The sequence below is a fragment of the Dactylosporangium salmoneum genome, assembly GCF_039532525.1.
Taxonomy (GTDB): domain Bacteria; phylum Actinomycetota; class Actinomycetes; order Mycobacteriales; family Micromonosporaceae; genus Dactylosporangium; species Dactylosporangium salmoneum.
In genome coordinates this window covers 65,147-159,965 of sequence record NZ_BAAARV010000034.1, presented here as the reverse complement: position 1 = coordinate 159,965, position 94,819 = coordinate 65,147, and the positions used below count along the sequence as shown (strand labels likewise).

Here is a 94,819-nt window from a genome sequence, read left to right as displayed (position 1 = left end):
GCGGCCGCGGCCGACGGCCACAGCGGCCCGTCCGCCCCCGCGGGCGCGTCCGCCGCGGGCGCCGTCAGCGACAGCAGCGCCCCCTCGGCCACCACGATCTCGGGCTGCTCGGTGATCGTCGGCGCGATCCCGAGCGAGCGGTGCAGCATCGTCGCCACCAGCGGGATGCGGCTGCCGCCGCCGACCAGCAGCACCCCGGCCACATCGCCGGGCGCCACGCCGGCCTGTCGGATCAGCGCGGCCGTGGTGAACACCGTGCGCTCCAGCAGCGGCTTGGCCGCCGCCTCGAACTCGTCGCGGGTCAGCTGGGCGTCGACGTTGAGCGGCTCCGGCATCTGCAGGACCACCGCGGGCGCCCGGGACAGCATCTCCTTGGCCACCCGGGCGTCGTGCCAGAGCATCCGCCGGTGCCGCAGCGACTCGGCGTCCTGCGCGTCGGCCATCCTGGCCCACAGCTCGGGGTCGCCCGAGGAGTACCGCTCCCCCAGCCACCGCACGATGGTCGCGTCGATGTCGAGCCCGCCGACGTCGGTGAGCCCGTCGACGGCCACCGTCTCGAACCCGACCGGCCGGCGCACCACCACGCTGGCGTCGAACGTGCCGGCGCCGAGGTCGTAGACGACGAGGGCCTTGCCGGTCGGCACCTGCTGGCCGAGCACCGCGGTGAACGCGTGCGCGGCCGCGACCGGCTCCGGCACCAGCAGCGCCGCGCCGAGCCCGGCCCGCTTGGCCGCCTCCGCGAGCACCGCCTTGCGCGCCGTGCCCCACCCGGCCGGGTGGGCCAGCGCGACCGAGAAGTCGTCGGACCCGGCCACCCGCCGCGCCTCGGCGAAGACGAACCGCAGCACCGCCGCGATGAGGTCGGTGACCGCCACCTCGCGCGCGCCGAGCAGGATCGCCTGCTCGTCGATGTGCTGCTTCGGGTTCGGCTCCAGCCCCGCCGGGTCGAACCGCGCGTGGTGCAGCGCGTCCCCGCCGACCACGAGGTCCCCGGGCACGGGGGTGTCCGCCGGGGTCGCGGCGGCGGCCGGACCCGGCTTGGTCGGGGCGAAGACGGCGGACGGGAGCAACGGGTTGGCGTCGAACAGCAGCGGCCTGACGCGCCCGTCGGGCCAGCGCATGAGGGCCACGGTGTTCGAGGTTCCGAAGTCGATCCCGAGCCCGAAGGCCGCAGACATGCCCCCCATCCTAGTTGGGCGGGGAGCCCCCAAACGATCGCGTTTCGGACGGTACGGGCGCCGTCCCGGACAGCTCCCGATAGGCCGCGAGGACGAGTTCGGTCCGCCCGGCCACCTCCGCGATGGGGTCCGCGCCGCCGCCGGCCGCATCGGGCGAGTTGGATGGGCCGGGCAGCCCGGCCGCCAGCAGCGCCCGCACCCGCTCGACCCGCTCGTGCCCGCGCACCGACTGCGACAGCCGCCGTAGCGCACCGACCCGGGCCGCGAACTGCGCGTCCAGCTCCCGCCGGCGCTCCCCGAGGGCGGCCCGCCGCTCGTCGACCTCGGCGAGCAGCGCGGCGTCGGCCAGCCCGGCGGCGGCCGCGTCGAGCTCGTCGAGGTACCCGGCCAGCCGGGCCCGCTCCCGGGCCAGCTTGGCCAGGTGGTAGCCGGTCAGCGCGAGCGTCGGCCCGATGTCGGCCGGCTCCGCCATGGCGCCGAGCGACGACCACCCCTGCCGGATCTCCCCGAGCAGGTCGGCCGCCCCGCGCCACTGCGCCGCCCACTCCCCTTCGAGCCGGACGCCGGGCCCCAGCCGGTACCGGACCACACAACCGACTCCGGCGAGGAGCCCGGCGGCGACGAGCAGCCCGGCCACGGGCGCGATGGGCCACAGCACCAGCCCGGCGAGCGGCACCAGCCAGGCCCACCAGGTCGTGCCGGCCGCACGCCGGGGATCGCGAACCACGCACACGGTTCGCCGCCCCACTTCGTGCCGCCCCATCGGCACATCATGCCCCACCACGGGGCGCTTCCAACCCACCCGCACCCTGCGGCGTCTTATCCCGAAAAGTCGGGCGGCGGCGCGCCCGGATTTGCGCCGCTTCGTCCGATCAGGTCAGCAGCAGGGCGTAGAGCAGGGACTCCGCGATCCAGGCCGCGTACAGCAGCGCCGGCGCCGAGGGGGTGACCGGCGCCGGGGGCAGGGAGACCACGTCGCGGATCCGGGCCCGGGCGCGCGCCGCCGCCCGCTCCGCCGACAGCCGCAACGCCCCCGCGAGCTGGCTGCCGGTGCGCTCGTCGCCGGAGAGGAACCGCGGCAGGAGCGAGTGCTCGCCGCGGGCGGCGACGACCAGCCCCGTGCCGTGGTGGTCGGTCTCGATGGTCACCGCGCCGTGGTGGTCGGCCCGCACCGCGTGCACGTCCGACCAGACCAGCAGCCGGGCGCCGACGCTGCCCACCACGCTCACCCCGGCGCCGTTCCAGCTGACCCGCGGGCGCAGGAACAGGCGCCACCCGGCGAGGCAGGCGGCGGCGACCATGGGGGCGGCGACGGCGGCCGCGGTCCAGTACGACAGCCGCGGCAGCAGGTGCGCCAGCAGCACGAGGAACGGCCAGGTGGAGCCGACGATCACCGCGTAGCCGGAGAACCGGTTGTGGCGGTGGGTGTGCACCGTCTCCGGGTCCGCCGAGACGTCCTGCGGGCGCAGCGCCATGATCTCCTCGGGGCGCAGCGGGAGGCGGGCGGCGTCCACGGACGCGTCCGGGTCGGCGCCGCCGAACATCGGGGCGAAGCGGCCGCTGCGGACCGGGCCGCGCGGGACCAGCAGCTCGCCGTCGACCGTCACCGCGCACCACTGGCGCTGGGCCGGCACGCCGAAGAGGACGCCGGGTCGGATGTCGTCGGAGCCGTGGCGGGTCAGGGCGAAGAACTCGACCAGGGCCGACTCGCCGGGGCGGGCGTCGGTGGCGTAGACGGCGACCCGGCCGCCGAGCGCCCAGACGTACACCTCGGTCGCCGGCTGCTCCCCCGCGAACAGGGCGCGGGCGGCGACGCCGCGGGCGCGGGCGCGGGCCAGGCAGGCGGCGGCCAGGGCGGCCAGCAGCACCGCGAGGCTCAGCCAGCCGCTGGTGTCGTAGGGCTCGCTGACGAGCTGGAAGAGCCCGTCGCCGGCGACCAGGACGGCGACGTGCGAGCCGACCGGGTGCTCGGCGGCCTCGGCGACGGTGACGCGGGCGGTGCCGCCGGGGAGGCGCACGTCGAGCGAGTACGGGTCCGGGTGGCCGGTGACCTCCGCCGTGACCCGCGCGGCGCCGTCCAGGCGGGCATCGGCGCGCTCCTGCGCCCGCAGCGACCCGGCGGTCACGCCGAGCGCCCCGAGTAGCAGCAGTACCGCGAGCAGCCGCCAGCCCGTGCCGTACCGCGGCAGAGCGGAAGGCACCGGGGGCGCCCGGTGCGACGTGGTGGCCGCCCACATCTCGGCCCCGCTGCCCAACCCGGGCGGGGCCAGGCGCGCGGCGACGAAGGCGAGCACGACGAGCGCCGCGTCGGCGCCGGTGACCCAGGCCGGGGAGGCCAGGTCCGGGTGCGCGACCTGCCACAGCACGTCGGCGGCGAGGAACGCCCCGGCCAGCCAGGCGGTCACCGGCAGCGACACGAAGGCGACCAGCGGCAGGGCGCAGATCAGGCCCAGCAGCACCGCGTTGAGGTCGTCGGGGCCGCACGGGGCGGCGTCGCTGCACTCGATCGGCGGGTCGTAGACCAGGTGCAGCGCGACGGCCGCGATCGCGGCCGCGGCCACGAGGAACGCGCGGGCGCGGCGGCGGCGCGCGGGGCGCACGGTCCAGCCGAAGACGTCGGCGGTCAGCAACGGGGTCATGTGCCGCCATTCTCCCGAGCGCGCGCCACACGGCCGCCACGGGGTGCCGCCGAAGCCGAGGGAGAGAGCGAGTTCCGGGCGATTTGTACCCGTGGACCAGTCGTGATGTTCACGGTAACGTCCCTCCGTGAAAGCGCTCTCTCACATTCGTGGCGCGTCAAATCCCGTCTCGCGAGGCCGACGCCCTGGGCCAAGGACCAGGTCAGGCGGCGGTCCCGCAACCTGTCGGCGGGACGGCGCCCACCATCGGAAAGTAGGTCGCGTTTCATGGCATTGGTCCCCGCCAGGTCCGCCGGGTCAGCACCGCAGGGGCGCCGGCACCGCCGGTGGTTCGCCCTCGGCGCTGCCGTCCTGCTGACCGCAGTCGCCGCCGTCTCCACCCCGGGCGCCGCGGCCGCGTCCCCCTCGAAGTCGAGTGGCCAGCCCGACTTCGGCCCCAACGTCAAGATCTTCGACCCGTCGATGACGGTGGAGCAGATCCAGACGACCGTCGACGCCATCCACTCGGAGCAGGTCGACAACGAGATGGGCACGCAGCGCTACACGCTGCTGTTCAAGCCCGGCACGTACGGCACGGCCGACCACCCGCTGATCTTCCAGGTCGGGTACTACACCGAGGTCGCCGGCCTCGGGCTCAACCCCACCGACGTGGTCATCAACGGCCACGTCGACGTGTACAACCGCTGCCTCGCGGCCGACAACTGCCTCGCGCTGGTCAACTTCTGGCGCTCGCTGTCCAACCTCACCATCAACGTGGCCGGCGAGTCCGGCTGCCGCTCCACCGGTGAGTTCTGGGCGGTGTCGCAGGCGGCGCCGCTGCGCCGGGTGAAGGTCAACGGCAACATGACCTTCATGGACTACTGCACCGCCGGCCCGCAGTACGCCAGCGGCGGCTTCATGTCCGACTCGGTGACCGGCTCGCTGGTCAACGGCTCGCAGCAGCAGTTCCTGGTCCGCGACAGCAACATCGCGTCGTGGTCCAACGCGGTGTGGAACCAGGTGTTCAGCGGCACCGTCGGCGCCCCGGCGCAGCAGTTCCCGAACCCGCCGTACACCACCGTGGACGCCACCCCGGTGAGCAAGGAACGGCCGTTCCTGTACGTCGACGCGCAGGGCAAGTGGAAGGTGTTCGTGCCTTCCGTGCGCAAGAACTCGTCCGGGGCGACCTGGGCGAACGGCCCGACCGCCGGCAAGTCGCTCCCGATCTCGGACTTCTACCTGGCCAAGCCGTCCGACTCGATCACCGCGATCAACATCCAGCTGGCCCTGGGCAAGAACCTGATCTTCACGCCCGGGGTGTACAATGTCGACCGCTCGATCCTGGTCTGGCGGCCCGACACCGTGGTGCTCGGCATGGGCATCGCGACGCTGACCGCGGTCAACGGCGCGGTCCCGATGTGGCTGGCCGACAGCAAGGGCATCGACGTGTCCGGCCTGATGATCGACGCCGGCACCGTCAACTCGCCCGCGCTGATGCAGGTGGGCACCAAGCTCGGCGGCGCGCTCAACCTGGGCGACCCGAACGATCCGACCGTGCTGCACGACGTGTTCTTCCGCGTCGGCGGCCCGCACGTCGGCAAGGCCGACGTGAGCCTCGAGGTCAACTCGGACAACGTCATCCTGGACGACATCTGGGCGTGGCGCGCCGACCACGGCGTGGCGGGCTCGGTCGGCTGGGATATCAACACCGGGCGCAACGGCGTCATCGTCAACGGTGACAACGTGGTCGCGACGGGGCTGTTCGTCGAGCACTACCAGCAGTACAACGTCATCTGGAACGGTGAGCGCGGCAAGACCATCTTCTTCCAGAACGAGCTGCCCTACGACCCGCCGAACCAGGCGGCGTGGCAGCACAACGGCGTGCTCGGCTGGGCCGCGTACAAGGTCAGCGACAAGGTGAAGACCCACGAGCTGTGGGGTGGCGGCAGCTACATCTTCACCAACGTCGACCCGACGATCCACGCCGCGCACGGCTTCGAGGTTCCCAACAAGCCGGGCGTCAAGCTGCACGACGTGCTCACGGTCAACCTGAGCGCGGGCACGATCGACCACATCGTCAATGACACCGGTGCGCCGGTGAACAACGACGCGATCGGCGTGCCGTCCTACCTGGCCAGCTACCCGGCCAGCTGATCGCACGAAGCGGCGCCCGGTCTCTTGCGAGGCCGGGCGCCGTTTCTTTGTGCTCAGCCCGTGTAGCCGGCGAAGATCTTCGAGAACTCGTACGGGGTCTGCGGCACGTTGGTGCACATGTACAGGGCCCCATTGCAGGCGTTGCGGTCGCGGGTCGCCTCCCAGAAGGAGAGCATGCCCAGGTGGTTGGTCTGGGCGAAGGAGACCAGCTGGCGGGCGTCGTTCTGGTCGTACGTCCCGCCGTCGTCGTTCTTGCCGAGCATCGGCGTGACGCCCAGCATGCGCCAGACCTGCGCGTCGGTCTTGCTCGGGTACAGCCCCTTGAGCTGGGTGAAGGTCGACTGGGCAGCCTGCACCGCGAAGTTGCCGTAGTCGCCGCTGGAGCGCTGGTAGTCCATCGCCATGACGTTGACCAGGTCCAGGTTGACCCCGGCGTCCCGCGCCGAGCGCACCACGTTGACCCCGTCGCTGGTCAGCCCCTCGGGCAGCACCGGCAGGGTCAGCGAGATCTTGACGTTCGGCCGGGCCGCCTGCAGCAGGGCCAGCGCCTGCGACCGGCGGGCGATGGTGGTCGGGTCGGCCACCGCGGCGCCCTCGATGTCGAGGTCGATGTACTTCAGGCTGTAGGCGTCGACGACGGCCTGGTACTCCGCCTCGACCGCGGCCGGCGTGGAGCAGGCCTGCGCCAGCTCGATGCCGCTGGCCCCGCCGAAGGAGATCTTCACGTCCCCGCCCCGGGCCCGGATCGCGTCGATCTGGTCCTTGGCCCAGGCGGCCCGCGGGTCGTAGGCGTTGAACCACGAGGCCTTGCAGCCCGCGCTGTTGACGAACGCGAGCGTGAAGTTCTTCAGGTTGCCGCCGGTGGCCATGTCGGTGAGCGTCGGGGTGGGCCAGGCGCCCATGTCGACGTACGGCGCGACCGCGAGGGTCGTTCCGCCGCCGCCCCCGCCCCCGCCGCCCCCGGCCTGCGTGGTCGCGCTGACCTGGTTGCTCGCCGCCGAGGTGTTGCCGGCCGCGTCGCGGGCCTTCACCGTGAAGGTGTAGGCGGTCGACGCGGAAAGGCCGGAGACGGTACCGCTGGTGCCCGTCACCGACGCCGCGAGCGTGCCCGCGCGGTAGATGTCGTACCCGGCCACCCCGACGTTGTCGGTCGAGGCACCCCAGGACAGGCTGACGCTGCTGGACGTGGTCCCGGTGACCGCCAGGTTCGTCGGCGCCGTCGGGGCCTGCGTGTCCACCACCCCGGCGCACGAGGCACCGTTGATCTTGCAGTTGGCCGGCTTGCCGGACCCGGAGACCAGGAACCCGAAGGTGGTCGACGCGCCGGGCGCGAGGTCCCCGTTGTACGTCCGGTTCGTCGCGGTCACGTGCGTGCCGCTCTGGCTGGCCAGGGTGTCCCAGTAGCTGCCGAGCGTGGCGCCGGACGGCAGGTCGAACTCGACCTTCCACGTGGAGACGGTGGCGGCCGTCCCGTTCGCGATCGTGTACTTGGCCTGGTAGCCGGAGCCCCAGTCGGAGTCGTAGCTGAGCGTGGCGGTGAGCGAGCCGGCGGCCTGCGCCGGGTTGGCAACGGCCGCGATACCGCCGGCGGTCACCAGCACCGCCGCGGCCGCAAGCGCGAGCCGGAGTCGAGATGCCATGCACTGCCTCCCATGTGAGGTGTCTATCGAGGAGGACCCATTGAGGCACAACGATAAAGAAACTTAACTAAAAGTCAATGCCCCGCCCACACCCGGCACCGCGAAGCGGCCAGGTAGCAGGCGGGGGCTCACCCAGGGCGGCGGCGACCTCGGCCCGGATCAGGTGGCCGCCCAACGCCAGCCACCACAGGGAGAGCAGGTGCCGGCAGCCGGCGTCGAGCCAGCGGGCGGCCTCGGCGACCTCCCGCTACCCCTGCGTGAGTTCCCGGCGCAGCGGAGCGTGGCCCACGAAGCCGGCGCCGGGAACGGGGCGGTCCTGCAGGGAGGTCGCGGCGAGGCGGCGGGAGCGGGCGGCGGTCAGTTCCATCGCACGCACGCCATCAACGGACCTGCGCGGGGGCGGCCGGACAAGACTTCTAATGAAGCCAGGAAGCGGGGTCGGCGTCGAAGATGGTCTCGGTGAAGGTCCAGCGGTGGCCGGCGAGGTCCTCGCACTGGTACTGCCGCTCGCCGTACTCGAAGTCGGTCGGCTCCATGACGATGCGCGCGCCGTGGGCCCTCGCCAGCTCACAGTGCGCCCGGGCGTCGTCGACCCGCACCATCACCGCGTGGGTCACGCCCTCGCCGGACGGGGGGCGGCGGTCGCTGCCCGTGTCGGCCACGATCACCGCGCCGGCCCCGAAGGTCAGCTGCGAGCGGTGGTCCTCGCCGATGCGCAGGCGCTCGGCGAAACCGAAGGCCGCCGTGAGCCATGCCACGGCCGCCCGCACGTCCGGGTAGGTCAGCACCGGCATCACCTGAGCGGCCGGAATACTGCGGTTTTCATGCATGCCGATGAGTCAACCACCGGCGGCCCGGGCTAGAGAATGAATCGCTTGTCTGCGAGCGGTCCGGCCGGGCCCACCTCGACCGGGAGCCAGAAAAGGTCCTCCGAGGCGTCCTCCGGCTCGACGCTCACCTGCTGTTCCCTCGCGTCCTTGCTGAACACAGCGCTGTCCATGTCACGGGGGCTACCCCTTGTGGGTACTTACAAACACATTGCGAAAATCATCACTTCCTGAGCCCCGGATCCGTAGTCCCGCGTGCGCTTCTCCAAGGTCAGGCCGGTCTTCTGGGCGACGCGCTGGGAGGCCACGTTGTCGGGGTGGATGATCGCGATGAGCCGGCGCACGCCGAGCGCGTCGCGGGCGTGGTCGCGGCAGGCGATGGCGGCCTCGGTGGCGAGGCCGCCGCGCTGCAGGCCGGGCGCCACGTGGTAGCCGACCTCGACCTCGTCGACGCCGTCGACGCGCTGGATGGTGAGCCCGCAGTCGCCGGCGAACGCGCCACCGTCGCGCAGGTGCATGATCCACAGGCCATGGCCGTCCTGGCGGTAGCGGCGCTGGTTGACCTCGATCCAGCCGAGCGTCTCCGACCGGGTCTTCGGGCGGGGGTAGTACCGCATCACGGAGGCGTCCCCGAGCAGCCCGGACAGGTCGTCCAGGTCGCCCGGGGTCATCTCGCGCAGGACGAGCCGCGGGGTCTGCGGGACGGCCATCACTCGATGTACAGGTTGACCACGGCGCTGATCGGCAGGGCCAGCATCACCAGGAGGAAGGCCAGGAGGGCGGCGGCCCCGCGCTGCTGCTCAGCGTGGATCGTCTTCAGGGTGCACGCGCCGGTGAGCACGAACCAGTCGATGAGGTACCGCGCCACGTACAGCCCCACGTAGGCCACCCCGAGGGCAACTCCGAAGCCGGCCAGGCTGTCGGGCCAGGTGGTGAAGTCGCCGGCCATGGCCCCGTAGAGGATCAGGCCGACCGCGGTGAGCACGCCCGCCGACTCCATGCCCTCGGTCACCCCGCCGGTCGCCATCTCGGCCCGCAGGTTGCCGTACGAGACCAGGCTGTGCAGGTAGAAGGCGATGACCAGGCCGGCGATCCCGGCGACGGTGAACACGGCGATCGACGTGAGCGAGGTGCGCAGGTTGGGCGCGTGGCCGATGAAGGTGGCCCGCACGACCAGGGCCAGGCCGAGGTAGAAGCCGAGCCGGACCAGGCCGACCGACAGCGGCACGGCGTTGAGCTCGCCGATCTTGGTGGCCCGGGTGCGCAGGATCATCCAGTCGGTGATCCAGAAGCCGAAGATCGCCAGGAGGGTGGCCCAGACGACGCCGCCGCCGACCCAGGCCAGCGAGCTCCAGCTGTGCAGGTCCTGGCCGACGAGGCTGGACACGCCGATGACCTGCACGGCGACGAAGCCGACCCGCTGGACCAGGTAGCCCCAGTTGGCCCGCTGCCACAGCTCGTAGTGGTCGTCGAACGAGGTGGCCGCGTTGAGCAGCCACCAGCCGCCGCCCAGCGCAAAGATCACGATGAGCACCTGGAGCACCGCGATCAGGGCGGCGGTACCGTTCATGCCGTCACATCCTCATTGGGACGAATCTATGCCTAATGAATGCGAGTCTTTGGTTACTGCGAGAAATCAATGGTGTGCGGGACGAAATGGCTCAGGTTGTCGGTGATGAGGCCCGCGCTCTCCCGGATGCCGAGGCCCGCCGGCTCGCCGTCGATCATCCATACGCCGAGCACGGGATGCCACTCGCCACCCCGCGGATCCGGGTACGCGGGTAGCGGGGCGAAGGCCTGGCACACGTAGGGGCCACCGTAGTCGCCGGGGGCGCTGGCCACCGTGACCCCGTCGACCACGATCTGGACGTTGGCGCCCTCCCGCCCGAGCAGCGGCTTGCGCACGTAGGACGTCATCCAGCCGGGCTTCTCCGACTCGAAGTACGCCGGCAGCAACAGGTCGCGGCGCTCGGGGTCGTCGCCGTACAGGTGCCACAGCACCGGCAGGAGGCCCTTGTTGCTCCAGAGCATCTTGTAGGGCGGCTCGATCCAGACGGTGCTGTCCCGGCGCGGGTCCGCCATGTCGCGGAAGCACTGCTTGGCGAACTGCTCCTGCAGCATCCACTCCCACGGGTACAACTTGAAGATGACGTCGATGTGCTGCCCGTCGGGGTCGTAGAAGCGGTCCCCCGCCTGCACGTCGCCGGCCCCGATCTGGTCCATCCAGATGAACTTCGTGCGGTACCCCATCGGCTCCAGCGCCTGCCGCGCGGTCTCCATGAGGTACTCGGTGTTGAACAGGTCCTCGCCGCTGTCCTCCTCGCGGTCGCACGCGAAGTGGATGGTGACCGGGCTCAGCAGGTGGGTGCGGGCCTGGCGCAGCCGGGTGACGTTGCGCTTCCACGCCTCGACCAGCCCCTCGTGGATGAGGTTCCACTGGTCCTTGCCCTGGCCGGTCTGCTCGTGCCAGTACCACTGGGAGATGGCCGCCTCGGGAAGCGCCGTCGGCGTGTCGGCGTTGAACTCCAGCAGCTGCGGCCGGCCCGCGTACTCGCCCGCGTAGCGCAGGTCGAAGCGGCCGTAGACGCTCGGCGAGAAGTCGCCCTTGGAGCGGCCGCCCGGCTCGGTCTCGTCGTCCCACCAGGTGCGCTTGATCTGGTCCCAGGCGAGCTCGGGGATGCCCAGCAGCTGGAACATGTTGTGGTCGACGATGAAGTCGCCGGCGGCGACGCACATCTCGAACAGCGTCGCCGCCCCGGTCGACAGCGCGTCGATCTCGGCCGACGTGAAGTCGTAGAACGGGCCCTCGCGCCAGTAGGACATGGTGCCGCCGTCCGGCGTCGGGGTGTCGTTGTAGACGACCCCCTGCGTGGCGAGCTGCTGGCGCCAGTCCGGCCGGACGATCCCGTCGGCGATGCGGCGCACGTCAGCTCCCCGAGCTGCCGTGGCTGCTGCTGCCGAAGCCCCCCGAGCTCACGTGGCCGTTGCTCACGTGCCCGGTGGCGGGCAGGCCGGCGTTCGAGCGGCCGATCGAGTCGGTCGAGGAGACCCGGCTGCCGCCGCTGAGGCGGTAGCCGGGCATCCGGCCGCGGCCGTAGCTGCCCGTGTAGTAATAGTGGCCCGGTGTGCCGTCGTCGCAGCGTGCGTCGGGCACGACCACGCCGTTCTGGTCCGCGCAGTAGGTCTGCTGCTCGCGGCCGCACGCGGCCAGCCCGCCGGTGGTGGCCAGTGCCGCCAGGGCGAGGTAGCTTCGTCCCAGCGGAACCGACTTGGATCGCCTCATCGTCTGCTCCCTCAGGTGTGCCTCTGCACGGTAGATGACCTTCGCAATCGAGGCGACCCGACGGGACAGTGTCCGACAGTGTCGGGTGCAGCGCAAGAGAGCGGGCGTGCTCGTCGCCGTGCACCGGCCGCGGCGCCCAGAAGTTCGCGCCGAGCTGACCCCGCCATACGCTGGGGCCATGGTTCGTGCCGGCCTCAACCGTGCCCTCGTCTGCGCCGCCGCGCTGGACCTCGCCGACGAGCAGGGGATCAAGCAGCTGACGATGACGGCGCTGGCGCGGCGGCTCGGTGTCGCCATCCCCAGCCTGTACGAGCACGTCAAGAACATGGAGGACCTGCTGGACGGGGCGGCGGGCCGGGCCACCGACGAGATCGCCGGCAAGCTCGACGAGGCGCTTCGCGGGAGGACCCGGCTCGCCGCCCTGGAGGCCTACGCGGGGGCGCTGCGGGCCTGGGCCACCGCCCACCCGGGGCGCTACCAGGCGACCAAGCGGCCACTGGGCGACCCGGCGGGCGCGGCGGCCCAGGCGCGGGTCGTGGCCGGCTGCGCCACCCTGCTGCGCGGCTACGACCTGGAGGGCGAGCGGGGCGTGGACGCGGTCCGGTTCGTGCACAGCACGGTGCACGGGTTCATCGACATCGAGACCGACGGCGGCTTCCGCGCCGCCCGCGACCTGGACCGCAGCTGGGCCGGGGTGCTCGCGGCCGTCGACCGGGCACTGTCCAGCTGGCCCGCTACTTGACCTGGCACTCCAGCCGCACGGCCGTCTCCAGGTTGTCGCCGACCAGCACGAGCTCGTCGGCGCACCGCGCGTCGCCGCTGACGGCCTGGAAGCGGTACTTCCCGGGCGCCAGCTCGAAGCGGAAGTGCTCCCCGTCCACGAGCTTGCGGCTGACGATCTGCTCGGTTCCGCTCCAGACGACGACGGTGCCCGCCCGGGCCTGGTCGCTCGGCAAAGGACCGCCGGAGAAGACGATCTCGCCCGTGGCGGTGCCCTTGCCGCCGCACGCCGTCAGCAGGAGCAGGGCGGCGAGCCCGACGGCGGCCAGGAGGCGTGTCATGGGCGGGACGATACCCCGAAATCCACCCGCATCACGGCCCGGCGCTGGGTCGGACGGCTGACCTCGACGAACCCCGCGGCGGCGAAGATGCCGACGGTGCCGACGTAGAGCTCGGCCGGCCACGGCACGTCCGCACCGGGCTCGACCACCATCGGGTAGCCCTCGACCGCCGCCGCCCCGCGGTCCCGGGCGAAGCCGACCGCGGCCCTGGCGAGGGCCCCGCTCACCCCCATGCGGCGGAAGCCGGCGCGGGTGACGAAGCAGGTGACGGCCCACACGCCGGGGTCGTCGCGGTCCTCGTCCCGCCCGGCCCAGGGCACCCGGGCGGTGCGCAGGCGGCGGTAGGCGGCCCGCGGCTCGACCGCGCACCAGCCGGCCGGCTCGCCGTCGAGGTAGGCGACCAGGCCGATGGTGGCCGGGGCGCCGGGGTCGCCGCAGCGGGTCTGCGCGTACAGCGCCGCCGCCCGCTCCTCGACCGGGCCCTTGGCCCAGCCGCTGCCGGTGGTCTTGAAGTACTGGCACTGGCACCGGTGCGGGTCGCCCCGCTCGCCGAAGACCGCCTGCAGGTCCTCCCGGCTCGCCTCGTTGGCCGGCACCGCCGAAATCATGCGCTAATCCTGCACCTGCCGGGCCCGGATCGTGAGCAGACCGGCCAGGTCGACGTCGGAGGAGCGGCCGCCGTAGCCGGACTCGGAGATCAGCCGGGCGCCGAGGACCGCGCTCCAGAAGGTGCGCACCTCCACCGGCGGCGGGCGGTCGACGGTCCAGCCCCGCCGGTCCAGCAGCGCCGCGAGGTAGGTCTCGGCCCGGCGGAAGAGCACGGCGAGGTACGTCTGCGCCACCGGCTGCAGCTCGGGCCGCAGCCGCGTGATCGACATCGCCTGGACCGCCCCCGGCAGGGCGGGCAGGGCCAGCGCGGTGCGGGCCACGGCGGCCCGGAAGCCGTCGGGGTCGCGCCGGCGCATACCGACCGCCTCGAGCCGGGCCGCGTCGCGCAGCAGGGTCGAGAGGGCCGCGTGCACGAAGAGGCCGTCCTTCGAGCCGAAGTAGTAGGTGATCTGGTGGGGGTACGCCTGGGCCGCCCGGGCGATCTCGGCGACGCTCACCGCCGCCGGGCCGCGCGCGGCGAAGAGCTCGGCCGCGCACTGCAGGATGCGGGCCCGGGTGCGCCGGCCGCGGGCCCTGGCGGGCTCGGTGATGGACATTCCATATTTGTATGCGATACAACTAGGTGGTGGGAAGTACTGCTGACGTAGTTGTCACCGGACTCGGCGCCCTGACCCCGATCGGCGCCGACGTGGACTCACTGTGGGAGGGGGCCCTACAGGGCCGCTCCGGCGTAAGACGCATCGATGACCTGCTGGCCGGCCACCCGCGCCTGGAGGAGATGCCGGTGCGCATCGGCGCGCCGATGGCGGTCGCCCCCGACACCCTGCTCGACCGGGTCACCGCCCGGCGGATGGACCGCTGCGAGCAGGCCGCCGTGGTCGCCGCCCGGCAGGCGTGGGCCGACGCCGGCGCCCCCGAGGTCGACGGGGACCGCCTCGCCGTCGTCATCGCCACCGGCATCGGCGGCCTCAACACCCTGCTGGGCCAGGACGACGTGCTGGAGGAGAAGGGCCCCGGCCGGGTCTCCCCGCTGGTCGTGCCGATGCTCATGCCCAACGGGCCGGCCGCCTGGGTGAGCATCGAGCTCGGCGCCCGGGCCGGCGTCTACTGCCCGGTCTCGGCCTGCGCGTCCGGGGCCGAGGCGATCGCCCTCGCGGCCCGGCTCATCCGGCTCGGCGAGGCCGACATCGTCGTGGCCGGCGGCGCGGAGGCGGCGATCGCGCCGCTCACCCTGGCCGGCTTCGCCCAGGCCCGCACCCTGTCCAAGCGCAACGACGAGCCGGAACGGGCCTCCCGCCCGTTCGACGTCGGCCGGGACGGCTTCGTGCTCGGCGAGGGCGCCGGCGTGATCGTCCTGGAGCGGGCCGAGCACGCCGCCGCCCGGGGCGCGCGGGTCCACGGCCGGCTGGCCGGGATCGGCATCACCTCCGACGCCTACCACATCACCGGCCCCGACCCGACCGGCGACGGCCAGGTCAAGGCCATCACCAAGGCCGTGGCCGACGCCGGGCTGAGCAAGGCCGACGTCGGGCACGTCAACTGCCACGCCACGTCCACCCAGGCCGGCGACGTCGGCGAGGCCGTCGGCATCCGCCGGGCGCTCGGCGACCACGTCGTGCTGACCGCGCCCAAGTCCGGCCTCGGCCACCTGGTCGGCGCGGCCGGCGCGGTGGAGGGCATCCTCACCCTGCTGTCGGTCGTGCACGGCATCATCCCGCCGACGCTCAACCTCGAGCAGAAGGAGCCCGACGTGGCCCTCGACGTGGTCACCGGCGAGCCCCGCAAGCTGGAGCTCACCGCGGCCATCTGCAACTCGTTCGGCTTCGGCGGCCAGAACGCGTCGCTGCTCTTCACGAAGGCCTAACTGACCATCCGCTGGTCGGCGAGCTCGGCCAGCCGCACGGTGCACAGGCCGCCCCGCTCGGCCGTCACCTCCGTCACCTGCAGCTGCGTGCCCGGCGCCAGGAGGAACTCCTCCTCGCCGGTGAACGCGGAGAAGTCGCGAATGCCCACGGCCCGGGCCGGGGTGACCTCGAACAGGGTGCGCCGGCCGCGCCCGCCGAGGAAGGCCCGGGCCACGGTCAGCTTCGAGGTGCACGACGACACGCCCCACCAGGTGACCGTCTTGCCCAGCGGATACTGCGCCCGCAGGTCCAAGGCGACCCCGCGCCACAGCGGCTCGGTGCGCACCGGCAGCCGCGAAAGAGCCGAGAAGAGCAGCCTGAGGTACGGCAGGTAAGGCGCGATCTTCCCGCGGTCGGGATCGCGCAGGGTGGCGTTGATGCGCCGGTAGAACGCCGACTCGCAGGTATAGAGGTACAGGGCGGCGACCTCGTCCGCGCTCAGCCCGTGGCCGTCCACGCGCCGGCCGAAGGTGTCCGAGGCCTCGACGTAGTAGTCCAGCCCGGACAGCAGGTCGGCCACCGGCTTGGCCGCCGCCCGGAAGTCCATCAGCGGCGTGGCGAAGACGCCGGTGATCTCCGGCAGCGCCAGGCCCTCGTCCTTCACGCTGGCCAGGCGCTCGAGGTACAGCTGGTGCAGCTCCATCGTCGAGGCGATGAACGCCCCCATGCGCTCGGCGCCCTCGCGCGGGGCCAGCTCGTTCCAGCCCTTGCTGGGCAGCCAGTCGATCGGGTCGGCGCCGAGCGACTCCAGGGCCGCGTTGACGGTGGCGAAGTGCTCGTTGTCGCAGAAGATGTCGCCCTGGGCCGCCGGGTTGGGGTGGTCGATGTGGCGGACCTCGACCCCGGGGTACCGCCGCTGCAGGCGCTGCACCAGGCTCTTCAGGCCGCGGGCGTGCGCGCCCCACCACGCGAACACGACGCCCCGGTCCTGCTCCTCGGCGTCCTGCTTGGCCCGCAGGATCTCCTCGACCAGCCGCTCGACCACCGGCCGCCAGAAGGCGGTGTGCTGATCCGGCCCCATGGCGCCGTCCGCGCTCGCCGTGAGGGAGGCGTTGAGCAGCAGCACGCCCTGCGTGAGCATCGCCTGGAACCACTCCGGCGGCGCCACCGCGTCGCGCTCCTTGAGCAGCTTCCGGATGTCCGCGATCGGGGTCTTCTTCTGGATGCCGTACTTCCACATCGCCGCCGCCTTGATGATGCAGCGGATGCTGACGACCTTGCCGAACTGGCTGTCCGCCCAGTCGTGGAAGGTGTTGTCGAACATGGCGATGCCGGTGGCGCTCTCCGGCCGCGGATAGGGGTTCTGCCCGAAGACCACGACCTTCCACTTGTGCGGCGGGTTGGGCTTCAACGCCTGGAACGTCAGCTCCCGCACCGGCACGATCTGCGGCCCGCGCTGCGGCCCGATGAACGTGCCGGCGTCCGGCTGGGCCTCGATGACCGGCCCGAGCAGCGGCAGCCAGGGCTCGCCCCCGCCCGTGAACAGCTCGGCCAGCTTCAATGGGTCGTCGCTCATCGCCGTACTCCCCCCGCACGCTCCACTGTGGACGTCGCACAGTAGCACCCCGTCGGGTATGTTCTCGCCCCATGACCGTCACGCAGGAAACGCCGACGCTCCGGGTCGTGCTCAGCGACGTCAACGCCAAGGTCGTGCAGGCCTGGCTGTCCGCCTTCGCCGACACCCCGGGGGTCGAGATCGTCAAGGGCTCCCTCCTCAACCAGCAGGTCGACGCCTGGGTGAGCCCGACCAACTCGCTGGGCCGGATGGACGGCGGCGTGGACGCGGTCGTCAAGCGCCACCTCGGCGCCGGCATCCAGCTGCGCGTGCAGCAGGCCATCCGCGCCCAATTCGGCGCCACCCTGCCCATCGGCGGCGCCGTCTGCGTCCCGTCGGGCGCGGCCGTCCCGAAGTACCTCATCTCGACCCCGACCATGCACGGCTCCGCCGAGAACGTCCGCGAGACCCTGAACGTGGCCCTCGCCTGCGCCGCCGCCTTCCAGGCCGTGCACATGCAGAACGCGGCCGAGCCGGGCAGCATCACCTCGGTGGCCCTGGTCGGGATGGGCGCCGCCACCGGCAAGGTCCCGCCGCAGGTCTGCGCCAACCTGATGTGGGCCGGCTACACCCTCTTCGGCGAGCACTCCTTCGACGACTACGACGAACTGCGCGCCACCGTCCAGGACCAGCTGGGCGACATCGACACCCGCCCGCGCACCGGCCGCATCCGCATCACTCCCCCGGCCCCGCGGACCTCCCGCCGCTGAGCTCGCGCCCGGCGACCAGGACCGGCGGCGGTCGGTGTCGGTACGGGCGTGGAGGACTTCCGGATCGCGACCAACCGGTGCCGCAACGCCCGTCGGCCGGCCGACCGGCGGGCGTTGGGGTAGGACGTGCCCGATGTCGAGCCGCCCGAGCCGACGCGGCTCGGCGAGGTCGTGTGGCTCCAGCCGATCCCCGACGCCCTGCTGGAGCGGGTCGAGGCGATCTCGCTGGCCTTCGTGACCGCCCTGCAGCGGCTGCCGCCGCGGCAGGCCGCCGTGCTCGTCCTGCGCGACGTTCTCGGGTTCCGGGCGGCCGAGGTGGCGGACATGCTCGACACGAGCGTCGAGTCGGTCGAGGGCGACCTCGAGCGGGCCCGCGCCGGGCTGCGGCACCGGCCGGACGCGGCGCCGGCGCCCGGGTCGCCGGGCGAGGAGGCGGTCGTGGCCCGGTTCGTGCGGGCGTGGGAGGCGGCCGACCTCGACGGGCTCGTGGCGCTGCTCACCGACGACGTGTTCATGTCGATGCCGCCGATGCCGTTCGAGTACGAGGGGCGCGAGGTCGTCACCCGCTTCTGCGCCGGCATCTTCGGCGCCGGGCGGCGCTTCGACCTGGTGCCCACCCGGGCCAACGGGCAGCCGGCGTTCGGCGCCTACCTGCGCGGGCCGGACGGGCTCAGCCACGGCATCGGGCTCTACGTGCTCACCCTGGACGGCGAGCGCATCCGCGGGCTGACCCGCTTCGAGAACGTCGTGCTGCCCGTCTTCGGGCTGCCGCGCAGCCTCAGGTCCGGGCCACGCTGAAGCGGGCCACCGCGCCGCCGGTGCGGTCGTAGTACTCGACCACGACGGTGTGCGGGCCGGCCGGGACGTCGACGTCGGCGGTGTACGTGGTCGCGGCGTGGTCGCCCCAGCCGTCGAGGACGACGGCGCCGTCGAGCAGCACCCGGATGCCGTCGTCGCCGGTGGCGGTGAAGCGGTACGTCCCGGCCTCGAACCGCGTCGTGCGGGTGAAGCGGGCGGAGAAGAAGTCGGCCGGGACGGCGGCGGCGGGCGAACCGGCGCCCCAGTTGAAGTCGACGGCCGCCTCGGGGCGGGTCAGCACGGGCGGGCCCTGCAGGTCGGGGTTGGCGAAGTACTCGGCGGCGTAGGAGTCGTCGGCGGTGGGCACGACCTCGCCGACCCGCTGGTAGTCCAGCATGGCCCGGGCGCCGCTGGCGTTCTCGAAGTACTCGACCCGGATGACGTGCGGCCCGGCGAGCACCACCTTGTCGACCGAGAACGTCGTGCTCTGCAGCTGCCACAGGTCCACCACGGGCACGTCGTCGACGTAGACCCGGATGCCGTCGTCGGCGGCGCCGCTGAACCGGTACACGCCGGCCGACAGCACGTCGGTGCGCGTCCAGCGGGCCATGAAGTGGTCGGCGCCGATGCCGGGGGCGGGCGAACCGTCGTACCAGTCGAACTGCACCTCGGGATCGGAGCGCTCGAGGTCGGCCGGCCGGTCCGGGATCGCCGGGGTGGGGCCCGCGTCCGGGGTGTTCCAGTACTCGCCCCGGTACGCCGGCGTGGCCGGGATGTCGCCGACCCGGTGGTACACCAGCCGGGCCACCGCGCCGCCGCCGTTCTCGAAGTACTCCATCCGCAGCGTGTGCGGGCCGCCGTCCATCGGCAGGGTCGCGGTGTACGTCGTCGGCGCCTCGTCGACCCAGCGGTCGATGACCGGCACGCCGTCGACGAAGAGCCGCACGCCGTCGTCGGCGGTGGCCGCGAACTCGTACTGCCCGGGCGCCAGGCTCAGCGTCCGCGTCCAGCGGGCGGTGAACCGGTCGACCGAGATGTTCGGGGCGGGCGAGCCCGTGCCCCAGTCGAAGTCGATCGCCGGGTCGGCGCGGACCAGGTCCGGGGCGGTGGCGGGGATGTCGTTGCCGCTGGGAGGGCTGTTCCAGTACTCGCCGTGGAAGGTCTCGTCCGGCTGCTCGCTCGTGCTGTCCCAGGACAGCCGCACGAGCGCGCCCCCGCCGCCCTCGTAGTACTCCAGCCGGATCTCGTGGTCGCCCTCGCCGAGGTCGGCGTCGTAGGAGTACGCGGTGGCGGTCTGGCCCTGCCACTGGTCGATGACCCGCTTGTTGTCGATGTAGAGCCGCACGCCGTCGTCGGCCATCGTGGTGAACCGGTAGCGGCCGGCCCCGAACCACTGCGTCGTGCTCCAGCGGGCCGAGAAGTTGTTGTCCGGCACGGCCGGGTCGGGCGCGCCGGCGCCCCAGTCGAAGTCGATCTTCGCGTCCTGCCGGGTGAGCACCGGGGCGCCGGACAGGGTCGGGTTGTCGAAGAACTCGGCCGCGAACGGCGCCGCCGGCCGGTACGCCGCCGTGTAGGTGGTGTCGGCGTCGGCGGTGGTGATGACGTGGCGGATGCTGTGCCCGTCGGACCAGCCGGCGAACTGCAGGACCGTGCCGTCGGCGGCGACCGCCGTGCTCGGCGCGGCGATCTGGCGCTGGAAGCCGACCACGCCGGCCGTCGTCATCGGCGTGCTCACCGGCACGGAGTCGAGCGTGAGCCCCAGGCCCGGCGGGTCGGTGGCCAGCGTCAGGTTCGCGATGCGGGGCCGGATCGTCACCGTCTTCGTGGTGCTCAGCCCGTTGCCGTCGGTCGCCGTCACGGTCAGCTCGTAGGACGTGTCGGCCGAGGCCTCGCCCGCCGTCGGGATCGTGAACGAGCCGGCCCGGCCGGTCAGCGGGCCGGCGAAGGGGTGGTAGTGCGAGCCGTGGTGCAGCCGCACGACCGTCTTGATGTTCGCGTCGTTGAGGTCGAAGCCCGCGGCGTCGCTGGCGAAGGCGTTGTACGTGATGGTGTCGCCGGCGCGGTACAGCTGCCCCTCCACCGGCAGCGCAACCGTCAGCGTGGGCGGGATGCCCACCTGGATCACGATCGGCTGGGCCTGCGTGTGGTCGCCGCCGGAGGACACGGTCAGGTGGACGGTGTAGACGCCCTTCTCCGTGAACGTCTTGACCGGGTTCGCCTCGGTGCTCGTCGTGCCGTCGCCGAAGCTCCAGAGGTACGTCAGGTCGTCGCCGTCCGGGTCCGTGCTGCCGGCGCTGGAGAAGGTGACGGTCAGCGGGTCGATGCCGCGGGTCACGCTCGCGCTCGCGCTGGCCACCGGGGCGTGGGCGGTGGCGTTGTAGACGACGTGGTACAGGGCGCCCGGGTAGTAGGTGATGTAGTACAGCGAGCCGTCCGGGGCGACCTTCATGTCGACCACCGCGCCGGCCTGGCTGTCGAAGTCGTAGACCCCGGTGACGGCCCCGTTCGCGTCGAGCTGGGCCCGCTTGATGAAGCCGCTGGCGTAGTCGCCGAAGAAGAAGCTGCCCTGGTACTCCGGGGGGAACATCGACCCGCGATAGATGGGGCCGCCGGTGACCGCCGCGCTCTGCCCGTTGTGGTTGTAGGTGTGGATCGGGTCGATGAACCCGGCGCAGTTCGCGGTGCACATGCCCTCGTGCAGCGGCCAGCCGTAGTTGCCGCCCTTGACGATGTGGTTGAGCTCTTCCCACGTGTAGTCGCCGACGTCGCCGCCGTACAGCTGGCCGGTGGCGCTGTCGAACTGGAAGCGCCAGGGGTTGCGGAAGCCGTACGCCCAGATCGCGCCCAGCTTGCCCGGCTGCCCATAGAAGGGGTTGTCCGCCGGGACCGAGCCGTCCTTGTTGATCCGCAGGATCTTGCCGTGCGGGTTGCTCAGGTCCTGGGCGTTGCCGGGCACCCCGTTGTCGCCGATGGCCAGGTAGAGCTTGCCGTCGGGGCCGAAGGCTATGCTCCCGCCGACGTGCAGCAGCTGCGAGGGCGACGACGTCTGGAACAGCGGGTAGGGGCCCTGCGTGCCGATGTCGTCGGCGCCGTCGTACCGCACCAGGTGATTCAGCAGGTCGTGGCCGGTGTAGTAGAAGTACACGAAATTGTTCGAAATGCCGAACTCGGGGTCGAACGCGATGCCGATCAGCCCGCGGTCCCCGCTCGGCTCGGCGGGCAGCTCGGCGAAGGGCTGCGCCAGCAGCACCCCGTCCTTGATGATCTTCACCTTGCCGCCGCGCTCCAGCACGAAGATCCGCCCGTCGGGCGCGATGTCGAACCCGGACGGCCCGTCGAGATCGGTCCCCTGCACCAGCGACGTCTGGAAGTTTCCCGGCGGCGCCGCGTGCCCCGCCTCGCCGGTCGCGACCAGTGCCGCCCCGGCCAGGAGCAGCACGGCGCCGAGCTTTGCCAGACGTCCCATGACGGGCCCCTCGCGTTCGCAGTGTCAGTCCGATGTGGACACTTCACGTTGCGCGGTGGGGACTGTACCGATCCCGCTCCTATGGCCCGCTGCTCGAGTCTCGTTCCCGACATGCCATCCCGTTCGCCCGATTTCCCGGACAGTCGGGGCGATAGCGCACATACGCGAAAGGCCGGTCCAATCCGGACCGGCCTCACGCGTATGAGTGGTTCCTCAGAAGCTTGTGCCCCCCGACGGAGTGGTGGGCGCGCCGCTGGTCGCCATGTCACGCTCGATCGCGGGCGACTGCGACGAGTGCAGCAGCCGGTGCCCGATATCCGTCTCGGCGAACCGGCTGTTGGCCAGCCTGTCACTGACCTTGGTCTTGCCTTCGCTGTAGAGCCGCGTCGCCTGCTCCTGGACGACCCCGGCGGCCTCTTGCACCGTCGGGCTCTCCTTGATCTTCAGAGCAGTAGCCTTGAGCTCCTCATACTTCTCCCGACCAGCCCGGGCACCGAGCACGAAGCCCGCGGCCAGACCGCCGAGGAACAGTAGCTTGCCGCGCATCGCGACGACCTCCTTCTGACGACGCCGGGTCATCGGTGCCTGGTGCGCCGTCTGTGTTGGCATACCCGCCCATCGTCGCTTCGACACATGGATCATGCACCGGTTGTCCCCGGTTACCCCCCGAACCGGTGGTCCCCCACCGCGATTCGGGATACCCGCTGGCGTGTACCCCCCGAGTCATGCTGTACTCTTTCCCGGTCGCCCTCGAACAGCGGGGGACGGCAAGGCACGATCCCGCGTAGCTCAATTGGCAGAGCAGCCGGCTGTTAACCGGCAGGTTATAGGTTCGAGTCCTATCGCGGGAGCAACTTCGGCCCTCTTTGGGGGGCCATTTTTCACATCTGCCACGCTCCGGGGCGACATGATACTTGCGAGGCTCGGTAAGCTTGCGACGCTCGGGGGCGGTAGCTCAGCAGGTTAGAGCTGGGGACTCATAATCCCTTGGTCGCGGGTTCGAGTCCCGCCCGCCCCACTGTGTGTCCTGGTCAGCGGCATTTCCTTGTGCGCTGCGCGGCCTTTAGTGGGCCGGTACAGCAGCAAAGTACAGCAGTAAGGGTTGAAGCAGCGATGAGCGGCGGCCGCCATGGGCGGTTCCGGGCCCGAACCGCCATCCGGAAGCGCCTGCCCTGGTTCTTGATCAACCTCGGCGTCGCCGACAAGGGCAAGACCGACTGCGGCGAGCATGAGTGGTACAACGCCGGCGACGGGGTTGCACACTGCTACCACTGCGTGGTCGGGCAGAAACCGTACGACCCGGCCGACTTCATCCAAGGCCCTCACCCAGCTTCTTGAGCGCGTCGCGAGTCTGCTGATCGGTCACCTGGGTGTAGATCTCCATCGTGATCTTGAAGTTCGCGTGCCGGAGAATCTGCATCGCCACCCGCGGGTGAACGTCCAGGTCCGCCAGCAGCGACCCACAGGTACGCCGGGCGTCGTGCACGGTGATGTGCCGAAGGCCGGCCTCGTCACAGCGGCGGGCCCAGAAGCGCAGGAAGTTCCGCGGCTCGATCGGGGTCCCGAACTTCGTGGTGATCACCAGGCCGTTCTCGTGCCACGCGTCACCTGCCGCCGCCTTCGCCGCCTTCTGCGCCTCCCGGTGCTCCTTGAGGGCGACCACGCAGATCGGCGGAAGCGGGAGCGTCGCATCCGACGACGCCGTCTTGGTCCGCCGGCGCTCGATACCGCGGACCTTGCCGACGCGCTGGATCTGCCAGTCGATGGTCACCGTTCCAGCCTCCAAGTCGAGATCATCCCAACAGAGGCCGAGCAGCTCCCCTTTGCGTAGGCCGAGCACGAGGACCAGGACGTACGCGGCGTAGAGGCGGTCACCGGCCGCTCTGGCGGACTCCAGGAACCGGCGCGCCTCTTCGCTCGTCCACGCCTTGCGCTTGTGCTTGCGGATCGCGGGCAGCCGGACCGTCTTGGCGACGTTGACGCTGGCGTAGCCGTCGAGGATCGCCTGTGACAAGGCTGCGCGCAGCACTGACAGGTGCGGCCGACCTCGTTGAGCCACAGCTGGACATCGCGCGCCTGGAGACGGTCGAGCCGCTTCTTGCCGAGACCGGGCACCAGGTAGCGGCGGGCGACGCGACCACCCATGCGAAGAGCAGCCACACACCCCAACCGAGCGCCACGATGCCGGCGAGACCGGCGACGATCGCGGCGACTCTGCCGAAGAGCCGCCATGTGATGCGCCGGTACCACCGCGGCCGAGGAACGGGCTCGAGGAGCGTGACGCTGATGGCGAAGTGGCCGTCGGACAGCGGGCAAGGGCGGCCGTAGCGGACGAGATGCCCCCGAGCGTCGGCGGCGCAGCATGTTCGCGAGCTGCTCGGCTGGTCCGGTGAGGAAGTGCTCAACGGGCTGGAGTTCACGGTTCATCGCACGACTCCTGAGGGGATCGCTCCGTTGACGGGGCGGGGCAGGGGTTCGAGGCGGATGGTGTTGACTGGCAACGGCTGCGGCTCCGGTTCAGCCACGACGGCGGCCGGTCGGGTTTGGGCGGTGAGGAGAGCGGCGGCGGCCATGACCATCAGGCCGTCGACGGCGAGAGGGCCGAGGGTGGCCGTGAGCGGGTCTTCGCCGTAGTGGCGGAACAGCCCGGACAGGTGACGGTAGGACACGACGGCGGCGACGAGCGCCACGGGCAGCAGGCCGGCGAACCGGGCTAGGCGCCACCACCAGCCGGTCGGCCAGACGGTACGGACGAGAATTTCGACCGCGATGAAGACCGCGACGGGCTAGAACATCGCCGACAGCACCGCCCCGGCCTCTGCCGCCAGCCGGTGGGGGCGCTGGAGGGCGGGATGTAGCAGTGCGCGACGTTCGCGGCGAGGGAGCCGAACCGGCCCAGCGCGGTGCCAAGGCGCCTTCGGCGCAGCCCGCGGGCGGTCACCGACTCGGCGGGCAAGCGGCGCCCGCGCTCCGCGCCGGCGCCGGAAGCCCGCCGGCCGGGAACCCGCCCGCGGGCACGCACAGGACCCTTGAGAGAAGCCCGACCAACTTGCGGCCGACGATGGTGCAGCCTTTGACTCCGGTCCGTCGGGCGCACGACCGTTGCTCCCGTCAGTCACCGGTCGCTTCGCTCCCTGCCAGCTGATCGGTGGTCACGGTCTTTGCCTCCGGCGGGGCCTCCAGCCGGGGGCCTCAGGGCTCCGGTGGGCGCCCCTCCGCGCCCCCGACGTCCAGGCAAAGCCAACAGGCCGGCGGCGGGGGCCGCCAAGCGTGATCGCGGACGTCGCGGTCCGTACTCACGAGGGCAGCCCCCGCCGCCGGCCTGTTCCCCGGAGGGTGGACGACGGGTATACGGAGGGGCTGGAAGGAAGCCTTATTCGTAGTGGTAGCGGCACTGCGCGATCTGCACCACGTCGTCGACGATGCGATACACGAGGCGGTGTTCCTGGTCGATCCGGCGGGACCAGAAGCCGGCCCAGTTGCCGCGCAGTTGCTCGGGCTTGCCGATACCTTCGTGGCCGTTGCGGCGAATGTCCTCGATCAGCTGGTTGACCCGGCGGAGCATCTGGCGGTTCTGCTGCCAGCTCAGGTAGTCCTCCCAGCCGCGGGAGGCGAACTGAACCTTCACGCCGCTTCCGTGCTGCTGTCCGGGTCGATCAGGTCACGGACCTCACCGCCGCCGGCGCGGAGCTCCTCGATCGCCTCGTTGAGGCGGCGGGCGTTTGCGGGGCTGGCCATCAGGTAGGCCGTCTCCTTCAAGGACTCGTACTCGCGCAGGGAGATGATGACCGCGGCCTCGTGTCCGGAGCGGGTCACCACGACCTCCTCCGCGTCGTCGACGACCTGGTCGAGGACCTTGGCGAGGTTCTGCCGAACCTCCGAGTAGCTGACGGTGCGCATAAGTCCCCCTGGGTGCTGACGTACAGGAAATTGTACAACCTGCGCATCCTGCGTGTCAGCTCCGGCGGCCGGCGCGGAAGTACAGCAGCAAAGTACAGCAACCGACCACACTGAGCCCGACCACGACGAAGCTGAAACCGTTGCGTAGCAACGAATCCGGCTCCACGAGACGCTACTGCCGCGAATCCCTTGGTCGCGGGTTCGAGTCCCGCCCGCCCCACTGTGCTGCTTCGTGCCTCCGGCGCGAGGCGGGGGGTCCCACCCCCGCACCCCCATGCCGCACCCCCATGCCGCGCTGGCGCGCGGCACTGGCTCCGCTCCGCTGGCCAGACCACCAGTTCTTGCGGCTGGAGAGTGGCTGTTCTGCTGGACAGGCCACCACCTTGACCTCCATTCGGGCGCGCGTAGCCTTCGCCCGAGTCGCCCTTTTCGCCGCGTTTCTCGGGGCCAGCCGAGCGGGCGGGTATGACAGTTTCTGGCACCTGGGCGGCTGCAGAGTCGGCTGGTCGTCGTGTGGATGATGGTGCCGTGGCTGGCTGGGACGAGCTGACGCCGGAGCAGTACGCGGTGATGATCGACGCCTATGAGGAAGCCTATTTGCACTGCGTGATTGACGACTATGAGTACTTCTGGCGTCGTACCTCAGCCGGTGGACGTGGCGACCGGCGGTCCGCACTGGGGGATCGAGACCGTTTCGGTGTGGGACTCGAAGGTCCAGAAATCTGGCAGGGCGATCGCCGTCTTCTGCACGTACTGGTAGAACGCGGTGCTGCCGCCGTCCTGGACCGAGACCGGGATCATCGCCGGGGCCGGGCGGGTGGTCTGCAGCACGACGTACGCCTCGCCGCAGAACCGCGCGTTCGGCGGCGAGGTGTAGCGCGGCACGGTGATGGACGGGGTCGCCTGGGTCAGGTAGTGCTCGATGGTCTGCACGAGCACAATCTGCTGGCGTGGGACGCTCCAGCCGTACACCACCTCGATGAAACGCAGCCGATAGTCCGGGCACCGGTCGAAGAACGTCGGCGGGGAGACGCTCACCGTCCCGCCGGTGAGCGTGTACCCGTTGATCAGAGGCTCGTCGTGGACCGGGACCCCGTTCGGCGGCGTCGCGCACGACGCCGGCCTGGTCGTCGTCGAGGAGCCGGTGCCCGATCCCGGCGCGGCGACCGGCAGGCCGCTCGACCCGGTCGCGGCCGGGTTCGACGGCGCGGCGGAGCTGGTGTCCGCGGTCGGCGCCGGGGTTACGGACGTCACCGGATCCGGCTGGACCCCGTCGTGCCACCGGGGCGGCAGCGCGACGAGTGCGACGAGCACGGCGGCGGCCGCGCCGACCGCGCTCCAGGCTCTCCGTCGGCGGCGGCGCCGCCGCAGGGTCAGCTCGATCGCCGGGAGCCCGGGCGGGCGCGCGGTCCGTACCGAGTGCGTCCGGAACGCCTCGAACCGCTCCTGCAGTGGGTCGCGCTCAGCCATCGGTCACCCGCTTCTCATCCAGGCTGAGCAGCTCGTTCAGCATCGCCCGGGCGCGGTGCAGGCGGGCCTTCACCGTGCCCTCCGCGGCCCCGGTGAACTGGGCGATCTCACGGACCGGCAGGTCGGCCAGATAGTGCAGGATCACCGCCTGCCGGTACAGCGGGGGCAACTTCGCGAGGGCCCGGGTCAGGTCCAGGGACAGGCCGTCGGGGCCGTCGACGTCGTCGCGGAGCAGGTCGCGGTGCCGCGACAGTAGCCGCTTGGCCCGCCGCCAGCGGCTGATCGCCAGGTTCCAGGCGACCCGGCGGACCCAGCCGACGGGGTCGTCGAACCGTGCCACCGTCGACCACCTGGCGAAGGCGCGCGTGTACGCCTCCTGGACCATGTCCTGCGCCTCGGCCCGGTCGCCGACGAACGCATGGAGCTGGGTGAGGAGTTGCGGGAACGTCGCCTCGTAGAAGTCGGCGAAGTCGGGCGCGACGGCCAACGGGCGCGGCACTCCGGTCGATGGGAGGACGGGATCATGGCGGTCGCGGGGCCAGGTGGCCCCGCGACCGGCCATTAGAGCAGGTGCTGCGGGGTCGTGGCCCGGCTGCCCCCGACGTAGGCGGTGACGTCCCCGGCCGGGCCGACCGCCCACAGGTCGGGCACCCCGTCACCGCCGAAGTCCGCCGCCTGCAGGTCGGCGAGCTCGACGCCGCGGTTCCAGTCGGTGGAGATCGTCCGCTGGGTGTAGGCCAGCGAGCCGGTGAAGTCGCCGTTGTCGGTGAAGGTCACGCCCGTCCAGAGGTACAGGCCTCCGGTGCCGGCGTTCCAGAGAAACATGGCGGTGCCGGACGGCAGCGACAGTGACGCGAGCGTCCAGTCTGCCCAGTTTGTACCGCCGGTAGGCGTCGGGTTGGTCAGCGCGACCGGGAACGCCAGGTTCAGCGTGCCGTTCTGGTTGGCGTAGTACTCCAGGGCGCCGGTGAAGACGCCGAGCAGGTCGGCGTAGGCGTAGTTCGTGCCGGCGGAGTGGTAGGCGTTGACGAGCTGCCGCGGGTTCTCGCCGTTGAGGTCGGTGAGGAACCCGGCCGAGATGGTGTGTTCGAAGCCGAGCTGGGCCTGCAGCGCCGTTCCGTCGCCGCTGCCGTCGATGACTATCCCGGAGCCCGGGTTCACGCCGCCGGCGTAGTAGACCAGCACGTCGGTGAAGCCGGTGCCGGTGAACTGGCCGGTGATCACCCGTGAACCGTCGAAGCTGGTGCCGACGCCGTTGCCGTTGACCCCGATGTCGGCCGCCGGCACCCGTACCCTGCCGTTGCCGCCGGTGCGCCCCTTGGCCAGCCAGACCCCGGTCGGCAGGCCGGCCGTCCCGCCCGCGGTCAGCAGGTCGGGCCGGCCGTCGCCGTCGAGGTCCTTGTCGGCGTACGGCGTGGCGGCGAGCGCGCCCAGCACGAGCCGGCCCTCGGGGCCGGCCGAGCCGTCGCGGGACACGCCGTGCGCGGACACCCGGATCGTCCGCCCGACCGGCGTGTAGGCAATGCTCGCGGTACCCCCGGTGGCCTTGACCGACCTCGAGCGTCCGTTGATCTCGTAGACGAACCGGACGGGCGCGGTGAAGCCCGGCTCGGCGGTGAACGTAAGGGTGATGGGTGAGTCGGTGACCGGCACGTACGTCGAGGTGGTGATGTTCGTCGGACCGGCCGCCGAACTCGCCGCGCGCGCCGTGGACGCCGGTGCGATCGCCGCGAGCGCGGCCAGCGCCGCGACGGCCCAGCGGACCCCGGTGCTCCGCCCCCCGATTGGTGGCATTCGATGCTCCTCGATGGATCGGCCCGCCGCGGTGGCGGGCGTCCATTACCGACACGCCGGCAGCCGGGGTCGGTTGCGTCCGAGGCGAGGAATTCGTAAAAGATCTTCGCAACCGTGTCCGCGCCCCAGGCGTGTCGGGACGAAGGACGCGAGCGACCTTGACGTGGCTGCCGGTTTCCCCGCCGCGGACCGATCACCATGTGCTCGGCGGACAACAGCGCTCTGTACCGGGGCATCCACCTGCTGGTGATCGCGGTATTCGAGGTGACAGCGGGTCGCTCGCTACAGGATGCTGCCGGGCGGAGGTGGCGGGGCGTTGGCCGGGGCGAGTGTGGCGGTGTGCGTCGAGGTGGCCGACGGGCAACCGGTGGCGGAGGTGGTCGCCGCCGCCCTGGAACCGTTCGACATGGCGCATGGTCCGGACGGTCGCTGGGACAGATGGCGCATCGACGGCTGGCTGCCGGTGCTACGAACGCGAGCCGTACGTGGGCAACCGCGTGGCGCGCGTCGTCCCTGCCTCGGAGCTGCTGCGGCTCGACGGGGTCTGGGTGGATGACGGCGACTACCCCGGCTCGGGCAACATGTTCGATGACAGCCGGTGGGACGAGTACTACCGCGCGGCGGACGCCTACCTGGACGCGTTGCCCGGCGACGCGTACATCGTCCAGATCCACATTCACAGTTGACGGTGCGAAGTGCTGGGCCGACACGGCAAGCGCGCCGGTTCACCCCGGTCGGTGTCATGGGGGCGGCCGGTGTGGGTAGCCGAGTGAGGCGTGAGGTTCGTGGTGGTGCTCGCGTCTCTGTTGATCGGACTCATCGGACTGGTCGCCGCGCGCATGTCGGTCGAGGTGCGCGGGCAGGCGAAGTCGCGCAACGGCATCCAGGTGCGCGACGGCCGGCTCGTCGAGGCCAGCGGCAGCGACCTCGTGCTGCGCGGCGTCAACCATGACGTCATCTGGTACCCGGACAAGAATGACGCGTTCGCCGCGATCAAGGCCGCCGGAGCGAACGCGGTACGGGTACCGCTCGGCTTCGGGCACCAGTTCCCGGAGGCCACGCCCGACGAGGTGGCGAACGTGGTCGCGCTCTGCCGGCAGAACCGTCTGATCTGCGTCCTCGACGCGCAGGACACCGCTGGATTCGGCGAGGAGAAGAAGGCAGCGACGATCGACCAGGCGGTCAAGTTCTGGCTGGGCATGCGCCGCGTGCTGGAGGGCCAGGAAGACCACGTCATCATCAACGTTGCCGCCGAGCCTTTCGGCAACGGCACCGCGTGGCCCTGGGTGGAGCAGACCTCCGGCGCGATCCGCGAGCTGCGTGCTGCCGGCTTCAAGCATGCGCTGATGGTCGACGCCCCCGGCTGGGGCCAGGACGAGTCGTTCATCATGCGGGACAACGCCGAGAAGGTTGCCGCCGCCGACCCCATGGGCGACACCGTCTTCGACATCCACATGTACGGCAGATTCGGCACCGCCGCCAAGGTCGACAGCTACCTGGGCTCGTTCGTCGCGCGTCGCCTGCCGATCGTCATCGGTGAGTTTGCCCTCGAGCACGAGTTCGGCAACCCGGATGCGGACGCGATCATGGCCTATGCGCAGACGCACGACCTGGGCTACTTCGGCTGGTCGTGGAGCGGTAACGACAGCAGGAACAAAGATCTGGACCTGGTCAACAACTTCGACGCCAACAACCGCACGGCGTGGGGCAGGCGGTTCATCAACGGTCCCAACGGGCTGACGACGAATACGCGGGAAGCCACCGTCTTCCGCAACGCGATGCAGCCGGTGTCATTTACCGACGACCCCAAGAACCGGGCGCCGCAGCAGCTGTCCCTGGCCGATGTGACCTCCCGCAGCGTCCGCCTGACGTGGCAACGCCGGCCGGGCGGGTTCGGCGGCACGGCGTACCAGGTGGTGGCCCTCAACGGCGCTGCGGAGACCCCCGTTGTCACGACCTACGGCCCTGACGTGACGCTGACCGGGCTCGACGGCTCGACGGAGTACACCTACGCCGTCTACGCCCGGGACCTGCTGGGCAGGCGTTCGCCACGCTCGACGCCGGTCGCCGCGATCACTCCACCGGCGCGGTAGCGGCGCCACCTCGCGGACCAGGACGCCGGTCGAGCACGTCGAGCGCCTCGGCCGGCGGGTCCTCGTGTGGTCAGGCCGGTTGGGTGGCCGGCGCGATCCGCAGGCCTGGCTGTGGGTGCCACCGGTGCTGGCCGTCGCCGCCATTCCGGTGTTCGGCGCCGCGGTCGCGCGGGGACAGAGTCTGGACAACGCGGTGCCGTCGTACGTCTGGTTGATGGTGGCGTGGGCGGTCGGACGGGTCGTCCGCGACTGGCGTCAGCGCACCCTCGCCCTGGAGCAGGCCAACCGGGAGCTGGCCGAGCTTCCCGTTGTATAACGGAGTTACCACATCGGATCGAGGGGAACCGCCATGTCTGACCTGCACGTGGTCCTCGGCGCCACCGGTGCGATCGGCTCGGCCGTCGTCGCCGAACTCACCGCCGGCGGTCGCCGGGTCCGCGCCGTCAGCCGAGGCGCGGCCGCCGGTCCGGGCGACTTCCGTGCCGACGTCACGACCACCGAGGGGGCCGTCGCCGCCTGCGCCGGTGCCGCGGTCGTCTACCAATGCGCGCAGCCACAGTACGGGCGCTGGGCCGAGGAGTTCCCAGGTCTCACCCGCACGATCCTCACCGGCGTCGAGGCCGCCGGGGCGAAGCTGGTCATGGCCGACAACCTCTACGTCTACGGGCCCGTCGAAGGGCCGATGACCGAGGACCTGCCACACGCCGCCACCAACCCCAAGGGCCGAGCCCGCGCCGAGGTGGACGAGCTGATCCTCGGCGCCCACCGGTCCGGGCGGATCCGCGCGACGCTGGGACGGGCCTCCGACTACTACGGCCCCCGGGGCGTCAACACCATCATCGGCCCGACCGTCTTCGCCGCCGCCCTGGCCGGGAAGACCGCCCGCTGGGTGGGCGACCTCGATCAGCCGCACACCGTCGCGTACCTTCCCGACGTCGCCGCCGGTCTCGTCACCCTCGGCGAGCGCGCGGAGGCCGACGGGCGCGCCTGGCACCTGCCGGCCGCCGCGCCGGTCACCGGCCGTGAGTTCCTTGATCTCGTGTGGGCAGCGGCGGGCGGCAGGCCCCGGGTTGCCGGACTCAGCCGGACGGCGCAGCGCCTGATCGGACTGTTCAACCCGACCGTCCGCGAGCTCGGCGAGACCTGGTATCAGCGCGACCGGGCGTTCATCGTCGACGACTCGGCCTTCCGGAAGGCGTTCGGCCCCGTCAAGGTCACCCCGCACGCGGAAGGCGCGGCCGCGACACTCGACTGGTACCGGCACTACGCGGCCTGACGGCCAAGGACGCGGTCGAGCTCCGGTTCGGGCTCGACCTGGCGCGGCGCTGAGACGGCAGCCCCGCGAACGCGGTCAGCACCAAGGCGGCGGCGACGAAGCGTCACGCGCGCACCGCGGCCCGAAGCCCCCTGGGCAAGAAGTGGCCCGAAGCCCCCTGGGCAAGAAGTACAGAAGCCCCCCGGGACCAGACGTGAACCTGCACGGCGCGGGCTGCGACTGAACAGGCGAAGGAGGGCAGATGGCCGATGAGTTGTTGGTGGTTCGCTGCCAGTTGGGCGAACGGGAAGCCTTCGCCGAGTTGATCCGGGCATGGCATCCGGCGGTCGAGCGGTACGTCGGGCGGATGCTGACCGGGCCCGACGACGATGTGGTGCAAGAGGTGTGGCTGGCGGTCTTCAAGGGGCTGCCGCGGCTGCGCCAGCCCGGCCGGTTCGCCCCCTGGCTCTTCGTCATCGCCCGCCGCGCTGTGATGAACCGGCTGCGTGACGTCTACGCACGCCCGGAGCCTGAGCTGGTCGACGACGTGCCGGGAGCCGACGAGGCCGAACTGGTGGTCGATCGGGAGGCGATCGGTAGCGCGTTGGCGGCGCTTCCGGCCAGGGAACGGGAGGTACTGCTGCTGTTCTACCTCGAGGATCTGCCGTTGGACGCGTGCGCGCAGATCTGCGCCGTTCCGGTCGGCACCATCAAGTCGCGGCTCAATCGGGCAAGGCAGTTGTTGCGCCGCGAGCTGGCGCGGAAAGGGTACGAAGCATGACGCCCGAGGATCTGCTCAAGCGGCTCGACGCGCCGTTGTCGCTGCGGAAGAGGATCGGATACGTGACGGTGGCGCTCGCCGGGCTCGCCGGCAGCGGCCTGATCGCGCTGCTGTGGGCAACCGAGCCGGGGCTGCCACCACGGACGGTGGTGGCATTCGCGGTACTGGTGGCGATCGGACTGTGCTGGGCGGCTTTCGGCGCCTGGGCCGTGACCCGCAGGACGCCGATGTTCGCCCGGGATCGCGTCGTCGCCGGCTGGCTCGGATTGGGCGCCTGGGTGCTGTTCACCGTCGGTGCGCTGGTCATCACCACCCTGCGGCACAAGCTCGAGCCGTCGTTGGTCGTCGTGGTGTCGGCGTTGGGTGTCCTGGCCGCCGTCAATCTGCGTGCTGCCCGCCGTAGGAGGGCGGCTCTGCTACGCCGCAAGGAACAGCTGAGCCGGGTTCCATGAGCCGTGAGGTACGCCCTCATCGACTGGCCGGCGGCCGGCGCCGGGATGCCAAGCGTGTGACGGCCGGCGGCAGCATGGCCACGATGGTCGCGACGACGAGGGTCAGCGCGGCGAGGGTGGTGGATCGCCAGGGCCAGGCGGCGCCGGCGAGCCGCAGATGGTCGGCCGGGTACTCGGTGAACTTGGCGGCGGTCACGGCGGTGGCCCGGTCGGTGTGGCGGGCGAGGTCGCGCAGGACCGGGTCGAAGCTGAACTCCGCGTCGCCGCGGGTGGCGTGGGGCAGGTCGATGCCGAGGTGGTGCTCGCCGGCCCATTGCCGCAGGGCGGGGTCGACCTGGTCAGGGCTGCGCAGGCCAGGGACGACGAGCCGGTCGATGTCGGCGGTCGTGGTGCCGGTGGGGCTGGCGAGCAGGACAACGCCGTGCCGGGTGGTGACGACGGGGTGCGCGGCGAGCGTGAGCGTGCGGGCGGCGAAGGAGGCTCCGGCGTACAACTCGAACGCTGCGGCGACGTCGATCTCATCGAGGCCGTTGACCAGCCCGATGCCGACGGTCGGGCGCAGCCACGGGAACGCGGCATTGAGACCGTAGGGCAGGTCGGACGGGACGAGCCGGTGCGTGGCAATGGTCGTCGGGCCGTCGAGCTTCCAGCCCGGGTACGCGATGTCGTGGCCGATGCGGTTGGCCTCATCCGTGCCCGCGATCTGCTCGACCAGCCGGAGCGCGCCGACAACGCCGGAGGTGACGCCGGCGGTGGTGGTGATCGGGCCGTCCTCGACGTAACGCCGGCCGGCGATCCAGTCGGTGTGCGGGTAGCTGTCGCGGAGGCCGCCGAGGTTGGCCCAGAACGACGTGGCGCGGCGGTTGTCCAGCAGACCGGTGGTGGCGAGGAACTGCGACCCGGCGCATACCGCCAGGATTCGTGCTCCGTGGTCGGCCTGGCGGCTGATCCAGCCCCGCAGGGTGGCCTCGGCCGGGCCGGTGGGTTCCACCACGGCGGGCACGACAACGACGTCGGGCGCGGGAACGGCGCCGCCGTCGACGTCGGTGACGGCGTGGTCGGGAAGGACCTGCAGGCCGCCGGAGAGCGGAACGGGGGCGCGGCGGGCCGAAACGGTGTAGACGAAGAACCGTGTGGACCGGGCGAACACCTCGTACGGTGCGAGCACGTCAGTGGCGACCGATCCGGTGGAGCCGATGACGACCGCGACGACGGTACGTCCGGCCGGAGCCTTCGCCGGCTCCGGCCATCCCCCGGCCGGAGCGGCCGGCGCCGCGGACGGGTAGCTGTCGTGCATCGTGGCGGCGACCCCGGCCAGCCCGATGCCGGCCAGGGTAAGGGCGAACAGCACCACACCGAGCACGACGTGGGCCAGAATCCGGGCATGGCGAAGCAACACGTGTCGCATGACGACTTTCTCCGTACGGACGAGGGAGGACGAGAGCGGATCAGCGGCCTTCGGCGCGGACCGCCGACGGGGGTTGGCCATACCGGGCGGAGTACAACCGGCGGAAGTGCCGGGCGTCGCGGAAGCCGCACCGCGCGGCCACGGCCTCGATGGTGAGATCGGTCTCGGCCAACATGGCGGCGGCCTGCTCCAGGCGAAGCTGCTGCTGGTACTCCAGCGGGGTGATGCCGGTCGCCGCGACGAACGCGCGGGACAGGCCACGGGGCGACAGGTGTGCCACCGCGGCCAGCTCCGCAAGGGTGCGCGGGGTGTTCAGGTGTGCGGCGATGTGGTCCTGCACCCGATGGACGCCCGGGTGCAGGTGGTCGCGATGCCTCAGGAACGGGCTGATCTGTGCCTGGGAGCCGTCCCGCCGCAGGTACACCACCAGCTCCCGCGCCACGGCGGCGGTCAGCGCCGGTCCGTGGTCCCGTTCGACCAGCGACAGCGCCAGGTCGACACCGGCCGAAATGCCGGCGCTCGTGCTGATCGGGCCGTCGTGGACGTACAGCACGCCGTCCTGGACCCGGGCGGCCGGAAACCGCCGGCGCATGGGCTCGATCAACCCCCAGTGCGTGGTGCACCGCCGGCCGTCCAGCAGCCCGGCGTCGCCCAGGGCCACCGCACCGGTGCAGACGGCCGCGATCCGGGCCCCGGCACGGTGCCCCGCCCGTAGCCACTCCACCACCGGCTCCGACACCAGGTTCAGTCCCGGGCCCGGCTCGCGCAGCCGCGGGCCGGGCACCAGGACCAGATCGCCCGGACCGACCTCCGGCAACCGCCCGATCCCAGCCAGGGCAAGTCCTTGCGCCGATCGCATCCGCTCGGCCTCGGCCACGAACTCCAGCCGGTAGCCTGCGCCCAGCGCCGCCGCGGCGTCGAAGACCTGCACCGGACCGCCCAGGTCGAGCAGGTTGACCTCTGGCAGTACCAGCACGACCACTCGCGTGGCACCGGCCGTCACACTTTCCACACCGCCGACGCTAGCCCGCAGGACGGGGTGCCAGGCAGGGCTCCAACGGCCTCCCACCGGACGGATCAGGCACTCCCGTTGTCAGGCTGCCTGCAGCGATGCGCGGACGTGGCGTCGGGCGTCGTGGATGCGGGACTTCAGCGTGCCGACCGGGACGGCCAGGTGCTCGGCGATCTCGTCGTAGGTCAGCTGGCACAGGTCGCGCAGGACCAGGGGCGCGACCAGCTCGGGCCGGTGCGCCTCCAGCTGTTCCAGCGCGTCCAGGAGGTCGAGCCGGGAGCCCGCGATCACGCTCGTCGTGCGCGGGTCGGCGGCATCGACCGGGAGCATCGGCATGGGCTGCTCGTTGGCCTTGCGCGCCGCCCGTGTCGGGGTCGTCTACTCGTAGCAGTTCTGGAGTGCGTCCTGAATGTTCAGCCCGGTAATGGCGCCTTTCACCGTGACCGATGCGGCCGGTGGCTGTCGGTCAGGTGATATCGCGGCGCATGGGGACGATCACTGCGATCGCCGAGGCGGTCAGCGCGTACGCGGTGAGGAGGAGGGCGCCGGCCGCCGGTGGGAGGAGTCCGACGGCGCCATTGCCGAGTTGTTCGGACATGGCGTCGGCGAGGTAGGTGAAGTCGGTCAGCGCGGCGGTGGCTCCGCCGGGCAGGATCGGGTAGAGCGCGTTGACGCCGGGGATCATCATGAGCACCGGCTCACCCAGGTACAAATAGCCGATCACGATGCACAGGGCTGCGATCTGGTTGCGGATGAGGGCACCCATTCCGACGCCGACGAGCAGGTACACCATCATCGCGACGGAGATGCGGGCGAGCAGCGCCAGCACAGTGGCGGCCGGCAGACCGAGTGAGACGCCGCGAGCGGCGGCGGCGGTGAACAGCGCCACTGCGGCGGTGCCCCCGAGGATGAGCCCGTATGCAAGGCCGACGACCGCGTAGGTGGCGAGTTTGGCGACGAGCACCTGCCCGCGGCGCGGCGCGAACAGGAAGGTGACAGCGGCGGTGCGGTGCCGGTACTCGGACGTGACCGCGAGGGTGCCGGCGGCGGCCGGCACGAATGCGGTGATGCCAAGGATGCCGAGGATCGAGCGGAGGCCGGTCTCGGTGTCCAGTCCGGGCATCGGTGGGTCGAAGTTCTCCGGGCCTACCAGCGCCATGGCGCCGATCATGCCGCCGCCCAGCAGTACGGCGGCGAGCAGCAGTCCGCCCCACATCCGGGTGGCCAGCAGCCTGCGAACCTCCGCTTTGATCAAGAGATTCATCGGATGCCCGCCTTGTCGGTGGTCAGGTCGAGGAAGAGTTGTTCGAGGCTCGCGCTTTCGGTGACCAGCTCGTGCACCCGTAGGCGGTGGGCAGCGGCGAGGTCGGCGACGCTCGGCGCGTCGAGCCCATGTACCCGCAGCCGGTCAGGCCCGACGGCTTCGACGAACGGGACGGTGCCGCCGTTGGCTGGGGCGGCCTTCAGGGTGGAGGCGAGGGCTTCGGCGTCGGGTGAGGTGATCAGCACTGTCGGCGGGCCGGCGAGCCGGGACCATGGCCCAGCGGCGACGAGTTCGCCGCGCCGGATCACCACCACGTCATCCACGAGTTGCTGGATCTCGCTGAGCACGTGGCTGGAGATCAGGACGGTGCGGCCTTGGTCGGCCAGCCGGCGCAGCAAGCCGCGCAGCCACGACATGCCTTCTGGGTCCAGGCCGTTGCCGGGTTCGTCCAGCAGCAGTACGCGGGGGTCGCCGAGCAGCGCCGTGGCGAGGTTGAGCCGTTGCCGCATGCCGGTGGAGAACCCGCGGGTGCGGCGATTGGCGGCTTCGGCGAGGCCGAGCAGGTCCAGCAGTTCAGTGATCCGGCTGTCCGGATAGCCGCCCATAGCGGCGTAGACGCGCAGGTGGTCGCGAGCGGTGTGGCCGGGGTGGAACGCGTTGGCGTCGAACACCGCGCCGACCGTGCGCGACGGCCGGGCCAGCCGGCGGTACGGCTGCCCGCCGATCGTGGCGGTGCCGCTGGTAGGCGACACCAGCCCGGTCACCATGCGCATCGTGGTGGTCTTGCCGGCTCCGTTCGGGCCGAGGAACCCGGTGACCACACCGGGTTCCACGGTGAAGCTCAGATTGCGCACGGCGGTGACGTCACCGTAGCGCTTCGTCAGGCGCGACACCTCGATCGCCAGGCGGTCGCCGGTCATGCGCGGGCCGCCATCGCACGCCTGATCGTCTCCGCGAGGCCCGGCGCGGCCGGACTGGAAAGCACGATCTCGTCGAACTCGCCGCCGGTCGCCGCCCGGTCCAAGACGAGGTGCAGCCCGGGCTCGCCCCGGCGGGCCGACACGAGCTGCCGGGGACCACCGAACAGACCCCAAATGCCGACCTTGGTGAAGCCCGACACCACGCACCCCCGCCGGGCGCCACGGGCCAGCCGGAGCGGGTTGTCCACCTGGGCGGCCTGCCGCACTGCGGTGAGACGCAGCGCGAGCCGCTCCCGCCCGATCCAAATCCGCTCCCATCCGGTGAACCGGATGTGGACCACGTCGCCAGTAACCGTGACCGATGCCATCAGTCATCCCCCTTCGTCGTGTCCGTTGTTGCTGGTAGCTGCCGGTCGGCCGGCATCAGGACGGTCGCCAGCAGTCGCGGTACCCGCCCGTTGCCGGGCTCGTTGCCGAGCAACGGGCCGACCAGCGCGGCGAAACCGGCGGCGAACTCGCCCAGTTCGGCGTCCGTCAGGTGCAGCACCAACTGCTGGTATCCGACACCGTCAGCGGCGAAGTCGATCCGCTCCCGGGCGAGGTAGCGAGAGAACTCCGACAGCAGACTCGACACGAACGCCGTGAAGTAGCGCGCATGGTCCTCCGGCGTCGCCGTGGCCAGGGCCGCGGCGTCCAGCGTCGCGCCGTGCGCGGGCAGCGCGTACACCCGCTCGACGGCGCCGCGTACCTTGCGCTCCTTGACCACGTCGAGCAGCCCTGTCTTGACCAGCGTCGCCAGGTGCCGGTACATCGTGGCCTGCGGGATGTCGGGCAGCAGCTCAACCAGGTCCTGCGTGGTCAGCCGGGTGCCTGCGACCGCCCGCAGGATCCGGATCCGCACCGGGTGCAGCGCCAGCTCGGCCCAGCGCTCCCTCGACATCTCCATGGCCCAACGTTATCATTATCGAGAGTGATAATGATAGCCCCGACCTCCGGAATTGCCGGTCTCTCAAGAGATCGCAGGGGGCGTGGTCGACCGCGATCGGGATGCGGAACCGGCGAGTCCGGAGTGGACGGCCCGGCTTGTCAGCCCCACCCACGGCCACTCCGCGGCCACTGACCCGGCTGCGGCGGTCAGTTCCGCTCACGTCAAGTACGGCTGGCCGCACGTGCTCTACGCCGTGCCGATGGGCCATCGCCCGCGGTCAGCGTCAGTCAGCGCAGTGGTCCCGGCACGACGGTTTTCCTGCGGTCGCCAAGCGCCTGCACCCGCGGGCCGGGTGATGCCTCGTATTACGACCGCGTGAGGAACATCGCAGTCACCCGGGACGCTGCTCGCGGGCGGCGATGGCGGCCTGGATGCGGCGCAGCGTGCGAATGGCCTTCTTCGCCGCAACACGAACCTCGCCGTCGAAGACCGTCGCGCCGCGGTCCTCGGCCTGGAGGCGCTCCAGCGTGGGGGCAACCCGTTCGTCGCCGGTCGAGCCGAGGGCGACCGCGGCCCAGTAGCGGCGGTTCGGGTCCGGGTCGGCGGCAGCTGCGATCAGCCGCGGGATGACCTCCGGGGCGAACGAGGCCAGGGCGCTGGCGATGTGACCGATCCGTGCGAAGCGGCGGTGCTCGAACTCGTGCCACAGTGCGTCCAGCGCTTCCGGGCCGCCGATGTTGGCCAGGGCCTCCGCGGCCCGCAGGCGCACCCAGTCGACGTCGTCGGCGAGCAACGGGCTGAGCGCCGGCACGACGGACGCGTCGCCGAGCCGGCCGAGGGCCTTCACCGCTTCGTCCACCACCATCCATTGCGGATGGTCGAGAAGGGAGATCAGCTTCGGTACCGCATCCCGGACACCCACTGCGGCGCAGCCCATGGCCGCCCAGGCCTGGCAGTTGTATCGCGTGTCGGCAAGCGCCGCGAGGAGCGGCTCGCGCAGGGTGTCCTTCGGGGTGTGCGCGGCGAATGCATCGACCTGGTTCATCGCCCGGGTGTACAGCGAGCGGTGATAGTCGGGGTAGTCGCGGACGAGGGCGTGCAGCGCCGCGACCGCCGCCGGGTCGCCGAAGTCGTGGGCCCGATCGAGCAGCCGATAGAGGTGCGCCTCGCGCGTGGCGAGGTCGCCGGCGCGTAGGCCGTCGAGGTCGGTGTTCGTCACAGCGTCCATGCCCAGCCGGCGGGCCATCGCGCCACCTGCTGTTCGGGAGCGCTGTCGCCGGCAGTGGTCATGGACGGAATCATACGGCGGGGGTGGCCCACACACGTCGGCCCCGCTCCAGGGGCATCATTCGGCGTCTCAGCGGCTCACGGGGGTCTCGCGCGCCACGCGCGACAGCTTCTCCGGGTTGCGCACGTGGTAGAGGCCGGCGATGCGGCCGTTCTCGACCCGCAGCGCCACCACGCCGTCCAGCTCGCCGTTGACCCGGACGACCAGGCCCGGGGCGCCGTTGACCTCGGCCGGCTCGACCGAGCGCGCGACGTCGCGCTGGTACCAGAGGGAGGCCAGCAGGCGAGCCACCTTGTCGGCCCCCACGACGGGCCGCAGCAGGGCGTGCTTGACTCCCCCGCCGTCGCTCAGGGCGACGACGTCCGGCGCGAGGATGTCGAGCAGGCTCTGCAGGTTGCCGGTCTCGACCGCCCGCTGGAAGGCCTGGAGCGCGGCCCGGCTCTCGGCCGGGGAGACGGCGCCGCGGGGCCGGCGGGCGGCGACGTGGGCCCGGGCCCGGTAGGCGATCTGGCGGACCGCCGCAGGGCTCTTCTCGACGGCCTGGGCGATCTCGTCGTACTCCAGGTCGAACACCTCGCGCAGCACGAACACCGCCCGCTCGACCGGCGCGAGGGTTTCCAGCACCACCAGCATCGCCATCGAGACGCTGTCGGCCAGCTCGACGTCCTCGGCCACGTCGGGCGTGGTCAGCAGCGGCTCGGGCAACCACGGTCCGACGTAGGACTCCTTGCGCCGGCCGAGCGTGCGCAGCCGGTCCAGCGCCTGCCGGGTGACGATCCGCACCAGGTAGGCGCGCTCGTCCCGCACGGTGCCGAGATCGACGCCCACCCACCGCAGCCAGGTCTCCTGCAGGACGTCCTCGGCGTCGGTGGCCGAGCCGAGCATCTCGTAGGCGACGGTGAATAGCAGGTTGCGGTGGGCGACGAACGCCTCGGTAGCTGGGTCGACACTGCGCTCGTCCATGCCCACAGGACGCCGGTCCCCGTCCCTTTGTGACAGCCGGTACCGGTGCTTCACGTCACAGGAGCCGGGCTGTTACGCGCTGAAGGGCGCCGCCGTCTCGTGGTCATCGGGACGTACACGCCTTCGTGACAAGGAGATGATCGTGGCAGCGCATACAGCAGCCCCCGCGGCCGGGACGAGGCCGGACGCGGCGGGGACGGCGGCCGGGGATCCGAGGCGGTGGCTGATCCTCGCCGTCATCGCCGCCGCACAGCTCATGATCGTCCTCGACCTGACCGTGATGAACCTCGCGCTGCCGTCGGCGCAGCGCGCGCTCGGGTTCACGGCCACCGACCGGCAGTGGGTCGTGACCGCGTACGCCCTGTCGTTCGGCAGCCTGCTGCTGTTCTGCGGGCGGCTGGCCGACCTGATCGGCCGCAAGGCGACCTTCCTCGCCGGTCTCGTCGGCTTCGCGGCCGCCTCCGCCGTCGGTGGCGCCTCGGACAGCTTCGCGATGCTGGTGACGGCCCGCGCCTGCCAGGGGGTCTTCGGCGCCCTGCTGGCGCCGTCCGCCCTGTCGCTGCTGGCCACGACCTTCAGCGATGCCAAGGAGCGGGCCAAGGCATTCGGCGTCTACGGCGCGGTCTCGGCCACCGGCGGCGGCATGGGGCTGCTGCTCGGCGGCGCGCTGACCACCTACCTGTCCTGGCGCTGGTGCATGTACATCAACCTGGTCTTCGCCGCCGTCGCGATCATCGGGGGCGTGCTGCTGGTGGGCAAGCAGTCCAGGACGCCCGGCGGCCGGCTGGACGTTCCCGGAGTCGTGGCGGTGTCCGCCGGGATGTTCTGCCTTGTCTACGGCTTCTCCAACGCCGCGAGGCACAGCTGGCACACGCCCTCGGCGTGGGGCTTCCTGGCGGTCGGCGTCGGGCTGCTGATCGCCTTCGCCTTCTGGCAGTCGCGCGCCGCGCAGCCGCTGCTGCCGCCCCGCATCGTGCTCGACCGCAACCGCGCCGGCGCCTACCTCACCATCCTGATCAGCGGGGCGGCCACATTCGGGGTCTTCCTGTTCCTGGTGTACTACATGCAGGTGACCCTGGGGTACTCCGCGGTCACCTCGGGCCTGGCCATGCTGCCGATGGTGGTGCTCAGCGGCGCCGCGGCCACCGTGGGCAACACCAAGCTGATGCCGCGGGTCGGTCCCAAGCCGATGGTCATCGCCGGCATGCTGCTCAACGTGGCCGGCATGGTCTGGCTGACGAGGATCGGCGCGCACTCGGACTACGCGTCGGCGCTCCTCGGGCCGCTCATGGTGATAGGTGCCGGCATGGGCCTCGTCTTCGGCATGGTGGCCGCCACCGGTACCTTCGGCGTGGCACCGCGCGACGCGGGAGTGGCCTCGGCGAGCATCAACACCGGGCAGCAGCTCGGCGGCTCGATCGGCACCGCGCTGCTCAGCACGATCGCGGCCAGTGCCACCACCGGGTACCTGGCCGATCATCCGGGATCGGTACAGCTCGCGGCGATCCACAGCTACACCGCGGTGTTCTGGTCGTGCGCCGGCCTCTTCGCGGCGGGCGCCGTCGTCTGCGGTGCGCTGCTGCGCCGCGGCCCGCTGACCCGTCCGCACTAGCCGCGGGCGGCGCCGATTCCCATCAGGACCGCGATGCCGAGGGCGCTGCGCGCGGAGTACGGCTGGCGCCACAACCCACCGTGGGCCGCCGCGCAGGCCTCGTCCTGCCAGGGGTGCTCCTGCGCCGGACGACCGGCGTTGAGATCGTGCACGAGCAGCGCGGCCATGAGCGTGTTGCTCGTCGCCGGCTCGAAGATCTCGATGCCGAAGCGGTGGGCGCCGGCGAACGCGGCGGCGAGGAGGCGGTTCTTCACCACGCTTCGGGTGCGGGTGGCCGGTGCGACGGCGAACGACACCGGCACGCCCGCGGCCCGGGCCTCGGCCGCCCGCCAGCGCTGCAGCCGTTTCGCGAGGGCGTAGTTCGGGCCCTGCTGCGGTACCAGGCTGTCGTTGATCCCCGGATAGAGGCCGGACGGGTAGTTGCGGGTGAGCAGCCGCCCGGCGCTGAGCACCCGCAGCGGCCGCCGGAGCCGCCCGATGCCCGTCGCCGCCGCGTAGCGCCGGTTCGCCTCGTCGACCGCGTCGTCGGGCACGACGAACACGTCGGTCGGCGTGGCCAGGAACGCGAGCCCGAGGTCGGGCCGGCGCTCGCGCAGGCGGACGGTGAGCGCGTCGACGGCCATCGCGACCCGGACGTTGAGCGCCCCGTCGGCGTAGACGTAGTTGCCGAGCACGAGCCGGCCGTCGAGGCCCTCGATCCACTCGGCGACCCGGCCGAGATCGTGCAGCAGGTCGGCGCCCCGCTCCTCGCCGGCGACCGGCAGGTGGAGGCGGCCCGCGTACCGCTCGGCCAGGGTGGTCAGCCGCTGCCAGATCGCCGGCCGGGGCAGGTCGACGGCGACCACGTCGGCGCCCCAGCGCAGCAGCGCCCGCAGCGGGCCCATCTCCGCGCCGGCGCCGAGGACGACGACGCTGCGCCCGGGCAGGGACAGCCAGTCCGGGTTCGCGGCGACGGTCCGGACCGCGTCGGCGCACGAGCGCTCGATCGTGCCGGCGGCGACCCAGCCCTCGAGCTGGCGGTCGAGCTCCTCGCCGCAGAGGTGGCGGCCACGGTACGGCACGACAAGCTCACGCTCCGCCTCCCCCGTCCCCGTCACGGTCACCGTCGCCAGCGGCGGACCACCGGGGTTGAACGCGGCGCCGAGGGGTTCCTCGCCGCCGTCCGGTGTTCCCCGGTACCGCATCCGCTCGTGCAGCGACGCGAGCCCGTCGCCGGCGATGCGCAGCGCCGCGTCGCGGGACGGCAGCCCCGCCTCGACAAGCCGCCGGAAGTGCACCAGGTAGTCGTGGCGCCAGTCGGTCGACGCCTCGGCGCCCCGGGCCCCGACCGGGTCGACGCCGCGCAGCGCGTCGGCCACCACCGACCGCCCCAGCGCCGAGGTGCTGGACCTGCCATCGACGCTCGGGACGACCACACCGGTCGGGTTCACATGCGGCACGCCGGCCAGTCTGCCAGCCGGCGGTCCCCGAGTGGCTCTTCGCGTCCCGGGCCGGAGCCGCCCGTACCCAGTTTGCCCTGATATACAGGTGGAAACCCGGCTCGGGGCCGGCGATGGATGGGGTCATGCGGATGTTCGATCGGCTGGCGGGGGCTTCTCGGATCGGGCTGGGGCTGGCGGCCGTCGGGCGCCCCGGCTACATCAATCTCGGGCGCGCCGCGGACCTGCCGGGCGAGCGGACGGTCGAGACGATGCGCGACCGCGCTCACGACCTTCTCGACCGGGCGTACGCGGCCGGCATCAGGTACTTCGATGTCGCCCGATCCTACGGGCGGGCCGAGGAGTTCCTGGCCCAGTGGCTGCACGCCCGGCCGGACGTCGACGACGTCGTCGTCGGCAGCAAGTGGGGCTACACCTACACCGCCGGGTGGCGGGTCGACGCCGAGGTGCACGAGGTCAAGGACCACGGCGTCGCCACCTTCGACCGGCAGCTCGGCGAGACGCGGGCCCTGCTCGGCGACCGCCTCGACCTCTACCAGATCCACTCGGTCACCCCGGACAGCCCCGCACTGCACGACGAGGCGCTGCACCGCCGGCTCGCCGGGCTCGCCGCACAGGGCACGGTGATCGGGCTTTCGACAAGCGGTCCCGCGCAGGGCGAGGCGATCCGGGCCGCGCTCGGCGTGCGGGTCGACGGGCAGCCCCTGTTCCGCAGCGTGCAGGCCACCTGGAATCTGCTGGAGCCCAGCGCCGGGCCGGCGCTCGCCGAGGCGCACGACGCGGGGTGCCTCGTCATCGTGAAGGAGGCGCTCGCCAACGGGCGACTCGCCGTGGGCGAGGGCGCGCCCGGCGACGCCACCGCGCTCGCGGCGGCGCTACGGCAGCCCTGGGCGACCATCGTGCTGTCCGGGGCCGCGACCGGCGACCAGCTGGCCTCGAACCTGCGGGCGGAGGAGCTCACCGTCGACCCCGCCCGGTGGAACGACCTGGCGATGCCCGCCGCGCAGTACTGGCAGGAGCGCTCGCGCCTACCGTGGAGCTAGCGCCTTGGCCGGGGTCAGCACCTCCACGCCGTTCGCCTTGAGGGCGTCCCGCAGGTCGGGCGGCGGCGCGGTGTCGGTGATCAGGTAGTCGGCGGCGGCGAGCTCCGACACCTGGGCGAACAGGCGGCGGCCGAACTTGGAGGAGTCGGCGAGGATCGCCACGCGGGCCGCGCGGGAGATCATCTCCTGCATCATCGCGGCCTCGGCGAGGTTGCTCGTCGTGTAGCCGGCGTCGGCGGCGACTGCGCCGACGCCGATCAGCGCCAGATCGCAGCTGATGTCCAGCTCGGCGCCGGCGGTGGCACGGAAGCTGACCGGGCCGATCGTGGCGAGGGTGAGCGCACGCACCGCGCCGCCGAAGACGTAGATGTCACGGATCGCCGTGGACGGGAGCGCCCCCGGCACCAGCAGGTTGTTCGTCGCCACCGTCAGGTCGCGGTGCTGGACGAGGTTGCGGGCGAGCGCGAGCGTGGTCGTCCCGCCGTTGATCATGATGGTCGAGCCGTCCTGGACCAGCCCCGCGGCCAGCGCCGCGATCTTCTCCTTCTCCTGCTCCTGCACGGTGAGCCGCTGGTCGACGGTCCGGTCGGTGCGGGAGACCGTGGACAGGCTGACGGCGCCGCCGTACGTGCGCACGAGGATGCCCTCGGCGGCCAGCTGATCGAGATCGCGCCGCACGGTGTCGATGGAGACGCCGAAGCGTTCGGCCAGCTCACCCACCGTGACCTGACCCGCGTCGGCGACGTACGCGGCCAGCTGAGCCTTGCGCCCCGCCGGTAGATGACGCTGCCGCTCGTCCCTGCCAACGCTCACAGTTCCCCCCTCGTCAGTGCGGGAGTATGCCACATCTGCGGGTCTACTGAGGACATCCACGCACGGAGCCGCGAAGACCCGCAAGAACGGGCAAGACCGGCCAAAACTCGGTACTGGCTGGGCAAACTGCAGCCCGGAGCGTGGTTGCGGAGCGCCAGGTTTTGCCTCATGGCGCAACAGTTTGCCATAGTCCGCAGCTTTCTGCAGTTCTTCTCTTGTCCTGATCTGTAACACGCTGCTAACGTGACGCCAACGCGGCATAGAACAGAAGGAACTCGATACAGAGGAGCGTGCCATGGTGATACGCACATCCCGGCTGCAGCGGGCGTTAGGGGCGGTGACGGCGGCCGCGCTGGTGGCGTTCGTGGGGGCGTGCGGCTCGAGCGACTCGAGCGACTCCGCCTCGGGCGGCAACGTGACGCTGGAGTTCGCCCAGTGGTGGGGGGCCGAGCTTCCGTCCGGAGAGTTCGACAAGATCATCAACGACTTCACCGCACAGAACCCGAACATCCACATCAAGCTGCTGAGCGCGCCGTACGCCTCGACGAAGCAGCAGCTGATCACCGGCGCCGCGTCGAAGACCCTCCCTGACGTCGTGGGCCTGGACGGCGCCTGGGTCAACGACTTCGCCAAGCAGGGCGCGATCGCCGACATGTCGAAGCTGATGTCGGAGTCGAACTACGACACCAGCCAGCTCGCCAGCCAGGTGCAGGTCAAGGGCAAGACCTACATGGTCCCGGTGGTCAACTTCGTCTACCCGCTCTTCGTCAACAAGGACCTGCTGACCAAGGCCGGCGTCGCCGACGTGCCCGCCACGCGCACCGAGTTCCTCGACGCCGCCAAGAAGATCAGCGCGACCGGCAGTGACGTGAAGGGCTGGGCGCTCCCGCTCGACACCGCCGTGCCCAACGGCATCCAGAACGACGTCATGTCCTGGCTCTGGGCCTCCGGCGGCAGCATGCTGAAGGACGGCAAGCCCGACCTGACCAGCGCGCCGGTCAAGAGCGCGGTCAACTATGTGAAGAGCCTGAACGACGCGGGCGTCATCGCCCCCGGCTCGCTCACCATGAAAGAGCAGGACAAGGTCGAGAAGTTCACCAACGGCCAGGTCGGCATGATGATCGACTCGCTCGCGCACATCAACCTGATCAAGAAGAACAAGCCGGACCTGAAGTTCGAGGTGGCGGCCCTTCCCGCCGAGGACGGCTACACCGGCAAGCGCGGCATCCCGTACGCCTCGTGGGGCATCGGCATCTCCAACTCCACCAAGCACAAGGCCGAGGCGTTCAAGTTCGTCTCGTACCTGATGAGCCAGGAGACCAACGCGAAGCTGAGCACGATCGCGAACGGCTTCCCGGGCAACAAGAACGCGAAGCCCGACTTCAGCAACAGCGACCCGATGTTCAAGACGGCCTTCGACATCTACCAGCAGGGTTACCCCGCCAACGAGTTCGTCGGCCTGCCCAAGTCCGAGGACCTGATGCGCAGCTTCGACGAGCAGCTCCAGCTCGTGCTGACCGGCAAGTCGACTGTCGACGAGGCGCTGAACAAGTCGCAGCAGTCCTGGTCCTCAGTGATCGAGTAGTCCGCTCGGGCGCCGTGCCGGTCCGCCGGCACGGCGCCCGCTCTAGGAGACAGCGATGACATCCATGACGGCACCGAAAACCGCGGCGCCCACCAAGGGGCAGGTCCCACCCGGCCGGAAGCGCTCCACTGTGGCGCGGCGCCTGATCCCGTACGGATATCTGACCCCCACGGTGCTGTTGATCGTGGTCCTGATGGTGGTCCCCATCGTCATGGTGATCAGCTACTCGTTCCGGGACAACGTGATCATCCAGGACAACTCGGTGTTCGCCGGGTTCGCCAACTACACCAAGGTGCTCACCGACCCGGACTTCCTGGCCGCACTGAAGAACACCGCCATCTTCATCACGGTCAGCACCGTGGCCCACCTGGTCCTCGGCCTGGCGTTCGCGATGATGCTCAACACCCAGCTGCTGGGCGGGGTGGCCAAGGCCATCTTCCGGATCGTCTACATCCTGCCCTGGCTGTTCACGATCGCGGTGATCGCCGTCATCTGGCGGCTGCTGCTGGACCCGTCCGGCGTCATCAACTACGTACTGCACACGCTGGGCGTCATCCAGCACGGCGTCGACTTTCTCGGGGACCCGGGCAAGGCGCTCTGGGCGGTCACGTTCGTCAACATCTGGTCCGGCTACCCGTTCTTCATGATCAGCCTGCTCGCCGGACTGCAGGGCATCCCCGGCGAGCTGTACGAGGCGGCCGCCGTGGACGGGACGAACTGGTGGCAGCGGTTCGTGCACGTGACGCTGCCCCAGCTGCGGCCGGTGATCATCAGCATGGCGGTGCTCGACCTGATCTGGACGTCCCAGCAGTTCGCGCTGATCTGGATGATGACCGGCGGCGGACCGCTGAACTCCACCGAGATGCTCAGCACCTTCACCTACAAGCAGGCCTTCAGCGAGTACGAGTTCGCGACCGCGTCCGCCGCCGCCGTGATCGTGCTGCTGCTGACGATGATCCTGGCCTTCTTCTACGTACGACAGCAGCGGGAGCGGTGAGACGCATGGCCATGAACGTCAAGACCCGTCGCACCCTCGCCAAGGCCGGCGTCATCACCGGGCTCGTCCTCGGCGGCCTGTTCGCCGGCCTGCCGGTCCTGTGGATGCTGTCCACGTCGTTCAAGGGCAACGGCGAGGTCTTCCAGAACCCGCCGGAGCTCATCACCAAGAGCTTCTCGTTCGACGCCTACCGGGAGATCCTCGGTAACGGCGCCCAACTGCGGTTCTTCCTCAACAGCTACATCGTCGCCTTCGCGGTGACCATCCTGACGCTGCTGGTGGCCGTCCTGGCCGGGTTCGCGTTCAGCCGCTACTCGTTCCCGTTCCAGAAGACCATCAACGCCGTGATCGTCAGCGTCCAGGCCGTGCCGCCGATCACGCTCGTCATTCCGTACTTCGGGCTCGTCGTCGGGCTCGGCCTGTACAACACCTACCCCGGCCTGATCCTCACGCACATGGTGTTCACCCTGCCCTACGCGGTCATCATGATCACCGCGTACTTCAACACCATGCCCCGGGCACTGGACGAGTCCGTCAAAGTCGACGGCGGCACCAGCTGGACCGCGCTGTGGCGGATCCTGGTGCCGATCTCGGTGCCCGGTCTGATCGCGGTCGGGGTCTACACGTTCATGATCTCGTGGAACGAGTACCTGTTCGCGCTCTCGCTGACCCGCACCGACGACATGCGCACGGTGCCGATCGGCATCCAGCTCCTCATGGGCCAGCACTCGTACGAGTGGAACCAGATGATGGCGATGAGCATTCTCGGGTCGATTCCGGTCCTCGTCCTCTTCCTGCTGTTCCAGCGGCGGTTCATCGGCGGCCTCACCGCCGGCGCCGTGAAGGCCTGAAACACCCGGCAACGCAAAAGGAGAAAGACAGAAATGCTGACGACCGGCAAGGCGATCCTTGACGTCGCCAACGAGCACAGCTTCGCCGTGCCCGCCTTCAACATCAGCGACTGGGCGATGTTCAGGGGCATCGTGGAGATCAGCGAGGAGACCAACGCTCCCCTCATCGTCGGGATCCACCCGGACGAGGTTCGCCACATCGGCCGCGAGATGATCGCCGGCATCATCGAGCGGTCGCACAACTCGAGCGTCCCGATCGCGATCCACTGGGACCACGGCGCCACCTACGAGCAGGTCCTGCAGGCGGTCCAGTACGGCTTCACGTCCGTGATGATCGACGCCTCGCTGAAGCCGTTCGAGGAGAACATCGCGATCACCAAGAAGGTCACCGACTCCGCGCACGTCATCGGCGTGTCCGTGGAGGGCGAGCTCGGCACGATCGGCGGGAACGACGCCTACGCCGAGGGCGGCGCCGCCGAGATCATCTACACTGACCCGGACGACGCGGTCACGTTCGTCGCGCAGACCGGCGTGGACAGCCTCGCCGTCGCGATCGGCACGTTCCACGGCATGTACCCGGCCCACCTCAAGCCGGAGCTGAAGCTCGACCTGCTCAAGGAGATCAAGAGCAAGGTCCAGATCCCGCTGGTGCTGCACGGCGGCTCCGGCAACCCGGACGACGAGATCCGCGAGGCCGCGCGGATCGGCATCAACAAGATCAACATCTCCACCGACATCAAGGTCGCCTACCACGACAAGATGCGCGAGGTGCTCGGCAGCGACAAGAAGGTGCGCGAGCCGAATGCCATCCAGCCCGCCTGCATCGACGCCATGAAGGTGGTCGCCGCCCAGAAGATCGAGCTGTTCGGCGCCGCCGGCAAGGCCTCGCTCTACTGACATGGCAGACGCGTCCCGTGTAGTCCTGGGCCTCGGCGGTTGCGTCGACTACGAGTTGAAGCTGACCGCCGGCGTCCTGGAAGAGCTAGTCGCCGAGTACGGCCTCGTCGCCGCGGAACTGACGTCGCCGGCCGCCGTGACCAGCGAGCGGGACCTCCTGGTGTCGATCCTCGGATACGTGGCCCGGGGCGCCGGCGGCGAGCACTTCGTCGCCTCCGCCCCGGCGCTGTCGGCCTTCGCGAACAGGTTCCCGCATCGGGAGACCCTGGGCGGCACCTCGGTGCGGGCCGGGATCCTGATGAGCCGGCTCGGCGTGCCGTCGACGCTGCACCTGGTCAGCGTCAACGACACCTTCCGCCGGCTGCTGCCGGCGGACAGCGAATACACCAACAGCGGCAGCGGAGACACCTTCTATCCGCATCTGATCGTGCAGTACGACAAGAGCCTGCGGGTCCGGGCGAACGACATCGACATCGTCGCGCCGTTCCCCAACCGGCTGATCTACGTCAACGACCCGGCGAACAGCACCATGCTGCTCACCGACGATCTCGGCGACCGGCTGGGCCGGGCCGAGGTCTTCCTGATCTCCGGGTTCAACGCCATGCGCGACGAGGCGGAACTCGACGAGCGGCTCGTCTCCCTCAAGGAGCACATGCGGCGGCTGCCGCCCGGTGCGGTGACCTACTTCGAGGACGCGGCATACCACGAGCCCGCCTTCAGCCGCCGGGTCCGGGAGGCGCTGCTGCCCGAGATCGACGTGTACGGCATGAACGAGGACGAGCTGCAGTCGTACCTCGGGCGCCCGGTCGACCTGCTCTCCGCCGAGGACGTCGCGGATGCGCTCACCGCGGTGCACCGGCTCATCCCGGTGCCTACGCTGGTACTGCACACGAAGTACTGGGCCCTGGCGCTCGGCCCCGGCGAGTACGCCGGCGCCCTCGACAACGGCACGCTCATGGCCGCCACCCGCTACTGCCACGGCGACGACTTCACCGACGAGGACGTCGAGCGCCTGCGCCGGCAGCCGCGGCGGCCCGAGTCCGTCGCCTTCGCGGCGGCGCTGCGCGCGCGCATGGGCGAGGCCGTCGACTGCGTTCCCGGCTTCGAGCTCGACGTCCAGAACCCAACCACCGTCGGGCTCGGTGACACGTTCGTCGGCGGTTTCCTCGCCGAGCTGGCTCTGAAGGGACACCGATGACCGTCGAGACACTGTTCGCCAACCAGCCCGAGACGTTCTACCGCGGCGCCGGCCGCATCGCGGAGTTCCGCAACCTGCCGGCGCTGCCCGACCGCCCCGAGGACTGGGTGGGCTCGGTGACCAGCCGGTTCGGGCTCGCCCCGTCCGGGCTCTCCACCCTGGCCGACGGCCGCGTCCTGGCCGAGGCCATCGCCGCGGACCCGCGCTGGTGGCTCGGCCCGCAGCGCGCCGACACCGGCGTGCTGGTGAAGCTGCTCGACGCCGGCCAGCGGCTGCCGTTGCACGTGCACCCGGACCGCACCTTCGCCAACGCGCACCTCGCCACGCCGTACGGCAAGACCGAGGCCTGGGTGATCGTCTCCGCACGGCCCGACGCCTACGTCCACCTGGGCTTCGCCCGCGACGTGGAGGCCGCCGAACTGGCCGGCTGGGTGCAGGGCCAGAAGACCGACGAGATGCTCGCCGCCACCAACAAGGTCCCGGTCGCGACTGGCGACGCGATCCTCTGCCCGGCCGGCCTGCCGCACGCGATCGGCGACGGCATCCTGCTGGTCGAGGTCCAGGAGCCGACCGACTTCTCGGTGCTGCTGGAGTACGAGGGCTTCGGCATCGCCGACGGCCACCTCGGCCTCGGCTACGACCTGGCCCTGCAGTGCGTCGACCGCGGCGCCTGGACGCCGTCGCGCCTCGACGGGCTCCGCGGCACCGCGGCGCGGCTGCTGCCCGAGGCCGCGGACGAGTTCTTCGCCGCCCGCCGCCTGCGCGGCGGCGACCGCGTGGAACAAGGCTTCAGCGTGCTGGTCGTGGTCGCCGGAGCGGGCAGGCTGACCGGCGAGCAGGACGACCTGCCGGTGCGGCGGGGCGACACGCTGCTGGTGCCGCACGCCGCCGGCCCGCTCCTGCTGGAGGGCCAGGTCGAGACCATCCGCCTCGCGGCGTCCGCCTGACCCCTTCGCGGGGCCGCGCCGATCGAGCCATCCGTCTATGGTCCCGGCATGGGCTTGCACACCGGATACATCGTGGCGACCGCGACACAGGCGGACCTGCTCGACGAATTGGCGCGACACACGGGAGAATTCACGACGGGCGAGGTCGTCGCGCGGACCGAGGACGCCGAGTCCGACGACGGCCAGCTGGACATGGTGATCGGCGAGCTCGACGGCCGCGCGTTCCTGATCGACGGGGCCATGGTGCTCTCGACGGTGCCGGACATGATCCTGGCCATGTCGGAGCGCCTGGGAACGGTGCTGGGATGCGGGGCAGAGACGGTGTCCGGGTCGTACTGGCTGACCGCGGCGCGGGACGGCGAGCTGCTTCGGCACATCTTCGTGTCACACGCCAGCATGACGCGAGGCATGGCCATCCAGGATCCTCTGCCGTTCGAGGACGGGGAGTCGTACGCGGAGGGCGGCGGCAAGGGCGTGTTCACCGCGATGGAGCACTTCGGGCTCAGCCCGTCGGCCTGGCTGGCGTCCGGCCCGGCGACCGTGGTGCGGTACGACGCCACTCGCCTTCCGCAGGACGGATCGATCGCGCGGATCACCCAGGAACACTTCGAGCGCTACCAGCGGCCGGAAGACGAGTGGCTGAACGACATCGTGGCGGTCAGCAAGGAATCGTGAGATCTTCCGGCCGTGGCGGCCGGAGAGGCCTACGGCCGCTGCGCGACCACCCAGTCGCGCAGCGGCCCGGTCGACCACCCGTGCCGTGCCGGCTTCCGGAATGCCCTGGCCGAGGCGCCGCGTCAGCTCGGGCCGGCCGGGTAGGGCGGCTCAGGCCGGGCCGTAGGTCAGGTGCACGACCCCGGTCGAGTACGTCTCCGAGCCGTTCAGCCGCAACGGCACCCGTTCCGAGGAGAAGAGGCGCTTCCCGGTGCCCACCGCGACCGGGCAGATCATGAGGTGCAGCTCGTCGATCAGGCCGGCGGTCAGCAGGGAGCGGACCAGGGTCGCGCTGCCGGTGATCGTGATGTTGCCGCCGTCCTGGGACTTGAGGTCGGACAGCGTGGCCGGCACGTCACCGGCGATGAGCTGGGAGCCGGACCATTCGGCCGTGCTCAGCGTGGTCGAGGCGACGAGCTTCGGGGTGTTGTTCATGAAGTCCGCGACCTCGCCCTCCTGGCCCGGCCAGATCGCGGCGAACTCCTCGTACGTCCTGCGGCCCAGCAGCAGCAGCTCGGTGGCGTCGCGGCGGGCCTTGATCGACCCGGCGACCTCCGGGCAGAAGTACTCGAAGCTCCACTGCTCGGGGGCCTCCACCACGCCGTCCAGCGCCATGTGCAGGCCGGCAACGATCTTGCGCATCTGACTCTCCTTCGCGGTTGGCCTTGCCTCTGCCAACGCGTCGAAGAGCGCCGCCCCGTTTCGACAGCGGGGCAAAAATTCGCCGGAGGATCCGAGCGGCCCGCACCCGAGAAGGTGCGGGCCGCGATCAGAACAAGCGGACGGTACGGGGGTCAGGACGACGACGAGAAGGCCGCGTCGAAGGCGGCGGCCGGCGCGTCGAAGGCCAGGCGGCGCACGAACTGCAGGGCCTCGGGCGCCCCGAGCAGGCGGTCCATCCCGGCGTCCTCCCACTCGATCGAGATCGGGCCGTTGTACCCGATCCCGTTGAGCGCCCGGAAGCAGTCCTCCCACGGCACGTCGCCGTGGCCGGTCGAGACGAAGTCCCAGCCGCGGCGCATGTCGGCCCACGGCAGGTGCGAGGCCAGCCGGCCGCGGCGGCCGTCGCCGGTGCGCACCTTGGCGTCCTTGCAGTCCACGTGGTAGATGCGGTCGGCGAAGTCGAAGATGAAGTTCACCGGGTCGAGCTCCTGCCACACGAAGTGCGACGGGTCCCAGTTGAGGCCGAACGCCGGGCGGTTGCCGATCGCCTCCAGGGCGCGCTTGGTGGTCCAGTAGTCGTAGGCGATCTCGCTGGGGTGCACCTCGTGCGCGAACTTGACCCCGACCTCGTCGAAGACGTCGAGGATCGGGTTCCAGCGCTCGGCGAAGTCCCGGTAGCCGTCCTCGATCATCTCCGGCGGGACCGGCGGGAACATGGCCAGTGTGTGCCAGATCGACGAGCCGGTGAAGCCGACCACCACGTCGACGCCGAGCTTGCGCGCGGCCCGGGCGGTGTCCTTGATCTCCTCGGCGGCGCGCTGGCGCACGCCCTCGGCCTCCCCGTCGCCCCAGATGCGGGCCGGCAGGATGCCCTGGTGGCGCTGGTCGATCGGGTGGTCGCAGACCGCCTGGCCGACCAGGTGGTTGGAGATGGCCCAGACCTTCAGGTTGTACTTCGCGAGCGTCTCCAGCTTGCGCTCCACGTAGGAGTCGTCGGAGACGGCCTTGTCGACCTCGAAGTGGTCGCCCCAGCAGGCGATCTCGAGGCCGTCGTAGCCCCACTCGGACGCGAGCCGGCAGACCTCCTCGAACGGCAGGTCGGCCCACTGGCCGGTGAAGAGCGTGATTGGACGCGCCATGTTGCAGTCCTCCGGTGAAGGGGATCCAGGCGCGAGGGAGACCTGTGGATGTACGTGATCAAAAGGGAAATACGTGGGTTGCGCCCCCACGCTGCCATCGTAAAAGACCAGCTGGCAAAGGAAAAGAGGTTCCCCGCCCGCCCGGACCGCGCCGCATCCGAGATCCCGGTCGGAGTCGGCGTCACCGATCCGGGTCCAAGGAACGACGCGTGCAATGTCCGGGCGGGCGGGGCCTGAAGGAAGGGCCGGTCGGCGTCTCGGCCCCACCTCCGTCAATGTGCGCCGATCGGCAAAGGCCGTCAGCCGATCAGCGTGAACTCGTCGATGTCGAACAGGGACCCGGACCCGCCGTGGAACACCAGGCACACCGTCGTGGCGGCGTTCGTGGCGAGCGGGATCGAGGCCTCCCGGAAGGTGTCCCAGCTGCCCGTGTTGGCCACCGCCAGCGTGCCGAGCAGCGCACCCGTCGACGAGCCGGCGCGGAACTCCACGGTGCCGCCGGGCCCGGCCGAGGACCACCGCACGCGCACCCCGGCGACGCTGGACAGCGTCACCCCGGAGTAGGCCGCCCAGTCGTTGTTGTCGATGAAGCCGGCCGTCTGCCCGCCCACCGCCGGGCCGTGCGCGGCGACCTGCAGGCCGCTCATCGACGACCAGGCCTCGCCCTGCTTCGTGGTGGCGTTGCGGGCGAGCGTGAACTGGTCGACGTCGAACAGCGAGCCGCCGGTGCCGCGGAACACGAGGTACAGCGACGTGGACGTGCTGGAGGCCAGCGGCGTGAAGACGTCGCGGAAGGTCTCCCAGGAGCCGGTGTTGGGCACCGCGACCGAGCCGAGCAGCGTGCCCGTCGCCGAGCCGGCGCGGAACTCGATGGTGCCGCCGGCGCCCGCCGAGGCGATGCGCGTGGTGACGCCCTTGACCGCCGACAGGTTCACGTTGTTGAACCCGATCCAGTCGTTGGGGTCGATGTAGCCGGCCGTCTGGCCGCCGACCGCCGCGGTGTGCCCGGCGACCTGGACGCCGCCGGTGCTGGCGTACGCCTCGCCCTGGTAGACCGAGTTGTTCGACGGCGCCGGCGGCGCGCAGTCGGCGTTGACCCGCTTGGCGGTGTACCGGATGGCGCCCAGCAACAGGTTGGTGAAGTTGGGATCGGTGTAGCTCTCCTCCGTGTGGCCGAAGCCGGTGTAGAAGGAGCGTCCGCTGTCGATGGTCTTGCACCAGGTGATCGGGTGGTCCCCGTTCATGGTGCCGCCGGAGTAGGACGACTCGTTGAGCGAGGCGAGCACGTGCGCGCTGCTGCGCGGGTTGGTCTGGTAGTTGTACCACTCGTCGGTGCGCACCCAGGTCGCCCCGAGATGGGCCGTGGCCGGGTGCGTGCGGTCCTCGACGTTGACCGTGGCCTGCTGGATCGCCGGGTGAGAGGCGAACCAGGCACCGACCAGGGTGCCGTAGAAGGGCCAGCTGTACTCCGTGTCGGCGGCCGCGTGCACGCCGACGTACCCGCCGCCCCCGCGGATGTAGGCCTCGAACGCGGCCTGCTGGGTGTCGTCGAGTACGTCGCCGGTCGTCGACATGAACACCACGGTCTGGTACTGGGCCAGGTTGGCGGCGGTGAACGCCCCCGCGTCCTCGGTGGCGGTGACGGTGAAGTTGTTGGCCGCGCCGAGCGTCTGGATGGCGGCGATGCCGTTCGGGATGGACGAGTGGCGGAATCCGGCGGTCTTGGAGAAGACCAGCACCTTGTACGGCGCGTCGGCCGCGCTGGCGGGCGCGGCGCTCAACGCGCCGGCAGCAACGAGGCCCACCGTAGCGGCGGCGAGCCACGAGCGGATGGTCATGACATTTCCTCACGATCAACTCGTCGGGTATGCGCGCGCCGCCGCGCTGTCATGTGCTGATGGAGTTGTCCGGGCCCGGCGCGGCGCCTGGCTGGCACCGCGCCGGCGCTCCGGTCTTGCCTCTCCCGGCCCCGGTACCCCCACCCGCGGGGCGCAACCGCGGATGGACCCTCGCCACCGGAGCTGGCGGAAGAGCAGTCTTCAGCCTCGAATGCCCAGCAGATGCTCCATGGCCAGCTGGTCGAGGCGCTCGAAGGCCATCCCGCGGGCGGCCAGCTTCTCCACGTCGATCTCGTCGGCCCGCAGCTGGTCCAGGGTCTCCCCCGGCATCAGCGTCGGCACCGACAGCTCGTCCACCCGGGCGGTGGCCAGGGCGGCGGAGACCTCGGGGTCGTCGCGGAACGTGCGGACCTTCTCCTTGAGGATCAGGTAGTTGCGCATGCAGGCCGCCGCGGTGACCCAGACGCCGTTGGTGTCCTCGGTGCGCGGCGGCTTGTAGTCGAAGTGCCGCGGCCCGGCGTACGCGGTCGGGAAGCCCGAGCTGTTCTCGAGCACGTCGACGGTCCAGAACGCCCCGCGCAGGTTGCCGGCGCCGAAGCGCAGGTCCTGGTCGAAGCGCGGGCCGTGCTGCCCGTTGAGGTCGATGTGGAAGAGCTTGCCGTGCCACAGCGCCTGGGCGATGCCGTGCGCGAAGTTCAGCCCGGCCATCTCCTCGTGCCCGACCTCGGGGTTGAGCCCGACCCGGGACGGCTCGTCCAGCGTCGAGATCAGCGCCAGGGCGTGGCCGATCGTGGGCAGCAGGATGTCGCCGCGCGGCTCGTTCGGCTTGGGCTCGATCGCCAGGCGGATGTCGTAGCCGCACTCGCGGATGTAGGCGCAGATGGCGTTGATCGCCTCGCGGTAGCGGTCCAGGGCGGCCCGCATCTGCTTGCCCGCCCCGGACTCCGCGCCCTCCCGGCCGCCCCACAGCACGTAGGTCGGCGCACCCAGCTCGGCCGCGAGGTCGAGGTTGCGCAGCACCTTCTGCAGCGCGAAGCGCCGCACGGCGCGATCGTTGGCGGTGAACGCGCCGTCCTTGAAGATCGGGTGACCGAACAGGTTGGTGGTGGCCATCGACACGACCAGGCCGGTGCCGTCGAGGGCCGCCCGGAAGCGGGTCACCGCCTTGTCGCGGGCGGTCTCGTCGCTGCCGAACGGGATCAGGTCGTCGTCGTGGAAGCTGACCCCGTACGCCCCCAGCTCAGCCAGTCGGTGCACGGTCTCGACCGGGTCGAGGGCCGGGCGCGACGCCGAGCCGAAGACGTCCTGGGCCTGCCAGCCCACCGTCCACAGCCCGAACGAGAACCGGTCGGCCGGCGTAGGGACGTACGGGTCTGTACTCATGCCGCCACACTCACCCAGGAGGAGTCGGATCGCTGGACGGCATCGAGCACCAGCTGCACCTGCAGGGCGTCCTCGAAGGACGGCGTCGGGTCGGCCCCGGTCGCCACCGCCTCGATGAAGTCGCGCATCTCGTGCGTGAACGAGTGCTCGTAGCCGATGATGTGCCCCGGCGGCCACCAGGCGCCGAGGTACGGGTGGTCGCCCTCGGTCACCAGGATCTTGGTCCACCCCTGCTCCGCGGCGGGCAGGGTGGCGTCGTAGTACTCCAGCTCGTTGAGGCGCTCCAGGTCGAAGGCCAGGGAGCCGTACTCGCCGTTGAGCTCGACCCGCAGCGCATTCTTGCGCCCGGTGGCGAACCGGGTCGCCTCGTACGTGGCCACCGCACCCCCGTCGAGCCGCGCGATGAACAGCGCCGCGTCGTCGACGGTGACCTCGCCCGTGGCGCTGCCGGCGCTGGCCGACAGCCCGCTGGCGGCCTCCGGCAGTGGCCGCTCCTTGATGAACGTCTCGGTCAGCCCGGACACCCCGGTGATGCGCTGGCCGGTGACGAACTGGGTCAGGTCGATGATGTGCGCGCCGATGTCGCCGAGCGCGCCCGAGCCGGCCTTGTCCTGCTGCAGCCGCCACACCAGCGGGAAGCTGGGATCGACGATCCAGTCCTGCAGGTACGCGGCCCGCACGTGCCGGATGGCGCCCAGCCGGCCGGCCGCGACCAGATTGCGCATCAGGCTCACGGCCGGCACCCGCCGGTAGTTGAAGCCGCAGGCCGAGCGCACGCCCACGGCCCGGGCCTTGGCCGCGGCCGCGACCATCGCGCGGGCCTCCTCGACCGTGTTGGCGAGCGGCTTCTCGCACAGCACGTGCTTGCCCGCCTCGAGCGCCGCGATGGCGATCTCGGCGTGGCTGTCGCCCGGGGTACACACGTCGATGACGTCGATGTCGTCCCGGGCGACCAGCGCGCGCCAGTCGGTCACCGCCTCGGCCCAGCCGAGCCGGGCCGCGGCCTCGGTCACCTTCGCTTCGTCGCGACCGCAGACGGCGACCATGGTCGCCCGCGCGGGCAGGTCGAAGACCCGGTTCACGGTGCGCCACGCCTGGGAGTGCGCTGCGCCCATGAACGCGTAGCCGACCATCCCGACGCGCAGCTCCCCGCTGCTGCCCTGACTGGACACTGGCGGTTCCTTTCCTACTTGGACACTTCGGGCCTAGCTATGACTTTCTTGCAGTTTTCAGGACTTGAAGCCGAGGGGCAGGTACTTGTCGACGTTGTCCTTGGTGATCGTCTCGGACTGCAGGACGATCATCTTCGGCACCTGCAGCTCGACCAGGTCGCTCATGCCGTTGCCCTGGGCCGCGAGGCGGGCCAGGATGATCGCCGACGAGGCCATCGACGGCGGGTAGGTGACCGTCGCGGTGAGGACGGTGTCCCCGGCCTTGATGTGGTCCATCGCGTCGCGCGAGCCGGCGCCGCCGACCATGAAGAACTCCTTGCGCCCGGCCTGCTGGATCGCGGCCAGCACGCCGACGCCCTGGTCGTCGTCGTGGTTCCACACGGCGTCGAGCTTCGGCGCGGCCTGGAGCAGGTTGGCCGCGGCGGACTGACCGGTCTGCACGGTGAAGCCGGCGGCGACCCGGTGCTTGACGGTCAGGCCGTAGGTCTTCAGCGTGTCGGCGAAGCCCTTCGAGCGGTCCTTGGTCAGCTGCAGCTCGTCGATGCCCGGGATCTCGCCGATGACCGCGTCGGTCTTGCCCTTGAGCTTCTCGCCGATGTAGTGACCGGCGGCGACGCCCATGCCGTAGTTGTCGCCCTTGATGAGGGAGAACGAGGCGGCCGCGTCGGTGAACTCGCGGTCGAGGTTGATGACGATGATGCCGGCGTCCATGGCCTTCTTGCCGATCGCGGTGAGCTGCGCGCCGTCCTGCGGCAGCATCACGATCGCGTCCGGCTTGCTGGCGATGACGGTCTCCAGCGCGGCGATCTGGGCCGGTGCGTCCTTACCGGCGTCGATCACCTTGAGGGTCACGTCGGAGAACTTGGCCGCCTGCGCCTTGGCGTTGGCGGTGATGGCGCCGATCCAGCCGTGGTCGGCCGCCGGGGCGGAGAAGGCGATGGTCACCGGCTTGCCGGGGGCGGCGCTGGCGGCGTTGGCGTCCTTGACGTTCGTCTGGGGCGCGCTGTCCTTCGTCTCGTTCGACGTGCAGCCGGCCAGCAGCGCGCCGGCGCCGATCGCCGCCCCGCCGAACAACAGTCGACGGCGGGACATGTCGGGCGAGGTGCTCATCTCACGACCTCCAGGTCGTTTGTGGGAATTTGGGGGGTTTTCGGGGCGTACTTCGTGTGCATTTTGGGTGCACCGATCAGCGCAGCCGTCCCGGCGTGGACGGCGGCGTGTGCGCTGGCGGGGCTTGGGGTGTGGCGTTATGAGGAGGCGGGCCGTCGCCGCAGCGACCAGACCCGGAACTGCTGAATCAGCACGGCGACGACGATGATGCCGCCGTTGATGATGCGCTGCAGGTCGAGCTGCAGGTTGTTGATGATGAACAGGTTGGTGATCTGGGTGAAGATCAGCACACCGAGCAGCGAGCCGATGATGGTGCCACGGCCGCCGGTCAGGGCCGTGCCGCCGATGATCGCGGCCGCGATCGCGTTGAGCTCGTAGAGGTCGCCGTGGGTGTTGCTGCCGGACTGCGCCTGCGAGACCACGATCAGGGCGGCGATGCCGCAGCAGATGCCCGAGAGCACGTAGAGCGCGACGGTCTGCCAGCGCACGTTGATGCCGGCCAGGCGGGCCGCCTCGGCGTTGCCGCCGATCGCGATCGTGCGGCGGCCGAAGGTGGTGCGGTTGAGCAGCACCCAGGCGAGCGCGACGACGACCAGGAAGATCACGACCACCCACGGCACCCCGAGGATCTTGTTCAGGGCGAAGCCGTTGATGAACGCGTTGCGGTTGATCTGGGTGTGCGAGCCGGAGATGCTCTGCGCGAGGCCGCGGGCCGACAGCATCATCGCGAGGGTCGCGATGAACGGCACCAGCCGGCCGTAGGCGATCAGCGTGCCGTTGATGAGGCCGGCGACGGCGCCGACGACCAGCGCGGTGAAGATCATGGCGCCCGCGCCGAAGTCCTGCGTGGCCACCGTCGTGCACCACACGCTGGCCAGGGCCAGCAGCGCGCCGACCGACAGGTCGATGCCGCCGCTGATCATCACGAAGGTCATGCCGACGGTGAGCACCCCGATGCTGGAGGCCTGGGTGAGCACCGTCAGCTCGTTGTTCCAGAGGTTGTGACCGTCGAGGAAGATGTTCGGCGCGGTGACGGCGCCGATGATCAGCAGGGCGACCAGCACGCCGACCAGGGCGAGGTTGCGCTTCGCGCTGTCCGCGCTGTCTCGCTGCCACCAACTCTGCTCGGTGACGCGGGGCGGGTCGTGCACGTCGACCGGTTCCGTGGCGGTACTCATGCTGTCCTACCTTCGATAAGAGAAGGAACAAGAGCGGCGCGGCTTGCCCGCCTCCGCTTCGCTCCTGCAGTCATGCCGTGCTCACCAAGACTGAGAACAAGTGGAGGGCGGCATGCCCGCCTCCGATTCGCTCCGGCAGTCACGCCGCATCCTCTTCGGCGGCCGGCCCCGCGAGGCTCGCCCCGTCGAGTAGCGAGCCGGCCATCACGAGGTCGAGCACGATGTCTTCGTCGAGTTCGTCGGCGGGCGCCTCGCGCACGACCCGGCCCTCCCGCATGACCAGCACGCGGTCGGCGAGGCCGAGCACCTCGGGCACCTCGCTGGAGACGAGCAGCACGCCGACGCCTTCGTCGGCGAGCCTGCGGATCACCTGGTACAGCTCTGCCCGCGCCCCCACGTCAACACCGCGGGTCGGCTCGTCGAGCAGCAGCAGCTTCGTCTCGCCGAGCAGCCAGCGCCCGACGACCACCTTCTGCTGGTTGCCGCCGGACAGCGTGCGCACCGGGCGCCGTACGTCGGCCGGGCGCAGGTCCAGCCCGCGGGTCACCTCTTCGGCGGCCGCGCGCTCCTTGCCGGCGTCGGTGAAGCCGGCCTTGGCGTAGCGGGCGAACCCGGCCAGGGTGACGTTGCGGTAGATCGGCTCGGCCAGCAGCAGCGCCTGGCTCTTGCGCTCCTCCGGGGCCATCCCGATGCCGGAACGCACGGCCGAGCTCACACTGCCCTTGCGCAGGCGCTTTCCCGCAAGCTCGACGGTCCCGGCGGTGGGCCGGCGGGCGCCGTAGATGCTCTCCAGCACCTCGGAGCGGCCGGAGCCGACCAGGCCGGTGATGCCGACGATCTCGCCGCCGTGCACCTCCAGCGACACGTCGGCGAACCGCCCCGGCAGCGTGAGGCCCTCGACCTGGAGCAGGGGCGCGCCGTCGAAGGTGCGCGCGGCCGGCCGCTCGGGGAAGACGTACTCGATGGTCCGGCCGGTCATCCGGCTGACCAGCTCGCGGTTGGGGGTGGACTTCGCGTCGAGGTTGGCTGCGGTGGTGCGCCCGTCCTTGAGCACCGTCACCCGGTCGCCGATCTCGCGGATCTCGTCGAGCCGGTGCGAGATGTAGATGACCGCGATGCCCTGTTCGGTGAGGCCGCGCACGATCCGGAACAGGTTCTGCACCTCGTCGTGGGCCAGCACCGCGCTCGGCTCGTCCATGATGAGCAGCCGGGCCTCGCGCGACAGCGCCCGGCCCATGCTCACGATCTGCTTGGCCGCGGCGGGCAGCTTGCCGACCTCGCGCCCGGCCGGGATCTCGGGGTGGCCGAGCCTCTGCAGGATCGCCTCGGCGCCCTTGCGCATCGCGCGCCGGGCCACGAAGCCGCCGCTGTTGGGCTCGTGCCCGAGGTAGATGTTCTCGGCCACGCTGAGCCCGTCGACCAGGTCGAGCTCCTGGTAGATGGTGGCGATGCCGGCCTTCATGGCCGCCTGGGGGCTGCCGAACGAGACCGGCTGGCCCTGCCACAGGATCTCGCCCGAGTTCGGCGCGTGCGCCCCGGACAGGACCTTGATCAGCGTCGACTTGCCGGCGCCGTTCTGCCCGAGCAGGCAGTGCACCTCGCCCGCGCGCACCTCGAGTTGGACCCCGTCGAGCGCGCGGACGCCGGGGAACGTCTTGACCACATCGGTGAGCCGGAGGACCACGTCCGCCGGTGAGGATTCCTGGTGTTCCGGTAGTTCTGTCACGATGGCCGTCCATACGCGAGTTCGCTGGCCAGCACCGCGGCGCCTACGACGCCGGCGCGAGGGCCGAGCTCGGACAGGACGACCGGCAGGTTGCCGGTCGCTAGGGGCAGCGAGCGCCGGTACACCACGCTGCGGATCTCGGCGAGCAGGATGTGCCCGAGGCCGGCCAGGCCGCCGCCGATCACGATCATCGACGGGTTGATGAAGCTGACCAGCCCGGCGAGCACGCCGCCGACCCGGCGCCCGCCGTCGCGGATGAGCCGGATGCAGGTGACGTCCCCCTCGGCCGCGCCGTCGGCGACGTCCTTGGCGGTCACCACCCCGTTGGCGTTGAGCCGGTCGGCCAGGGCCGGCGAGGCCCCGCTGCGCGCCGCCGCGGCCGCGTCACGCGCGAGCGCGCCGCCGCCGAAGAGCGCCTCCAGGCAGCCGACGTTGCCGCAGGAGCACACCGGCCCGTGGCTGTCGACCTGGATGTGGCCGATGTCGCCGGCACAGCCGTCCGTCCCGCGGTACACCTCACCGTTGAGGTAGATGCCGCACCCGATGCCCGTGCCGACCTTGAGGAACAGCAGGTTGTCCACCGAGTGGGCGACGCCGCCGTAGCGCTCGCCGATGCTCATGATGTTGACGTCGTTGTCGACGACGACCGGGCAGTTGTGCTCCCGCCCGAGCGCCTCGCGCACCGGGAACCGGTCCCAGCCGGGCATGATCGGCGGCGACACCGGCACCCCGTCCCGGAAGCTGACCGGTCCCGGCACGCCGATCCCGATGGCGTGCAGCCGCTCGAAGGCGGCCTCCGCCCGGAGCTTGTGCAGGATCTCGTTGACCCGCTGGAGGATCACCTTCGGGCCCGAGCGGATGTCCGCCGGCTCCCCGTAGGCGGCCACGGGCTCCAGCCGCCCGTCGGTGATCTCCACGTCGATCGAGCTGGCCCCCAGGTCGACCGCGGCGAAGCGCAGTCCGGGGTTGAGCTCGACCAGCGTGGAACGCCGCCCGCCGCGACTGGCCGCCGGCCCCGCCTCCCGGATGAGACCGGTGGCGACCAGCGCGTCCAGGTCGGCAAGCAGCCGCGGCCGCGGCACCTCGAGCCGATCGGCCAACTCCGCCCGCGACAACGCACCGGTGTCCCGCAACAGGCGGAGCAGCCGCGACTGTACCGGGTTGTCGATCGCGGAGACCGTGTTCATCGGATTCATCAGAGCCACCCCCTAGTCAGGTCGCAGGCCCAGGCGCGCGCGACATGCGGCAACACCACCACATCGCCACCTGGCGGCTGGTTGCCGGGCCGTGTGCCGTGCGTTACACCCGTGTTGCGTCGAGACTTTAGGCCCGTCGCAGCCCCCGCGTCTAGAGCTTCTTTCGCTCGTTACCAAACTTTTGCTGAATCCGACGGAAGTTCGGACGCATTGGAAAATATGCGGGTTTCCCCAGGTCAGGTGGCGTTTCGGAAGGTCCTCCGACGTTTCCCAAACTATCCCAAACCGGGGCAGCGAAAGTTTTCCCGGACGGCGCTTAGGATGCCGGGGTGCGACTCAACCCGCGCTGGCTCGGGCTGGCCGCGACGACGCTGCTGGCCCTCAGCGGGTTCCTCGCCGGCAAGCCGCTGCCGCACGACGCCGCCTGGGTCACCGGCGTCGTCGTGTGGTTCGTCGCCCTCCTGCTGCTGGCCCGCGCCTGGTGGTCGCTGCGCGGGGTGACCGCCCCGCGCGAGCTCCTCGTCACGGCGGCGATCTGGAGCGCCCCGCTCCTGGTCGCGCCGCCGATGGGGGCGTTGGACGTGTACGCGTACGCCTGCCAGGGCCAGCTCTTCGACGCCGGGATCAACCTCTACGAGCACGGCCCGTCGGCGCTGCCCTGCACGTGGCTGTCCGAGGTACCGCCCCTGTGGCGCGACACGCCGACCCCCTACGGCCCGCTGTGGTTCGCCCTCTCCGGCGGCGTCGCCTGGCTCGCGCACGGTCACCTGATCGTGGCCGTCGGCCTGTTCCGCCTCCTCGCGATCCTCGGGCTGGTGCTGTGCGTCGCCGCGGCCCACCGGCTGACCGACGGCAACGCGGTCCTCGCCGCGAGTCCGCTCGTGCTCATCCACGTGGTGTCGGGCGTCCACAACGACATCCTGCTGGCCGGCTTCCTGCTGACCGCCTTCGCCTTCGCCACCCGCGGCCGCTCGGGCGCGACCGGCGCCGCGGTCGGCCTCGCGGCTGCCGTCAAGATCACAGCGCTGGTCGCGGCCCCGTTCGCCGTGCTGCTGGTGTTCTTCCGCGCCGGCGGCCCCTGCCGGCGGGCCCCGTTCGGCTTCACCGCAGCCCTGCTCGCCACCTACGCGGTCCTCGCCGCCGCGACCGGCCACGGCCTGGGCTTCCTGCGCGCGCTGGGCTCCACGGCCGAACTCAAGCAGTGGCTGTCCATCCCGACCGGGGTGGGCATGGCCGCCGGGTACGTCCTGCGGGCCGCCGGCCGCCCCGCCGCCTTCGACACCGCGGTGGCCGTCGCCCGCGCGCTGGGCTTCGTGGTCCTGGCCGTGCTCCTGCTGATCCTGTGGTGGCGCGCGGCGCGCACGGCCCGCCGGTCCCCCGCCGAGGCGCTCGACCCGGTGCTGACCGCCGCCGGCCTGGCCCTGTTGGCCACGGCGGTGCTCGGGCCGGTGTTCTACGCCTGGTACGCGCTGGCCGGCATCGCCCTGCTGGCCGGCACCCACCTGACGGGGCGGCTGCGGACGGGCGTGCACGTGGCGGTCGTCGCTCTGCCGTTCCTCACCCTGCCCGACAGCCTGGGCCTGGCCACGAAGACCAAGCTGCCGGGCGCCCTGCTGGACGTGGCCCTGGTCGTGACCCTGCTGGCACGACTCGTCCGGCGGCCGGCCCGTAGATCGCAGACACCCGAACTCACCGATTAGCGTCGTTGATTCGAAATGTCGGGCGCTGGCGCGCCACGACATTTCGGACTTATACCCTGACGGGTCATATATCCGATAATTCGTGGCACACCAGCGCCCGACTTATCGGTTGATCTTGACCGCGTGGCTAGGACGACGTGGTGCCGAGACCTGATCGCGCCCAGGCCACCAGCTCGCGGGTGTACTCCGGCACCCCGGGGGCCTCGGGGTCCACGCCCTCGTCGTACCGAACGGTCCAGCGCAGGCCGTTGACCCCGGGCACGCGCCGGCCCACGATCCGCACGCCGCCGCGGGTGCCCTCGATCGGGTGATGTGAGGTGTGCGCGATCGACTTGTTGACGCGGACCCGCACCTGCTCCGGCACGCGGTCCGGGTCGAGCAGGGTGAGGATCAGCGGCGGGAGGTCGGCCATCACGACGTACTCCTCGCCGTCCATCGGCACCTCGCTCGCCGCGATCACGGCCAGCTGACGGCCCGACCACGTCGCCTTGTGGATCTCGTGCCAGCCGAGGCGCTCGTCGGCGCCCGGCAGCCACAGCCCGTGGTTGGTGGCCACGACGGCGTTGTCCCCGGTCGCCCCGGCCCACGCCACCACGCGCTCATCAGGCCCCAGCTTGGGCCGCTTGTCGGCCGGCAACCGCCGCCGCTTCAGAATGCCGAACATCCCGACCAGTCTTTCACCACCGGCTGGCCCCTCGGTCGCGCAGGGCTCGGGCGTGCTGCTCCAGGGAGACCAGCTCGCTGAACAGCCGCAGGTGCTCGTCGGCGTTGGAGACCGGGTTGATCCGCTGCAGCTTGGACTTCAGCTCGCCGATCGCGCGGTTCAGGGCCATGAGCTGCAGCCGGTTGATGGTGACTTCGACGTACCGCGGATCCGGCTCCCCGTCCAGGCGCAACGGCTCGACCGCAAGCTCGGCCACCAGCGCCCCGGCGGCCAGGTCCGTGCACGACTCACGCACGCGCTCGATCCACACCGCCCCGCCGGCCGCGCTGGACGCCCCGCCAGCCTCCGCCACCGCCGAGCGCAGGGACAGATACACCGGATGGGTGTACATCTCGGGGCCGACCGCGTCGAACATCGGCCCGGCGAGCGCCGGCTGCTGCAGCGCGAGCTTCAGCGCCTCCCGCTCGACGAGGGCTTCGGCGCTGTCGGGGGCGAGCACGCGCCGCTGCGGCTGGGCCGGGATCGGGTCGGGCGCGCCCTTGGCCGCCGCGGCCACCGAGCGCTGCACGGTCTCGAGCTCCATGCCGAGGTCGCCGGCGAGCTTGCGGGCGTACTCCGGCCGGAGGGTCCGGTCCTTGATCTTGGCGACCAGCGGCGCGGTGGCCCGCAGGGCGCCGACCCGGCCCTCGGCGGTGTCGAGGTCGAAGCGCTGGATCACCGAGCGCAGCGCGAAGTCGAGCAGCGGCTGGCGGTCGGCCACCAGGTCCCGCACCGCGGCGTCGCCCTTGGCCAGGCGCAGCTCGCACGGGTCCATGTTGTCCGGGCCGACCGCGATGAACGTCTGGGCCACGAAGCGCTGGTCGTCCTCGAACGCGCGCAGTGCCGCCTTCTGCCCGGCGGCATCACCGTCGAACGTGAAGATGATCTCACCGCCGTAGCCGTCGGCGTCCATCAGCAGGCGGCGCAGCACCGAGATGTGGTCGCCGCCGAAGGCCGTGCCACAGGTGGCCACGGCGACCGGCACGCCGGCCAGGTGGCAGGCCATCACGTCGGTGTAGCCCTCGACGATGACCACCCGGCTCTGCTTGGCGATCTCGCGCTTGGCCTGGTCGATGCCGTAGAGCACGTGCGACTTCTTGTACAGCGGGGACTCGGGCGTGTTGAGGTACTTCGGGCCGTCGTCGTCGTCGAACAGCTTCCGCGCGCCGAAGCCGATCACGTCGCCCGAGATGTCCTTGATCGGCCACACCAGGCGGCGGCGGAACCGGTCGATGAGCCCGCCCGAGCGGCCCTCGCGGCAGAGGCCGGCGCTGGTCAGCTCCTGCGCGGAGTACCCCTTCTGGCGCAGGTACTTGCTGAGGTGGTCCCAGCCGTCGGGGGCGAAGCCGCACCCGTAGCGCTCGGCCGCCTCCCTGCTGAAGCCGCGCTGGGCGAGGAACTCCCGGGCCGGCCGGGCGCCGGGAGTGCCCAGCTGCTCGGCGTAGAAGCGGGCGGCCTCCGCGTGCGCGGCGATCAGGCGCTGCTTCTGGCCGCCTTGGCGGATCGGGGCGCTGCCGGCCTCGACGTACCGCAGCTGCAGGCCCGCCCGCGCGGCCAGCCGCTCGACGGACTCCACGAAGCTCAGGTGGTCGTGGTCCATGAGGAACTTGATCGCGTCGCCGCCGGCGCCGCAGCCGTGGCAGAAGTACACGTTGCGGGCGGGTGAGACGTTGAACGAGGCGGTCTTCTCGTCGTGGAACGGGCACAGGCCCTTGAGGTTGCCGCCACCCGCCGAGCGCAGGGTCACGTGCTCGGAGATCACGTCCTCGATCGACGTGCGCTCCCGGACCAGGGCGATGTCCTCGTCCTTGATCTTGCCGGCCAACCGCCACCTCCCACCGGTCCGACGCCATACATCCTGCCTCGCGGCACCGACAATCTACGACTCGCGGGGCGGCGCGGCCTTGCCGGGCCGTGGGATGCTGCGCGCATGACGACCCCGACGTCGCCGCTGACCGATGAGCCGTCGCCTCCGGCGGAGGACGCCGCGCCGCCGGTCAGGCTTGGGTGGTACCGCCGGAAGTGGGTGGTGATCACCACGCTCGGGCTCTCCCGGCGGCTGCCCGACGACCGGCGGCGCCGGCGGCGGGTGCTGTGGCGGCTCGGCGTCGCCGCCGTGATCGCGCTGGCCGTCGCGCTCGCCCCGACCGTGTGGCTGCGCGCCTCGGCGGGCGGCCGGCTCGTGGCCGCCGACCGCGCGCCCGCCGCCGACGTCGCGATCGTCTTCGGCGCGCAGCTGGAGAACGGCGGCAAGGACCCGATGTCGTTCCTGCGCAACCGGCTCGACACGGCGGCCGCCCTGGTCACCTCGGGCAAGGTCAAGGCGCTGCTGATCTCCGGCGACGCCCACGGCGGGTCGGGCAACGAGGTCAAGGCGATGAGCACGTACCTCGCCGAGCGCGGCGTCGACCCGTCCCGGCTCGTCCTGGACCCATATGGCCTGGACACGTACGACACCTGCCGCCGGGCCCACGACGTCTACGGCATCACCCGGGCGCTGCTGGTGAGCCAGGACGTGCACCTGTACCGCGCCGTCACCCTCTGCCGCCGGCTGGGCGTGGACGCGTGGGGCGTCCCGTCCGGGTGTCAGGGCTGCCGGCAGGTGACGATCTGGTACAACACGGCCAGGGACGTCGGGGCCGCCTGGAAGGCCGCTTGGGACGCGATCCGGCACCGGCCACCCGCCGTGCAGTCACCCCCGGACCCAGCGGTCCAGCGGGCGGTGGCCGCGCACACTCCATAGTGGATCTCGCACGGCCGCCCGGACGACACGCGGATTTTCGCGCGACACGCACCGGACGGGCGACAGCCGGATTCGCCACACGACCCGGCCCTCGCGGTTTCCGCCGTACGCGCCCGGCCTCCCCGGCATACTTGAGCCCGGTCTCGACACGGCGACGCGAGGGTGGTGCAGGCCCGGTGAGGGCGAGGATCGGACGGCTCGGCTGATGGTCATCGTGCTCCGCACCACGGACGACGTGCTGCGCTGGGCCGGCCGGATGGTCGACCCACCGCTGCGCGCGGCCATCGGGCGGCTCCCGGAGCCGTCTCGCGAGGTCGGCGAGCTGCAGCTGGGCCACCCGGCCGGGTGTGACGCCCCGGCCGCATGGCTGCGCAGCGCGCTCACCCTGGTCTGCGCGGCCGCGGTCGGCGGCGACCCGCACGACGCGGTGCCCGCAGCCGTCGCGGTCGAGCTCATGCACCACTGGTCGGCGATCCGCCGCGACCTCGTCGACGGCCGGGCCGACGGCGCCGCCTGGAGCGTGGTCGGCTCCCAGCCGGCGGCGCTGGGCGGCGAGGCCCTGCTCGCGCTCGCCTTCGACGTGGTGGCCACCGGCGACCCGACCCACACCGCCCCCGGCCGCCCCCGCCAGCGCACCGGCGCCCCGGGCCCGGACCGGGCGATGATGCGCGTGCTGGGCGACACCGTCCAGGAGCTCCTGCACGGCCAGCACGCCTCCCTGGCGCTGCGCGAGACCCGCCCCGACCCGGCTGAGGAGCGCACCGACCTGCTGCGCGACGTGCTGGCCATGGTCGAGCAGCGCACCGGCGCCCTCTTCGGCTGTGCCTGCGCCCTCGGCGCGGTGGCCGGCGGCGGAGACGCGGACCAGGTCGAGCGCCTGCGGCTCTTCGGCGTGCGCCTCGGTCTGGCCGTGCAGTTCGCCGAGGACCTCCTGGGCATCTGGGGCGAGCACGCCGGCCCGGGCCGGCCCGCCTACGCCGACCTGCGGCGCCGGCGGCGCTCCCTGCCCGTCGCGGCCGCCCTGGCCGCGGGGGCCGACGAGCTGGCCGGCCTCTTCGACGGGCGCGGCCGCCTGAGCGACGCCGACGCGGAGCGGGCGGCGAAGACGATCGAGCAGTCGGGCGCCCGGGACTGGTGCCGGCGTCAGGCCGAGGAGCTGTTGTCGCAGGCCCTGCTGGCGCTCGACCTGGCCTCGCCCGCTCCGGCCGCCGTCGCCGAGCTGGTCGCCCTGGCCCGCCGGGCCGCCGCTGCACCAAACTGACTCCCTGCCACGGGCGATCGCCCCTTGCGTGACGATTTGCTCGAAATGTCGAGCGCTGGCGCGCCACGACATTTCGGACTTATCGCCTGACGAGGTATAAGTCCGATAAGTCGTGGCGCGCCAGCGCCCGACTTATCGGATCCAGGCGCTTTTACGACCATTCGGCGGCGGCGCGGGCGTCCGAACTCATCAGATCCCGGGCGCTTCCGCGCCCATTGACGGCTAGTCACCAGCATTTCGGACTTTCCGCCCGCCGGGGTATAAGTCAGATAAGTCGCGGCGCGCCAGCGCCCGACTTATCGCAATCGCCCCGAACGAACCCGCACCGAACCGTTTCCCGACCCGGCGACGCCATAGAGGTAACGCGGGGAGGAAACATGGCGGACGCCGAAGAAGAGTTCCACGAGTTCGTCCGAACAAGGCTCCCAGGTCTGCGCCGCGCCGCATATCTGCTGTGCGGCGACTGGACCCGGGGCGACGACATTGTCCAGCGCGCGCTCACCGACGCGTACGTGCGCTGGCGGCGCATCCGGCGGGCCGACAACGTCGACGCGTACGTGCGCACGATCCTGGTGCACCGCTTCGTCGACGAGCAGCGGCGCGGATGGGCCCGGGTGCGGCTGCTGGACCGGCTGCCCGACGGGCCGGCCGAGGACGCGGCACTGCAGGGGCTGCCGGCCGGGCTCGACCTGCGCGACGCGCTCGCCGAGCTGCCGCCGCGCCAGCGGGCCGTGCTCGTCCTGCGGTTCTACTACGACATGTCGGTCCAGCAGACCGCGGCGGCGCTTCGCTGCGCGCCCGGCACCGTCAAGAGCCAGACCGCCGCCGCACTGGGCGCCATGCGCCGGCGGTTGGCGCCGATCGACACGGGGAGTACGCGATGAACGTCCGCGACGAAGACGAAGACGAAGGGGCCGTGCGGGGCCTCATGCACGGCGGCGGCGAGGCGCCGGAGTCGCGGGTCGACCTCGCCCGGGTGGTCGCCGACGGGCGGCGGCGCAAGGCCGTGCGCACGCTGACGACCGGCCTGGCCGCCGCGGTCGTGGTGCTCGGGCTCACCGGGGCGGCGGCGGTCGCGCTGCGGCCCGCGCAGCCCGGCGAGGGGCCGGCGGCGGGAACGTCGGGGCAGGCCTCGGCGAGCCCATCCACCCGCGCCCGGCACCACGCCGGCGGCTTCGACGAGGTGCTGATCCTGCGCATCGCGCCCGGCTGGCTGCCCCCCGGGGTGCACGAGCGGACCGACCGCACCATGTGGGCGGCCATGCAGTCGCTCAGCTACACCGACGGCCGCGACAAGGGAAGCGCCACCGAGCTCAGCATCACGCTGTACGCGCCCGGGTACCTCCCCCGCCGGCCCGGCCCGGTCACCACCAGCCCAGCGCCCGCGCTCGGGGCCGGGGACGCACGGTGGTACACCGTGGACTCCGACCCCGCCACCACGGGGCTGCTCTGGCAGTGGGCGCCCGGGGCGTGGGCCACCGTCGAGGGCGAGGCGCCGGGCACGCCGGCCGAGAACCGGGCCGTGTGGCGGCACATCGCCGAGCGGCTCGGCACCGACGGGCGCCGGGCGGTGCCGGTCGGGCTGACGGTCGTCACGGACGCGCCGGTGACCCTCGTCGGCATGGACCGCGGCACCGACCCGGTGACCGGCGGGCTGCGCACGACGCTCGTGCTGGCCGAGCACGCCTACGTGCCGCCGCCCGGCCGCGACGGTCCCGGCTACCGCGTCACGCTGGGCGCCGACGGGCGGGTCGACCAGGGCGGACTGGACGCGCGGGTCGTCGCGATCGCGCGGGCGGAGGACTGGACGACCGACCCGGTTCCCTGACGCTCAGACGATGGCGGCGACCACCTGGGCGGCCCGGTCGGCGTGCTTCTGGTACGCCCCCGGGTACGCCGAGCGCTGCACCGCCTGCGCCGCCCCGGTGACGCTCATGCTCTGCCACCCCGACACGTGGGCCAGCGCGTTGTAGAACAGCATCGCCGAGTGGGCCGGGTTCATGAGCTCGGCCACGGTCCCCCAGCCCTGGCTCGCCCGCTGCTGGAACAGCCCGACCGAGTCGTGGTCCTGCGACACGCCGTCGTGCGGCAGCCGCAGCGAGGCCGGCACCGCGGGGCTGGCCACGTTGTAGAGGTCGCTCTCCTGCATCGCGGTGGCGACCGCCACGACCAGCGCCTTGGCCGGCATGCCCTGGGCCCGGCCCTGGCGCACGATGGCCACGGCGTTGTTCATCTGGGTCTGGGTGAGCCCGGCCACCGGGCGGGGCGGCTGAGGCGCGGGCGGCGGCACCGGGGCGGCCGGCGTCGGCGGCGTCGGCGTCGAGGCCTGGACCAGGGCGGCGGTACCGAAGTCGGCCTGCGGCCGGATGTAGGAGACGTCGAAGGAGTAGGGCGGCGGCGCGGCGGCCTCGGCGGCCACGGGCGCGGCCTGGCCGCCGGTCGAGCCGGTGGCGAGCAGTGCGGCGGACACCACCACGACGGACGCGGCGCCGGACCTCACGACGAGGCCGGGCCGGCGGTGTCTGGGACGAAACTGACGGGACAAAGTCTTCAAGAAAGATTCCTCACGGACGCGGCGAAACGGACGCTGCGAGACAGACGCGGCGAACGCGGACACGGCGAAAACGGACGCCACGAAAGCGGACGCTGCGAGACAGACGCGGCGAACGCGGACACGGCGAAAACGGACGCCACGAAAGCGGACGCTGCGAGAACAGACGCGGCGAACGCGGACACGGCGAAAACGGACGCCACGAAAGCGGACGCTGCGAGAACAGACGCGGCGAACGCGGACACGGCGAAAACGGACGCCACGAAAGCGGACGCAATGAAAACGGACGCGACGAATCGCACGCCGAAATGGGCGCGCGAGATCGGCACGATCCCATTGAGCACAAGGGATCGCGCGAGCGAATTCAGCGTGAAAGCGCAGCCAGGCTCAGTTCCTGGCGCTCACCTGTCCGGGAGGGAACGAGGCATAGAGGTGGACCACAGTGGTACTCCTTCCGATGCCGCCTACCGGGTTAGCTGACGGGTTCGGACGGGAGGATTCGCCCTACCGCGACTCGGTCGCGGATACACCCCAGAACTGCGGTGGGTCCCCGGCCCGCAATAATTGCGGCTCGACGGCGACTGCGCGGTGGCACCAATTCGGCGCCCGTCGACCGAGCAGACCACCCGACCTTACTGGGCGGTTTCGGCCTCGGCCAACCGCAGCAACGGGATCCCACCCGGCGCACCCGTTCGCTCACCGATTGCTGTCACACGATGGGTCATCCGTTCGGATGACCTGTTCGCGTGACGATGGCCCTTCACCTGGTACATCGCCTTGTCGGCAATGCGCAGCGCCGCGCCCGGATCGTCGATCGTGGCGTCGATCACGGCCACGCCGACGCTGACCCGCACCCGCACCGAACGGCCGTCGTGGATCACCGGCGCGCAGACGGCCCGCTCCACCCGCTCCACCAGGGCGGCCCGCGCGAGGTCGTCGCCGACGTTCTCGGTGAGCACCACGAACTCGTCGCCGCCGAGGCGCGCCACGGTGTCCCCCGGACGGACCAGCCCGGTCAGCCGTTCGGCCACCGCGACCAGCACCGCGTCGCCGGCGTCGTGCCCGAGCGTGTCGTTGACCATCTTGAAGTCGTCGAGGTCGCAGAAGAGCAGCGCACTGTGCCCCTGGCCGGTCCGGGCCCGGCGGATCGCCGCGGCCAGCGGTGCCGCCAGCGCGTCGCGGTTGGCCAGGCCGGTGAGCGGGTCGCGGGAGGCCCGGCGGACCAGGTCGGCCTCGTTGGCCTTGCGCTCGGTGATGTCCTGGACCTGCATGATGCCGAAGGACGGCGCCCCGGCCACCACCGACATGGTCGCCGACACCCAGATCACCGCGCCGTCGCCGCGCACGCAGCGCACCTCGTAGTCGCGCAGCGGCTCGCCCTTGCGGGTCAGGGCGCTGGCGACGGCCAGCCGGGCCCGGTCGAGGTCGTCGGAGTGCAGCAGGTCGGCCACGCGCATCTCGACCAGCTCGGCGGGGTCGCGGCCGAGCAGCTCGCACAGGGCGGGGTTGACCCGGGTCAGCCGGGCCGGGTCCAGCCCCTCCAGCCCGATCATGGCCATGCCGCTCCCGGCGCCGTCGAACGCCAGCCGGAAGGCCTCCTCACTGGCCGCGAGGTGCTGCCGCTCCCGCTGCAGCGCCTCGACCAGGTTGGCGTTGTCGATCGCGATGCCGGCCTGGGCGGCGAGCATCTCCAGCAGCTCGCGCTGGAAGGGCCCGGGGCGGCGCCCGTCGGCCGGCAGGTCGACGCCGAGAATGCCCACGATCTCGCCGTTGGTGGCCAGCAGCGGGGCGAAGAGGGCGTCGAGGGGGTGCCAGCGCTCGTCCTCGGGCACGCCGTCGCCGCCGGGCACCTCGTCGGGGATCCACGAGTGGATCTGGTCGCTGTGGCGGTCGTGCGGCAGATACCGCAGCTGCCCCCACCACTCGGCCCGCTCCAGGTAGGAGTCGAGCTCGGCGGCCGGGTAGCGGGAGCCGAGCAGCGTGGCCCGGGCCTCGTCCGAGCCGGCCAGCGCCACGGCCTCGTAGACGCCGTCGGGGTGCAGGTAGTTGACCACGGCCACGCCGAAGCCGACGCCGTCGACCACCGCGTCCACGATGAGCTGCAGCGTCTCGGCCAGGGTCACGCCGGTGTTGATGCGGCCGGTGATGCGGTACACGGAACGGATCGCGGCCATTGCCGTGTCTCGATCCGACTCCATGGCGCGCCTACCCCGCTCCGGCTGACCCTGCACCCCTATATCGACGCATCAGACCGGATCTGAAGTAAACCCTCGCGTCACCCCGGCAGAGCCAGGGCGCCGGCCGCGCGCTTGGCCTCCTTCATCATCGCCGCCACGATGAGGTCGCGCCAGGGCATGTACGGCAGCATCCGGATGCTCAGCGCCTGCAGCCGCGCGGCCCGCTCGGTCTTCGGCGCGAACCCGCGGGCCGGCCGCAGCGCGGCGCGCTGGTTGACCTCGACGAACTCGCGCATCGCGCGGTCGTAGGAGGACAGGTCCGGGCCGTCGGCGATCGCCCGGGCCAGCAGGTAGGCGCCGGTCAGCGCCATCCCGGTGCCCTGGCCGGTCAGCGAGGACGGCGCGTAGGCGGCGTCGCCGACGAGCGCGACCCGGCCGGCGGTCCAGCCGTCCATGCGGATCTGCGCGTTGGGCGCCACGTAGAGGTCGGCGGCGGCCCGCATCAGCTCCAGCAGGCGCGGCACGACCCAGCCGCCGCCGTCGAAGGCCGCATCGATCGCGCGCAGCCGCTGCTCCCTGTCCCGTGGGGGGACCGGGCCGCCGTACAGCAGCGTCACCTTGACCTCGCGGGAGCCCCGGTCCGTCTTCACGCTCACCACCCGCCCCGGCGCCGAGTGCACCAGCTGCCAGCGCTCGATGCCCAGCTCGTTCGGGGCGGTGAAGATCGCCGCGTTGCTGCCGAGGTGGTGGAGGTACGACTCCAGGGGCCCGAACGCCAGGGAACGCACCCGCGAGAAGATGCCGTCCGCGCCCACCACGAAGTCGAAGTCGTCCGTCCCGCCGTGCTCGAACTCCACCGCCACGCCGTCCGGGCGGGGCCGCAGCGCGGTGACGGTGTCGCCGAAGCGCCACTGGACGCCGGGCGGGACGGCCTCGTGCAGCAGCCGGCTGAGGTCGCCCTTCATGATCTCGATGTCGGCCGGGTCGAGGACACCGAATCCGAGCGGCAGCGTCGCGATCCGCCGCCCGGAACGGTCCACGAAGCTGGTTCCGAGCGTGTCGGTACCGCGCCGACGCGCCTCCTCCGCGATGCCCATGCGATCGGCCACCTCCAGGGCCACGCCCCGGATGTCGACCGCGTAGCCCCCGTCGCGGACGGAGGGCGCCCGCTCCACCACCACGACCTCGCACCCGGCCCGGCGCAGCCAGTAGGCCAGGGCGTTGCCGGCGATACTGGCGCCGCTGATCAGAACCCGCGTCATGCGTACACCGTACGAACACCGCTCGGCACGCGTAATGACGCCGGATCGGCGGTAGGGTGTGCACTAGTGCACGCCTACCAGCGGATCGTGACGCAGATCCGGGCCCGCATCGCCGCCGGCGAGCTTCGCCCGGGCGAGCGCGTGCCCTCCACCCGCGAGCTCATGCGCGACTGGGGCGTGGCGATGGCGACGGCCACCAAGGCGCTGGCCACGCTGCGCCAGGAGGGGCTGGTCGAGCCGCGCCCGGGCGTCGGCACCGTGGTCGCCCGCCGCCCCCGCGCCCGCCCCGGCGCGCCGGCCGAGGGCCCGACGACGCTGGAGCGCGCCGTCGGCACCGCGGTCGCGCTGGCCGACGCCGACGGCCTGGCCGCGCTGTCCATGCGCCGCCTCGCCGCGGCGCTGGGGATGCCGACCATGACGCTGTACCGCCACGTCGCCGGCAAGGAGGAGCTGCTCCTGCTGATGACCGACGCGGTCTTCGGCGAAGCACCGCTGCCGTCCCCGTCCGGCGACTGGCGGGCCAGGCTGGCCACCTCGGCCCGCCTGCAGTGGGGGGTCTACCGGCGCCACCCGTGGGCGGCCGAGGTCATGTCCTTCACGCGCCCGCCGATGGCGGCCAACGCGATGGCCCACACCGAGTGGAACCTGGCCGCGCTGGAGGCGGCGGGCCTGCCACTGCCGATGGCCATGCACGCCGCGATGCTGCTGGCCGGCCACGTCCGCGGCACCGCGATCAACCTCGAGTGGGAGGCCAACGCCGAGCAGGACACCGGCGTGGACAACGTGGAGTGGTTCACCGCGCAGGAGGCCCGCTTCGCCCGCATCACGGCCGGCGGGCGCTTCCCGGCGTTCCTCCGCCTGGCCGCCCTGGGCCCGGACGCGGTCGACTTCGAGCTGGACACGCTCTTCGAGTTCGGCCTGGCCCGCCTGTTGGACGGCCTGAGCGTGCTGCTTACGGTTGAGCGATGAGCACAGTCAAGCTGAACACCGGCCTGGAGATGCCCCTCGTCGGCTACGGCACGTACCCGCTCAAGGGGCGCCGGGCCACGGACGCGATCCTCGCCGCCATCGCCGCCGGCTACCGGCTGCTCGACACCGCCGCCTCCTACGAGAACGAGGACGCGGTCGGCGCCGCCGTGCGCGAGTCGGGCCTGCCCCGCGCCGAGCTGTTCGTCACCACCAAGCTGCGCGGCCGCGACCAGGGCCGGGACACCACCCGCGCGGCGCTGGAGGCGTCCCTGGAGCGGCTCGGCCTCGACTACGTCGACCTCTACCTGATCCACTGGCCCATGCCGGCCGTCGGGAAATACATCGAGTCGTACGCCGTGATGGCCGACCTCCACCGCGAGGGCCTCATCCGCTCGCTGGGCGTCTCCAACTTCCTGCCCGAGCACATCGCGGCCGTCACCGCCGCGACCGGCCTGCGCCCGGCGGTCGACCAGCTGCAGGTCTCCCCGTCGCACTCGCGCCCCGAGCTGGTCGCCGCCGTCCAGGAGGGCGGCACGGTCGTGCAGGCGTGGAGCCCGCTGGAGCGCAACACCGGCGTGCTGGACGCCCCGGCCGTCACCGCGATCGCCGACCGGCTCGGCGTGACCGGCGCCCAGGTGGTCCTGCGCTGGCTCCTGCAGCGGGACATCGCGGTGGTACCGCACTCCGGCGACCCGACCCGCCAGCGCGCCAACGCCGACCTGTTCGGCTTCTCCCTCACCGCCGAGGACATGGCCGCCGTCGCCGCCTTGGACAAGGGCGTCCCGGTCAAGCAGGACCCGGCCACCTGGGAAGAGTTCTAGGCCACGAACGGAGGCCGGAGACGCGCGTCGGGGGGGCAGGCATCTCCGGCCTTTTCGTGCCTTCTCGCGCCGCCGGTCAGCCGGTGACGACCACCACGACGCGGCGGTTCTCGGCCCGGCTCTGGGGCGTGCCGCCGACCACGGCCGGATGGGTGCCACCGAAGCCGAAGATCGACGTGCCCACGTTGGCCCCGGCCGACCGCAGCGGGGTGCAAACCCAGCGCGGCACGGGTGCAGTTCTCAGCCGCCCGAGTCGTCGAGTTCCGCGCCCTCGGGGACCAGGTCGCTGTCGCGGTCGTCGAGCCAGCCGTCGGGGAGGACGACCTTGCCCGGGGTCCCGGTGCGCCCGCGCGGCTGGCCCAGGATCTCGCGCGGGAAGGGGGCGGCGTGCTCGAGCTGGGCGAGCAGGTCGGCCAGCTCCCCCAGCGACGAGGCCATCGCCATGAAGCGGCGCAGCTCGCCGCCGGCCGGGAAGCCCTTCAGGTACCAGGCCACGTGCTTGCGGAAGTCGGTCACGCCGTCGCGCTCGGTGCCGAGCCACTCGGTCAGCAGCTCCGCGTGGCGGTACATCAGCGCCGCCACCTCGCCGAGCGACGGCAGGACCCGCTCGGAGGAGCCGGCGAAGGCGGCCGCCAGGTCGGCGAAGAGCCAGGGGCGGCCCAGGCAGCCGCGGCCGATCACCACGCCGTCGCAGCCGGTCTCGGCCATCATCCGCAGGGCGTCGGTGGCCTCCCAGATGTCGCCGTTGCCCAGCACCGGGATGTCCAGGGCCTGCTTCAGCGCGGCGATCGCGGACCAGTCGGCCTCGCCGGAGTAGCGCTGGGCGGCCGTGCGGGCGTGCAGGGCGACCCAGGCCACGCCGGCGTCCTGCGCGGTCAGGGCGGCGTCGAGAAATGTGCGATGATCGTCGTCAATCCCGATGCGCATTTTCACCGTCACCGGAAGCGGGCCGGCCGCGGCCACCGCCGAGGTGACGATCTCCCGGAAGAGTTTGCGCTTCCACGGCAGGGCCGAGCCGCCGCCGCGGCGGGTGACCTTCGGCACCGAGCAGCCGAAGTTCATGTCGATGTGGTCGGCCAGGTCCTCGGCCACCACCATCTCGACGGCCTTGCGGATGGTGGCGGGGTCGACGCCGTACAGCTGCAGGCTCCTGGGACGCTCCCCCTCGCCGAAGCGGATCATCGACATCGTCTTGGGGTTGCGCTCGACCAGGGCGCGGGTGGTGATCATCTCGCACACGTAGAGGCCGGCGCCCTGTTCGCGGCACAGGCGGCGGAACGCCACGTTGGTGATGCCGGCCATGGGGGCCAGCACCACTGGAGGGTCGACGACGTGGGGTCCGAGCTGCAGCACGCCTTCGAGGATCGCACGGCCCACCTCGCCCACCCAAACGAAGCCATTGCTTGAAACTGCGCGGAAAAGCCTTTGAAATTCCACCTTTTTTCAAATGGCTCGAACGCGGGAGAGAGCGCTCTCGTGCGCGTTTCTGCTCGTGGTACCGCTCCCAGTAGCATTGGAAATCGAAAGTCATGCCATTTCTTGTGCTCCTTGTCACCCGCCATGGCGAGGAACCAGAAAGACGCCTTACGGTGTGCCGCACACCCGACCTAACGAGGACTCAGGCCGTGCCGCCGTGGGTATGGAGGCGTTGTGCAGAAGTTCGTGTACGACTTCGAAGAGGGCAACCGAGACCTCAAGGACCTGCTGGGTGGCAAGGGCGCCAACCTCGCGGAGATGACCAACCTCGGGCTGCCGGTCCCGCCCGGCTTCACCATCACCACGGACGCCTGCCGCGCGTACCTCGAGTCCGGCGAGATCCCGTGCGGCGACGAGATCAGCGCGCACCTCGCGGCGCTGGAGAACACGATGGGCCGCCGGCTGGGTGACGCCGCCGACCCGCTGCTCGTGTCGGTGCGCTCGGGGGCCAAGTTCTCCATGCCCGGGATGATGGAGACCGTCCTCAACGTCGGGCTGACCGACGCCAGCGTGGCCGGGCTGGCCGCGCAGGCCGGCGGCGACGAGCGCTTCGCCTGGGACTCCTACCGCCGCCTGATCCAGATGTTCGGCAAGACGGTCTGCGGCGTGCCGGGCGAGGAGTTCGACCACGCCCTGGAGGACGCCAAGCACCGCGCCGGCACCCGCGACGACGTGGGGCTCGCGGCCGAGCACCTCAAGATGCTGGTCGACGACTACAAGGGCATCTTCCGCGAGCACACCGGAAGGGACTTCCCGCAGGACCCGCGGGAGCAGCTCGACCTGGCCATCGGCGCGGTCTTCGGCTCCTGGAACGCCGACCGGGCCGTGCTCTACCGCCGCCAGGAGCGCATCCCGGCCGACCTCGGCACCGCGGTCAACGTGGTGGCGATGGTCTTCGGCAACCTGGGGGCCGACTCCGGCACCGGCGTGGCGTTCACCCGCGACCCGGCCACCGGCGAACGCGGGGTGTACGGCGACTACCTCGCCAACGCCCAGGGCGAGGACGTGGTGGCCGGCATCCGCAACACCATGCCCCTGCAGGACCTCGAGGGTCGCGACAAGGCCAGCTACGACGAGCTGATGACGATCATGACCAAGCTCGAGGAGCACTACAAGGACCTCTGCGACATCGAGTTCACCATCGAGCGCGGCAAGCTGTGGATGCTGCAGACCCGGGTGGGCAAGCGCACCGCGGCGGCGGCCTTCGTCATCGCCACCCACCTCGTCGACGAGGGGGTCATCGACCTCGACGAGGCCACCCAGCGGGTCACCGGGGCGCAGCTGGCCCAGCTCATGTTCCCCACCTTCGACCTGGCCGACGAGCCGGAGCAGCTGACCCGCGGGGTCGGCGCCTCGCCGGGCGCGGCGGTGGGCAAGGCGGTCTTCGACGCCCAGCACGCGGTCGCCATGGCCAAGGAGGGCGAGCAGGTCATCCTGGTGCGCCGGGAGACCAACCCGGACGACCTGCCCGGCATGATCGCCGCCCAGGGCATCCTGACCAGCCGGGGCGGCAAGACCTCGCACGCGGCCGTGGTCGCCCGCGGCATGGGCAAGACCTGCGTGTGCGGCGCCGACCAACTCGACGTGAACCTCCACAAGGGACAGTTCACGGTGGACGGGCACGTGGTGTCCGAGGGCGACGTCATCTCCATCGACGGCACGACCGGGCGGGTGTACCTCGGCGAGGTGCCCGTCCAGCCCTCGCCCGTGGTGCAGTACTTCGAGGGCAAGCTGGACCCGCACTCGGATGCGCTCGTCTCCGCGGTACACCGGATCCTCACCCACGCCGACGAGCGCCGCCGCCTGCGGGTGCGCACCAACGCCGACACCGCCGATGACGCGGCCCGGGCGCGGCGCTTCGGGGCCCAGGGCATCGGCCTGTGCCGCACCGAGCACATGTTCCTCGGCGAGCGCCGCGGCCTGGTCGAGCGGCTGATCCTGGCCCGCACCGCCGAGCAGCGCGACGCCGCACTGGCCGAGCTGCTGCCCCTGCAGCGCGACGACTTCACCGGCCTGTTCCGCGAGATGGCCGGCCTGCCGGTCACCGTGCGGCTCATCGACCCGCCGCTGCACGAGTTCCTGCCCCCGCTGGAGGACCTCGCGGTCAAGGTGGCGGTGGCCGAGGAGCGCGGCGAGGACCCGGGCCACGACAAGGACCTGCTCGACGCGGTGCGCCGGATGCACGAGGAGAACCCGATGCTGGGCCTGCGCGGCGTGCGCCTGGGCCTGGTCATCCCGGGCCTCTTCGCGATGCAGGTGCGGGCCATCGTCGAGGCGGCCGCGAGCGTCGAGGACGCCCGGCCCGAGATCATGGTGCCGCTGGTCGGCGCCGTGCAGGAGCTGGAGACGATCCGGGCCGAGGCCGAGAAGATCATCAAGGAGTTCGCGGTCGACGTGAAGATCGGCACGATGATCGAGGTGCCGCGGGCCGCGCTCACCGCGGGCGACATCGCCCAGGCCGCCGACTTCTTCTCGTTCGGCACCAACGACCTGACCCAGATGGGCTGGGGGTTCTCGCGGGACGACGTCGAGGGGGCGTTCTTCTGGCGGTACCTCGAGCTCGGCATCTTCGGCGTCTCGCCGTTCGAGTCGATCGACCGCGACGGGGTCGGCCGGCTGGTCCGCATCGCGGTCGAGGAGGGCCGGGCGGCCCGGCCGGAGCTGCACTTCGGCGTCTGCGGCGAGCACGGCGGGGACCCCGACTCCGTGCACTTCTTCCACGAGGTGGGGCTGGACTACGTGTCCTGCTCGCCGTTCCGGGTGCCGGTCGCCCGCCTGGAGGCCGGGCGCGCCGCCATCGAATCCACCGGGTCCGACTCCCGGTAGATGGACCACCGGGGTTTCGAGTCCCCCGGTGCGCGAGAGAAAGGCCGGGGCAATGGCGCCCCGGCCTTTTTCGCTCCCCAAACTACCAATTCCCGATTTACCGAATGTATGACCTGTCGGCGTATAAATCGGATAAGCCGAGGCAGGAGTGCGCCCGACTTATCCGTAAACGCCAGATCCCTAGCCGGCCTTCACGTGGGCGACGGGTCCGCTGCCCACGCGAAGAGGCGCCTAGATCTCCATTTCGTCCTCGACCCGCGAGAGCTGGTGGCGAGCCAGGGCCAGGTTGGCCCGGCTGCGCAGCAGCGCGAGGTAGAGGAACAGGCCCTTGCCCGAGCGCCCGGTCACCGGCCGGATCAGGTGGTACTGGTTGGCCAGCGTGATCAGGATGTCCTCGATGCCGTCCTTGAGGTTCAGCATCTCGATGGTGCGCATCTTGGCCCGCACGACATCGGTGTTGCCGGCCGCCGCGACGGTCAGGTCGAGGTCCTTCGACCCGCCCAGCACGCCGAGCGCCATACCGCTGTTGTAGTCGACGAGCGCGACGCCGATCGCGCCGTCGATCTGCATGAGTTCCTTGAGCGCAGTCTCCATGTCCGCCATGGCTACCTCCGAAAGTCCGTTCCGTGGGGAAGTGGGAAGAGTGGGGGAAGTAAGGGGTTTCGAGGGCGAAGTATCTGCAGCGAGGGAGTTCGGCGAGGGCTCTGTTCGCCGGGGCCTTCGGTGCGCTCCGCCGTTGCGGCTCACCACCGCGCCGGCTCCGGGAGCCCTTGCGAGAAGCTGAGCACGGCGTCGGCCACCACCCGGGAGAGCACGGCCGTGGCGCGGCGCGCCTCGTGGTGCAGCAGCCCGACGTTGGCGTCGGCCGCGGCCAGCAGCACCAGCACGGCGCCGTGGCCGGCCATGTACATCGCGACGTACCCGCCGGAGCTGCGGATGAGCACCTCCCGGAACTCGTCGTGACCGGCGCTGTCGGCGATGCGCTGGCTGACGCCGAGGCAGGCCGCGGCCAGCGCCGCGACACCCTCGACCACCAGCGCCTGGGCGTCGTCGGCGATGAGCAGGCCGTCGGTGCTGGCGACCAGGCACCCGGTGATCTCCGGAACGGCCTGCCGCAGCCGGCCGAGCTCCGCGAGAAGCTCGCCACGCAGCTCCGCGTCGGTCCTCATCGAGTCCGTCCTCCTTTCCGCCCGCTGCCGAAGAAGCTGGCGCCGCTGTACACGAAGCCGGTGCCGCCCGTCGAAGACGCCGGCACCGCTGTCGAAGCAGCGGCGCCGCCGCTGATGCCGTTTCACCGCAGCGACTGCAGCGCCGCGCGAATCCGCTTCAGCAAGGTGTCGTCCGGCGCCTTGTCGATGGCCCCCGGCAGCACGGCGAGCGCGCTCACCCCCGTCGGCAGCTGGCGCCGGGGCGGCGCCTGCGGCGGGTCATCGAAGGTGAACGTGCCGGGCACCCGCTTGGGCAGCAGCTCCGGCTCGGGCTCGGGCTCGTGCGGTACCGCGGCAATGACTCTGGTCTCGGCCTGGGTCGTCTCGGGGTCGGGCTGCGGCATGACGAGCAGGCCCGCGGCCGCGAGCCTGCGCACGTCCAGCGTCACCGCGTAGGCCGAGCGCCCTAACAGGCCCGCCAGTTCCTGCGGGGTGCGCTGACCGTCCGCGTGCAGCACGATCTCCCACTGCAGGCCGGACAGGAGCACCCGATCGAGACCGGGCCGCAGCACCGGCACGACCGGCGCGTTGTCAGTCGCTTCGGAGGGGTGCACCTCGTCGAGCATGCGCCACTGGCGGGTGACGTAGTCGCACACCTGGTCCGTCGTCACCGCGATGTCGGCGCCGAGCCAGTGCTCGATGCCCGGATTGAAGCGCAGCTCTGCCGGGGAGGTCCCGAGCACGAAGAACGCGGCGTCGTGCAGCGCCTGCAGCGCGCACAGCTCGACTTCGGCCGCGGTGACGTGCCCGCCCTCGACCAGGGCGCGGGCCGGGCGCGAGGCGATGGTCTCCCACACCCGCTCATCGACCAGCCCGGCGGCCGTGAGCAGCCGGTCGACGCTCGGCGCGGCCGGCGACTCGACGCCGTTGACCAGGCCCTCGCGCAGGAAGATGACCCCGCCGGGCTCGCCGTGCACGGTCAGCGCGCCGGTCGCGCCGGCGGCGGCGAGCTGCGCCAGCGCCTTGGCGGGCGTGGTGCCCTTGGCGAATTTCGGCTGCTTGCCGGGGGCGTTCGCCTTCGCCCCCACGGCCACCACGCTCACGCCGTGACTGTTCCCATGACTCGCGGCCCCTCCGCTGCGCTCCGGACCGCTCACGCCGTCACCTCGCTTCGCTCCGTCGCCTCCGTCGCCTCCGCTGCGTTCCGACCACTCACGCGAGGTCGTCGGCCAGGGAACGGACGCGGCGCCGCGCGATGGCCAGGTTGCCCTCGTTGCGGTCGAGCCAGACGTACAGGATGAGCCGGGAGTCGAAGGTGGTGCGTACCGGCCGGATCAGGTGGTACGCAGCCGACGTGCTGATGATGACGTCCTCCACGGAGTCGCCCGGCACCGCCGGGGCATAGGCCGCGGTCTGCATTGCCGCATGGATCACGCTCGCCGTGCCGAGAGCGGCAGCGGTCGGGTCGGCATGCGGGGCGACGTCCGGCTGCCCACCCTCCAGGCCGAGCGTCTGCCCGGTGGTGTAGTCGATGAGGCTTGCGCCGATCGCGCCCCGGATGGTCATCGCTCGCCGAAGGCACTCATCGATCACGGGCACAACGGGCAAGTTACCCTGCGCTCCATGATCGACTACTCCCTGCGTTCGGGCAGCAAAGGATGTCCATTCGGCTTTTGAATTTTGCAATATGCACGTTTCGCCTACTTGGCCGTCGGAAAGGTTGTAGTGTGCCCCGCCCGCACGGCCGCAGACCTGGCTGCGACGACCGTCGACCCGGCGTATGGTGGGTCCCCACGTCGACGGCGGAGGTGGTTATGGGGAGTCACTGGTACGCCCTGATCGTGGACGCGGTCGACCCGGAACGCCTGGCCCGGTGGTGGGCGGAAGTGCTGGACCACCGCGTGCAGAGCGTATCGCCCCGGGAGGTCGTCATCGGCCCCGACATCGACGGCCATCCCCGAATCGTGTTCCTGCGGCACTCGGGTGAGACGCCGGCGAAGAACCGCCTCCACCTGGATCTGCGCCCCGACGACCTGGACGGCGAGCTGGAGCGGCTGGTGAACATGGGGGCCCGCCACGTGGACGTCGGCCAGCTCGAGGACGCCGGCTGGGTGGTGCTCGCCGACCCGGAGGGCAACGAGTTCTGCATTATGCGGCCACAGCGATGACCTTCGCCAAGACCTACCGCCTGGCCATCGCGGCCGGTCTGGGCCTGCTGACCGTCGCGATGGGCGCCTTCGCGGTCTACTCCGTGCGCGAGGTGCTCGTCCAGGTGCTCATCGCGCTGTTCATCGCCGTGAGCCTCGACCCGGCCGTGCGGCTGCTGATCCGCCACGGAGTGCGCCGCTCGCTCGCGGTCGGCATCATCCTGCTGCTCGCCCTGGTGATCCTGGCCGGGTTCATCTGGTCGCTGGTGCCGCCGCTGGTCGGGCAGGCCGGGCAGCTGCTGGACAACGTCCCGCACTACCTGCAGGAGCTGCCCGAGCGATCGAAGACGTACCGCGAGATCGCCGACCGCTACGGCCTGACCCAGAAGCTCACCGACTTCGCCGCGACCCTGCCCGGCAAGATCGGCGGCGGCGCGCTCGGCGTGCTCACCGGCATCTTCAGCGTGCTGGTCAACGTCGTGCTGGTCACCGTGCTCACCATCTACTTCATGGCGGACCTGCCGCGCATCCGCCGCGGCCTGGTCCGCCTGGTGCCGCGGACCGCCCGCCCGCGGGCCGCGCAGGCGATCAACGTGGTGGTCGACAAGGTCGGCGGCTACATGATCGGCAACCTGATCATCTCGGTCTTCGCCGGCGTCTCGGCGTTCGTCTGCCTGTTCGCGCTGCACGTGCCCTTCGCACTGCCGCTGGCCGTGTGGGTCGCCCTCACCGACCTCATCCCGCTCATCGGCGCGACGGTCGGCGCGGCCGGCTGCTGCATCGTCGCCCTGGCCACCGGCGACGTCGTCTCCACCGCCGTGCTCGTCGGGTTCTTCGTGGTCTACCAGCAGGTGGAGAACTACCTCATCGCCCCCCGGGTGCTGCGCAACACGGTGGACCTGTCCTCGATCGCGGTACTGCTGGCCGCCCTCACCGGCGGCGCGGTCCTCGGCCTCGTGGGCGCGCTGATGAGCATCCCGATCGTCGCCGCGGCCAAGGTGCTGATGACGCCGATGGTGGAGGCGCTCAACGAGCCGCCGCCCGAGCGCGAGCCGCCGGCCGAGCCGCCGGTGCCGATCCCGGCGCCGAGAGATGAGGACTCTTCTAAGCTCGATACGTGACCGATCCCGACGCTGATCGCTTCGTGGCCGAACCGGTCAAGGACTCGGTCACCACGCCCGCCGACAACGGCCGCACCCCGTTCCAGCGCGACCGGGCCCGGGTGCTGCACTCGGCCGGGTTCCGCCGGCTGGCCGCCAAGACGCAGGTGCACACCGCGGGCACCGACGCGTTCCTGCGCACCCGGCTCACCCACTCCCTGGAGGTCGCCCAGATCGGCCGGGAGATGGGCGCGCGGCTGGGCTGCGACCCGGACGTCGTCGACGTCGCCGGGCTGGCCCACGACCTCGGCCACCCGCCCTTCGGGCACAACGGCGAGGACGCGCTGGACGCGGTCTCGGCGGCGTGCGGGGGCTTCGAGGGCAACGCGCAGACCCTGCGGGTGCTCACCCGGCTGGAGGCCAAGGTCGAGGGGGCCGGGCTCAACCTCACCCGGGCGTCGCTGGACGCGGTGTCGAAGTACCCGTGGCCGCGCGAGCCCGGGCGGCGCAAGTTCGGCGTGTACCCCGACGACCTGGAGGTCTTCCGCTGGCTGCGCGTCGAGGACGGCCCGCGGCGCTGCCTGGAGGCCCAGGTCATGGACTGGGCCGACGACGTCGCCTACTCGGTGCACGACCTCGAGGACGGCATTCACGGTGGGTACGTCCACCTGGCCCCGCTGCGCGCGGACGCGGGCGAGCGGCGGGCCCTGTGCGCCGACGTCGCCGCCGCGTACTCGCACGAGCCGGCGGCCGACCTGGAGGCCATCCTGCTGGACCTGCTCGCCGACCCGGTGTTCGAGCCGCTGGACGACTACGACGGCAGCCACCGCGCCCAGATCGCCCTCAAGCGGATGACCAGCGTCCTGACCGGTCGCTTCGCCGCGTCCGCGGTCGCCGCCACCCTCGATCGCCACGGCCCCCGCCCGCTGCGCCGCTACGACGCCGACCTGCTGGTGCCGCCCCTGGTGCGCGCCCACTGCGCCTTGCTGAAGGGCATCGCGCTGCGCTACGTCATGCGCCGGCCAGGATCTTCGCAGCGGTACTCCGACGAGGTGGAACTCCTGCAGTCGTTGGTCGCCGCCCTGCTCGATCGCGAGGGCGACGGCCTCGACCCGGTCTTCGCCCCGATGTGGCGGGCCGCCCCCGACGACGCGGCCCGCCTGCGCGTGGTGATCGACCAGGTCGCCAGCCTGACCGACCAGTCCGCGGTGGCCTGGCACACACGGCTGTCCGGGTCGTGAAAGGCTGGATCCATGGCTGATGGACGAACGTTTGTGATCGTCGGCGCGAGCCTGGCGGGCGCGAAGGCCGCCGAGACGCTGCGCGCCGAGGGTTTCGACGGCAGGGTGATCCTGATCGGCGAGGAGACCGAGCGCCCGTACGAGCGCCCGCCGCTGTCGAAGGCCCACCTGCAGGGCAAGGAGGGCGCCCGCGAGAAGGCGTTCGTGCACGCACCCGAGTGGTACGCCGAGCACGACGTCGACCTGCGCCTCGCCACCCGCGTCACCCACCTGGACCCGGCCGCGCACACGGTCACCCTCGACGGGGTGGACGAGCTGCGCTACGACAAGCTCCTGCTCACCACCGGCTCGCGGGTGCGCACCCTGGACGTCCCGGGCGCCGGCCTCGCGGGCGTGCGGTACCTACGCACCATCGACGAGTCCGACGCCCTGCTGGCCCACCTGCGCAGTGCTGTTCCGGGGGCTGGGCCAGCCAACGTCGTCATCATCGGCGCCGGCTGGATCGGCCTGGAGACCGCCGCCGCGGCCCGCCAGCACGGCGGCAACGTCACCGTCGTCGAGCAGGCCGACCTTCCGCTGCAGCGCGTCCTGGGCGACGAGGTCGCCACCATCTACGCCGACCTGCACCGCGCCCACGGCGTCGACTTCCGCTTCGGCTCCTCGGTCGCCGAGTTCCGCGGCACCGACGGCCGCCTCACCACCGTCGTCCTCACCGACGGCACCGAGCTGCCGGCCGACGTCGCGGTGGTCGGCGTGGGCATCCAGCCCAACACCGAGCTGGCCGTGGACGGCGGCCTCGCCGTCGAGAACGGCATCCTGGTCGGCGCCGACCTGAGCACCTCCGCCGAGGACATCTACGCCGCCGGCGACGTGGTCAACCTCGACCACCCCCGCCTCGGCCACCGCATCCGCGTCGAGCACTGGGCCAACGCCCTGAACGGCGGCAAGTACGCGGCCCGCGCGCTGCTCGGCGAGGACGTCGTCTTCGACCGCGTCCCGTACTTCTTCTCCGACCAGTACGACCTGGGCATGGAGTACTCCGGCTACGCCGCCCCGGGCGGGTACGACCGGGTGGTCTTCCGCGGCGACCCGTCCCTCAAGGACGGAAAGGCCCCGGAGTTCATCGCCTTCTGGGTGAAGGACGGCCGCGTGCTGGCCGGCATGAACGCCAACGTCTGGGACGTCACCGACGACATCCAGAACCTCGTCCGCGCCGGCTTCGACGGCACCGCCGTCGACCTGGCCCGCCTGGCCGACCCCGGCGTCCCCCTGGCCGACCTCCTCCCCTGAGCCGGGTCTCCCCCTGGGCCGCCCACCGGCCCAGGGATTGGGTCCCGGTCTGGGTCTTTGGGCCCAGGATCGCGGGCCGGGCCGTCGCTAGCGTCGCGGTGGTGGGGGCGCACCGCCTCCCTCGCCCCCGCCACCTTGGCGGCGGTCTATCAACGGGAGACTCGATGAGAACCCTTCGACGCCTGCCCCGCTCGCGCCGCTTCACGCTGGCCGGCATCGCGGTCGCCGTCGTCGCCCTGCTCGGCTGGTTCGCCACCGGGCCGCTGCACTCGGCCACGGCCGACGAGAAGCCGCTGTCGCAGGGCAAGCCGGCCACGGCCTCCTCCACGGAGGGGCGCGGCTACCCGGCCTCGGCCGCGGTCGACGGGGACGCCGGCACGCGGTGGTCCAGCGCGTTCGCCGACCCGCAGTGGCTGCAGGTCGACCTCGGGGCGCCGGCCACCCTCGGCCGCGTGGTGCTGAACTGGGAGCGGGCCTACGCGACCGCGTTCACGCTGCAGATCTCCTCCGACGCCACGACGTGGACGCAGGTGTACGCCACCCAGTCCGGCACCGGCGGCAAGCAGACGATCCCGGTGGCCGGCACCGCCCGCTACGTGCGGCTGACCGGCACGGCCCGGGCCACCGGCTACGGCTACTCGCTGTGGGAGTTCCAGGTCTTCGGCACCTCCTCGGCGCCCGCGACCGCGACGGTCAACCCGCCGGCCTCGCCGAGCGGCGCCGGGCCGTCGAGCGCGGGACCGGTCCCGACCGGGTCGGCCGCCGCCGGTTGGATCATGGCGCCCAACCCCGTCACGAACGTCAAGCCTTCCCACGAGGTACCGCCGAACAAGGGCGGTTTCCACGAGTTCCAGGCGAACTGCTCGGTGAGCCGGACCAACCTCGGCGACGACCCGATCGTGTTCCCGAACCTGCCGGGCGCCTCGCACCTGCACACGTTCATGGGCAACACGACGACCAACGCGGCGACGACAATCGACTCGCTGACCAAGGGGCAGACCACCTGCAAGGCCAAGGGTGACCTGTCCGCGTACTGGATGCCGACCCTGCTCAACGGCGACGTCGCGGTGAACCCGGAGGGCCCGCAGGTCATCTACTACAAGACCGGCGTCACCGACTACCGCAGCGTCCGGCCGTTCCCGAAGGGCCTACGCTTCGTGGTCGGCAACGCGAAGAACACCGACGCCGACAAGTTCCTCGCCGCGACCGAGAAGGGCTTCGAGTGCGGCGACAGCTACGAGAACAAGGACATCCCGAAGTCCTGCCCGACCGATCGCAGCGTGAAGCTCAACATCCGCTACCAGGCGCCGAGCTGCTGGGACGGGCTGCACCTCGACTCGCCGGACCACCAGAGCCACATGGCGTACCCGATCGACAGCCACAGCGCGGCGGGCATGGTGTGCCCGGACGACCACCCGGTCGCCGTGCCGAAGCTCGAGTTCAAGATGGCGTGGCCGGTCAACGGTGACATGTCGAAGGTGCACTTCTCCAGCGGTGCCGGCCCGACCTTCCACTACGACTTCATCAACGCCTGGGACGACCGGACCCTGGCCGCGATGATCAACGGGTGCATCGTGGCGGCCCGGCAGTGCGACGCCCAGGGCCACGACGGCCGCGACGACCAGCAGCCCGCGCCGTACGTGCTCAACAACGACTACCTGCTCCCCTGACCCGCCCCGTTCCCGGTGGGCGCCGCGTTCCTCGCGGCGCCCACCCTGGCGTATGGTGCGCCCGTGGGTGAGCGGCAGTGGATCGGGCTGACCGCACTGGCCATCGGCATCGCGGCGGCGACCGTGGCCGTGCCCCCGCTCATCGCCCCTAAGCACAAGGATCCGGCGCCCTCGGCGGGCCCCTCCCCGTCCCCGTCCCCGTTCCGCTCCGGCGGCGCCGCGCTGGCCAGCGCCCCGGCGGCGAGCTTCGCCCCGATCCACATCCAGGCCGAGGACCCGGGCAACGAGCTCACCGGCGGCGCCTCGGCCGTCGCGTGCGGCACCTGCCGGGGCGGCAAGCGGGTCCGGTACCTGTGCGCCGAGTGCCGGCTGGTCGTGCGGACCGTCCTGCCGGTCGCCGGGCCGCGGGAGATCACGGTGTACTACGAGGCCGACGGCCACCGCAAGCTCAAGGTCAGCATCAACGGCGGCCCGGCCCGCACCTTCGACGTGGACGGCCCGGCGTGGACGGCGCCGCAGTCGTTCCGCTTCACCGCCGACCTCCCGGCCGGCGAGCTGCGGCTGGCCCTCTACAACGACGAGTCCCCGGCGCCGGACCTCGACGAGGTCATGATCGCCTGATTAGGCGCGGCTGAAATTCGGCTTAAGCGCCGGGCCGCGCTTCGCCGCCTCGCCCGCCGATCGGTAGCGTTCCGGGAATGAGTACCGACCGCGAGGTGGCCGCGGCGGCGCTCGCCCGGGCGGTGCTCATCGGCCGCGCGGCGGCGACGATGTGCGCGGCGGCCGCCGGCCTGCTGCTCGTCGAGGACCGCTGGCGGATTGTCGCGGTGCTCGCCCTGGTCGCGCTCCTCACGGCCGCGCAGGTCGGGGCCCTGGCCCGGTGGCCGCGCCTGGTCGCGCGGCCGCTCGCGGTGATCGCCGCCGATTTCCTGCCCGTGTTCGCGGTACTGGCCGTCAGCCACGGCGGCATCGCCTACTTCTGCTACGCCGCCGGCGCGGGCGCCCTGGCCGGCGTGGTCCTCGGCCTGCGCGCGCTGCCGGTGTGGGCCGTGCACGCCGCGATGGGCTTCGCGGTCGTAGCCGAGGTCCTGCGCGAGAGCGAGCCCCCGGCCGACATCTCCGCGTTCGTCGCCCCGCTGCCGATGGCCGGCGCCCTGGCCGGCATCGGCGCCGCCATGGCCACCGCCGCCCTGACCCGCCACCTGGAGCTCTCCCGCAGCCTGGTCGCCGCCGCCCAGCGCACGGCCGCCGCCGAGGAGCGCGCGCGGCTGGCCCGCGAGCTGCACGACTCGGTCGCCAAGACCCTGCGGGGTGTCTCGCTGGCCGCGCTCGCCCTGCCCTCCTCCCTGCGCCGCCAGCCAGCCCTGGCCGAGCACCTGGCCGGCACGGTCGCCGCGGGCGCCAAGGCGGCCGCCCGCCAGGCCCGCGAGCTGCTGCGGGAGATGCGCCTGGACGTGCCGGACCGCGACCTGGCCGCGGCCGTCGCCGAGATCTGCGCCGCGTGGAGCGCCCGCACCGGCATCCCGGCCCACACCGACCTGACCCCGGTCGACCCGCCCGTCGCGGTGGGCTACGAGCTGGCCCGCATCCTGCGCGAGGCCCTCGCCAACACGGCCCGGCACTCGTACGCCGGCCGCGTCCACGTCCGCCTAGCCCCCGCCCGCCAGGGCGTGACCCTGGAGATCTCCGACGACGGGGTGGGCTTCGCCGTGCCCGGCGACCTGTCCCGCCTGCAGTCGGCGGGCCACTTCGGCATCGTCGGAATGGCCGAGCGCGCCCGCACGGCCGGCGGGCAGCTGTACATCGACTCGGCCCCCAGCGCCGGGACCACCATCACGGTCCGCGCCCCGCTGCACGCGGTCGTGGCCGCCCCGTGATCAGGGTGCTCGTGGTGGACGACAACCCGATCGTCCGCGGTGCGCTGCTCGGCATCCTGGCGGGCGACCCGGGCGTGGAGATCCTGGCCGAGGCGGCCAACGGCCGCGAGGGCCTGCATGCCGCCCGCCGCCTGCGCCCCACCGTGACGCTGCTCGACCACCGCATGCCCATCGCCGACGGGCTGTCGGTGATCGGCACGCTCGCGCAGTACACCTCGGTGCTCGTCATGACCAGCGACGACGACCCTCAGCTGATCTCGGACATGCTGCGGCAGGGCGCCCGCGGCTATCTCGTGCACGGCGAGTTCGAGCCGCCGGAGCTGCTGCGGGCGGTCCACGCGGTGGCGTCCGGCCGCGGCTGGCTCTCCCCCATCGCCGCCTCGGTCGCCGCCTCGATGCTGCGCGACCAGCACCAGGCCCGGGCCCGCCACGCGGCCCGCCCCCGGTTCGGCCTGACCGACCGCGAGGAGGACGTGATGACCCTGCTCTGCCAGGGCCTGTCCAACGCCTCCATCGCCCACCGCCTGCGCCTGACCGAGAAGACGGTCAAGAACCACCTGAACCACGTCTTCGCCAAGCTGGGCGTCCGCAGCCGCACGGAGGCCGTGATCCGCTGGACCTCCCAGCTCGGCTGAGCGCCGCGGCGCGATCCGCTCGGCTGCGGCCAGGGACCCGGTGTCAGGCGGCCTTGCGCGGGGAGTTGCCGGCGTGGGCCTGGCCCTCGATCAGGCGCAGCCGGGCCGGGGCGGGCGCGGGCGCGGCCGGCTCCTCGTCCAGCCCGGGCGGGCGGCCCCAGCGCCAGGGCGGCCCCTGGCGGCCGGCGGGCGGGCGGCCCGGGTCGAGGCCGGGCCGGGAAAGGGCTACGACGATCGCGTACCCGGCCAGCACGAACAGGTGGCTCACCAGCCGGGTCGTCTCCACGGTCCCGGCCAGCAGGTCGCTGGTGCTCAGCAGGGCCAGCAGCGCGACGAAGGCGGTCAGCATCGGCAGCGCGCCGGCCGGCGTGGCCCGCCGGGTCGCGATCC

The 94,819-nt window shown here is 71.6% G+C and carries 91 protein-coding genes, 2 tRNA genes, 1 pseudogene and 1 riboswitch (1 of these 95 only partly in view); of the genes and pseudogenes, 39 read left to right on the top strand and 55 right to left on the bottom strand.

Annotated features, from left to right (window positions below):
* From ABD352_RS24290 to ABD352_RS24280, 3 genes are all read right to left on the bottom strand, one after another.
* A partial coding sequence (locus ABD352_RS24290) for an Hsp70 family protein (protein ID WP_344614770.1) occupies positions 1–1,178 on the bottom strand: 1,178 nt, incomplete at its 3' end.
* A gap of 10 nt (positions 1,179–1,188) precedes the next feature.
* Complete coding sequence (locus tag ABD352_RS24285) at positions 1,189–1,941, bottom strand: hypothetical protein (protein WP_344614769.1); 753 nt, start codon at positions 1,939–1,941, stop codon at positions 1,189–1,191.
* A 109-nt stretch (positions 1,942–2,050) separates the two neighbouring features.
* Positions 2,051–3,817, bottom strand: coding sequence for a PH domain-containing protein (locus ABD352_RS24280; protein ID WP_344614768.1), 1,767 nt, complete (start codon positions 3,815–3,817; stop codon positions 2,051–2,053).
* Between the two features lie 267 nt (positions 3,818–4,084).
* Here ABD352_RS24280 and ABD352_RS24275 point away from each other — a divergent pair, with 267 nt between their 5' ends.
* Positions 4,085–5,950, top strand: a complete 1,866-nt coding sequence (locus tag ABD352_RS24275) for an adenylyl cyclase (protein WP_344614767.1) — start codon at positions 4,085–4,087, stop codon at positions 5,948–5,950.
* A gap of 53 nt (positions 5,951–6,003) precedes the next feature.
* Here ABD352_RS24275 and ABD352_RS24270 read toward each other — a convergent pair whose 3' ends face one another.
* From ABD352_RS24270 to ABD352_RS24240, 7 genes are all read right to left on the bottom strand, one after another.
* Positions 6,004–7,590: a cellulose binding domain-containing protein gene (locus ABD352_RS24270; RefSeq protein ID WP_344614766.1), complete on the bottom strand. Its 1,587-nt coding sequence runs from the start codon at positions 7,588–7,590 to the stop codon at positions 6,004–6,006.
* A gap of 416 nt (positions 7,591–8,006) precedes the next feature.
* The gene (locus ABD352_RS24265; protein WP_344614765.1) at positions 8,007–8,420 is read right to left on the bottom strand and encodes a VOC family protein; all 414 of its coding nucleotides are present in this window, start codon (positions 8,418–8,420) and stop codon (positions 8,007–8,009) included.
* A gap of 29 nt (positions 8,421–8,449) precedes the next feature.
* The gene (locus ABD352_RS24260) at positions 8,450–8,590 is read right to left on the bottom strand and encodes a hypothetical protein (protein WP_344614764.1); all 141 of its coding nucleotides are present in this window, start codon (positions 8,588–8,590) and stop codon (positions 8,450–8,452) included.
* A gap of 27 nt (positions 8,591–8,617) precedes the next feature.
* On the bottom strand, positions 8,618–9,127 hold the full coding sequence (locus tag ABD352_RS24255; RefSeq protein WP_344614763.1) for a GNAT family N-acetyltransferase: 510 nt from the start codon (positions 9,125–9,127) through the stop codon (positions 8,618–8,620).
* Complete coding sequence (locus ABD352_RS24250; protein ID WP_344614762.1) at positions 9,127–9,987, bottom strand: DUF350 domain-containing protein; 861 nt, start codon at positions 9,985–9,987, stop codon at positions 9,127–9,129. The genes ABD352_RS24255 and ABD352_RS24250 overlap by 1 nt, the downstream gene beginning before the upstream one ends.
* Positions 9,988–10,040: 53 nt before the next feature.
* Positions 10,041–11,342: a glutathionylspermidine synthase family protein gene (locus ABD352_RS24245; protein ID WP_344614761.1), complete on the bottom strand. Its 1,302-nt coding sequence runs from the start codon at positions 11,340–11,342 to the stop codon at positions 10,041–10,043.
* A gap of 1 nt (position 11,343) precedes the next feature.
* The gene (locus ABD352_RS24240) at positions 11,344–11,700 is read right to left on the bottom strand and encodes a hypothetical protein (protein WP_344614760.1); all 357 of its coding nucleotides are present in this window, start codon (positions 11,698–11,700) and stop codon (positions 11,344–11,346) included.
* 178 nt (positions 11,701–11,878) lie between these two features.
* On the opposite strand from ABD352_RS24240, the gene ABD352_RS24235 reads away from it, so the two are divergent.
* Positions 11,879–12,442 carry a TetR/AcrR family transcriptional regulator gene (locus ABD352_RS24235; RefSeq protein ID WP_344614759.1) on the top strand — a complete coding sequence of 188 codons (564 nt, stop codon included), beginning with the start codon at positions 11,879–11,881 and terminating at the stop codon, positions 12,440–12,442.
* Here the strand turns inward: ABD352_RS24235 and ABD352_RS24230 are convergent.
* The 3 genes from ABD352_RS24230 to ABD352_RS24220 are packed head-to-tail and all read right to left on the bottom strand — an operon-like array spanning position 12,435 to position 13,966.
* Positions 12,435–12,761, bottom strand: a complete 327-nt coding sequence (locus tag ABD352_RS24230; protein WP_344614758.1) for a hypothetical protein — start codon at positions 12,759–12,761, stop codon at positions 12,435–12,437. The two genes, ABD352_RS24235 and ABD352_RS24230, sit on opposite strands and share 8 nt — an antisense overlap.
* The gene (locus ABD352_RS24225) at positions 12,758–13,369 is read right to left on the bottom strand and encodes a GNAT family N-acetyltransferase (RefSeq protein WP_344614757.1); all 612 of its coding nucleotides are present in this window, start codon (positions 13,367–13,369) and stop codon (positions 12,758–12,760) included. The genes ABD352_RS24230 and ABD352_RS24225 overlap by 4 nt, the downstream gene beginning before the upstream one ends.
* 3 nt (positions 13,370–13,372) lie before the next feature.
* Entirely contained in the window at positions 13,373–13,966 is a 594-nt protein-coding gene (locus ABD352_RS24220) for a TetR/AcrR family transcriptional regulator (RefSeq protein WP_344614756.1), read from the bottom strand.
* Positions 13,967–13,995: 29 nt separating this feature from the next.
* On the opposite strand from ABD352_RS24220, the gene ABD352_RS24215 reads away from it, so the two are divergent.
* A complete protein-coding gene (locus tag ABD352_RS24215; protein WP_344614755.1) occupies positions 13,996–15,234 on the top strand; it encodes a beta-ketoacyl-[acyl-carrier-protein] synthase family protein in 1,239 nt (412 codons plus the stop codon).
* Here ABD352_RS24215 and ABD352_RS24210 read toward each other — a convergent pair.
* The gene (locus tag ABD352_RS24210) at positions 15,231–16,790 is read right to left on the bottom strand and encodes an ADP-ribosyltransferase domain-containing protein (RefSeq protein WP_344614754.1); all 1,560 of its coding nucleotides are present in this window, start codon (positions 16,788–16,790) and stop codon (positions 15,231–15,233) included. The genes ABD352_RS24215 and ABD352_RS24210 overlap by 4 nt on opposite strands.
* A 71-nt stretch (positions 16,791–16,861) precedes the next feature.
* Here ABD352_RS24210 and ABD352_RS24205 point away from each other — a divergent pair, with 71 nt between their 5' ends.
* On the top strand, positions 16,862–17,539 hold the full coding sequence (locus tag ABD352_RS24205) for a macro domain-containing protein (RefSeq protein ID WP_344614753.1): 678 nt from the start codon (positions 16,862–16,864) through the stop codon (positions 17,537–17,539).
* A 126-nt stretch (positions 17,540–17,665) separates the two neighbouring features.
* On the top strand, positions 17,666–18,337 hold the full coding sequence (locus ABD352_RS24200; protein WP_344614752.1) for a sigma factor-like helix-turn-helix DNA-binding protein: 672 nt from the start codon (positions 17,666–17,668) through the stop codon (positions 18,335–18,337).
* On the opposite strand, the gene ABD352_RS24195 is transcribed toward ABD352_RS24200, so the two are convergent.
* Both ABD352_RS24195 and ABD352_RS24190 read right to left on the bottom strand, forming a co-directional pair.
* Positions 18,318–21,803 (bottom strand): PA14 domain-containing protein, encoded by a 3,486-nt coding sequence (locus ABD352_RS24195; protein ID WP_344614751.1) that lies wholly within the window; start codon positions 21,801–21,803, stop codon positions 18,318–18,320. The genes ABD352_RS24200 and ABD352_RS24195 overlap by 20 nt on opposite strands.
* Positions 21,804–22,016: 213 nt before the next feature.
* Positions 22,017–22,349 (bottom strand): hypothetical protein, encoded by a 333-nt coding sequence (locus ABD352_RS24190; RefSeq protein ID WP_344614773.1) that lies wholly within the window; start codon positions 22,347–22,349, stop codon positions 22,017–22,019.
* Between the two features lie 232 nt (positions 22,350–22,581).
* Between ABD352_RS24190 and ABD352_RS24185 the strand changes: the two genes are divergently transcribed.
* The 3 genes from ABD352_RS24185 (at position 22,582) to ABD352_RS24175 (ending at position 23,141) form a co-directional block, all read left to right on the top strand.
* A tRNA-Asn gene (locus ABD352_RS24185) sits at positions 22,582–22,654 on the top strand.
* Positions 22,655–22,747: 93 nt separating this feature from the next.
* Positions 22,748–22,821: transfer RNA gene (locus ABD352_RS24180), tRNA-Ile, on the top strand.
* Positions 22,822–22,916: 95 nt separating this feature from the next.
* Positions 22,917–23,141, top strand: a complete 225-nt coding sequence (locus ABD352_RS24175) for a hypothetical protein (RefSeq protein ID WP_344614750.1) — start codon at positions 22,917–22,919, stop codon at positions 23,139–23,141.
* Here ABD352_RS24175 and ABD352_RS24170 read toward each other — a convergent pair.
* The 7 genes and pseudogenes from ABD352_RS24170 to ABD352_RS24140 form a co-directional block, all read right to left on the bottom strand.
* Positions 23,113–23,930, bottom strand: a pseudogene (locus ABD352_RS24170) (site-specific integrase); the annotation flags it as partial. The gene ABD352_RS24175 and the pseudogene ABD352_RS24170 sit on opposite strands and share 29 nt — an antisense overlap.
* A gap of 296 nt (positions 23,931–24,226) precedes the next feature.
* Positions 24,227–24,493: a DUF2637 domain-containing protein gene (locus ABD352_RS24165; RefSeq protein WP_344614748.1), complete on the bottom strand. Its 267-nt coding sequence runs from the start codon at positions 24,491–24,493 to the stop codon at positions 24,227–24,229.
* 683 nt (positions 24,494–25,176) lie between these two features.
* Positions 25,177–25,431, bottom strand: coding sequence for a Txe/YoeB family addiction module toxin (locus tag ABD352_RS24160; RefSeq protein WP_344614747.1), 255 nt, complete (start codon positions 25,429–25,431; stop codon positions 25,177–25,179).
* A complete protein-coding gene (locus ABD352_RS24155) occupies positions 25,428–25,703 on the bottom strand; it encodes a type II toxin-antitoxin system Phd/YefM family antitoxin (RefSeq protein ID WP_344614746.1) in 276 nt (91 codons plus the stop codon). Before ABD352_RS24155 ends, ABD352_RS24160 begins: the two co-directional genes overlap by 4 nt.
* A gap of 642 nt (positions 25,704–26,345) precedes the next feature.
* Positions 26,346–27,173: a hypothetical protein gene (locus ABD352_RS24150; RefSeq protein ID WP_344614745.1), complete on the bottom strand. Its 828-nt coding sequence runs from the start codon at positions 27,171–27,173 to the stop codon at positions 26,346–26,348.
* On the bottom strand, positions 27,166–27,672 hold the full coding sequence (locus ABD352_RS24145) for a SigE family RNA polymerase sigma factor (protein ID WP_344614744.1): 507 nt from the start codon (positions 27,670–27,672) through the stop codon (positions 27,166–27,168). The genes ABD352_RS24150 and ABD352_RS24145 overlap by 8 nt, the downstream gene beginning before the upstream one ends.
* A gap of 62 nt (positions 27,673–27,734) precedes the next feature.
* Positions 27,735–28,967, bottom strand: a complete 1,233-nt coding sequence (locus ABD352_RS24140) for a hypothetical protein (protein ID WP_344614743.1) — start codon at positions 28,965–28,967, stop codon at positions 27,735–27,737.
* A gap of 485 nt (positions 28,968–29,452) precedes the next feature.
* Here ABD352_RS24140 and ABD352_RS24135 point away from each other — a divergent pair, with 485 nt between their 5' ends.
* From ABD352_RS24135 to ABD352_RS24110, 6 genes are all read left to right on the top strand, one after another.
* Positions 29,453–29,653 (top strand): hypothetical protein, encoded by a 201-nt coding sequence (locus tag ABD352_RS24135; protein ID WP_344614742.1) that lies wholly within the window; start codon positions 29,453–29,455, stop codon positions 29,651–29,653.
* Positions 29,654–29,758: 105 nt separating this feature from the next.
* Entirely contained in the window at positions 29,759–31,060 is a 1,302-nt protein-coding gene (locus tag ABD352_RS24130; RefSeq protein WP_344614741.1) for a cellulase family glycosylhydrolase, read from the top strand.
* A 79-nt stretch (positions 31,061–31,139) separates the two neighbouring features.
* Positions 31,140–31,376, top strand: coding sequence for a hypothetical protein (locus tag ABD352_RS24125; protein WP_344614740.1), 237 nt, complete (start codon positions 31,140–31,142; stop codon positions 31,374–31,376).
* Between the two features lie 33 nt (positions 31,377–31,409).
* Positions 31,410–32,336 carry an NAD-dependent epimerase/dehydratase family protein gene (locus tag ABD352_RS24120; protein WP_344614739.1) on the top strand — a complete coding sequence of 309 codons (927 nt, stop codon included), beginning with the start codon at positions 31,410–31,412 and terminating at the stop codon, positions 32,334–32,336.
* A gap of 241 nt (positions 32,337–32,577) precedes the next feature.
* Entirely contained in the window at positions 32,578–33,096 is a 519-nt protein-coding gene (locus ABD352_RS24115; protein ID WP_344614738.1) for an RNA polymerase sigma factor, read from the top strand.
* A complete protein-coding gene (locus ABD352_RS24110; protein WP_344614737.1) occupies positions 33,093–33,548 on the top strand; it encodes a hypothetical protein in 456 nt (151 codons plus the stop codon). Before ABD352_RS24115 ends, ABD352_RS24110 begins: the two co-directional genes overlap by 4 nt.
* Before the next feature lie 16 nt (positions 33,549–33,564).
* On the opposite strand, the gene ABD352_RS24105 is transcribed toward ABD352_RS24110, so the two are convergent.
* The 9 genes from ABD352_RS24105 to ABD352_RS24065 form a co-directional block, all read right to left on the bottom strand.
* Positions 33,565–34,956, bottom strand: coding sequence for a DJ-1/PfpI family protein (locus ABD352_RS24105; RefSeq protein ID WP_344614736.1), 1,392 nt, complete (start codon positions 34,954–34,956; stop codon positions 33,565–33,567).
* A 40-nt stretch (positions 34,957–34,996) separates the two neighbouring features.
* On the bottom strand, positions 34,997–35,968 hold the full coding sequence (locus ABD352_RS24100) for a GlxA family transcriptional regulator (RefSeq protein WP_344614735.1): 972 nt from the start codon (positions 35,966–35,968) through the stop codon (positions 34,997–34,999).
* 81 nt (positions 35,969–36,049) lie between these two features.
* Positions 36,050–36,304: a sigma factor-like helix-turn-helix DNA-binding protein gene (locus ABD352_RS24095; protein ID WP_344614734.1), complete on the bottom strand. Its 255-nt coding sequence runs from the start codon at positions 36,302–36,304 to the stop codon at positions 36,050–36,052.
* Positions 36,305–36,434: 130 nt separating this feature from the next.
* Entirely contained in the window at positions 36,435–37,232 is a 798-nt protein-coding gene (locus ABD352_RS24090) for an ABC transporter permease (protein WP_344614733.1), read from the bottom strand.
* Positions 37,229–38,152, bottom strand: a complete 924-nt coding sequence (locus ABD352_RS24085; RefSeq protein WP_344614732.1) for an ABC transporter ATP-binding protein — start codon at positions 38,150–38,152, stop codon at positions 37,229–37,231. The genes ABD352_RS24090 and ABD352_RS24085 overlap by 4 nt, the downstream gene beginning before the upstream one ends.
* Positions 38,149–38,520: a hypothetical protein gene (locus ABD352_RS24080; protein ID WP_344614731.1), complete on the bottom strand. Its 372-nt coding sequence runs from the start codon at positions 38,518–38,520 to the stop codon at positions 38,149–38,151. Before ABD352_RS24080 ends, ABD352_RS24085 begins: the two co-directional genes overlap by 4 nt.
* Positions 38,520–39,098, bottom strand: a complete 579-nt coding sequence (locus tag ABD352_RS24075; protein ID WP_344614730.1) for a helix-turn-helix domain-containing protein — start codon at positions 39,096–39,098, stop codon at positions 38,520–38,522. The genes ABD352_RS24080 and ABD352_RS24075 overlap by 1 nt, the downstream gene beginning before the upstream one ends.
* Before the next feature lie 373 nt (positions 39,099–39,471).
* Positions 39,472–40,326 (bottom strand): HEAT repeat domain-containing protein, encoded by an 855-nt coding sequence (locus ABD352_RS24070; protein ID WP_344614729.1) that lies wholly within the window; start codon positions 40,324–40,326, stop codon positions 39,472–39,474.
* Positions 40,327–40,437: 111 nt separating this feature from the next.
* On the bottom strand, positions 40,438–41,331 hold the full coding sequence (locus ABD352_RS24065) for an RNA polymerase sigma-70 factor (RefSeq protein ID WP_344614728.1): 894 nt from the start codon (positions 41,329–41,331) through the stop codon (positions 40,438–40,440).
* A gap of 136 nt (positions 41,332–41,467) precedes the next feature.
* Here ABD352_RS24065 and ABD352_RS24060 point away from each other — a divergent pair, with 136 nt between their 5' ends.
* Positions 41,468–42,943, top strand: a complete 1,476-nt coding sequence (locus tag ABD352_RS24060; protein WP_425553621.1) for an MFS transporter — start codon at positions 41,468–41,470, stop codon at positions 42,941–42,943.
* Here the strand turns inward: ABD352_RS24060 and ABD352_RS24055 are convergent.
* Entirely contained in the window at positions 42,940–44,382 is a 1,443-nt protein-coding gene (locus ABD352_RS24055) for a hypothetical protein (protein WP_344614726.1), read from the bottom strand. The two genes, ABD352_RS24060 and ABD352_RS24055, sit on opposite strands and share 4 nt — an antisense overlap.
* 125 nt (positions 44,383–44,507) lie before the next feature.
* Between ABD352_RS24055 and ABD352_RS24050 the strand changes: the two genes are divergently transcribed.
* Positions 44,508–45,425 (top strand): aldo/keto reductase, encoded by a 918-nt coding sequence (locus tag ABD352_RS24050; protein WP_344614725.1) that lies wholly within the window; start codon positions 44,508–44,510, stop codon positions 45,423–45,425.
* Here the strand turns inward: ABD352_RS24050 and ABD352_RS24045 are convergent.
* On the bottom strand, positions 45,411–46,238 hold the full coding sequence (locus ABD352_RS24045; protein ID WP_344614724.1) for a DeoR/GlpR family DNA-binding transcription regulator: 828 nt from the start codon (positions 46,236–46,238) through the stop codon (positions 45,411–45,413). The genes ABD352_RS24050 and ABD352_RS24045 overlap by 15 nt on opposite strands.
* A gap of 295 nt (positions 46,239–46,533) precedes the next feature.
* On the opposite strand from ABD352_RS24045, the gene ABD352_RS24040 reads away from it, so the two are divergent.
* The 7 genes from ABD352_RS24040 to ABD352_RS24010 are packed head-to-tail and all read left to right on the top strand — an operon-like array spanning position 46,534 to position 53,388.
* Positions 46,534–47,823: an ABC transporter substrate-binding protein gene (locus tag ABD352_RS24040; protein ID WP_344614723.1), complete on the top strand. Its 1,290-nt coding sequence runs from the start codon at positions 46,534–46,536 to the stop codon at positions 47,821–47,823.
* Positions 47,824–47,878: 55 nt separating this feature from the next.
* Entirely contained in the window at positions 47,879–48,820 is a 942-nt protein-coding gene (locus ABD352_RS24035) for a carbohydrate ABC transporter permease (RefSeq protein WP_344614722.1), read from the top strand.
* Positions 48,821–48,825: 5 nt separating this feature from the next.
* Positions 48,826–49,671: a carbohydrate ABC transporter permease gene (locus ABD352_RS24030; RefSeq protein WP_344614721.1), complete on the top strand. Its 846-nt coding sequence runs from the start codon at positions 48,826–48,828 to the stop codon at positions 49,669–49,671.
* A gap of 33 nt (positions 49,672–49,704) precedes the next feature.
* On the top strand, positions 49,705–50,568 hold the full coding sequence (locus ABD352_RS24025) for a ketose-bisphosphate aldolase (RefSeq protein WP_344614720.1): 864 nt from the start codon (positions 49,705–49,707) through the stop codon (positions 50,566–50,568).
* Position 50,569: 1 nt separating this feature from the next.
* Positions 50,570–51,766: an ADP-dependent glucokinase/phosphofructokinase gene (locus ABD352_RS24020; protein ID WP_344614719.1), complete on the top strand. Its 1,197-nt coding sequence runs from the start codon at positions 50,570–50,572 to the stop codon at positions 51,764–51,766.
* Positions 51,763–52,713 (top strand): class I mannose-6-phosphate isomerase, encoded by a 951-nt coding sequence (locus tag ABD352_RS24015; RefSeq protein WP_344614718.1) that lies wholly within the window; start codon positions 51,763–51,765, stop codon positions 52,711–52,713. The genes ABD352_RS24020 and ABD352_RS24015 overlap by 4 nt, the downstream gene beginning before the upstream one ends.
* Before the next feature lie 48 nt (positions 52,714–52,761).
* Positions 52,762–53,388 carry a hypothetical protein gene (locus ABD352_RS24010; protein WP_344614717.1) on the top strand — a complete coding sequence of 209 codons (627 nt, stop codon included), beginning with the start codon at positions 52,762–52,764 and terminating at the stop codon, positions 53,386–53,388.
* 150 nt (positions 53,389–53,538) lie between these two features.
* On the opposite strand, the gene ABD352_RS24005 is transcribed toward ABD352_RS24010, so the two are convergent.
* The 9 genes from ABD352_RS24005 to ABD352_RS23965 all read right to left on the bottom strand — a co-directional run bounded on the left by ABD352_RS24005 (position 53,539) and on the right by ABD352_RS23965 (position 64,823).
* Entirely contained in the window at positions 53,539–54,069 is a 531-nt protein-coding gene (locus ABD352_RS24005; protein WP_344614716.1) for a dihydrofolate reductase family protein, read from the bottom strand.
* Positions 54,070–54,221: 152 nt separating this feature from the next.
* The gene (locus ABD352_RS24000) at positions 54,222–55,229 is read right to left on the bottom strand and encodes a sugar phosphate isomerase/epimerase family protein (protein WP_344614715.1); all 1,008 of its coding nucleotides are present in this window, start codon (positions 55,227–55,229) and stop codon (positions 54,222–54,224) included.
* 299 nt (positions 55,230–55,528) lie between these two features.
* A complete protein-coding gene (locus ABD352_RS23995) occupies positions 55,529–57,067 on the bottom strand; it encodes a ThuA domain-containing protein (RefSeq protein ID WP_344614714.1) in 1,539 nt (512 codons plus the stop codon).
* Positions 57,068–57,268: 201 nt separating this feature from the next.
* Positions 57,269–58,450 carry a xylose isomerase gene (xylA, locus tag ABD352_RS23990; protein WP_344614713.1) on the bottom strand — a complete coding sequence of 394 codons (1,182 nt, stop codon included), beginning with the start codon at positions 58,448–58,450 and terminating at the stop codon, positions 57,269–57,271.
* Positions 58,447–59,583, bottom strand: coding sequence for a Gfo/Idh/MocA family protein (locus ABD352_RS23985; protein WP_344614772.1), 1,137 nt, complete (start codon positions 59,581–59,583; stop codon positions 58,447–58,449). Before ABD352_RS23985 ends, xylA begins: the two co-directional genes overlap by 4 nt.
* Positions 59,584–59,679: 96 nt before the next feature.
* Positions 59,680–60,732, bottom strand: coding sequence for a substrate-binding domain-containing protein (locus ABD352_RS23980; protein WP_344614712.1), 1,053 nt, complete (start codon positions 60,730–60,732; stop codon positions 59,680–59,682).
* 137 nt (positions 60,733–60,869) lie between these two features.
* A complete protein-coding gene (locus tag ABD352_RS23975; protein ID WP_344614711.1) occupies positions 60,870–61,910 on the bottom strand; it encodes an ABC transporter permease in 1,041 nt (346 codons plus the stop codon).
* Positions 61,911–62,049: 139 nt separating this feature from the next.
* Positions 62,050–63,636: a sugar ABC transporter ATP-binding protein gene (locus tag ABD352_RS23970; protein ID WP_344614710.1), complete on the bottom strand. Its 1,587-nt coding sequence runs from the start codon at positions 63,634–63,636 to the stop codon at positions 62,050–62,052.
* On the bottom strand, positions 63,633–64,823 hold the full coding sequence (locus tag ABD352_RS23965; protein ID WP_344614709.1) for an ROK family transcriptional regulator: 1,191 nt from the start codon (positions 64,821–64,823) through the stop codon (positions 63,633–63,635). Before ABD352_RS23965 ends, ABD352_RS23970 begins: the two co-directional genes overlap by 4 nt.
* A gap of 338 nt (positions 64,824–65,161) precedes the next feature.
* Here ABD352_RS23965 and mptB point away from each other — a divergent pair, with 338 nt between their 5' ends.
* Complete coding sequence (mptB, locus tag ABD352_RS23960) at positions 65,162–66,532, top strand: polyprenol phosphomannose-dependent alpha 1,6 mannosyltransferase MptB (RefSeq protein WP_344614708.1); 1,371 nt, start codon at positions 65,162–65,164, stop codon at positions 66,530–66,532.
* 127 nt (positions 66,533–66,659) lie between these two features.
* Here mptB and ABD352_RS23955 read toward each other — a convergent pair whose 3' ends face one another.
* Complete coding sequence (locus ABD352_RS23955) at positions 66,660–67,196, bottom strand: hypothetical protein (protein ID WP_344614707.1); 537 nt, start codon at positions 67,194–67,196, stop codon at positions 66,660–66,662.
* Between the two features lie 13 nt (positions 67,197–67,209).
* Positions 67,210–69,060, bottom strand: coding sequence for a DNA primase (dnaG, locus tag ABD352_RS23950; RefSeq protein WP_344614706.1), 1,851 nt, complete (start codon positions 69,058–69,060; stop codon positions 67,210–67,212).
* Positions 69,061–69,165: 105 nt separating this feature from the next.
* Between dnaG and ABD352_RS23945 the strand changes: the two genes are divergently transcribed.
* The 4 genes from ABD352_RS23945 (at position 69,166) to ABD352_RS23930 (ending at position 73,067) form a co-directional block, all read left to right on the top strand.
* Positions 69,166–69,978, top strand: a complete 813-nt coding sequence (locus tag ABD352_RS23945; protein WP_344614705.1) for a SanA/YdcF family protein — start codon at positions 69,166–69,168, stop codon at positions 69,976–69,978.
* A 205-nt stretch (positions 69,979–70,183) separates the two neighbouring features.
* Positions 70,184–71,239, top strand: a complete 1,056-nt coding sequence (locus tag ABD352_RS23940) for a polyprenyl synthetase family protein (protein ID WP_344614704.1) — start codon at positions 70,184–70,186, stop codon at positions 71,237–71,239.
* Between the two features lie 377 nt (positions 71,240–71,616).
* On the top strand, positions 71,617–72,123 hold the full coding sequence (locus tag ABD352_RS23935) for a SigE family RNA polymerase sigma factor (protein WP_344614703.1): 507 nt from the start codon (positions 71,617–71,619) through the stop codon (positions 72,121–72,123).
* A complete protein-coding gene (locus ABD352_RS23930) occupies positions 72,120–73,067 on the top strand; it encodes a hypothetical protein (RefSeq protein WP_344614702.1) in 948 nt (315 codons plus the stop codon). Before ABD352_RS23935 ends, ABD352_RS23930 begins: the two co-directional genes overlap by 4 nt.
* A gap of 3 nt (positions 73,068–73,070) precedes the next feature.
* Here ABD352_RS23930 and ABD352_RS23925 read toward each other — a convergent pair whose 3' ends face one another.
* The 3 genes from ABD352_RS23925 to ABD352_RS23915 form a co-directional block, all read right to left on the bottom strand.
* Entirely contained in the window at positions 73,071–73,709 is a 639-nt protein-coding gene (locus ABD352_RS23925; protein ID WP_344614701.1) for a hypothetical protein, read from the bottom strand.
* A gap of 527 nt (positions 73,710–74,236) precedes the next feature.
* Positions 74,237–74,377: riboswitch (cyclic di-AMP (ydaO/yuaA leader) on the bottom strand.
* Between the two features lie 45 nt (positions 74,378–74,422).
* A complete protein-coding gene (locus tag ABD352_RS23920) occupies positions 74,423–75,964 on the bottom strand; it encodes a diguanylate cyclase domain-containing protein (RefSeq protein WP_344614700.1) in 1,542 nt (513 codons plus the stop codon).
* A gap of 101 nt (positions 75,965–76,065) precedes the next feature.
* Positions 76,066–77,229 (bottom strand): FAD-dependent monooxygenase, encoded by a 1,164-nt coding sequence (locus ABD352_RS23915; protein WP_344614699.1) that lies wholly within the window; start codon positions 77,227–77,229, stop codon positions 76,066–76,068.
* Positions 77,230–77,295: 66 nt separating this feature from the next.
* On the opposite strand from ABD352_RS23915, the gene ABD352_RS23910 reads away from it, so the two are divergent.
* Both ABD352_RS23910 and ABD352_RS23905 read left to right on the top strand, forming a co-directional pair.
* Positions 77,296–78,198 carry a TetR/AcrR family transcriptional regulator C-terminal domain-containing protein gene (locus ABD352_RS23910; RefSeq protein WP_344614698.1) on the top strand — a complete coding sequence of 301 codons (903 nt, stop codon included), beginning with the start codon at positions 77,296–77,298 and terminating at the stop codon, positions 78,196–78,198.
* The gene (locus ABD352_RS23905; protein ID WP_344614697.1) at positions 78,195–79,019 is read left to right on the top strand and encodes an aldo/keto reductase; all 825 of its coding nucleotides are present in this window, start codon (positions 78,195–78,197) and stop codon (positions 79,017–79,019) included. Before ABD352_RS23910 ends, ABD352_RS23905 begins: the two co-directional genes overlap by 4 nt.
* 76 nt (positions 79,020–79,095) lie before the next feature.
* Here ABD352_RS23905 and ABD352_RS23900 read toward each other — a convergent pair whose 3' ends face one another.
* Together ABD352_RS23900 and dusB are read right to left on the bottom strand one after the other, a co-directional pair.
* Entirely contained in the window at positions 79,096–79,248 is a 153-nt protein-coding gene (locus ABD352_RS23900) for an OmpA family protein (protein ID WP_344614696.1), read from the bottom strand.
* Positions 79,249–79,259: 11 nt separating this feature from the next.
* Positions 79,260–80,396, bottom strand: coding sequence for a tRNA dihydrouridine synthase DusB (dusB, locus tag ABD352_RS23895; protein ID WP_344614695.1), 1,137 nt, complete (start codon positions 80,394–80,396; stop codon positions 79,260–79,262).
* Positions 80,397–80,669: 273 nt separating this feature from the next.
* Here dusB and ppdK point away from each other — a divergent pair, with 273 nt between their 5' ends.
* The gene (ppdK, locus tag ABD352_RS23890; protein WP_344614694.1) at positions 80,670–83,321 is read left to right on the top strand and encodes a pyruvate, phosphate dikinase; all 2,652 of its coding nucleotides are present in this window, start codon (positions 80,670–80,672) and stop codon (positions 83,319–83,321) included.
* Positions 83,322–83,552: 231 nt separating this feature from the next.
* Here ppdK and ABD352_RS23885 read toward each other — a convergent pair whose 3' ends face one another.
* From ABD352_RS23885 to ABD352_RS23870, 4 genes are all read right to left on the bottom strand, one after another.
* Entirely contained in the window at positions 83,553–83,924 is a 372-nt protein-coding gene (locus tag ABD352_RS23885) for a hypothetical protein (protein WP_344614693.1), read from the bottom strand.
* Between the two features lie 140 nt (positions 83,925–84,064).
* Positions 84,065–84,490, bottom strand: coding sequence for a roadblock/LC7 domain-containing protein (locus tag ABD352_RS23880; RefSeq protein ID WP_344614692.1), 426 nt, complete (start codon positions 84,488–84,490; stop codon positions 84,065–84,067).
* 122 nt (positions 84,491–84,612) lie between these two features.
* Complete coding sequence (locus ABD352_RS23875; protein WP_344614691.1) at positions 84,613–85,572, bottom strand: ADAM 12 protein; 960 nt, start codon at positions 85,570–85,572, stop codon at positions 84,613–84,615.
* A 109-nt stretch (positions 85,573–85,681) separates the two neighbouring features.
* Entirely contained in the window at positions 85,682–86,068 is a 387-nt protein-coding gene (locus ABD352_RS23870) for a hypothetical protein (RefSeq protein WP_344614690.1), read from the bottom strand.
* A gap of 215 nt (positions 86,069–86,283) precedes the next feature.
* Here ABD352_RS23870 and ABD352_RS23865 point away from each other — a divergent pair, with 215 nt between their 5' ends.
* From ABD352_RS23865 to ABD352_RS23830, 8 genes are all read left to right on the top strand, one after another.
* Positions 86,284–86,637 (top strand): VOC family protein, encoded by a 354-nt coding sequence (locus ABD352_RS23865; RefSeq protein WP_344614689.1) that lies wholly within the window; start codon positions 86,284–86,286, stop codon positions 86,635–86,637.
* Positions 86,634–87,737, top strand: a complete 1,104-nt coding sequence (locus ABD352_RS23860) for an AI-2E family transporter (RefSeq protein ID WP_344614688.1) — start codon at positions 86,634–86,636, stop codon at positions 87,735–87,737. The genes ABD352_RS23865 and ABD352_RS23860 overlap by 4 nt, the downstream gene beginning before the upstream one ends.
* Complete coding sequence (locus ABD352_RS23855; protein ID WP_344614687.1) at positions 87,734–88,957, top strand: deoxyguanosinetriphosphate triphosphohydrolase; 1,224 nt, start codon at positions 87,734–87,736, stop codon at positions 88,955–88,957. The genes ABD352_RS23860 and ABD352_RS23855 overlap by 4 nt, the downstream gene beginning before the upstream one ends.
* Positions 88,958–88,969: 12 nt before the next feature.
* Positions 88,970–90,247 carry an NAD(P)/FAD-dependent oxidoreductase gene (locus ABD352_RS23850; protein WP_344614686.1) on the top strand — a complete coding sequence of 426 codons (1,278 nt, stop codon included), beginning with the start codon at positions 88,970–88,972 and terminating at the stop codon, positions 90,245–90,247.
* Between the two features lie 164 nt (positions 90,248–90,411).
* Positions 90,412–91,917 carry a DUF1996 domain-containing protein gene (locus tag ABD352_RS23845; RefSeq protein WP_344614685.1) on the top strand — a complete coding sequence of 502 codons (1,506 nt, stop codon included), beginning with the start codon at positions 90,412–90,414 and terminating at the stop codon, positions 91,915–91,917.
* Positions 91,918–91,980: 63 nt separating this feature from the next.
* Positions 91,981–92,538, top strand: a complete 558-nt coding sequence (locus tag ABD352_RS23840) for a carbohydrate-binding protein (protein WP_344614684.1) — start codon at positions 91,981–91,983, stop codon at positions 92,536–92,538.
* A 77-nt stretch (positions 92,539–92,615) separates the two neighbouring features.
* Positions 92,616–93,794, top strand: coding sequence for a sensor histidine kinase (locus tag ABD352_RS23835; RefSeq protein WP_344614683.1), 1,179 nt, complete (start codon positions 92,616–92,618; stop codon positions 93,792–93,794).
* A complete protein-coding gene (locus ABD352_RS23830; RefSeq protein ID WP_344614682.1) occupies positions 93,791–94,429 on the top strand; it encodes a LuxR C-terminal-related transcriptional regulator in 639 nt (212 codons plus the stop codon). The genes ABD352_RS23835 and ABD352_RS23830 overlap by 4 nt, the downstream gene beginning before the upstream one ends.
* A 43-nt stretch (positions 94,430–94,472) precedes the next feature.
* Here ABD352_RS23830 and ABD352_RS23825 read toward each other — a convergent pair whose 3' ends face one another.
* Positions 94,473–94,819 carry the 3' end of a zf-HC2 domain-containing protein gene (locus tag ABD352_RS23825; RefSeq protein ID WP_344614681.1) on the bottom strand. It continues 418 nt past the right edge of the window, so only the last 347 of its 765 coding nucleotides appear in the window; its start codon lies off the right edge, out of view; it ends in the stop codon at positions 94,473–94,475.

Excerpts from the sequence above, each read along its gene's own strand:
- ABD352_RS24250 (WP_344614762.1), bottom strand. The coding sequence starts at position 9,987 with ATGAACGGTACCGCCGCCCTGATCGCGGTGCTCCAGGTGCTCATCGTG.
- ABD352_RS24140 (WP_344614743.1), bottom strand. The coding sequence starts at position 28,967 with ATGCCACCAATCGGGGGGCGGAGCACCGGGGTCCGCTGGGCCGTCGCG.
- ABD352_RS23845 (WP_344614685.1), top strand. The coding sequence starts at position 90,412 with ATGAGAACCCTTCGACGCCTGCCCCGCTCGCGCCGCTTCACGCTGGCC.
- ABD352_RS24090 (WP_344614733.1), bottom strand. The coding sequence starts at position 37,232 with ATGAATCTCTTGATCAAAGCGGAGGTTCGCAGGCTGCTGGCCACCCGG.
- ABD352_RS24080 (WP_344614731.1), bottom strand. The coding sequence starts at position 38,520 with ATGGCATCGGTCACGGTTACTGGCGACGTGGTCCACATCCGGTTCACC.
- ABD352_RS24075 (WP_344614730.1), bottom strand. The coding sequence starts at position 39,098 with ATGGAGATGTCGAGGGAGCGCTGGGCCGAGCTGGCGCTGCACCCGGTG.
- ABD352_RS24205 (WP_344614753.1), top strand. The coding sequence starts at position 16,862 with ATGACCGTCACGCAGGAAACGCCGACGCTCCGGGTCGTGCTCAGCGAC.
- ABD352_RS23965 (WP_344614709.1), bottom strand. The coding sequence starts at position 64,823 with ATGAACACGGTCTCCGCGATCGACAACCCGGTACAGTCGCGGCTGCTC.
- ABD352_RS24275 (WP_344614767.1), top strand. The coding sequence starts at position 4,085 with ATGGCATTGGTCCCCGCCAGGTCCGCCGGGTCAGCACCGCAGGGGCGC.
- ABD352_RS24280 (WP_344614768.1), bottom strand. The coding sequence starts at position 3,817 with ATGACCCCGTTGCTGACCGCCGACGTCTTCGGCTGGACCGTGCGCCCC.
- ABD352_RS24230 (WP_344614758.1), bottom strand. The coding sequence starts at position 12,761 with ATGACACGCCTCCTGGCCGCCGTCGGGCTCGCCGCCCTGCTCCTGCTG.
- ABD352_RS24225 (WP_344614757.1), bottom strand. The coding sequence starts at position 13,369 with ATGATTTCGGCGGTGCCGGCCAACGAGGCGAGCCGGGAGGACCTGCAG.
- ABD352_RS24255 (WP_344614763.1), bottom strand. The coding sequence starts at position 9,127 with ATGGCCGTCCCGCAGACCCCGCGGCTCGTCCTGCGCGAGATGACCCCG.
- ABD352_RS24285 (WP_344614769.1), bottom strand. The coding sequence starts at position 1,941 with ATGGGGCGGCACGAAGTGGGGCGGCGAACCGTGTGCGTGGTTCGCGAT.
- ABD352_RS24115 (WP_344614738.1), top strand. The coding sequence starts at position 32,578 with ATGGCCGATGAGTTGTTGGTGGTTCGCTGCCAGTTGGGCGAACGGGAA.
- ABD352_RS24060 (WP_425553621.1), top strand. The coding sequence starts at position 41,468 with ATGATCGTGGCAGCGCATACAGCAGCCCCCGCGGCCGGGACGAGGCCG.
- ABD352_RS23985 (WP_344614772.1), bottom strand. The coding sequence starts at position 59,583 with ATGGTCGGCTACGCGTTCATGGGCGCAGCGCACTCCCAGGCGTGGCGC.
- ABD352_RS24065 (WP_344614728.1), bottom strand. The coding sequence starts at position 41,331 with ATGGACGAGCGCAGTGTCGACCCAGCTACCGAGGCGTTCGTCGCCCAC.
- ABD352_RS24085 (WP_344614732.1), bottom strand. The coding sequence starts at position 38,152 with ATGACCGGCGACCGCCTGGCGATCGAGGTGTCGCGCCTGACGAAGCGC.
- ABD352_RS23980 (WP_344614712.1), bottom strand. The coding sequence starts at position 60,732 with ATGAGCACCTCGCCCGACATGTCCCGCCGTCGACTGTTGTTCGGCGGG.
- ABD352_RS24260 (WP_344614764.1), bottom strand. The coding sequence starts at position 8,590 with ATGGACAGCGCTGTGTTCAGCAAGGACGCGAGGGAACAGCAGGTGAGC.
- ABD352_RS23905 (WP_344614697.1), top strand. The coding sequence starts at position 78,195 with ATGAGCACAGTCAAGCTGAACACCGGCCTGGAGATGCCCCTCGTCGGC.
- ABD352_RS24000 (WP_344614715.1), bottom strand. The coding sequence starts at position 55,229 with ATGGCGCGTCCAATCACGCTCTTCACCGGCCAGTGGGCCGACCTGCCG.
- ABD352_RS24220 (WP_344614756.1), bottom strand. The coding sequence starts at position 13,966 with ATGTCCATCACCGAGCCCGCCAGGGCCCGCGGCCGGCGCACCCGGGCC.
- ABD352_RS23860 (WP_344614688.1), top strand. The coding sequence starts at position 86,634 with ATGACCTTCGCCAAGACCTACCGCCTGGCCATCGCGGCCGGTCTGGGC.
- ABD352_RS24195 (WP_344614751.1), bottom strand. The coding sequence starts at position 21,803 with ATGGGACGTCTGGCAAAGCTCGGCGCCGTGCTGCTCCTGGCCGGGGCG.
- ABD352_RS24010 (WP_344614717.1), top strand. The coding sequence starts at position 52,762 with ATGGGCTTGCACACCGGATACATCGTGGCGACCGCGACACAGGCGGAC.
- ABD352_RS23955 (WP_344614707.1), bottom strand. The coding sequence starts at position 67,196 with ATGTTCGGCATTCTGAAGCGGCGGCGGTTGCCGGCCGACAAGCGGCCC.
- ABD352_RS23850 (WP_344614686.1), top strand. The coding sequence starts at position 88,970 with ATGGCTGATGGACGAACGTTTGTGATCGTCGGCGCGAGCCTGGCGGGC.
- ABD352_RS24005 (WP_344614716.1), bottom strand. The coding sequence starts at position 54,069 with ATGCGCAAGATCGTTGCCGGCCTGCACATGGCGCTGGACGGCGTGGTG.
- ABD352_RS24175 (WP_344614750.1), top strand. The coding sequence starts at position 22,917 with ATGAGCGGCGGCCGCCATGGGCGGTTCCGGGCCCGAACCGCCATCCGG.
- ABD352_RS24155 (WP_344614746.1), bottom strand. The coding sequence starts at position 25,703 with ATGCGCACCGTCAGCTACTCGGAGGTTCGGCAGAACCTCGCCAAGGTC.
- ABD352_RS23880 (WP_344614692.1), bottom strand. The coding sequence starts at position 84,490 with ATGAGGACCGACGCGGAGCTGCGTGGCGAGCTTCTCGCGGAGCTCGGC.
- ABD352_RS24035 (WP_344614722.1), top strand. The coding sequence starts at position 47,879 with ATGACATCCATGACGGCACCGAAAACCGCGGCGCCCACCAAGGGGCAG.
- ABD352_RS24015 (WP_344614718.1), top strand. The coding sequence starts at position 51,763 with ATGACCGTCGAGACACTGTTCGCCAACCAGCCCGAGACGTTCTACCGC.
- ABD352_RS23920 (WP_344614700.1), bottom strand. The coding sequence starts at position 75,964 with ATGGCCGCGATCCGTTCCGTGTACCGCATCACCGGCCGCATCAACACC.
- ABD352_RS23945 (WP_344614705.1), top strand. The coding sequence starts at position 69,166 with ATGACGACCCCGACGTCGCCGCTGACCGATGAGCCGTCGCCTCCGGCG.
- ABD352_RS24190 (WP_344614773.1), bottom strand. The coding sequence starts at position 22,349 with ATGCGCGGCAAGCTACTGTTCCTCGGCGGTCTGGCCGCGGGCTTCGTG.
- ABD352_RS24270 (WP_344614766.1), bottom strand. The coding sequence starts at position 7,590 with ATGGCATCTCGACTCCGGCTCGCGCTTGCGGCCGCGGCGGTGCTGGTG.
- ABD352_RS23915 (WP_344614699.1), bottom strand. The coding sequence starts at position 77,229 with ATGACGCGGGTTCTGATCAGCGGCGCCAGTATCGCCGGCAACGCCCTG.
- ABD352_RS24020 (WP_344614719.1), top strand. The coding sequence starts at position 50,570 with ATGGCAGACGCGTCCCGTGTAGTCCTGGGCCTCGGCGGTTGCGTCGAC.
- ABD352_RS23975 (WP_344614711.1), bottom strand. The coding sequence starts at position 61,910 with ATGAGTACCGCCACGGAACCGGTCGACGTGCACGACCCGCCCCGCGTC.
- ABD352_RS24095 (WP_344614734.1), bottom strand. The coding sequence starts at position 36,304 with ATGCCGATGCTCCCGGTCGATGCCGCCGACCCGCGCACGACGAGCGTG.
- ABD352_RS23940 (WP_344614704.1), top strand. The coding sequence starts at position 70,184 with ATGGTCATCGTGCTCCGCACCACGGACGACGTGCTGCGCTGGGCCGGC.
- ABD352_RS24110 (WP_344614737.1), top strand. The coding sequence starts at position 33,093 with ATGACGCCCGAGGATCTGCTCAAGCGGCTCGACGCGCCGTTGTCGCTG.
- ABD352_RS23930 (WP_344614702.1), top strand. The coding sequence starts at position 72,120 with ATGAACGTCCGCGACGAAGACGAAGACGAAGGGGCCGTGCGGGGCCTC.
- ABD352_RS24040 (WP_344614723.1), top strand. The coding sequence starts at position 46,534 with ATGGTGATACGCACATCCCGGCTGCAGCGGGCGTTAGGGGCGGTGACG.
- ABD352_RS23935 (WP_344614703.1), top strand. The coding sequence starts at position 71,617 with ATGGCGGACGCCGAAGAAGAGTTCCACGAGTTCGTCCGAACAAGGCTC.
- ABD352_RS24240 (WP_344614760.1), bottom strand. The coding sequence starts at position 11,700 with ATGAGGCGATCCAAGTCGGTTCCGCTGGGACGAAGCTACCTCGCCCTG.
- ABD352_RS24025 (WP_344614720.1), top strand. The coding sequence starts at position 49,705 with ATGCTGACGACCGGCAAGGCGATCCTTGACGTCGCCAACGAGCACAGC.
- ABD352_RS24070 (WP_344614729.1), bottom strand. The coding sequence starts at position 40,326 with ATGGCCCGCCGGCTGGGCATGGACGCTGTGACGAACACCGACCTCGAC.
- ABD352_RS24105 (WP_344614736.1), bottom strand. The coding sequence starts at position 34,956 with ATGCGACACGTGTTGCTTCGCCATGCCCGGATTCTGGCCCACGTCGTG.
- ABD352_RS23865 (WP_344614689.1), top strand. The coding sequence starts at position 86,284 with ATGGGGAGTCACTGGTACGCCCTGATCGTGGACGCGGTCGACCCGGAA.
- ABD352_RS24120 (WP_344614739.1), top strand. The coding sequence starts at position 31,410 with ATGTCTGACCTGCACGTGGTCCTCGGCGCCACCGGTGCGATCGGCTCG.
- ABD352_RS23835 (WP_344614683.1), top strand. The coding sequence starts at position 92,616 with ATGAGTACCGACCGCGAGGTGGCCGCGGCGGCGCTCGCCCGGGCGGTG.
- ABD352_RS24235 (WP_344614759.1), top strand. The coding sequence starts at position 11,879 with ATGGTTCGTGCCGGCCTCAACCGTGCCCTCGTCTGCGCCGCCGCGCTG.
- ABD352_RS24265 (WP_344614765.1), bottom strand. The coding sequence starts at position 8,420 with ATGCATGAAAACCGCAGTATTCCGGCCGCTCAGGTGATGCCGGTGCTG.
- ABD352_RS23885 (WP_344614693.1), bottom strand. The coding sequence starts at position 83,924 with ATGGCGGACATGGAGACTGCGCTCAAGGAACTCATGCAGATCGACGGC.
- ABD352_RS23995 (WP_344614714.1), bottom strand. The coding sequence starts at position 57,067 with ATGACCATCCGCTCGTGGCTCGCCGCCGCTACGGTGGGCCTCGTTGCT.
- ABD352_RS24210 (WP_344614754.1), bottom strand. The coding sequence starts at position 16,790 with ATGAGCGACGACCCATTGAAGCTGGCCGAGCTGTTCACGGGCGGGGGC.
- xylA (WP_344614713.1), bottom strand. The coding sequence starts at position 58,450 with ATGAGTACAGACCCGTACGTCCCTACGCCGGCCGACCGGTTCTCGTTC.
- ABD352_RS24150 (WP_344614745.1), bottom strand. The coding sequence starts at position 27,173 with ATGGCTGAGCGCGACCCACTGCAGGAGCGGTTCGAGGCGTTCCGGACG.
- ABD352_RS24050 (WP_344614725.1), top strand. The coding sequence starts at position 44,508 with ATGCGGATGTTCGATCGGCTGGCGGGGGCTTCTCGGATCGGGCTGGGG.
- ABD352_RS24030 (WP_344614721.1), top strand. The coding sequence starts at position 48,826 with ATGGCCATGAACGTCAAGACCCGTCGCACCCTCGCCAAGGCCGGCGTC.